52 protein-coding genes and 1 pseudogene (2 of these 53 cut by a window edge) are annotated in these 115,343 nt (G+C 74.0%); 27 read left to right on the top strand and 26 right to left on the bottom strand.

The genetic code is table 11. From position 1 onward, the window contains the following. Both HHX37_RS10725 and HHX37_RS10720 read right to left on the bottom strand, forming a co-directional pair. On the bottom strand, positions 1–1,461 hold the 5' portion of the coding sequence (locus tag HHX37_RS10725) for an ABC-F family ATP-binding cassette domain-containing protein (protein ID WP_182885289.1). It extends 165 nt beyond the left edge of the window; 1,461 of the gene's 1,626 nt are visible here — the first part of the coding sequence; it begins with the start codon at positions 1,459–1,461; its stop codon lies off the left edge, out of view. Positions 1,462–1,639: 178 nt separating this feature from the next. Continuing rightward, positions 1,640–2,263 (bottom strand): TetR/AcrR family transcriptional regulator, encoded by a 624-nt coding sequence (locus HHX37_RS10720; protein ID WP_220502758.1) that lies wholly within the window; start codon positions 2,261–2,263, stop codon positions 1,640–1,642. 105 nt (positions 2,264–2,368) lie between these two features. Between HHX37_RS10720 and HHX37_RS10715 the strand changes: the two genes are divergently transcribed. Further along, positions 2,369–3,478, top strand: coding sequence for an aldo/keto reductase (locus HHX37_RS10715; protein ID WP_182885288.1), 1,110 nt, complete (start codon positions 2,369–2,371; stop codon positions 3,476–3,478). A 39-nt stretch (positions 3,479–3,517) separates the two neighbouring features. Here HHX37_RS10715 and HHX37_RS10710 read toward each other — a convergent pair whose 3' ends face one another. From HHX37_RS10710 to HHX37_RS10605, 8 genes are all read right to left on the bottom strand, one after another. Beyond that, on the bottom strand, positions 3,518–4,378 hold the full coding sequence (locus tag HHX37_RS10710; protein WP_182882186.1) for a helix-turn-helix domain-containing protein: 861 nt from the start codon (positions 4,376–4,378) through the stop codon (positions 3,518–3,520). A gap of 288 nt (positions 4,379–4,666) precedes the next feature. Then, complete coding sequence (locus HHX37_RS10705; RefSeq protein WP_182882185.1) at positions 4,667–5,110, bottom strand: SRPBCC family protein; 444 nt, start codon at positions 5,108–5,110, stop codon at positions 4,667–4,669. A gap of 69 nt (positions 5,111–5,179) precedes the next feature. Further along, positions 5,180–14,125 carry a non-ribosomal peptide synthetase/type I polyketide synthase gene (locus HHX37_RS10700; RefSeq protein WP_182885287.1) on the bottom strand — a complete coding sequence of 2,982 codons (8,946 nt, stop codon included), beginning with the start codon at positions 14,123–14,125 and terminating at the stop codon, positions 5,180–5,182. Between the two features lie 45 nt (positions 14,126–14,170). Beyond that, positions 14,171–20,254, bottom strand: coding sequence for a type I polyketide synthase (locus tag HHX37_RS10695; RefSeq protein ID WP_182885286.1), 6,084 nt, complete (start codon positions 20,252–20,254; stop codon positions 14,171–14,173). Positions 20,255–20,283: 29 nt separating this feature from the next. Beyond that, positions 20,284–33,585 (bottom strand): type I polyketide synthase, encoded by a 13,302-nt coding sequence (locus tag HHX37_RS35605; protein ID WP_220502756.1) that lies wholly within the window; start codon positions 33,583–33,585, stop codon positions 20,284–20,286. Continuing rightward, complete coding sequence (locus HHX37_RS35600; protein ID WP_220502755.1) at positions 33,578–40,102, bottom strand: type I polyketide synthase; 6,525 nt, start codon at positions 40,100–40,102, stop codon at positions 33,578–33,580. Before HHX37_RS35600 ends, HHX37_RS35605 begins: the two co-directional genes overlap by 8 nt. 25 nt (positions 40,103–40,127) lie before the next feature. Beyond that, the gene (locus tag HHX37_RS10610) at positions 40,128–48,335 is read right to left on the bottom strand and encodes a type I polyketide synthase (RefSeq protein ID WP_182885285.1); all 8,208 of its coding nucleotides are present in this window, start codon (positions 48,333–48,335) and stop codon (positions 40,128–40,130) included. 118 nt (positions 48,336–48,453) lie between these two features. Further along, entirely contained in the window at positions 48,454–53,976 is a 5,523-nt protein-coding gene (locus HHX37_RS10605) for a type I polyketide synthase (RefSeq protein ID WP_182885284.1), read from the bottom strand. Positions 53,977–54,582: 606 nt separating this feature from the next. Between HHX37_RS10605 and HHX37_RS10600 the strand changes: the two genes are divergently transcribed. From HHX37_RS10600 to HHX37_RS10575, 6 genes are all read left to right on the top strand, one after another. Continuing rightward, positions 54,583–55,650 carry a beta-ketoacyl-ACP synthase 3 gene (locus HHX37_RS10600; protein ID WP_310740328.1) on the top strand — a complete coding sequence of 356 codons (1,068 nt, stop codon included), beginning with the start codon at positions 54,583–54,585 and terminating at the stop codon, positions 55,648–55,650. Positions 55,651–55,654: 4 nt separating this feature from the next. Further along, positions 55,655–56,431 carry an enoyl-CoA hydratase/isomerase family protein gene (locus HHX37_RS10595; protein WP_182885282.1) on the top strand — a complete coding sequence of 259 codons (777 nt, stop codon included), beginning with the start codon at positions 55,655–55,657 and terminating at the stop codon, positions 56,429–56,431. Further along, positions 56,428–57,492, top strand: a complete 1,065-nt coding sequence (locus HHX37_RS10590) for a glucose-1-phosphate thymidylyltransferase (protein WP_182882178.1) — start codon at positions 56,428–56,430, stop codon at positions 57,490–57,492. Before HHX37_RS10595 ends, HHX37_RS10590 begins: the two co-directional genes overlap by 4 nt. A 79-nt stretch (positions 57,493–57,571) precedes the next feature. Continuing rightward, positions 57,572–58,996, top strand: a complete 1,425-nt coding sequence (locus HHX37_RS10585) for an aminobutyraldehyde dehydrogenase (protein ID WP_111701579.1) — start codon at positions 57,572–57,574, stop codon at positions 58,994–58,996. Between the two features lie 54 nt (positions 58,997–59,050). Beyond that, a complete protein-coding gene (locus HHX37_RS10580; RefSeq protein WP_182885281.1) occupies positions 59,051–59,893 on the top strand; it encodes a metalloregulator ArsR/SmtB family transcription factor in 843 nt (280 codons plus the stop codon). Positions 59,894–59,913: 20 nt separating this feature from the next. Next, the gene (locus tag HHX37_RS10575) at positions 59,914–60,519 is read left to right on the top strand and encodes a dihydrofolate reductase family protein (RefSeq protein WP_182885280.1); all 606 of its coding nucleotides are present in this window, start codon (positions 59,914–59,916) and stop codon (positions 60,517–60,519) included. Here HHX37_RS10575 and HHX37_RS36520 read toward each other — a convergent pair. Continuing rightward, positions 60,501–60,629 (bottom strand): hypothetical protein, encoded by a 129-nt coding sequence (locus HHX37_RS36520; RefSeq protein WP_259406344.1) that lies wholly within the window; start codon positions 60,627–60,629, stop codon positions 60,501–60,503. The two genes, HHX37_RS10575 and HHX37_RS36520, sit on opposite strands and share 19 nt — an antisense overlap. Before the next feature lie 15 nt (positions 60,630–60,644). Between HHX37_RS36520 and HHX37_RS10570 the strand changes: the two genes are divergently transcribed. The 6 genes from HHX37_RS10570 to HHX37_RS10545 all read left to right on the top strand — a co-directional run bounded on the left by HHX37_RS10570 (position 60,645) and on the right by HHX37_RS10545 (position 66,832). Further along, the gene (locus tag HHX37_RS10570) at positions 60,645–61,379 is read left to right on the top strand and encodes an SDR family oxidoreductase (protein WP_182885279.1); all 735 of its coding nucleotides are present in this window, start codon (positions 60,645–60,647) and stop codon (positions 61,377–61,379) included. Positions 61,380–61,541: 162 nt separating this feature from the next. Further along, a complete protein-coding gene (locus tag HHX37_RS10565) occupies positions 61,542–62,777 on the top strand; it encodes a low temperature requirement protein A (protein ID WP_220502754.1) in 1,236 nt (411 codons plus the stop codon). Between the two features lie 114 nt (positions 62,778–62,891). Next, complete coding sequence (locus HHX37_RS10560; RefSeq protein ID WP_182885278.1) at positions 62,892–63,641, top strand: SDR family oxidoreductase; 750 nt, start codon at positions 62,892–62,894, stop codon at positions 63,639–63,641. A 184-nt stretch (positions 63,642–63,825) separates the two neighbouring features. Then, a complete protein-coding gene (locus HHX37_RS10555) occupies positions 63,826–64,086 on the top strand; it encodes a hypothetical protein (RefSeq protein ID WP_182882173.1) in 261 nt (86 codons plus the stop codon). 650 nt (positions 64,087–64,736) lie between these two features. Continuing rightward, positions 64,737–65,456 carry an alpha/beta fold hydrolase gene (locus tag HHX37_RS10550; protein ID WP_182885277.1) on the top strand — a complete coding sequence of 240 codons (720 nt, stop codon included), beginning with the start codon at positions 64,737–64,739 and terminating at the stop codon, positions 65,454–65,456. A 311-nt stretch (positions 65,457–65,767) separates the two neighbouring features. Beyond that, on the top strand, positions 65,768–66,832 hold the full coding sequence (locus tag HHX37_RS10545; protein WP_182885276.1) for a ferritin-like domain-containing protein: 1,065 nt from the start codon (positions 65,768–65,770) through the stop codon (positions 66,830–66,832). A gap of 159 nt (positions 66,833–66,991) precedes the next feature. Here HHX37_RS10545 and HHX37_RS10540 read toward each other — a convergent pair whose 3' ends face one another. Then, positions 66,992–67,702, bottom strand: coding sequence for an alpha/beta fold hydrolase (locus tag HHX37_RS10540; RefSeq protein WP_182885275.1), 711 nt, complete (start codon positions 67,700–67,702; stop codon positions 66,992–66,994). Between the two features lie 483 nt (positions 67,703–68,185). Here HHX37_RS10540 and HHX37_RS10535 point away from each other — a divergent pair, with 483 nt between their 5' ends. From HHX37_RS10535 to HHX37_RS10515, 5 genes are all read left to right on the top strand, one after another. Beyond that, on the top strand, positions 68,186–68,818 hold the full coding sequence (locus HHX37_RS10535; protein WP_111701588.1) for an HNH endonuclease family protein: 633 nt from the start codon (positions 68,186–68,188) through the stop codon (positions 68,816–68,818). Between the two features lie 94 nt (positions 68,819–68,912). Next, positions 68,913–69,491, top strand: a complete 579-nt coding sequence (locus HHX37_RS10530) for an NADAR family protein (RefSeq protein WP_182885274.1) — start codon at positions 68,913–68,915, stop codon at positions 69,489–69,491. Positions 69,492–69,575: 84 nt separating this feature from the next. Continuing rightward, positions 69,576–70,520 carry an RNA polymerase sigma factor SigJ gene (gene sigJ / locus HHX37_RS10525; protein ID WP_182885273.1) on the top strand — a complete coding sequence of 315 codons (945 nt, stop codon included), beginning with the start codon at positions 69,576–69,578 and terminating at the stop codon, positions 70,518–70,520. Between the two features lie 93 nt (positions 70,521–70,613). Beyond that, positions 70,614–71,810 (top strand): NAD(P)/FAD-dependent oxidoreductase, encoded by a 1,197-nt coding sequence (locus tag HHX37_RS10520; RefSeq protein ID WP_182882167.1) that lies wholly within the window; start codon positions 70,614–70,616, stop codon positions 71,808–71,810. Between the two features lie 369 nt (positions 71,811–72,179). After that, a complete protein-coding gene (locus HHX37_RS10515; protein WP_182885272.1) occupies positions 72,180–74,414 on the top strand; it encodes an ATP-binding protein in 2,235 nt (744 codons plus the stop codon). Positions 74,415–74,441: 27 nt separating this feature from the next. Here HHX37_RS10515 and HHX37_RS10510 read toward each other — a convergent pair whose 3' ends face one another. From HHX37_RS10510 to HHX37_RS10465, 10 genes are read right to left on the bottom strand one after another with little or no spacing between them, the layout of a single operon-like run. Continuing rightward, positions 74,442–75,209 (bottom strand): ABC transporter permease, encoded by a 768-nt coding sequence (locus HHX37_RS10510; protein ID WP_111701593.1) that lies wholly within the window; start codon positions 75,207–75,209, stop codon positions 74,442–74,444. A gap of 39 nt (positions 75,210–75,248) precedes the next feature. Beyond that, positions 75,249–76,199, bottom strand: a complete 951-nt coding sequence (locus tag HHX37_RS10505; RefSeq protein WP_182876468.1) for an ABC transporter ATP-binding protein — start codon at positions 76,197–76,199, stop codon at positions 75,249–75,251. A gap of 23 nt (positions 76,200–76,222) precedes the next feature. Continuing rightward, complete coding sequence (locus HHX37_RS10500) at positions 76,223–76,594, bottom strand: holo-ACP synthase (RefSeq protein ID WP_111701594.1); 372 nt, start codon at positions 76,592–76,594, stop codon at positions 76,223–76,225. Further along, complete coding sequence (locus tag HHX37_RS10495; protein WP_220499449.1) at positions 76,594–77,823, bottom strand: acyl-CoA dehydrogenase family protein; 1,230 nt, start codon at positions 77,821–77,823, stop codon at positions 76,594–76,596. The genes HHX37_RS10500 and HHX37_RS10495 overlap by 1 nt, the downstream gene beginning before the upstream one ends. After that, positions 77,816–78,412 (bottom strand): hypothetical protein, encoded by a 597-nt coding sequence (locus HHX37_RS10490; protein ID WP_182882165.1) that lies wholly within the window; start codon positions 78,410–78,412, stop codon positions 77,816–77,818. The genes HHX37_RS10495 and HHX37_RS10490 overlap by 8 nt, the downstream gene beginning before the upstream one ends. Beyond that, positions 78,409–79,260, bottom strand: coding sequence for a hypothetical protein (locus HHX37_RS10485; RefSeq protein ID WP_182885271.1), 852 nt, complete (start codon positions 79,258–79,260; stop codon positions 78,409–78,411). The genes HHX37_RS10490 and HHX37_RS10485 overlap by 4 nt, the downstream gene beginning before the upstream one ends. Before the next feature lie 9 nt (positions 79,261–79,269). Next, positions 79,270–79,542: an acyl carrier protein gene (locus HHX37_RS10480; RefSeq protein WP_111701597.1), complete on the bottom strand. Its 273-nt coding sequence runs from the start codon at positions 79,540–79,542 to the stop codon at positions 79,270–79,272. A 31-nt stretch (positions 79,543–79,573) separates the two neighbouring features. After that, positions 79,574–80,911 carry a type III PLP-dependent enzyme gene (locus tag HHX37_RS10475; RefSeq protein ID WP_182885270.1) on the bottom strand — a complete coding sequence of 446 codons (1,338 nt, stop codon included), beginning with the start codon at positions 80,909–80,911 and terminating at the stop codon, positions 79,574–79,576. After that, on the bottom strand, positions 80,908–82,293 hold the full coding sequence (locus tag HHX37_RS10470; protein WP_182882162.1) for an ATP-grasp domain-containing protein: 1,386 nt from the start codon (positions 82,291–82,293) through the stop codon (positions 80,908–80,910). The genes HHX37_RS10475 and HHX37_RS10470 overlap by 4 nt, the downstream gene beginning before the upstream one ends. Before the next feature lie 10 nt (positions 82,294–82,303). Further along, the gene (locus HHX37_RS10465) at positions 82,304–83,251 is read right to left on the bottom strand and encodes a ketoacyl-ACP synthase III family protein (RefSeq protein WP_182885269.1); all 948 of its coding nucleotides are present in this window, start codon (positions 83,249–83,251) and stop codon (positions 82,304–82,306) included. 212 nt (positions 83,252–83,463) lie between these two features. Here HHX37_RS10465 and HHX37_RS10460 point away from each other — a divergent pair, with 212 nt between their 5' ends. Both HHX37_RS10460 and HHX37_RS37680 read left to right on the top strand, forming a co-directional pair. Next, entirely contained in the window at positions 83,464–85,251 is a 1,788-nt protein-coding gene (locus tag HHX37_RS10460) for a condensation domain-containing protein (protein ID WP_182885268.1), read from the top strand. Next, positions 85,248–98,144, top strand: a complete 12,897-nt coding sequence (locus tag HHX37_RS37680; protein ID WP_310740326.1) for a type I polyketide synthase — start codon at positions 85,248–85,250, stop codon at positions 98,142–98,144. Before HHX37_RS10460 ends, HHX37_RS37680 begins: the two co-directional genes overlap by 4 nt. 74 nt (positions 98,145–98,218) lie before the next feature. Here HHX37_RS37680 and HHX37_RS10400 read toward each other — a convergent pair whose 3' ends face one another. Continuing rightward, the gene (locus HHX37_RS10400) at positions 98,219–99,214 is read right to left on the bottom strand and encodes a helix-turn-helix domain-containing protein (RefSeq protein WP_220502753.1); all 996 of its coding nucleotides are present in this window, start codon (positions 99,212–99,214) and stop codon (positions 98,219–98,221) included. A gap of 693 nt (positions 99,215–99,907) precedes the next feature. Between HHX37_RS10400 and HHX37_RS10395 the strand changes: the two genes are divergently transcribed. Next, positions 99,908–102,619, top strand: coding sequence for a helix-turn-helix transcriptional regulator (locus HHX37_RS10395; RefSeq protein WP_182885267.1), 2,712 nt, complete (start codon positions 99,908–99,910; stop codon positions 102,617–102,619). A gap of 24 nt (positions 102,620–102,643) precedes the next feature. Here the strand turns inward: HHX37_RS10395 and HHX37_RS10390 are convergent, their stop codons facing one another. Continuing rightward, positions 102,644–103,660: a LacI family DNA-binding transcriptional regulator gene (locus tag HHX37_RS10390; RefSeq protein ID WP_310740325.1), complete on the bottom strand. Its 1,017-nt coding sequence runs from the start codon at positions 103,658–103,660 to the stop codon at positions 102,644–102,646. A 250-nt stretch (positions 103,661–103,910) separates the two neighbouring features. Beyond that, entirely contained in the window at positions 103,911–106,088 is a 2,178-nt protein-coding gene (locus HHX37_RS10385) for a cellulose binding domain-containing protein (protein ID WP_220502752.1), read from the bottom strand. A gap of 492 nt (positions 106,089–106,580) precedes the next feature. On the opposite strand from HHX37_RS10385, the gene pflB reads away from it, so the two are divergent. The 5 genes and pseudogenes from pflB to HHX37_RS38160 form a co-directional block, all read left to right on the top strand. After that, entirely contained in the window at positions 106,581–108,902 is a 2,322-nt protein-coding gene (pflB, locus tag HHX37_RS10375) for a formate C-acetyltransferase (protein WP_182885266.1), read from the top strand. Then, positions 108,902–109,783, top strand: a complete 882-nt coding sequence (pflA, locus tag HHX37_RS10370) for a pyruvate formate-lyase-activating protein (protein ID WP_182885265.1) — start codon at positions 108,902–108,904, stop codon at positions 109,781–109,783. The genes pflB and pflA overlap by 1 nt, the downstream gene beginning before the upstream one ends. Positions 109,784–110,316: 533 nt before the next feature. Then, on the top strand, positions 110,317–110,910 hold the full coding sequence (locus tag HHX37_RS10365; RefSeq protein ID WP_182885264.1) for a hypothetical protein: 594 nt from the start codon (positions 110,317–110,319) through the stop codon (positions 110,908–110,910). Positions 110,911–110,998: 88 nt separating this feature from the next. After that, positions 110,999–111,256 (top strand): hypothetical protein, encoded by a 258-nt coding sequence (locus HHX37_RS36505; RefSeq protein WP_259406343.1) that lies wholly within the window; start codon positions 110,999–111,001, stop codon positions 111,254–111,256. A 20-nt stretch (positions 111,257–111,276) separates the two neighbouring features. Further along, positions 111,277–112,188 (top strand): annotated as a pseudogene (locus tag HHX37_RS38160) (GAF domain-containing sensor histidine kinase); the annotation flags it as partial. A gap of 96 nt (positions 112,189–112,284) precedes the next feature. On the opposite strand, the gene adhE reads toward HHX37_RS38160, so the two are convergent. Continuing rightward, positions 112,285–114,921 (bottom strand): bifunctional acetaldehyde-CoA/alcohol dehydrogenase, encoded by a 2,637-nt coding sequence (gene adhE / locus HHX37_RS10355; protein WP_182885263.1) that lies wholly within the window; start codon positions 114,919–114,921, stop codon positions 112,285–112,287. Between the two features lie 341 nt (positions 114,922–115,262). Here adhE and HHX37_RS10350 point away from each other — a divergent pair, with 341 nt between their 5' ends. Further along, a protein-coding gene (locus HHX37_RS10350) for an Acg family FMN-binding oxidoreductase (RefSeq protein WP_182885262.1) crosses the window boundary here: on the top strand, positions 115,263–115,343 show its 5' portion. 870 nt of this gene lie beyond the right edge of the window; the window shows 81 of its 951 coding nt (coding positions 1–81); the start codon lies at positions 115,263–115,265; its stop codon lies off the right edge, out of view.

Genomic DNA, 115,343 nt, shown 5'->3' with positions numbered 1-115,343 from the left:
GAGGTTGTTGGTCGGCTCGTCGAGCAGCAGAAGCTGAGGGGCCGGCTCGGCGCACAGCACGCAGGCCAGCGTGGCGCGCAGCCGTTCGCCGCCCGACAGCACGCCCACCGGCAGGTGGGCCCGCGCCCCCCGGAACAGGAAGCGGGCCAGCAGGTTCATCCGCTCCGCCGGAGGCATGCCGGGGGCGTAGGCCGCCAGGTTCTCCGCGACCGTGCGGTCGAGGTCGAGCAGGTCGAGCCGCTGCGACAGGTAGGCGACCCGGCCGTCGGCCCGCCGCAGCGTGCCGCCGTCAGGTGCCAGGTCGCCGCCGACGATACGCAGCAGGGTGGACTTGCCAGCGCCGTTGGGACCGGTCAGCGCGATGCGCTCGGGACCGCGGATGGTCAGGTCGAGACCCGGTCCGGCGAACAGGTCGCGGGCCCGCAGTCCTTCGCCGTGGAAGACCGTGCGCCCGGCGGGCACGTTCGTGCCCGGCAACTCCAGTGTGATCCGCTGGTCGTCGCGCAGCGCCCGCTCGGCCTCGTCGAGCCTGGCCCTGGCGTCGCCGACGCGGGCGGCGTGCATCTGGCCCGCCCGCCCGGCCGCCTCCTGCGCACCGCGCTTCATGTTGCCGGCGACGATGCGCGGCAGGCCGGCGCTCTTGAGGTTGCGGGCGGCGTTGCCCGCCCGTCGCTCGGCGCGCTCGCGGGCCTGCTGCATCTCCCGCTTCTCCCGTTTGAGCTCCTGCTCGGCGCTGCGCACGGTCCGCTCGGCAGCCTCCTGTTCCGCCCGTACGGCCGCCTCGTACGCGGTGAAGTTGCCGCCGAAGAAGCGGATCTCGCCCTGCTCCAGTTCGGCGATGCGGTCCATGCGGTCGAGCAGGGCCCGGTCATGGCTGACCACGAGCAGGCAGCCGGTCCAGTCGCCGAGCACGTCGTAGAGCCTGCGCCGCGCCGCGAGGTCGAGGTTGTTGGTCGGCTCGTCGAGCAGCAGCACGTCGGGCCGCCGGAGAAGCTGGGCCGCCAGGCCGAGCGAGACGACCTGGCCGCCGCTCAGGGTGCCCAGCGTGCGGTCGAAGGCGAGGTCGCCGAGGCCGAGCCGGTCGAGCTGGGCGCGGGTGCGCTCCTCGATGTCCCAGTCGTTGCCGATCGCGGTGAAGTGCTCCTCGCTCGCGTCGCCCGACTCGATGGCGTCCAGGGCGGCGATCACCGGGGCGATGCCGAGCACTTCGGCCACGGTCAGGCCGGCGGTGAACGGCAGGTTCTGCGGCAGGTAGCCGACCTCGCCCTCGACGGCGACGCCCCCGGCGGTCGGCCGGTGCTCGCCGGCGATCAGCTTGAGCAGCGTGCTCTTGCCGGCGCCGTTGGGGGCGACGAGCCCGGTACGGCCGCCGCCGACGGTGCAGGACAGGCCGGTGAAGACGGGCGTGCCATCGGGCCAGGAGAAGGACAGGCCGGAGCAGACGATGAACGCGTCAGACATTGGAGAGACCTCGGTGTGTGACCCGGGCGTGCGGAGAAGCCCGGTGAGACGGGAATTGGAGAAACGACGACATGAGGCCACGCCGACAGCGGTCAGTCACACGCCTGCCGGGGCCGTCACCCTCCGGTATCACCCGGAGATGTCGTCGTCACCTGCCACGTCTGGTCTCCTCTTCCGATCACAAACCGTCTGCCACCCTACCAGGCCGAGCCCGGCCTGCGCGGAGGTGGGCGAGGCCCATGTCCAGGGCGGCCTCCAGATGGGTGGTCTCGCCGGTGGACATCTGGATCAGCACGCCGCCCTGGATGCCCGCCAGCAGCGCGGCCGCCGCGCGGTCCGGGTCCACGTCCGGCCCGATCTCCCCGGCGTCCCGCATGTGCCGTACGCCCGCCGCGATCTCGGCCTGCCAGCTCCGCATCAGCTCGGTGACGACCGCCTGGGCGCCGGGCGTACGGCTGCCGAGGTGGGAGGTGACGGAGTTGAGCGGGCACAGGCGGCCCTGCCGCCGATAACGGTCGACGACCTTGTCCCGCCACGCCTGCCAGGCGGGCCAGGAGGTGAGGTCGCCGAGCTGGGGCCGCTGGTCCTCCAGCACCCGGTCGGCCTCCAGCCGGGCCACCGCCAGCAGCAGCTCCTCCCGGCCGCCCGGGAAGTAGTGGAAGAGCTGGCTCTTGCTCGTCGCCGTGCCGGCCAGCACGTCGTTCAGGGTGGTGTCGGCCACGCCGTGCTCACGGATGAGCGCCGCCGCGCCCTCCAGGATGCGCTGCCGGGTCGCGGCCCCCTTGCGGGTCAGCGTGCGCATGATGCCTCCCTGGAATTTTGGACTTGCTGGTCCATTTTATCTCGCGCAAGCTGACGGAACCGCGCGGTCCGACACTCGCCGTCCTTCCGAACGAAGGGGTTCCCCATGTCTCTCGACCACTACTACCTGCTCGGCCGTTCCGGGCTGCGGGTCAGCCGGCTCGCCCTGGGCACGATGAACTTCGGCACCGGCGGCTTCCACGCCGCGTACGGCAGGACCGAGGACGAGGCCCGCCCGATCTTCCGCAGCTATCTCGAAGCGGGCGGGAACTTCGTCGACACCGCCGACTTCTACACGGCCGGGGAGAGCGAGACCATCCTCGGCGCCCTCATCGCCGAGGCCGGGGCGCGCGACCGGGTGGTGCTCACCACCAAGTTCACCAACAGCGTCGACCCCGGAGACCCGAACGCGGGCGGCAACGGCCGCAAGCACATGATCAGAGCGGTCGAGGCGTCGCTGCGCCGCCTGCGCACCGACTACATCGACCTGTTCCTGCTGCACACCTGGGACCGCGTCACGCCCGTCGAGGAGGTCCTGCGGACCTTCGACGACCTCACCAGGGCCGGGAAGATCCGGTACGCGGGCCTGTCCGACGTGCCCGGCTGGTACGCGGCGCGAGCGCAGACCCTGGCCGAGGCGCACGCCCTGGCGCCGATGGTCGGCCTGCAGCTCCCCTACTCGCTCGTCGACCGGACGATCGAGTTGGAGCACGTCGCCATGGGCCAGAGCCTCGGTCTCGGCATCACCGCGTGGAGCCCGCTCGGCGGCGGCTTCCTGACCGGGAAGTACCGGCCCGCGGACCGCGGCCTGGCCGGGGAGGGCAGGCTCGGCGGCGACGGCACACCCGGGCGCTCCTGGACCGACCGGGAGTGGCGGATTCTCGCGACACTCGAAGAGGTCGCCGGGAAACTCGGCGTGACGATGGCCCAGGTGGCGCTCAACTGGGTCGCCACCCAGCCCGGGATCGCGGCGGCCATCGTCGGCGCGAGCAGTGCCGCGCAGCTTGACGCCAACGTGGCCGCCCTCGGCTTCGAACTGCCGGCCGAGCTGCGCGCGAGCCTCGACGAGGCGAGTTCCGTGCCGCCCCCGTCGGTCTACCAGATGTTCACGCCGGGCTACCAGGGCTGGCTGGTCAGCCCCGGCGTCAAGGTCGGGGACAAGCCGGCCGGGTACGCCCCGGCCGTACGGAACTGGACGCCCGGCGGCGACGCCTGACACACGCCGCCCGCCGGACCCCGGATGACGCCGGCCGGATCAGCCCGTCCTGAGCAGGACGGGCTGCGTGTCGCCCGAACGGTCGCGCGGGCAGAAGCCAACCGTCCAGACGCCCTCGAAGAGATCGAGCCTGTTCTGCGCGATCACGATCACCGCGCAGTTGCCGTCGGTCGCGAGCAGGGGGCGCACCTCCGCCGCGTCCGCCACGTTGTCCAGGACCACCAGGGCCCGGCGCGAGCGGAACATGGCCTGGAGCGTCATGGTCTGATCCACCAGGGTGCCGGGATGCCGGCTGCCGACGCCGAACACCCGGGAGAGGGAGCTGACCAGCCCGGCCGGCCCGCGCGCGCCCCCCTCGGCGTTGACGTAGAACTGGCCGTCCGGGAAGTACTTCCGGAAACGGGCCGACGCCTGCACGATGACCGCGGCCTTGTCGACGCCCGAGCCGCCGACGAGCTGCACCACCCTCGGCCCGGACGACCCCACTTCGTCCCGGCCGCGCTGGCGGGTCGGCTGCTCGACCAGGACCTGGTACATCCACTCGATCAGCTCTGCCGTGGCGGGCTGTGACACACCCTTCGGCGGGCACTCCCCGACGGGAGGGGTCCCGACAGCGATGTGCGGGCGCGCAGGCGTGGCCGGAGCGCCGGCGGCCTGCCGCCGGGCCACCTGCCGGAACCTCTCCGACGCGTCGGCCTCCAGCATCAGGGCCTCCGCCAGGAGGCTCACCGACTTGCGGTGAGGTCTCTTCGTCCGCCCCCGTTCCAGGTCGGAGATCGCGCGGACACTGACCCCCGACCGCTCCGCCAGCTCCTCCTGAGTCAGGCAGGCTTCCTCTCGCAGTGCTCGCAGCAGCGCCGCGAGCTCGTTATGGCTCTCCAAGTCGTCAAGTAACCCCATTCCACAGCCACCTTTCCCCCGGTGCTGATCCACAGCCAGAAACTCCCCGCGCAGAGTTTTAGTTGAGATTTCACACATCAACTGGAAAACTCGCGTTTCCCCAACAGTACACAGCCGATCTTGTAGGAGTCAATTGCGACTGTCGGGAATTGGAGCGGCGCGGCCCGGGCGCGGCCGTCCCGCATTGGACCGTTTTAAATGCCGGCCATTGCGGCGGGGGAACTCGCGAGGCCCGACCGCCGGCAGGGTGGGAACGCCGTACCGGCGGGGGGACTCGGGGCCGTCAAATCACCGGGGGTGGTCCTGCTCCGCCTTCCGCTTGAGCGCGTCCAGCATTTTTCCGATCCCCTTCCGCGCATTCTTGTTCAGAATGGCCTCCGGCATCGCCCATTTGATGCCCAATTCCTGCGAGACGCTCACCTCGCTCTTTCCCCCGCCGTCCCCCGTGACGGTGCAACTGAAATCGAACCGGGTCATCACCTCGCTGCCGACGAGGTGGTATTCGAAAGAGCCGTCCGCCGGATACTCATAACGAAGGGAATGCGTCGCCCGCAGCCCCATGGCCTTGGCGTGCCAGGTGGCCTGCCGGGGACGTCCCCGCTCGTCGGTGTCCTCGATGTCGACCCGCTCGACGCCGGGCTGCCAGGAGGGGTAGTCGGCGAGGTCCAGCAGTATGGCGAGGACCGCCTCCGGGTCGGCGTCGATGATGATTGATCCGGTCACCACGCTCATGGGTGAAGCCTCCGTTTCGTCCTGCGCGCCCGGCGGGCGACCCCGCGGATCGCCCGCCGATTTCTGAGATCAATTGCCGCCGGTCCGGACCGCGGACAGGCCGGGGAGGTAATCCCCGATGCGGCCCCCCGGGTCCGCGGCGACGGCCGCCAGAATCCGTACGTACGCCGCGAGCCAGCGGGCGGGGGCGCCCTCGGGGAAGTAGCCGGACAGGTGGTTGAGGGAGATCTGCATGAAGTCCCCCGAGATCGCGCTCTCGACCCGGAGCGGGTGGTCCGTCTGGGCCAGGACCTGGGCCGGCATCGCCCCGAGGACCGACATGAACCGCAGCAGGTTCTCGGTCAGCTTCGGCAGGTTCTCGCTGACGAGGTAGCTCTCGAAGAGCGGTTCCCCGGTGGGCGCGCCGGTGATCCCGTACAGGGCCGCGGGCGGCACGTACTCGTGGTCGGTGATCGCGGAGATCTTCTCCTGCATCTCCGCCAGCCACGGCAACATCGGCGCGTCGGGGTCCACCCTGGCCACCAGGGGGAGGATGTTGAACACCAGCCCGGTCGCCCGGTCCACCTCGACCGACGTGCTGCCCCGCCCGGAGAAGACCGCGCCGCACACCACGTCCCGCGAGCCGGTGATGGCGCTGAGCATGACGGCCCACGCGCCATGCAGCACGCTGTTGATGCTGAAGCCGTGTGCCCTGGACAGTTCCAGGAGCCCGTTCGCCACCTCCGGCGGGACCGTCACGCTCTCCTGCAGCAGCGGCGTCACGTGGTCGGCCGGCCGTTCCGCGGCCGGCAGGGTGATGGAAGGCACCCCGGACGCCCCTGCGGCCGTCCCCGCGGACGGCAGGGCCCCGAGCTCACGCCGCCAGAACGCCTCCGCCTCCGTCATGTCCCGACGGCTCTGCTCGACGCAGAAGTCGCCGTACGTCGAGGTGAAGGGCTCGTCCACCGGCTCGCCGCCCGCCCGGTACGCCTCGTAGGCGGCGAGGAGGACCGGCATCATGATCTGGTAGCTCCAGCCGTCCTGGGCGGCCATGCAGAAGAAGTGGTCGTAGTCGTAGACGTCGTCCTCGATCCGGAACAGGAGCAGCCGCACCTGCGGCGGCGGGCCGGTGAACCCGCGGCGCCGCGCCGCCTCGAGGTGGGCGTGCCGCCGCCGCTCCTGCTCGACGGACCGCAGGCCCCGGAGGTCGTGCGTCTCGATCCGCAGCCGCACGTCCCGCTGAACGACCTGGACCCACTCGCCGGCCTCGTCCTGGACGTAGGCCGAGCGCAGGTTGGGGAACCGGTCGACGGTGTGCTGCCAGGCCCGCTCCAGCGCGACCGGGTCGAAGTCCTGGCCGGAGAGGCGGAAGGACTGCTGGGTGACGTAGACGCCGGATCCCGGACGCTGCCGGATCCGGTCGAGCATGTACCGCTGCATGCCGGTCACCGGGTAGGCGTCCTCCGCGCCGGGGTGGCGCGACCGCGCCCACTCCAGCACCCGCTGGTCCCGCTGGCCGGCGCTCGCGACGTCCACCCGGCCGCGTGACTCGGCCAGGGCCGCCAGGTCGGCGATGGTGTGGCTCTGGAAGACGTCCTGCGGGCTGAGCGCCAGGCCGATGGCCTTGGCCCGGCTGACCATCTGGATGCCGAGCAGCGAGTCGCCGCCCATCGCGAAGAAGCCCCGGTCGACGCTCACCTCGTGAACCCCGAGCACCTCCTTCCAGATGTCCGCGATCCGCCGCTCCGTCTCGGTGCGGGGGGCGACGACGCCCTGCTCCGGCTCGACGCCCAGCTCCGGCGGCGGCAGCGCGTCACGGTCGAGCTTTCCGTTGGCGCTGACCGGGAACTCGGAGATGGCGACGACTGCCGAGGGCACCATGAAGTCCGGCACCTTCTCCCGCAGGAAGCTCCCGGCCTCGCCGCTCAGCCAGCGGCTGAGCGCGGCGAGCCGCGGGTTGTTCACGTACTGCCCGGCCGGACGCCCCGGTTCGCCCGGGTCCGTCCAGTCGACGAGATGACCGGCCTCCGGGCGGTGCAGCGTCACCCGGTAGGAGCCGTCGGCCGCTCCGCCCATCCACGCGACGTTCACCTCGTAGCCGAGCTCCTCGCCCAGCCGCCACCAGACCTCGGGCTCGACCCCGGAGGGGTCCTCCGTACGGGGCAGCCGGTCGACGGGGGTGTCCGCCGGCGCGCCGTCCATCGCGGCGAGGAGGGCGTTGACCGAGGCGACCCGGGCGTTGGGCACGCCGTCGACCCGCAGCACGTCCGGCCGGCGGCCGGTGAGCAGGCCGCGGACCTCGTCCACCGACGTCCAGGGGACGGTCTCCGGAGGCGGCTGGGCGCCGGCCGGCTCTCCGACGTGGACGGCGACGTCGTAGCGGTACCGGGTCAGCTCGTTGTGGTGGTCGCCGCGCTTGAGCATCATCTCCACGCGGCTGATGGCCGGGACCTCCTCGCGGAGTGCGCTGAAGTACTCCGGCGCGAGCAGCAGCTCACGCTCGTACGCCCCCCGCCGGCGGATGCGCTCGCGCAGGCGTCCGGCCGTGAGCCCCGGCTCGGTCCGCGCCAGCTCCATCTCCGCGTGGAGGGCCGGGAGCATCGGCAGGCTGCGCAGGTCGCCGAGGAAGAGCGCGCCGCCGGGCCGCAGGCACGCCAGCGCCCTGTCGACCACCTCCCGGAGGTGTCCCGGGCTGTCGAAGTACTGGACGACCGAGTTGATCACCACGGCGTCGAAGCGCTCGCCGTCCAGGCCGGTGAAGTCCTGGGCCTCCCGTTCGAACAGCCGGACGTCCACCGTGTCCGGCAGATCGGGCACCAGGCGCTCCCGCACGTAGTCGAGGGCCTTGCCGGACAGGTCCGTCGCCCAGTACGCAGTCGTGTGCGGGGCGATCCGGGCGAGCAGCATGCCGGTGCCGCAGCCGATCTCCAGCACGCGCCGGGGCCGCAGGGCCAGGATGCGCTCCACCGTTGAGTCGCGCCAGACGCGCATCTCGTCGTCCGGCAGCCGCTCGCTGGTGTAGCTGCTGTCCCAGCCGATGGTGTTGAAGTCGGCCGCGCCGGCGGCCTCCCGCTGGTAGCTCTGGTCGAACAGGTCCCGCCAGGCCGCCACGGCCGACGGCGCGGCGGAGTCGACCGTGCCGTCTTCGAAGCCGTCCTCGGGGACCACGTACGCGACGAGCTGCTTGCTCTCGGCGTCGTGCGGGAGGTCGCGGGCCACGACCAGGACGTCGCGCACGGCGGGATGCTCGGCCAGGGCCGCCTCGATCTCCCCCGGCTCGATGCGCATCCCCCGCACCTTCACCTGGAAGTCGGTGCGGCCGAGGAACTCCATCGTCCCGTCGGGCCGGAACCTCGCGAGGTCGCCGGTGCGGTAGAGCCGGGCGCCGGGCTCGGAGCGGAAGGGGTCCGGCAGGAAACGCTGCTCGGTCAGCTCGGGCCGGCGGTAGTAGCCGCGGCCCACCCCGACGCCGCCGATGTACGCCTCGCCGGGCGTGCCGAACGGCACCGGCCGCATGTTCCGGTCGAGGACGTACACCTGGGTGTTGGCGATCGGCGTGCCGATCGAGACCACGGACGTCTCAGGGTCGCGCGGGCACTCCCAGCAGGTGCTGTCGACCGAGCACTCGGTGGCCCCCCACAGGTTGTACAGGGTCGCGGCGGGCAGGCGTTCGTACAGGGAGCGGATCGAGGCGAGGGGCAGCGCCTCGCCGCTGGCGATGACCCGGGTGACGGACCGGCAGTCCTCGATGCCGGGGTGCTGGAGGAAGATCCGCAGCATCGAGGGCACGAAGTGCAGCGTGGTGATCCCGTGCTCCCGGATCGTGTCGGCGAGGTACTCGGGGTCCTTGTGTCCCTCGGGACGGGCGATCACCATCCGCGCGCCGATCATGAGAGGCCAGAAGAACTCCCATACCGACACGTCGAAGCTGAACGGCGTCTTCTGCAGGACCAGGTCGTCGGGGGTGAGCCGGAAGTAGTCCTGCTGCCAGTGCAGCCGGTTGACCACCCCGCGATGCGTGATCATGGCGGCCTTGGGCCGCCCGGTGGAGCCCGACGTGTAGATCATGTACGCCAGGTCGTCCAGCCCCGCGATGTTCTCCGGACGGGAGCCGGGCTCGGCGTCGAACTCCCCGGCCCGATCGAGTGGGACCACCACCGCGCCGTGCTCCGGCAGGCCGTCCACCAGCCGCTGCTGCGTGAGCAGGATCGCCGGTTCCGCGTCGGCGAGCATGAAGGCCACGCGCTCGCGCGGGTACGTCGGGTCGATCGGCACGTACGCGCCGCCCGCCTTGAGGATCGCCAGCAGGCCGACCACCATCTCCAGGGAGCGTTCGGCGCAGATGCCGACCGGCTGGTCGGGGCGCACTCCCATGCTCCGCAGCCGGTGCGCCACCCGGTTCGCGCGGCGGTCGAGTTCGGCGTAGGTGAGGTGCTCGCCCTCGAAGGTCAGCGCGATCGCGTCCGGCCGCTCGTCGGCGGTCTCCTCGATCAGCGTGTGCAGGCACCGGACGCGCTCGCCGGGGTAGACGCGCTCGGTGTCGTTCCAGTCGAGGAGGATCTCCCGCTCGGCCGAGGCCGGCAGCACGGGCAGTTCGGACACCCGCCGGTCGAGCCGGTCGGCGAACTCGTCCAGGAGCACCTGGTAGCCCGCGAGGAACCGCTCGATCGTGTCGTGGTCGAAGATCTCGCTGTTGTACTCGGCGTCGACCAGCAGCGTGTCGGACATCTCGGTCACCGACACCTCCAGGTCGAACTTGCTGGTGTCGTTGTGCACCTCGACGATGTCCGCCAGATCGTCCCGCCCCGCGCCGGCCCGGTGCCGCTTCATGTCGAAGACGACCTGGAACAGCGCGTTCGCGGTGAGTCCCCGGTTCGGGGCGAGCTCGGCGACCACCGCGTCGTACGGGACGTCCTGGTGGTCGTAGCCGTGCCTGACCGTCTCGCCGACCCGGTCGACCAGCTCCGCGACGGTGGGGTCGTCGCCGACGTGGGTCTTGAGCACGACCATGTTGACGAAGAACCCGATGAGCTCCTGCACCGCGTCGTCGTTCCGGTTGGCCATCGCGGTCCCGATCACCACGTCGCCCGTGTTCCCGGTGTCGCCGGCGTACCGGTAGAGCGTGGCCTTGAGCGCGGCCAGCATGGTCGTGAAGAGGGTGACGCCGCGCTCGCCGCTGAGCGACCGCAGCCTGCCGGTCAGCTCCGCGCCGAGCTCGAAGCTCATGCTGCCGCCGCGGAAGCGCTGGGCGGCCGGCCGGGGCCGGTCGGGCAGCAGCTCGACTCCGGTGGGATCACCGCCGAGCGCCCGCCGCCAGCTCTCCAGCCGGGCGGCCAGCCCCTCGCCCGCGAAGCGCTCGCGCTCCCAGAGGGCGTAGTCGGCGTACTGCACCGCGAGCTCCGGCAGCTCCGGGTCGCGGCCGCTCACGTAGGCCTCGTAGGCGGCGGTCAGCTCCGTCCCGAACACCCCGCCCGACCACACGTCGGCCACGATGTGGTGCATGCCGAGCAGCATCCGGTGGTCGAGCGGCCCGAACCGGAACAGCGTCACCCGCAGCAGCGGCGCCTCGGCGAGGTCGTAGGGCCGCCGCGCCACCTCGCCGGCGATCCGCGCGTACTCCGCCTCCGGATCCGCGGACGCCGTCAGGTCGACGAGCGGCACGGTGATCGTCAGCTCCGGCAGGATCTCCTGCCGGGCCTTCCCGCCGGGGCTGGGGAACCGGGTGCGCAGGATCTCGTGCCGCCTGACGACCTCGTTGACGGCCTTCTCCATCGCCTCCGGCAGCAGCTCCCCGCTCACCCCGACCGACAGCGTCAGGTTGTACGCCGCGCTGTCCGGCACGAGCTGCTCCAGCGACCACAGGCGCTGCTGCGCGTACGACAGCGGGATCGGTTTGTCCGCCACTGCTCCCCGGCGGCGGTCGGCCGCGATCCGCAGCAGGCCGGGGCCGTCCTCCGCCCCGGCGGCTCCCGTGGTGGCGGCGAGCTCGGCGAGGACGAACCGGGCGAGGGCGACCGGGGTGGGGTGGTCGAACGCCATGCTCACCGGCAGGACCAGCCCGGTGGCCCGGTTCAGCCGGTTGCGCAGCTCCAGGGCGGTCAGCGAGTCGAAGCCCAGGCGCAGGAGGTCGGCGTCGGCGGGGATCTCCTCGGTCGAGTGGTGCCCGAGCACGCCGGCGATCGCGCCGACGACCAGTTCGAGCGCGACCCGCTCCCGCTTGTCGCCCGTCGTGGACAGCAGCCGTTCGCGGACGTCGTCGTGGTCGTCCTCGTCGTACGGCAGCGCCGCGAGCAGCTCGCTCTCCCCCGACGGGCCGCCCGGCGTGCCGGTGTTCAGCCAGAACCGCCGGCGCTGGAAGGCGTACGTCGGCAGGTCGGCGGCTCCCCCTGCTCCCCCGGGTTCCTGGGGGAAGGCCACCCGCCAGTCGACCGCGACTCCGCCGCAGTACGCCGCGCCCAGCGACGCGAGCAGCTGGCTCCGGTCGCCGTGGCCGCGGCGCAGCGTCCCGGCCACGCAGAACGGCCGGCCGCCGGCCTCCAGCGCCTGCTGCAGGTCGGGCACCAGGACCGAGTGCGCGCTGATCTCAAGGAAGCAGTCGAAGCCCTGCGCCGCGAGCGTCTCGACGGCGGGGGCGAACAGGACCTGCTCCCGCAGGGCGCGGAACCAGTAGCCGGCGTCCATCCGCGCGGTGTCGGCCCAGTCTCCGGTCAGGGTCGAGAACAGCGGGACGGCGGACCGCCTCGGTCGTACGGGGGCGAGGTCCGCGAGCAGCTCGTCCCTGAGCGCGTCCATCTGCGGCGAGTGGGAGGCGTAGGTGACCGACGTCCGGCGCGCGCGCAGTCCGTCGGCCTCGCAGCGGGCGAGCAGTTCGCCGACGGCGTCGCCGTCCCCGGACACGACGGTGGACGCCGGGCCGTTGACGGCGGCGACGACCAGCCGGCCCTCCCAGGGCCCGAGGAGGTCGCGGACCACGTCGCCGGCGGCCGACACCACCGCCATCGCGCCGCGCCCGGTCATGCTCCGGGCGATCGCGCGGCTGCGCAGCACCACGACGCGCACCGCGTCCTCCAGGCTGAGGGCGCCCGCGACGTACGCGGCGGCGATCTCGCCCTGGCTGTGCCCGAGCACCGCGGCCGGTTCGACGCCGTAGGAGCGCCACACCGCGGCGAGCGACACCATGACGGCGAAGACCACGGGCTGGACGACGTCCTCTCCCTCCAGCGCCGGCGCCCCCGGAGCGCCGCGCAGCAGGTCGAGCAGCGACCATTCGACGTGTTCGCGCAGCGCCGCGTCGCAGGCGGTCATCTCCGCCGTGAAGGCGGGCTCGGTGTCCAGCAGGCCGGCGCCCATCCCCGCCCAGTGGGAGCCGTGTCCCGGGAACACGAACACGGTGCGGCCGGTGGCACGTGCCGCACCCCGCACCACTCCGGCGGCGTCGGCGCCGGCGGCCACCGCCGCCAGGCCGTCGAGGAACTCCTCACGGCCGCGTCCGACCACGACGGCCCGGTGCTCGAAGGCCGACCGCGTGGTCAGGGCCCGGCCCACGTCGTACGGCCGGACGTCCGGGCGGGACTCCGCGAACGCCGCAAGCGTGGCCGCCTGCGCCCGCAGCGCGGCGGCGGACCGGCCCGACACCACCCAGGGCAGCGGCCCGTCCGGCACGGGGACGGGCTCGTCCGCGGCGGCCGGCTCGGGCGGCTCCTCCACGATGATGTGCGCGTTGGTCCCGCTCAGGCCGAACGACGACACCGCGGCCCGGCGCGGGCGGCCGGTGCGCGGCCACGGCCGGGTCTCGGTCACGAGCTCCACGGCCCCGGTCGTCCAGTCGACCTGCGGGGTGGGCGCGTCCACGTGCAGGGTGCCCGGCACCAGGCCGTGCCGCAGCGCCAGCACCATCTTGATCAGGCCGGCGACGCCGGCCGCGGCCTGGGTGTGGCCGATGTTGGACTTCAGCGCGCCGAGCAGCAGGGGCCGGTCCGCCGGCCGTTCCTGGCCGTACGTCGCGAGCAGCGCCTGCGCCTCGATCGGGTCGCCCAGCCTGGTGCCGGTGCCGTGCGCCTCCACGACGTCGATCTCGGCGGCGGACAGCCCCGCGTTCTCCAGCGCCTGGTGGATCAGCCGCTGCTGCGACGGGCCGTTGGGGGCGGTGAGGCGGCTGCTCGCGCCGTCCTGGTTGACCGCCGAGCCGCGCAGCACCGCGAGGACCCGGTGCCCCAGCCGCTGGGCGTCGGCGAGCCGCTCCACCGCGACCACGACGGCACCCTCGGACCAGCCGGAGCCGTCCGCCGCCGCCGAAAAGGGCTTGCACCGGCCGTCGGGGGCGGCCACCCGCTGCTGCGAGAACTGGACGAAGGAGAAGGAGCCGGCCATCACCGTGGCGCCGCCGACCAGGGCCAGCGAGCACTCCCCCTGGCGCAGCGCCGTCATGGCCGAGTGCAGGGCCACCAGCGACGACGAGCACGCGGTGTCCACGGTCATCGCCGGGCCCTCCAGCCCGAAGGTGTAGGAGATCCGGCCCGAGACCATGCTGCCGGAGCTCGTGTTGCCCACGTAGTCGTGGTACATCAGCCCCATGAAAACGCCGGAGCGGCTGCCCGCGAGCGACTTCGGGTCGATTCCGGCGTTCTCCAGCGCCTCCCAGGAACACTCCAGCAGCAACCGCTGCTGGGGGTCGGTCGCCAGGGCCTCACGGGGCGAGATGCCGAAGAAGGCCGCGTCGAAGTCCGCCGCGTCGTAGAGGAACCCGCCCTCCCGGACGTACGAGCTGCCCGGGTGGTCCGGATCGGGATGATAGAGCGTCTCCATGTCCCAGCCGCGGTCCTCGGGGAACCGCCCGATGGCGTCCTCGCCGTCGGTGACCAGGCGCCACAGGTCCGCCGGGGTGCGGACGCCGCCGGGCAGCCTGCACGCCATCCCGACCACCGCCAGCGGCTCCCGGGACGCCGCGGCGAGCTGCCGGTTGCGCATCCGAAGCCGTTCGTTCTCCAGCAGAGAGGTCCTCAGCGCCTCGACGACCGAGGCGGAAGATGTGTCCACCACTGCGTGTACCCTCCGTGAGTTCGTGTGGGCGGGCGCCGTACGTCAGCGGCCGTTGAACTGCTGGTCGAGCAGGGCGAAGAGCTCGTCCGGGCTCGCGGACTCCAGCCGGGCGGCCGGTTCCGCGGGCGGGGCGGCCCATTCGCGCAACAGACCGCCCAGCCGGGTCGCCAGGTGTCCGCGTGCGGTGTCGTCCAGCGGGTGCGCGGCCACCACCTGGCGCAGGTGTTCGACGGCGGCGTTCACCGCGTCCTCGCCGCTGCCGTCCGGCGTCGTGCCGGCGGCGGTGCCCGTGCCCGTGTCCGAAGTCGCGTCCAGCGCCAGTTCGGACAGCAGGTGCGCCGCGAGCGCGGCGGGGGTCGGGTAGTCGAAGACCAGGGTCGCCGGCAGGCGCAGGCCGGTCACCTCGGCCAGCCGGTTGCGCAGCTCGACGACCGTGAGCGAGTCGAAGCCGAGCTCCTTGAACGCGCCGTCGGCGTCGATCGCCCCGGCGGCGGACTCGGGGTGGCCCAGCACCAGGGCCGCCTTGACGCGGATCAGGTCGACGAGCCTGCCCGGCCGGTCCGCCTCGGGCAGAGCGGCCAGCTCGCGGCGCCAGGACACGGAGTCGGGCGCGCCCTGTTCCCGGGTGCCCTGTCCCCGGGTGCCCTGTGCCTGCCTCGGCTCCCGGACAGGCGTACGCACGAGCGAACGCAGGACGGGCGGCAGCTGACCCGCCCGCGCGATGGAGCGCAGCGCCGGGAAGTCGACGCGGGCCGGCACCAGGCAGGCGCTTCCGGCTGTGCCCGCGGCTGTGCTCGCGGCTGTGCTCGCGGCGTCGAACAGCGCCAGGGCCTCCTCCGACGACATCGCCACGACTCCCGCGGCGGCGAGCCGCCTGAGCTCGGTCTCGTCCAGCGCGCCGGTCATGCCGCTGGGCTGCGCCCACTGGCCCCAGGCGAGGGACAGCCCCGGCAGGCCGAGGCCCCGGCGATATTCGGCGAAGGCGTCGAGAAAGGCGTTGGCGGCGGCGTAGTTCGCCTGCCCGGCCCCGCCGAGAACGCCGGACACCGACGAGAACGAGACGAATTCGTGCAGCTCGTGGCCGAGGGTCAGCTCGTGCAGGTTGACCACCGCGTCGACCTTGGGCCGCAGCACCCGGTCCAGGCGCTCCGGCGTCAGCGCCGAGACGACGCAGTCGTCGGTGCGGCCCGCCGCGTGGATCACCGTCGTGAGCGGGTGCTCGGCGGGGATGCCGGCCAGCACGTCGGCGAGCGCCGCGCGGTCGGCCGCGTCGCACCGGGCCACGGTCACGTCCGCCCCGAGCGCGGTCAGCTCCTCGACGAGCCGATCCGCGCCCGGCGTGTCGCCACCCCTGCGGCCCAGCAGCAGGAGCCGCCTCGCTCCCCGCGCGGTGACCAGGTGCCGGGCCAGCAGGCCGCCCAGCGTGCCGAGCCCTCCGGTGATCAGTACGGTTCCCTCGGCGGGCCCGGCCGGCCGCCCCGCCGCCGCGTCCGACCGGACGCCGGCTTGAACATCGGCCCGGACGCCGGCGTGGGCATCTGACCGGACGTCGGCTTGGACGTCGGCCCGGACGAGCCGGCCCACCCGGATCACGCCCTCCCGGATCACCACCTGTGCTTCGCCGGACGCCAGCGCGGTGGGCAGCGCGTCGGCGGACCGGGCTGTCCGGTCCGTGTCCACCAGCGTCAGCCTGCCGGGGTGCTCGGACTGGGCCGACCGGATCAGGCCCCAGACCGACGCGGCGGCCAGGTCCGGGAGGCCGCCGCCCTCCGGCGCCACCGCGTTACGGGTCAGGATGACCAGCCGGGAGGCGGCGAACCGCTCGTCGGCCAGCCAGCGCCGGACCAGGGCGAGCACCTCGCCGACGGACGACCGGACCGCTCCGGCGACGCCCCCGGGAGCACCCGGAGCGGGCTCGGGAAGCCGCACCACGACGTACTCCGGCACGGAAGCACCGGACTCCGGCAATCCATCGAGTGCGCCCGCCAGCCCACCGGCCGCTGAGCCGGTCCGAGCATCCGCCAGAGCGTCGGCCGACTTGGCGACCGGCGCGGTGCCCAGCGCGTCACCCGGTATGCCGGCAGACGGTTCAGCCGATGCGTCCGTCACCGATTCGGCCGGCGAATCTCTCGGTGCGTCTGCCGCACTGCTTGCTCCGTCGGCCGCCACCCGGGCCGAGGCGGCGGCCGGTGGGCCGGACGGCGTCGCCGGGTGCGGGTAGTGGTGCGCCGCCCAGGGGGCGGGTTCGCCGCCGAGCACCGCGCACCGCTCCGCCCGTACGCGCTGGGCGGGCAGCGGCTGGAGGGCCGGCCAGTCGAGGCGGAAGAGCGAGTCGCGGTGAGGGGCCCGCGCCACCTGCAGTTGTTCGGCCGTGATCGGGCGGGTCACCAGGGACTCGACGGTCAGGACGGGCGCGCCGGTCTCGTCGGCGGCGAGGATCGCCACGCTCTGGTCACCCGTACGGGAGAAACGGACCCGCAGGGTGCCGGACCCGGCGGCGTGCACCGCGACGCCGTGCCAGGCGAACGGCACCCGCAGTTCCCCGGTCTGTTCCCCCGTCGCCGCCTGGCCGGCGGGCATCGCGTGCAGCGCGGCGTCGAACAGCGCGGGGTGGACGCCGTACCCCTGCGGGGCGGCCTGGGCGGCCTCGGGCAGCGCCACCTCGGCGAACAGCACCTCGCCGCGCCGCCACACGCCGCGCAGCCCCCGGAAGGCGGGGCCGTAGTGGAACCCGCCTTCGTCCAGACGGTCGTACACCCCGGTGACGTCGACCGCCGAGGAGCCCGGCGGAGGCCAGGAGCCCCGCAGGTCGTCCCACTCCGGCGCGTCCGGGTCGCCGGGCGCGCCAGCCAGCAGGGCGCCTTCAGCGTGCCGGGTCCACGGCCCGTCGGCGGCGGCGTCACCGGTCTCGTCGCCGGCGGGCCGCGAGTGCAGGGTCAGGGACCGCCGGCCCGTGCCGTCGTCGGGTCCCACGATCATCTGCACGGTCAGGTCGCCTTCGGCGGGGACGACGACGGGCGCGTGCAGGGTCAGTTCCTCGACGCCGCCGAGCCCGGCGCGGGCCGCCGCGTGCGCGGCCAGTTCGACCAGCGCCGTGCCCGGCAACAGGACCGTGCCGGCCACCGCGTGGTCGGGGATCCAGTCGTGAAGGGCGGGTGAGACACGCCCGACGAACACCTCGCCCCCGTCACCCGCGTCGCCCCCGTCGCCCGCGAGGTCGACGGCGGCGTCGAGCAGCGGGTGGCCGGGCTCGGACAGGCCGAGCCCCGCGGCGTCCCCTTCCCGCCGGGCGGGAGCGTCGACCCAGTACCTGCCGTGCTGGAAGGGATAGGTGGGCAGGGAGACGCGCCTGGCCGTGGTCCCGGCGTAGAGGGCGGTCCAGTCGACGGTGGCGCCGTGGGTGTAGGCCTCCGCCGCCGAGGTCAGGAACCGGGCGAAGCCGCCGTCGCCCCGCCGGATCGAGCCGACCACCCCCGCCTCGACCCCGGCCTCCTCGACAATCCCCCGCAACCCCAACCCCAGCACCGGATGCGCCCCACACTCCACGAACAACCGGTAACCATCACCCAGCAACGACCCCACCGCACCCGCGAAATCCACCGGCCGCCGCAAATTCTCAAACCAATACCCCCCACCCAACTCCTCCCCCCCGACCAGCCCCCCGGTCACCGTCGAATACACCCCCACCCCGCAGGGACGAGGCTCCACCCACCCCAGAGCGTCGGCCAAGTCCTCCCGCACCGCCTCCACCTGCGGCGAATGCGACGCATACTCGATCGCCACCCGCGACACCCGCACCCCCGACCCCTCACACCACGCCGCAAGCTCCCCCAGCGCCGCCAACTCCCCCGACACCGCACACGACCGCGGCCCGTTCACCGCAGCCACCACCAACCGCCCACCCCACCGCCCCACCAACCCCTCGGCCTCCCCCGCCGAGCACCCCACCGACACCATCCCCCCACGACCCGCCAGCACCCGCCGGATCGGACCACCCCGCGCCACCACCAACCGCGCCGCATCCCCCAGGCTCAACGCACCCGCCACACACGCCGCCGCGATCTCCCCCTGCGAATGGCCCACCACCGCCGACGGCACCACCCCCACCGACCGCCACACCTCCGCCAGCGACACCATCACCGTGAACAACGCCGCCTGCACCACCTCGTCCCGCTCCAACAGCACCCCCGCACCCCCACCGGGACCGCTGCGCAGCACCTCCCCCAACGGGAAATCCACCAACGGCTCGAACGCCGCCACACACTCCTCCACCCGCGCCGAAAACACCGGCGACTCCGCCAGCAGACCCGCCGCCATCCCCGCCCACTGCTGCCCCTGACCCGGGAACACGAAGACCACGCCGCCCTCGGCCATCCGGCCGCGTACGACGCCGGGGGCCTGCCTGCCCTCCGCCAGTGCCGCGAGGCCGTCGGCCATTCCGGCGCGATCCGGCCCGAGGACCACCGCGCGGTGCTCCAGCGCCGACCGGGTGGTCGCCAGGGACCACCCGACGTCGGCGGCGGACGCGTCCGACTCCGCCAGGAAGGCGCGCAGCCGGTCGGCCTGCCCGCGCAGGGCGCGCTCGTCGTGCGCGGTGACGGGCCAGGCGAACATCTCCGGCGTCTCCGGCCCGGTCACGGTGAGCGCCTCCCGGAAGGTCTCCCCGAGTGCCTCCCCGGACGACTCGCCGGTCTGCTCGCCACGCCTCCTGTCCGGCCGCTCACCGCGCTGCCCGACCGGGTGCTCGGCCGGCTGCTCGTCGACCTGTTCCAGGATGACGTGGGCGTTGGTGCCGCTGATGCCGAACGACGACACCGCCCCGCGCCTCGGCCGGTCGGTCCCCGGCCACTCGACCGGCTCGGTCAGCAGCGACACCGCACCCGCCGACCAGTCCACCCGCGAGCTGGGCGTACGGACGTGGAGGGTCCTGGGCAGCACGCCGTGCCGGATCGCCTCCACCGTCTTGATCACACCGGCGACGCCCGCGGCGGCCTGGGTGTGGCCGATGTTCGACTTCACCGAGCCGAGGAACAGCGGGCGCTCGCGGTCCTGCCCGTACGTCGCCATCAGGGCCTGGGCCTCGATGGGGTCGCCGAGACGGGTGCCCGTCCCGTGCGCCTCCACCATGTCCACGTCCGACGGCGCCAGCCCGGCGTCCGCCAGCGCCGCGCGGATCAGCCGCTGCTGCGCCAGGCCGTTCGGCGCGGTGAGGCCGTTGGAGGCGCCGTCCTGGTTCAGGGCGGTGCCCCTGATCACCGCGAGCACCCGGTGGCCGTTGCGCCGGGCGTCCGACAGCCGTTCCAGCAGCACCAGCCCCACGCCCTCGGCCCCCGAGGTGCCGTCGGCGTCGTCGCTGAAGGGCTTGCTGCGCCCGTCCGGCGCGAGCGCGCGCTGCCTGCTGTACTCCACGAAGAGGACGGGGGTCGACATCACCGTCACGCCGCCCGCGAGCGCCATCGCGCACTCTCCCCGGCGCAGCGCCTGGACCGCGAGGTGGATCGCCACGAGCGAGGAGGAACAGGCGGTGTCCAGGGTGATGGCGGGCCCCTCCAGACCGAAGGTGTAGGCCACCCTGCCGGACGCGAGGCTGGCGGCGCTGCCGTTGCCCAGGTGCCCCTCCACCTCCTTGGGCACGGGCCGCACCCGGACGGCGTAGTCGTTGTACATGACGCCGGTGAAGACGCCGGTCTGGCTGCCCCGGACCGACGCCGGGTCGATCCCGGCCCGCTCGAACAGCTCCCAGGAGGTCTCCAGCAGCAGCCGCTGCTGGGTGTCCAGTGTGAGCGCCTCCCGGGGCGAGATGCCGAAGAACTCGGGGTCGAACCCGGCGACGCCGTCCAGGAACCCGCCCTCACGGGCGTAGCTGTGCCCGTGACTGTCCGGGTCGTCGTCGAACAGGTTCGCCAGGTCCCAGCCGCGGTCGTCCGGGAACCCGCCGATCGCGTCCTCGCCGGCGGACACCATCCGCCAGAGGCCCTCGGGGCTGGTGACGCCGCCCGGGTAGCGGCAGCTCATCGCGACGACGGCGACCGGCTCCCGGGACGCGGCCACCTGACGCCGCAGCCGTTCGGTCTCCTTCAGCGAGGTCCTCAGGGCGTCGAGAACGCGGTTGTCCTGGTTGGTCATGGATGGCGCCTTCCGAACGGCTGTTGTCATCAGTCAGTGACGCTGTTGGCCATGGCGATCAGGGCCTCGGCGTCCATCGAGTCGATCTGCTCGTCGTCGTGCCGGCCCTCGGCCCCCTGCTGCCCCGCGAGATGGAGCAGCCGGTCGAGCAGGCCGCTGTCGCGGAGGGTGTCCAGGGGAATCGCCGCGAGGGCGGCGCGGATCCCCGCGTCCCGGGTGGCGGCCTCGTCCGGCGCCGGAGCCAGTTCGGCCAGCAGGAACTCGGCGATCGCGCGGGGGGTCGGGTAGTCGAAGACCAGGCTGGCCGGCAGCTTCAGCCCGGTCGCCGTCCGCAGCCGGTTGCGCAGCTCGACCGCCGTGAGGGAGTCGAACCCGAGGTCCCTGAAGCGCCGGTCCGCCTGCGTGAGATCTCCCGGGCGGTGGCCGAGCACCACCGCCGTCTCGGCGAGGACGGCCCTGACGACCGCCTGCTCGCGCTGCGCCTCGGGAAGGCTCCCGATCCGGCGCAGCAGACCGTGGCCCCCCGCGCCGTTTCCGGCCGCGGCGCCGTTCCCGCCGACCGGGCGGGACGCGGCGGGCACGAGGGCCCGGAGCCGCGCGTTCAGCACGCCGTCCCGGGCCCGCCCGCGCAGCACTGCGAGGTCGAGCCGCACCGCCACCGGTGCCGGTTCGCCCAGCGCGACCGCGGCGTCGAGCAGCGCGAGGCCCTGCGCCGAGGTCAGCGGGACGACCCCGGACGCGGCCATCCGCCTGCGGTCCTGCTCACCGAGGCCGCCGGTCAGCCCGCTGGTCTCCTCCCACATTCCCCAGGCGACCGACGTGGCCGTCAGCCCGAGGGCCCGGCGGTGCACGGCCAGCGCGTCCAGGAACGCGTTGGCCGCCGCGTAGTTGCCCTGGCCAGCCGCGCCGAGGACCCCGGCGGCCGAGGAGAACAGCACGAACGCGGTGAGATCGAGGTCGCGGGTGAGCTCGTGCAGGTGCGACGCCGCGTCCACCTTGGCCCGGAACACGCCGTCCAGGCGCTCGGGCGTCAGCGACGCGACCACCCCGTCGTCGAGCGCACCGGCGGCGTGGACGACCGCGGTGACCGGATGCGCCGCCAGCAGGCCGGCCACGGCGTCCCGATCGCCCAGGTCTGCCGCGACGATCACCGCCTCCGCGCCGAGCTCCGCCAGCTCGGCTGCCAGTTTCTCCGCGCCGTCGGCCGCCGGACCGCTCCGGCCGGCCAGCACGAGCCGCCGGACCCCGTGCTCGGCCGCCAGGTGCCGGGCGACCAGCCCGCCCAGCGTGCCGGTGCCACCCGTGATCAGCACGGTTCCGTCCGGGTCCCAGCCGCGGCCACCCGTCGCGGCGTCCGGTGCGGGGACGAGGCGCGGCGCGTACGCGACCCCGTCGCGTACGGCGACCTGTGGCTCGTCGTGGGCGGCGGCGGCCTTCAGTGGTTCGGGGCCGGGCTCCTCCACGTCGACGGTCACGAGCTGGAACCGGCCGGGGTGTTCCGCCTGGGCGGACCGCACGAGCCCCCAGGCGGCGGCGCGGGCGAGAGCGGCGGCCTCCGCCTCGGCCGCCTCCCGGCCGACCAGCACCAGCCGCGACTCGTCGAACACGTCGTCCGCGATCCACGTCTGCACGAGCCGCAGCACGTGGCCGGTCATGGACCGTACGGCGAGGGGGAGACCGGGTTCGGCAGGGGGTTCGGCAGCGTGCTCGATCGGCGCGAACACGACCGCCGGGACCGGCAGCCCGGCCTCGATCGCCGCCCGCAGTTCCTCGATGCCGTCGAAGGCCTCCATCCCGGGGAGGGGTGTGCCGCCGACGACCGCCCAGGGTCCGGCGGCGGGGGTCCCGGGCACCGGCAGCTCCGTCCATTCCGTGCGGTAGAGGTGGTCGCCTCTGGGCGGGTCCATCGCGCGGAGGAGCAGCGACGACACCGTGGCCACCGGTTCGCCGAACGCGTCCGTGGCGAGCAGCGCGAACCCGTCCGCGCCGGTGGGGGTGATCCGCACCCGCAGGGCGGTCGCGCCGGTGGCGTGCAGCGCCACGCCGGACCACGAGAACGGCAGCATCGGCGCGTCCGCCTCGGTCACGAGGGCGAGGGGATGCATCGCGGCGTCGAGCAACGCCGGGTGCAGGACATACCCGGCCGTGTCGAGTTCTCCGAGGGGCTCGATCTCGGCGAAGATCTCCTCGCCGCGCCGCCAGGCGGCCCGTACGCCCTGGAACGCCGGGCCGTACCCCAGCCCGGTGACGGCGAGACGGTCGTAGAGATCGGCGGGGTCGAGCGGCTCGCCGCCGGGCGGCGGCCACTCGGTGAGGTCGCCGGGCCGCTCCGGGGAGCCGGGCGCGAGGGTCCCGGTGGCGTGCGACGTCCAGTCGCCGCCGTCGGCGCGCGCGTGCACGGCGACGGACCTGCGGCCGTCCTCGTCGCCCGCGCCCACGGTGACCTGGACCTGCGTCGCGCCGTCTCCTTCCAGCACCAGAGGGGCCAGGATGGTGAGCTCCTCGACGAAGGGGCAGCCGGTCTCGCTCCCCGCGCGGCCGGCCCATTCGACGAAGGTCGTGCCGGGCACCACGACCGAGCCCCGGACGGTGTGGCCGGTCAGCCACGGATGCGCGCCGGTGGACACCTTCGCGGTGAAGACGTGCCCGTCGGAGGCCGCGAGCGACACCGCCGCGGACAGCATGGCGTGGTCGACGGCGTCGAGGCCCGCCGACGAGACGTCCGCGGCGCCTCCGGCGTCGAGCCAGTAACGCCGGTGCTGGAAGGCGTACGTCGGCAGGTCCACCCGCCGGCCCGCACCCTCCAGCGCGGCCCGCCACGCCACACCCGCTCCCGCGGTGTACGCCTCGGCCAGCGAGGTGTGGAGCCGCCGGAGACCGCCGTCGCCGCGCCGCAGCGTCCCGACGGCCGTGACGCCGTCGGCGACGCCCGTCAGCACGGGATGGGCGCTGCACTCGACGAAGACGTGGTCCTCGAACGCGCGCAGCGCCAGGTCGAAGCGGACCGGGCTGCGCAGGTTGCGGTACCAGTACTCCGCGTCCAGCGTCGTGCCCTCGGCGAAGCCGCCGGTGACGGTGGAGAAGAACGGCACCTCCGTGTCGCGGGCCGCCACCGGCCCCAGCGCCTCCAGCAGTTCGTCCTCGATGCTCTCGACGTGAACCGAGTGCGAGGCGTAGTCGACGGGGATGCGCCGGGCGCGATCCCATCGGGCCAGGACCTCCTCCAGGGCCTCCGGGTCGCCGCCGACGACGGTGGCGTGCGGGCCGTTGACGGCCGCGACCGACAACCGGCCGTCCCGCCCGGCCAGCCACTCCTCCACCTCGGCGAGCGGCGCGGGCACCGACGCCATGCCGCCGTGCCCGGCCAGGGACCGCGCGATCACCTGGCTGCGCACCGCCACGATCCGGGCGGCGTCCTCCAGGCCGAGCGCGCCTGCCACGCACGCCGCGGCGATCTCCCCCTGCGAGTGGCCGACCACCGCCGAGGGCGTCACCCCGAAGGACCGCCACACCTCGGCCAGCGACACCATCACGGCCCACAGCACAGGCTGGACCACGTCGACCCGTTCCAGGGCCGCCGCGTCGCCGAGCGCCTCCCGCAACGACCAGTCCACGTAGGGGTCCAGCGCCCGCGCGCACTCCTCCAGCCGCGCGGCGAACACCGGCGAGGACTCGGCGAGCTCCACCGCCATCCCCGCCCACTGCGACCCCTGGCCGGGGAAGACGAACACCACGTTCCGATCGCCGTCCGCGGGCACCACCCCGCTCAGCACGTTCGCGGCCGTGTCCTGGCCGACGATCGCGGTCAGGCCGGCCAGCGCCTCCTCCCGATCGCCGCCGAGCACGACCGCCCGGTCCTCCAGCGCGGCGCGACCGGCCAGCGAGACCGCCACATCGGTCAGGGCCAACTCCGGCCGTGCTTCCAGGAACGACCGCAGCCGCTCCGCCTGCCCACGCAAACCCTCCGCGCCACGCCCCGACACCAGCAGCGGGACCGGACCCCGCCACTCCCGCTCCGGCTCCCGCTCAGGCCCGGATTCCGGGGCCTGCTCCAGCACCACATGAGCGTTGGTCCCGCTCACCCCGAACGCCGACACGCCCACCCGCCGGGGCCCGCCCGTGACCGGCCACTCCACCGGCTCGGTCAGCAGCGACACCGCCCCGGCCGGCCAGTCCACGTACGAACTCGGCGCGCTCACGTTCAACGTCCGGGGCAGCACCCCGTGCCGCATGGCCTGGATCATCTTGATGACTCCGCCGACGCCCGCCGCGGCCCCCGTGTGGCCGATGTTGGACTTCAGCGCGCCCAGCCACAGCGGCCGGTCACGATCCTCCCCGAACGTCTCGACCAGCGCCTGCGCCTCGATCGGATCGCCGAGCCGGGTGCCGGTGCCGTGCGCCTCCACCGCGTCCAGGTCCGACGGCTCCAACCCGGCGTCGGCCAGCGCGGCCCGGATCACCCGCTGCTGCGAGGGACCGTTCGGCGCGGTCAGCCCGTTGGAGGCGCCGTCCTGGTTCACCGCCGACCCGCGCAGCACGGCCAGCACCTCGTGCCCGTTGCGCCGGGCGTCCGACAGCCGCTCCAGCAGCACGATCCCGATGCCCTCGGCCCAGGCCGTCCCGTCGGCGTCGTCGCTGAAGGGCTTGCACCGCCCGTCGGGCGCCAGCCCGCGCTGCCTGCTGTACTCGACGAAGAACGCCGGGCTCGACATCACCGTCACGCCGCCCGCCAGCGCGAGCGTGCACTCGCCCCGGCGCAGCGACTGCGCGGCCAGGTGCATCGCCACCAGCGACGAGGAGCACGCCGTGTCCACCGTCATCGCCGGACCCTCCAGGCCCAGCGAGTACGCCACCCGCCCGGACGCGATGCTGCCCGTGTTGCCGTTCCCGAGGTAGCCCTCGACGTCCTTGGGCACCCGCCGCATCCGCATGGCGTAGTCGCCGGTCATGATCCCGGCGAACACGCCCGTCCGGCTGCCGCGCAGCGACCTGGGGTCGATCCCCGCCCGTTCGACGGCCTCCCACGAGGCCTCCAGCAGCAACCGCTGCTGCGGGTCCATCGCGAGCGCCTCACGCGGGGAGATGTCGAAGAAGGCGGCGTCGAAGTCTCCGGCCTCGTGCAGGAACCCGCCCGCGCGCACGTAACTGTGGCCGTGGCTGTCGGGGTCGTCGTCGAACAGGTTCGCCAGGTCCCAGCCGCGGTCGGCCGGGAACGCGGAGATGCCCTCGCGGCCGTCGACCAGCAGCCGCCACAGGTCGTCCGGGGTGCGCACGCCGCCGGGATAGCGGCAGCTCATCCCGACGACGGCGATCGGGTCGTCGGTGGAGCCGACGGCCGGGGCGGCGGCCTTGCCCGCGGCCGGCTCCCGGACGGCGGCCCGCGCCGCCCGCCCCGGCCGCCCCGTGCCGGCGCCGGTCAGCTCCGTCATGAGCCGCTCCGCGAGCGCGGCGGGGCTCGGATGGTCGAAGACGACCGTCGCGGGCAGCTTCAGGCCCAGCTCGGCGTTGAGCGAGTTACGCAGCTCCACCGAGGTGAGCGAGTCGAAGCCCAGCTCGTCGAACGACCTGCCCGCCTCCACCGACTGCGGGCTGTGGTGCCGCAGGACGTCGGCGACGCGCTCACGCACCAGGCGCAGCACCGCGCCCGCCCGCTCGCCCTCGGGCAGGGCCGCCAGCTGACGGCCGTACTCTCCTCCCGCTCCGCCGGAGGCCGCGCGGCGAAGCGGTACGCGTACTACGCCCCGCAGGAGCGGATGCGCCTCCGACGCCCGCACCCGGGCGGTGTCGAGCCGCGCGGCCACATAGGCCGCCTGCCCGCCCGCCACCCCGGCGTCGAACATCGCCAGCGCCTCGTCCGTGGCCAGCGGGGACAGCCCCGACCTCGCCAGCCTGGCGCGATCGGCGCCGGCCAGCCCCTCGGTCATGGCGCTGGTCTCGGCCCACTGTCCCCAGGCCAGGGAGGTCGCGGGCAGCCCGTCCGCGCGCCGCGCGCGGGCGATCGCGTCGAGGGCCGCGTTGGCGGCGGCGTAGTTGCCCTGCCCGGCCGCGCCGAACACCCCGGCCGCCGAGGAGAACAGGACGAATGCGGTCAGGTCGCGGCCTCGGGTCAGCTCGTCGAGGTGACGTGCGGCGAGCACCTTCGGGTCGTGGACCCGCGCCATCCGTTCGGGCGTCAGCGACTGGATCACGCCGTCGTCGAGCACGGCGGCGGCGTGCACGACGGCGGTGATCGGGTGGTCGGCCAGCACCCGCGCCAGCGCCTCCCGGTCGGTCACGTCGCACGCGACGACCGTCACCTCGGCCGGCACCTCCTTGACCAGTTCGCGTACGCCCGGTGTCTCCGGCCCTCGGCGGCCGGCCAGGACGAGGCGGCGGACCCCGTGCGCGGTGGCCAGGTGCCGGGCGATCAGGCCGCCGAGCGTCCCGGTGCCGCCCGTGATCAGCACGCAGTCGTCCGCCGACCAGACGGAGCCCTCCGCGGTGACCCGCTTCAGGCGGCGGACGAAGACCTCTCCTTCGCGTACGGTCACCTCGGGCTCGTCCATCGCGAGGATCCCGGCGACCAGCCCGTCGACGGCGGTGTCCGCGTCGACCAGGACGATCCGGCCCGGGTGTTCCGCCTGGGCCGACCGGACGAGCCCGGCGACGGCCGCGGCGGCCGGATCGTGATCGGCGTTCGTGGTCACCACCACGAGCCGGGAGCCGGTGAACCGTTCGTCCGCCAGCCACGCCTGCAGCGAGCCCAGCACGTCGCCGGCACCGGTGAGGAGCACCACGTCCGCCGCCTCGGTGCGCTCGTCGACCCGGTCCACCGACGTGATCGTCAGCGGCTCGGCCGCATGCGGCTCGGCGGCGGGGAGTTCCGCGGGTACCCGGTCCACGACGAGCAGGGGGGTGGCGGCGCCGATCCTCTCGGGAACCGGCCGCATGACGACCGACTCCGCCGTCAGCACCGGCCGGCCCTCGTCGTCGGCGAGGTGCAGGGAGAAGACGCCGTCGGCGGACGGGGTCAGCCGTGCCCTGACCGTGGTGGCTCCCGCCGCGTGCACCGACACCCGCTGCCAGGCGAAGGGCAGCCGCGGGGTGCCGGTCAGCTCCAGGACGGCGGGCTGCAGGGCCGTGTCCAGCAGCGCCGGGTGCAGCACGAACCCCTCGGACGCGAGACCGGCGGGCGACGCCGCCTCGGCGAACCACTCGCCGTCCCGCCGCCACGCCCGGCGCAGCCCGCCGAAGGCGGAGCCGTAGTCGTACCCGTGGGCGGCGAGCGCGGCGCGCACCTCGGCGAGGTCGACGGGTGTGGCGTCCGGCGGCGGCCACGGCATCGGCTCGGCGGCGGCGGTGTCGCGGCTCACCGTCCCGGTGGCGTGCCGGGTCCACTCCGTCTCGCCGCTCGCGCGGGAGTGCACGGCGAGCGAGCGGCGCCCGGAGTCGTCGGGGGCGCCGACGCCGACCTGGATGTCGACCAGGCCGCCGTCCCGGAACACCAGGGGGTTTTCGAGCGTGAGCTCGTCGACCATCGTGCAGCCGGCCTCGTCGGCGGCCCGGACGGCCAGCTCGACGAACGCCGTGCCGGGCAGCAGCACCGTGCCCAGCACCCGGTGGTCGGCGATCCACTGCCGCGTGCCGGTGGACAGCCGGCCGGTGAGCAGCACGCCGCCGGAGCCGGCCAGCCGGGTCGTCGCGTCCACCATCGTCTGCGAGGCGGACGCGCCGTCGAGCCAGAAGCGCCGGTGCCGGAAGGCGTACGTCGGCAGGTCCACCCGCCGGCCCGCGCCCTCCAGGGCGCTCCGCCAGTCGACCGGGACGCCCCGCACGTGCGCCTCGGCCAGCGATGTCAGGAGTCTGCCGACGCCGCCGTCGCCGCGCCGCAGGGACCCCACCGACACGACGTCCGTGCCCGCCGTGACCACCGGGTGGGCGCTGCACTCGACGAAGACGTGGTCGGCCAGCGCGCGCAGCGCCAGGTCGAAGCGGACCGGGCTGCGCAGGTTCCCGTACCAGTACTCCGCGTCCAGCGCCGCGCCCTCGACGAAGCCGCCGGTGACCGTGGAGAAGAACGGCACCTCGCCGTCACGGGCCGCCACCGGCCCGAGCACCTCCAGCAGTTCGTCCCGCACCGCCTCGGTCTGCGGGGTGTGCGACGCGTAGTCGATCAGCACCCGCCGGGCGCGGTCCCATCGGGCCAGGACCTCCTCCAGGGCCTCCGGGTCGCCGCCGACGACGGTGGCGTGCGGGCCGTTGACGGCCGCGACCGACAAGCGGCCGTCCCGACCGGCCAGCCACTCCTCCACCTCGGCGAGCGGCACGGGCACGGACACCAGGCCGCCCCGGCCGGACAGCGACCGGCCGATCACCTGGCTGCGCAGGACGGTGACGCGCACGGCCTCCTCCAGGCTGAGCGCGCCCGCCACGCACGCCGCGGCGATCTCCCCCTGCGAGTGGCCGACCACCGCCGACGGCGTCACCCCGAACGACCGCCACACCTCCGCCAGCGACACCATCACCGCGAACAGCGCCGGCTGCACGACGTCGACCCGCCGCAGGGCTTCGGCGTCGTCCAGCACGTCCCGCAACGACCAGTCCACGTAGGGTTCCAGCGCCCGCGCGCACTCCTCCAGCCGCGCGGCGAACACCGGCGAGGACTCGGCGAGTTCCACCGCCATCCCCGCCCACTGCGACCCCTGGCCGGGGAAGACGAACACCACGCCCTGGTCGCCGTCCGGACCGTCCAGGCCGGCCGGGCCCCGCACCACACCGGCCGCCGACGCGCCGCGCGCCACCGCCGCCAGACCGGCCAGCGTCTCGTCCCGGTCGCCGCCGAGGACGACGGCCCGGTCCTCCAGCGCGGCGCGACCGGCCAGCGAGACCGCCACATCGGTCAGGGCCACCTCCGGCCGCGACTCCAGGAACGACCGCAGCCGCTCCGCCTGCCCGCGCAAACCCTCCGCGCCACGCCCCGACACCAGCAGCGGGACCGGGCCCCGCCACTCCCGCTCCGGCACCGGTTCCGGCTCGGCTTCCGGGGCCTGCTCCAGCACCACATGGGCGTTGGTCCCGCTCACCCCGAACGCCGACACACCGACCCGCCGGGGCCCGCCCGTGACCGGCCACTCCACCGGCTCGGTCAGCAGGGACACCGCCCCGGCCGGCCAGTCCACGTGCGGCGAGGGCTCGTCGGCGTGCAGCGTCCTGGGCAGCACCCCGTGACGCAGGGCCTCGACCATCTTGATCACACTGGCGACACCCGCGGCCGCCTGCGTGTGGCCGATGTTGGACTTCAGCGCCCCCAGCCACAGCGGCCGGTCGCGGTCCCGCCCGAACGTCTCGACCAGCGCCTGCGCCTCGATCGGATCGCCGAGCGTGGTGCCGCTTCCGTGCGCCTCCACCGCGTCCAGGTCGGACGGCTCCAGGCCGGCGTCGGCCAGCGCGGCCCGGATCACCCGCTGCTGGGACGGCCCGTTCGGCGCGGTCAGCCCGTTGGACGCGCCGTCCTGGTTCACCGCCGACCCGCGCATCACGGCCAGCACCTCGTGCCCGTTCCGCCGGGCGTCCGACAGCCGCTCCAGCAGGAGCATGCCGACTCCTTCGGCCCAGCCCGTGCCGTCGGCGGACGCCCCGAAGGACCGGCACCGGCCGTCCGGGGAGAGCCCGCGCATGCGGCTGAACTCGAAGAACACGCCGGGGTTCGCCATCACCGCCGCGCCCCCGGCCAATGCCAGCGTGCACTCGCCCCGGCGCAGCGACTGCGCCGCCAGGTGCATCGCCACCAGCGACGAGGAGCACGCCGTGTCCACCGTCAGCGCCGGACCCTCCAGGCCCAGCGAGTACGCCACCCGCCCGGACAGGACGGCGTCCAGATTGCCGGTGACGACGTGGCCCTCCAGCTCCGCGGGCACCTCCTCCAGCCTCGGCCCGTACTCCTGGCTGCTCGATCCGACGAACACGCCGGTGCTCGTGCCGTTCAGCGCCGTCGGGTCGATCCCGGCCCGCTCGAAGGCCTCCCAGGAGGTCTCCAGCACCAGGCGCTGCTTGGGGTCCATCACCAGGGCCTCACGCGGCGCGATCCGGAAGAACGCGGCGTCGAAGCCGGCGACGTCCGCCACGAAGCCGCCGTGCCGCACATAGGTCGTGCCGGGGTGGTCGGGGTCGGGGTGGTAGATCGCTTCGAGGTCCCAGCCGCGGTCGCGCGGGAACTCCGTGATCGCGTCCACCCCCTGGTCCACCAGCCGCCAGAGGTCCTCCGGCGACCGGACCCCGCCGGGAAAACGGCAGCTCATCCCGACGATGGCGATCGGCTCGTCGGCGACGGCCCCGATCGTGGCGGTGGGACGCGACTCGGCCGCGTCACCGTACATGCGCGTCAGCAGGTGGGTGGTGAGCGCCTCCGGCGTCGGGTAGTCGAAGACGAGGCTGCTCGGCAGGGTGAGCCCCGTCGCCGCCGCCAGCCTGGTCCGCATGTCCACGGCGGTCAGGGAGTCGAAGCCCATCTCCCGGAACGTCCGTCCCGTCACCTTCGCCGCGTCGGTGTGCCCGAGCACCGCGGCGACCGTGCCCGACACCAGTTCGCGTACGGCCCTGCGGCGGTCGGCCGCCGCGACCACGCCGAGCCCGGCGGACGGCACGGGCGCCGCGGGTGCCGGGGACAGCGCCCGGCGGACCTCGGGCAGTTCGGAGATCAGCGGGCTCGGCCTGCCGACCGTGAACGCCGGGGCGAACGCGGCCCAGTCCACGTCGGCGACCGAGAGGAAGGTCTCGTCGTCCGACAGCGCCTCGTAGAACGCCGTGAGCGCGTCGCCGGAGCGCATCGGCCGCAGGCCGAGCCGCTCCAGCCGCTCCCCCATGCCGTCGGCGCCGCTCTCGCTGCCGGCCCACACGCCCCAGGCCAGGGACACCGCGCGCAGCCCGCGCGACCTGCGCCGCACGGCCAGCGCGTCGAGCACGGCGTTCGCGGCCGCGTAGGCGCCCTGGCCACCGCCGCCCCACACGCCCGCTCCCGAGGAGATCAGCACGAAGCCGTCGAGATCCCGGTCGAACAGCTCGTCCAGGTTCTCCGCCCCCACCGCCTTGCCGCGCATCACCTCGGCGGCCTCGGCCGGGGTCAGGTCCTCCAGGTCCCGCCAGTGCGGGATCCCGGCCGCGTGCACCACCGTACGGATCGGCCCGTCCGTCTCCACCGAGGCGACGAGCTCCGCGAGGGCGGCGCGGTCGGCGGCGTCGCACGCGGCGATCGTGACCCGCGCGCCGAGCGCGGTCAGCTCGGCCGCGAGGTCGGCGGCGCCCGGCGCGTCCGGGCCGCGCCGCCCGGTCAGCACCAGGTGCTCGGCGCCGTCGGCGGCGAAGCGGCGGGCGATCCGCGCGCCGACGTTCCCGGTGCCACCGGTGATCAGCACGGTTCCCCGGGGCCGCCAGGTGGCCTGCGTCCGGTCCGCGCGGGGAGCCCGGGTCAGCCGCCTGCCGAGGACCCCCTCGCGCCGGATCGCGACCTGGTCCTCGCCGCCGGCGGCCAGCACGGCCGCCAGCCGCCGGTAGACCGCCGCGTCGGTGTCGGCGTTGATCTCGGTGTCGTCCGGCAGGTCGACCAGGCCGCCCCAGCGGCCGGGGTGCTCCAGCGCGGCGACCAGGCCGAGGCCCCAGACGGCCGCCTGACGCGGGGACGGGGAGTCCACGGCCACCGCGCCGCGGGTGGCGACCCACAGCGGCGCCTCCAGACCGGCCTGGATCAGGGAGAGCGTGACGCCGAAGGGGTCGGGGTCGGTGAGCGCGGCGAGCGAGAGCACGCCGGCCAGGCCGGGGGTGCCGGCCGCGACCTCCGGCAGCGACTCCACGGGGACGGCGACCGCGGTCGCGCCGGCGGCGGCCAGTGATGCGGTGACCAGCGCGGCCGTGACCGGGCCGACCGGCTCGTCCCCCGTGGCCACGAGCCAGGTCCCGCGCAGCCGGGGCGCCTCGCCCTCCGCGACGGCCCGCCATTCGATTCGGTAACGCCAGTCGTCCACGGGAGAGGCGGCCGGTGGGACGGGGGTGTCGAGCCAGTAGTGCTCCCGCTGGAAGGCGTAGGTCGGCAGGCCCACCACGCGGGGCTCCGGGCCGAAGGCCGGCGTCCAGTCGACCGGCGCGCCACGCGTCCACGCCTCCGCCGCCGAGGTGAGAAAGCGCCGGGGCCCGCCGTCGTCGCGGCGGAGCGATCCCACGGCGACGACGTCCCGCCCGGGCCGTTCCGCGAGGTCCGAGAGGCCCGCCGTCAGCACGGGGTGCGGGCTCGCCTCGACGAACGCGTTGACGCCGTCGTCGAGCAGGGCACCCACGGCGGCGTCGAGGCGGACCGGTTCGCGCAGGTTGCGGAACCAGTAGCCCGCGTCGAGCCCGGCCGTGTCCAGGCGCTGCCCGGTCACGGTGGAGTAGAACGGCACGTCGGTGGTGTGGGGGGTGACGGGGGCGAGGACTTCGGTGAGTTCGTCGCGGATGGCCTCCACGTGTGCCGAGTGGGAGGCGTAGTCCACCGGGAGCACCTTGACGTCGGCCGGGATCGCCTTCACCTCGGCCGCCAGCTTCCGTATCGCCTCGGCGTCACCCGACACCACCGTCGCCGACGGGCCGTTGACCGCCGCGACCTCGACCCTGCCCTCCCACCCCGCAAGCAGCCGCCGCACCCGCTCCACCGGCAACGCCACCGACGCCATCCCACCGCGCCCGGCCAGCGACCGCGCGATCACCTGACTGCGCACCGCCACCACCCGCGCCGCGTCCTCCAGGCTCAGCGCACCCGCCACACACGCCGCCGCGATCTCCCCCTGCGAATGGCCCACCACCGCCGACGGCGTCACCCCGAACGAGCGCCACACCTCCGCCAGCGACACCATCACGGCCCACAACGCGGGCTGCACCACATCCACCCGCTCCAACGCCGCCGCATCCCCCAAAACCCGCGGCAACGACCAGTCCACAAAGCGATCCAGCGCCCGCCCGCACTCCGCCAACCGCCCGGCGAACACCGGCGACCACTCCGCCAGCTCCACCGCCATCCCCGCCCACTGCGACCCCTGACCGGGGAACACCAGCGCGACGCGCCGCGGCTCGCTCCCGCCGCCCCGCACGACGTCCGCGCCGGAGAGCAGTTCCGCCCGCCCGGCGCCGAACAGCACCGCGCGGTACGGCAGCGTGGCCCGGGTCGTGGCCAGCGAGTATCCGACGTCGGCCGGCGCGAGGTCCGGGCCGGCCTCGACGAACTCCTTCAGCCGTTCCGTCTGGGCGTCCAGCGCGGCGGCGCTCCGTGCGGAGACCACCCACGGCACGATCGCCGGCGCCGTGCGGTCACCGTCGGTCTCAGACATTCGTCTCCCCCTGTTCCAGCACGACATGTGCGTTCGTCCCGCTCACCCCGAACGCCGACACGCCCGCGCGGCGTGGCCGGCCGGCCTCCGGCCAGGCCGTGTGCCCCGTGAGCAGCTCGACCGCGCCGAGAGACCAGTCCACGTTCGGGGTGGGCTCGTCGACGTGCAGCGTCTTGGGCAGCACCCCGTGGCGCATGGCCTCGACCATCTTGATGACGCCGCCGACCCCGCTGGCGGCCTGCGTGTGACCGATGTTCGACTTCAGCGACCCCAGCAGCAGCGGCCGCTCGCGGCCCTGCCCGTACGTCGCCAGCAACGCCTGGGCCTCGATCGGGTCGCCCAGGGTCGTCCCGGTGCCGTGCGCCTCCACCGCGTCGACGTCGGCGGCGGACAGACCGGCGTCCGCGAGCGCGGTATTGATCACCCGCTGCTGCGACGGCCCGTTCGGCGACGACAGGCCGTTGGACGCGCCGTCCTGGTTCACCGCGCTTCCCCTCAGCAGCGCCAGCACGGGATGCCCGTTCCGGCGCGCGTCCGACAGGCGTTCCAGCACGAGGACGCCGGCCCCCTCGCCCCAGGAGGTGCCGTCGGCGGCGGCGGCGAACGGCTTGCACCGGCCGTCCCGGGCGAGACCACGCTGGCGGCTGAACTCCACGAAGAGCAACGGGCTGGACATGACGGTCACGCCGCCGGCCAGCGCGAGCGTGCACTCGCCCCGGCGCAGCGACTGCGCCGCGAGGTGCAGCGCCACCAGCGACGACGAACACGCGGTGTCCACGGTCAGGGCCGGGCCCTCCAGGCCCAGGGTGTAGGCGACCCGCCCGGACGCGACGCTGACCGCGAACCCGCTGGCCAGGTAGCCCTCGTACTCGCCCGACCCCTCCGGGGCGTTGAGCTGCCGCGCGCCGTAGGTGCTGTTCATCACACCGGCGAACACACCGGTCCGGCTGCCGCGGACGCTGTCCGGGTTGATCCCGGCCCGCTCCAGGGCCTCCCACGCGGCCTCCAGCAGCAGCCGCTGCTGCGGGTCCATCGCGGTGGCCTCGCGCGGGGAGATCCCGAAGAACCCGGCGTCGAACCGGGTCGCGTCGGTCAAGAACCCGCCCTCGCGTACGTAGCTGCGGCCGGGCCGGTCCGGATCGTCGTCGAACAGGTTCGCCAGATCCCATCCCCGGTCGGTGGGGAAGCCGGTGATCGCGTCGCCGCCGGACGCGACCAGCCGCCACAGATCCTCGGGTGACCGGACCCCGCCGGGAAAGCGGCAGCTCATGCCGACGACCGCGATGGGCTCGTCGGACCGGGCGGCGACGGTGACCGGACCGACCGGCTCCGCGCGCCCGCCCGGCGACCCGGCCGCGAGCGCCCCCGCGATGGCGTCCGCGACCGCCCGGGGCGTCGGCCGGTCGAAGACGAGCGTCGCCGGCAGCCGCAGCGCGAACTGCCTGTTCAGCCTGTTGCGCAGCTCCACGGCGGTGAGCGAGTCGAAGCCCATCTCCTTGAAGGCCCGGTCGCCGTCGACCTCGGCGGCCGAATCGTGCCCGAGGATGCCGGCGACGTGGTCGCGGACCAGGCGCAGCACGGCGTCGAGGCGTTCGGCCGCGGGCAGGGCGGCGACGCGGCTCGCCGTGTCGCTCCCCATGTCGGTCCCCGTGCCCCCCGCGACGTCTCCGCCGGACGCCCCGGCCTCCCGCCGCACCGGTGTCCGTACGAGGGCGCGCAGCATCGCGGGCACCTCGGCCGACGCCGCCCGCGCACGCAGCGCGGCGGGGTCCAGCCGGGCGACGACGGGAGTGCCCACGCCCGTGGCGAGGCCGGCGTCGAAGAGGGCGAGCGCGTCCTCGGTGGACATCGGGGCGATGCCGAGCCGGACCTGCCTGGCCCGGTCGGTGCCGGTCCGGTGGCCGGTCATGCCGCTCTCCTCCGACCACAGGCCCCAGGCGAGCGACGTCGCGGGCAGGCCCTCGGCGCGGCGGGCGGCGGCGAGCGCGTCCAGGGCGCAGTTGGCCGCCGCGTAGTTGCCCTGGCCCGGCGCGCCGAACACCCCGGCGACCGACGAGCACAGGACGAACGCGGTCAGGTCCCGGTCGCGGGTGAGCTCGTGCAGGTGGACCGCGGCGGTCACCTTGGCCGCGCGCACGGTCTCCAGCCGCTCGGCCGTCAGCGCCTGGACCACCCCGTCGTCGAGCACGGCCGCGGCATGCACGACCGCCGTGACCGGGTGGTCCTCCAAAACCGCGGCCAGGGCGTCGCGTTCGGTGACGTCGCAGGCCACGACCGCGACCTCGGCGCCCAGCTCGTCCGTGAGCTCGTCGCGGAGCCCGGCGGCGCCCGGCGCGTCCGGGCCGCCGCGGCTGACCAGCACCAGGCGGCGTACGCCGTGGGCGCGCACCAGGTGGCGGGCCAGGGCCGCGCCGACCGTTCCGGTGCCCCCGGTGATCAGCACGCAATCCCGGTCGCTCCACGGGGGATCGCCCTGCGCGGGCCCGGGAGCGGGCTCAGGCTCGGGTTCGGTGAGGCGCAGGCGCGGCGCCTCGAACACCCCGTCGCGCACCCAGACCTCGGGTTCGCCGGTGGCGAGGATCTCGGCGGTCCGGCCGGCGATCGCGTCCGGGTCGTCGGTGTCCACCAGGACGAAGCGGTCCGGATGCTCGGTGATGGCCGACCGCATCAGTCCCCGCACCTCGGCCTGGCCGAGGTCCGTCCCGGCGTTCCGGGTGACGACCATCAGGCGTGACGACGGAGGTCGCTCGCCGGCCAGCCAGGCCTGCGCCACCTCCAGGACCCGTTCGGCCGGGGCCGCGAGCAGCAGCACGACGTCGGCCGCCGGCTCCGGCTCGCCGAGCTCGGTCGCACTGCGGACGACGGCCGTCGTCACGGCCGGGTGATCCTCGGGAGGCGTGACGGTCGCGGGCCGGATCGCGTACGGCCGGGCGGCCGGACGGCCGAAGAGCCCGGCGGTCGCGGGCCGGGAGACGAGCGAGCCGGCGGTCAGCACCGGCCTGCCCTCGCCGTCGGAGAGCTCGACCGACAGCCCGGTGTCCGCGGGCGCCAGGCGGGCTCGGAGCGTCGTGACCCCGGTGCGGTGGAGGGCGATGTTCCGCCACGAGAACGGCAGCTCCAGGGTGTCGACGACGATGCCGTGCAGCGCGGCGTCGAGCAGGGCGGGATGCACGCCGAACCCGTCGCCCGGAACGCCGTCCGGCAGGGCGGCCTCCGCGAAGATCTCCTCCCCTCGCCGCCAGGTCCGGCGCAGGCCCCGCAGGGCCGGGCCGTAGTCGTACCCCTGGGCGGCCAGCCGCGCGTAGACGTCGGCGGCGCCGGTCCCGCCGGAGGCCGGCGGCCAGTCCGTGAGCCCCGTACCGGACTGTGTGCCGGGCGGGGCGCCGGTGGCGAGGACCCCGGTGACGTGCGCCGTCCATCCGGCCTCGTCGAGTGCCCGCTCGTCCCTGGAGTAGACCGTGATCGTGTGCCGTCCCGCGTCGTCGGGAGGGGTGACCGCCACCCGCAGCCGTACGGCCCCGCCGTCGGCCGGCAGCGTGAGCGGGGTCTGCACGACCAGCTCCTCGACCAGGTCACGGCCGAGGCGACCGCCCAGATGGAGCGCCAGCTCCAGGAACGCCGTCGCCGGCACCGTGACGATCCCCTGCACGGCGTGGTCGGCCAGCCAGGGCTGTGTGGCGAGGGAGAGTCTTGAGGTGTAGAGGAACCCGCCCGGCTCGGGCAGCTCGACCTCGGCGCCCAGCAGCGGGTGCCCGGCCGCCGACAGGCCCAGATCGGCCGCGTCGGCGGCTCCGGCCCGGCCGCCGCCGACCCAGTAGCGCCGGCGCTGGAAGGCGTAGGCCGGCAGGTCCACCCGAGGGCCCGCGCCGGCCAGGTGACCCCGCCAGTCGACGGGCACGCCGTTCGCGTGCGCCTCCGCCACGGACAGGAGGAACCTGCCGCCGCCTCCGCTGCCGCGCGACAGCGAGCCGACCGAGGTGACGTCGACCGCCGGGGTCAGCACCGGGTGGGGGCTGCACTCGATCATCACGTGGTCGTCGAACATCCGGGCGGCCTCGTCGAACCGGACCGTCCGGCGCAGGTTCTGGTACCAGTACTCCGCGTCCAGCGAGGCGCCGTCGGCGAAGTCACCGGTCACCGTCGAGAAGATCGGCACGTCGGTGGTGTGGGGGGTGACGGGGGCGAGGACCTCGGTGAGTTCGTCGCGGATGGCCTCCACGTGTGCCGAGTGGGAGGCGTAGTCCACCGGGAGCACCTTGACGTCGGCCGGGATCGCCTTCACCTCGGCCGCCAGCTTCCGTATCGCCTCGGCGTCACCCGACACCACCGTCGCCGACGGGCCGTTGACCGCCGCGACCTCGACCCTGCCCTCCCACCCCGCAAGCAGCCGCCGCACCCGCTCCACCGGCAACGCCACCGACGCCATCCCGCCACGCCCGGCCAGCGACCGCGCGATCACCTGACTGCGCACCGCCACCACCCGCGCCGCGTCCTCCAGACTCAGCGCACCCGCCACACACGCCGCCGCGATCTCCCCCTGCGAATGGCCGACAACCGCCGACGGCGTCACCCCGAACGAGCGCCACACCTCCGCCAGCGACACCATCACCGCCCACAACGCGGGCTGCACCACATCCACCCGCTCCAACGCCGCCGCATCCCCCAAAACCCGCGGCAACGACCAGTCCACAAAGCGATCCAGCGCCCGCCCGCACTCCGCCAGCCGCCCGGCGAACACCGGCGACCACTCCGCCAGCTCCACCGCCATCCCCGCCCACTGCGACCCCTGACCGGGGAAGACGAACACCACACCCGGACGGCCGCCTGCGGCCCGCACCACCCCGCTCACCACGTCGGCGGCCGCGCCGCCGTCGCCGATCGCGGCCAGGCCCGCGAGCAGACCGGCCCGCTCGCTCGCGACCACCGCCGCGCGGTGCGACAGCGCGGACCGGGAGGCCAGCGCCGCGGCGACACCGGACACGGGCAGCCCCTCGTGCTCGTCCAGGAACGACCTGAGGCGCCGCGCCTGGGCGCGCAGGCCCTCCTCGCCCGCGCCCGACAGGACGAACGGGAACGGCCCCCCGGAGTGCGCGGCAGGGTGGGCGGCGGGAGCGGGGCCGGCCGGTTCGTCCGGCGCCTCCTCGATCACCACGTGGGCGTTCGTGCCGCTGAGCCCGAAGGAGGACACGCCCGCGCGCCGCACCCGCTCTCCGGCGGGCCACCCGCGCTCCTCGGACAGCAGCCGCACCGCGCCGGCGTCCCAGTCGATGTGCGGGGAGGGCTCGTCCGCCCACAGCGTCCGGGGCAGCGTCTCGTGCCGCATCGCCAGCACCATCTTGATCACACCGGCCACGCCGGCCGCCGCCTGCGTGTGGCCGATGTTCGACTTCACCGACCCCAGCCACACCGGCCGGTCGTCGGGGCGGCCGGCGCCGTACGTCGCCAGCAGGGCCTGGGCCTCGATCGGGTCGCCCAGCCGGGTGCCGGTGCCGTGCGCCTCCACCGCGTCGACGTCGGCGGGCGACAGGCCCGCGTTGTCGAGGGCGTCCCGGATCACCCGCTGCTGCGAGGGGCCGTTCGGCGCGGTCAGCCCGCTGCTCGCGCCGTCCTGGTTCACCGCCGAGCCGCGCACGACCGCGAGCACCCGGTGCCCGTTGCGCCGGGCGTCGGACAACCGCTCCAGCACCAGCACGCCCGCGCCCTCCGCGGGCCCGAAACCGTCCGCCGCCGCGCCGAAGGCCTTGCACCGCCCGTCTGCGGAGAACGCCCGCTGACGCGAGAAGGTGACGATGGTCGCCGGGCTGGACATGACCGTGCACCCGCCCGCCAGCGCGAGGGCGCAGTCTCCCTGCCGCAGTCCCTGTACGGCGAGGTGCAGCGCCACCAGCGACGACGAGCACGCCGTGTCCACCGTGACGGCGGGCCCCTCCAGCCCGAGCACGTAGGCGAGGCGGCCCGAGGCGATGCTCGTCGAGTTGCCGGTGGCCGCGAAGTCCTGCACGTCCTGCGGCGCCCGCATGGGGTCGGTGAGGTACTCCGAGGGCAGCACGCCAAAGTACACGCCGGTCCGGCTGCCCCGGAGGGAGGCCACGTCCAGGCCCGCCCACTCCAGCGCCTCCCACGACGACTCCAGCAGCAGCCGCTGCTGCGGGTCCATGGCGAGGGCCTCACGCGGGGAGATCCCGAAGAACCCGGCGTCGAAGTGCGCGGCCTGCGGGAGGAACCCGCCCGCCCGTACGTAGGTCTTCCCTGGCGCGTCCGGGTCGGGGTCGTAGAGCCGCTCGACGTCCCAGCCGCGGTCGCCGGGGAATCCGCGGACGGCGTCGCGGCCCTCCGACAGGATCGTCCACAGCGCCTCCGGGGAGTCCGCCCCGCCGGGGAGGCGGCAGGCCATCCCGACGATCGCGATGGGCTCCCGGCTCCGCGCGGCGAGCTGCCGGTTCTCCTCCCGCAGCCGTTCGGCCTCCTTCAGCGAGGAGCGCAGGGCCCGCACTACCTCTTCGAGGGATGCGTTCATCGTCCGTCCCACCCTTCCGACCTGTTCACGCGCTCATCCCGGGGGCCAGCTTGAGCAGTTCGTCCACACTCATCTCGTCGATCGCGCTCTCGTCCGCCCGCGACACCGTCTCCGGCGCCTCCTCCGTACGGCCGGCCAGCTCGCGCAGGACGTCCACCAGCCGGGCCTGCCGGAGCCGCTCCAGCGGGATGGACGCCAGCAGGCGGCGCAGCTCGGCCTCCTCGCCGTCGCCGCCGGGCGCCGCCGGCCGGCCCCCCGGCTGATCCGCCGGCGCCAGCTCGGTGACGAGGTATCCGGCCAGGACCTCCGGGTTCGGGTGATCGAAGATGAGGGTGGACGGCAGCCGCAGGCCGGTGGCCGCGCTGAGCCGGTTGCGGAACTCCACCGCGCTGAGCGAGTCGAAGCCGAGGTCGAGGAACCCGCGGCCGGGGTCGATCGTCGCGCCGGACGCACGTCCCAGCACGGTGGCGGCGTGGGCGCGCACGAGGGTGAGGAGCGTCCGGCGGCGCTCGCCGTCCGGGAGCCCGGCCAGCCGGTGGGTGAGCGAGGCGCCGCCCAGACCGTCTCCCGTGCCGCCTGCCGTGCCCGCCTCCGGCCGGGCGGCCGTACGCACCAGGCCCCGCCAGAGCGGTGAGAGCGTGCCGCTCGCCGCCTGCCCGCGCAGGCCGGCCGTCGACACCCTCGCGGCGAGTGCCAGCGCGTGGTCCAGGCCGGTGGCGACGTCGAACAGCCCCGCCGCCTGCTCTCCGGTCATGGGCAGCAGGCCGAGGCGGGCGAGCCGGCCGTGGTCGGCCCGGGCCGTCATCTCACTCTGCTCGGCCCACAGGCCCCACGCGATCGAGGTGGCCGGCAGTCCCCGGGAGCGCCGGTGCTGCGCCAGCGCGTCCAGGAAGGTGTTCGCCGCGGCGTAGTGGGCCTGCCCGGCGCTTCCGGTCAGCCCGGCGGCCGAGGAGAACAGCACGAACTCCGCCAGGTCCAGGCCCGCGGTGAGCTCGTGCAGGACCAGCGCGCCGTCCGCCTTCGGCCGCAGGACCGCGTCGATCTGCGCGGGGGTCAGCGTGTCCAGCACCGCGTCGTCGAGCACACCGGCCGCGTGCACCACGGCGGTGAGTGGGTGCTCCGCCGGGATCCTCGCCAGCACCGCGGCGACGGCCTCCCTGTCGGCGGCGTCGCACGCCTCGACGGCGACCACCGCGCCGAGCCCGGCGAGTTCGGCGGCCAGCTCCGCCGTGCCCGGGGCCGACGTCCCGCGCCTGCTCACCAGCACGAGGCGGCGGACGCCACCGGCGGTCACGAGGTGCCGGGCGATCACCCGGCCGGCCATCCCGGTGGCGCCGGTCATCAGCACGGTGCCGCGCGGGTCCCGGCGGCGCGGCATGCGCAGCACGATCTTCCCGACGTGCCGTGCCTGGCTCATGAACCGGAACGCCTCGGGCGCGCGCCGCACGTCCAGCGTCCGGACGGGCGGCGGCGTCAGCGTCCCCTTCTCGAACAGGTCCACCAGTTCGGTCAGCAGGCGCCGGACCAGGCCGGGATCGGCCCGGCTCAGGTCGATCGCCTGGTATCGCACGCCCGGGTGGGCGGCTTCGACCTCGGCGGCATCCCGGATGTCGGTCTTGCCCAGTTCGACGAACCGGCCGCCGGAGCCCAGCAGCCGGAGCGAGGCGTCCACGAGCTCACCGGTCAGGGAGTTCAGCACGACGTCCACCCCGGCGCCGCCGGTGGCGGCCCGGAACCGCTCCTCGAACTCCGGCGAGCGGGACGAGGCGAGCCGTTCGTCCGCGATACCCGCGGCGTTCAGGGCGGGCCACTTGCCCGGATGAGCCGTGGCGAGGACGCGCGCGCCGAGCGCGGCGGCCACCTGCACCGCCGCCGTCCCCACGCCGCCCGCGGCGGCGTGCACCAGCACCGTCTCCCCCGCCGACACGCCCGCCACGTCGCGCAGGCCGTGCAGGGCGGTCAGGAAGGCCGCCGGCACCGAGGCTCCGCGCTCGAACGTCCAGCCGTCCGGCATCCGTACGACGTGACGGTGGTCGACGACGACGGAGGAGCCGAAGGCGTCGGGGAAGATCCCCATCACCCGGTCTCCCGGCGCCAGCCCGGTCACCGCCGGGCCGGTCTCGACGACGACGCCGGCGCCTTCGGTGCCGATGCCCTCCTGGCCCGGCACCATCCGCAGGGAGACGACCACGTCGCGGAAGTTGAGCCCGGCCGCGCGCACCTCGATCCGCACCTCGCCGGGTGCCAGGTCCCGCGCCGCCTCCGGGGACGGCACGAGCGCCAGGTCGTCGAACGTGCCGCGCTCCCCCGCCACCGAGAGGCGCCACGGCGCGCCGTCGCCGGGAGGCGTCAGCGTCTCGTCCGCGGCCGCCCGGGCCAGCCTGGGAACCAGGACCGTGTCCCCGCGTACGGCGAACTCCGGCTCGCCGGACGCCACCGCGGCGCGCAGCGCCCGGCCGGTCGCGCCGGCGACGTCGCCGAGCAGGAAGCGCCCGGGGTGCTCCTCCCGCGCGCCGCGGACGAACCCCCAGACGGCGGCCGCCGCGGGCGTGGGACCTGCGTCGCCGATCTCCACCGCGTTCTCGGTGAGCACCGCGTTCTCGGTAAGCACGAGGAGCGCGCACCCGCCGAGGCGCGGCTCATCGAGCCACGACCGCAGGGTGGAGAGCAGGTCCCGGAGCGATTCCCCGACGCCGGCGGCGTCCCCCGTGACCGCCGGCGTGACGGGCAGCAGCACGACGTCCGGGACCGGCGCGCCGGAGTCGAGCGTGTCGATGAGCTCCCGGAGACCGGCGTGGCGGGCGGCGCCGAGATCCTCGGCCAGTCCGGGCCCGGCCGGGCCGAGAACGGCCCAGCCGGACGTGCCGGGCCGATCCTGAGCATGGTCCGGAGCAGGGCCGGCGGCGGAGTCGAGGGGCGTCCAGCCCAGGGTGTAGAGCGAGTCGGCCAGGCCGGAGGCGAGCAGCCGCGACTTCGGCACCGGCCGCAGGACCATGGACTCCGCCGACAGGACCGGGCTCCCCGCGCCGTCGGCGACCACGACCCGGACGGCGTCGCGCCCCGCGGGCGACAGCCGGGCCCGCACGTCGGTCGCGCCGGACGCCGCGAGCGAGACGCCCCGCCACGAGAACGGCAACCAGGTGTCGTCCCCGGGAAGGAAGCCACCGAGGAACAGCCCGTGCATCGCCGTGTCGAGCAGTGCGGGGTGCAGCCCGAAGCCGTCCGCGCCACGGGCGGCGTCCTCCGGCAGGGCCGCCTCGACGAAGACCTCGTCCCCCCGCCGCCACGCCGCGCGCAGCCCGCGGAACGCCGGGCCGTACCCGTAGCCCCGCTCGGCCAGCAGGTCGTACAACCCGTCGACGGCCACCGGCGCCGCGTCGCGCGGCGGCCAGGTCCGCAGCTCCTCGTACGCCGCCGCCACCGGGCCGAGCACCCCGGTGGCGTGCCGGGTCCACCCGCCGTCCTCGCCCGCGGAGTGCACCGACACGCCGCGGCGTCCCGAGTCGGCCGGGCCGACGCGGACCTGCAGGCGCACGTCGCCGTCGGCCGGCAGGACCAGCGGGGCCTCCAGCGTCAGCTCCTCCACCTGCCCGCAGCCGACCTCGTCGCCCGCGCGCACCGCGAGCTCCACGAACCCGGTGCCCGGGAACAGCACCGAACCGGACACCACATGGTCGGCCAGCCACGGCTGCGACCGGGCCGACAGGCGGCCCGACAACAGCACCCCGCCGTCGTCGGCGATCTCGGTGGCCGCGCCGATCAGCGGGTGTTCCGTGGGGGTCAAGCCGAGGGCGCCGGCTCCGGCGGACCGCGCCCCGCCCGTCTCGGCCCAGTAGCGCTCCCGCTGGAACGCGTACGTGGGGAGCCCGAGCCGCCGCGCCGGGCGCGGCAGGCGATCCTCGTCCCAGGTGACGGGCGCGCCGTTCACCCAGGCCCGCGCCAGCGCGGTCCGCAGGGCGGCGGGCCCGTCCTCGTCGCGGCGCAGCGTCGGGATCGCGACGGGCCGCGCCCCCGCGCCCTCCACCGCCTCCGCGCACTCCTCGATCGCCATGGTCAGCACGGGATGCGGGCCGCACTCGACGAAGAAGTCCCGGCCCCCGCTCATCAGCCGCGCGCAGACGTCGGCGAACCGCACCCGCCCGCGCAGGTTCTCGTACCAGTAGGCGGCGTCGAGCCCGGAGGTGTCGTGCAGGTCTCCGGTCACCGTCGAGTAGAAGCTCACGGCGGACGCGCGGGGCTCGACGTCGGCGAGCTCGGCCAGCAGCGTCTCCCGCACCTGTTCCATCTGCGGGGAGTGGGAGGCGTAGTCCACCTGGATCCGGCGGACGCGGACCCCGTCGGCCGCGCACCGCTCCACGAACTCCCCCAGCGCCCCGGCCTCACCGGCCACCACGGTCGACAGCGGGCTGTTCACCGCGGCGACCGACAGGGCCTCGCCCCAGGGGGACAGCAGCCGCTCCACGACGTCCACCGGCGCCGCGACCGAGGCCATCGCCCCCGATCCGGACAGGTCCCGCAGCGCGCGGCTGCGCAGCGCGACCACTTTCGCCGCGTCCCGGAGCGACAGCGCCCCGGCCACGCACGCCGCGGCGATCTCGCCCTGCGAGTGGCCCACGACCGCGGCGGGCACCACGCCGTGGGCGCGCCACACCTCGGCCAGCGACACCATCACCGCCCACAGGACGGGCTGGACGACGTCGACCCGGTCCAGGCCCGGCGCGTCCGGCGAGCCCGACAGGACGTCCAGTACCGAGTAACCGGTCCACGGGGCCAGCGCCTCGTCGCACGCCCGTACGGCGGCGGCGAACTCCGGGGACGAGCGCAGCAGGCCGGCCCCCATCCCCGGCCACTGGCCGCCCTGGCCGGGGAACACGAACACCGCACCGGACCGCCGTGCGACGCCGGACACGACGCCGAAGTCGGGGGCGTCTTCGGCGAGCGCGGACAGTGCGCGCGTCAGTTCGCCGTGGTCGGCGGCCACCACGGCGGCCCGGTGGTCCATTGGGGAGCGCGCCGCCCGCAGCTCCAATGCGACGTCCGCGAGCGGCACGTCCGGCCGGGACTCCAGCCACGACCGCAGCCGCGCGGCCTGCCCGCGCAGGGCGGCCGGTCCGCGGGCCGACAGGGTCACCGTGACCGGCCCGGGCGGCGGGCCGGCCGGGTCCGCGACGGCGGCGGTCCCCGGCTCTGAGTCGGGATCGAGGTTGGAGTCGAGGTCTGGCGCCTGCTCCAGCACCACGTGCGCGTTGGTCCCGCTGACGCCGAAGGACGACACACCGGCCCGGCGCGGCCGGCCGGTCTCCGGCCAGGGGACCCGCTCGGTCAGCAGCGAAACTCCGCCTTCCGACCAGTCCACGTGCGAGTTGGGCGCGGACACGTGCAGGGTCCGGGGAGCCACCCCGTGCCGCATGGCCTCGACCATCTTGATGACCGCGCCGACGCCGGCGGCGGCCTGGGTGTGGCCGAGGTTCGACTTCAGCGAGCCCAGCAGCAGCGGCCGGTCGCGGTCCCGCCCGTACGTCGCCATCAGCGCCTGGGCCTCGATCGGGTCGCCCAGCCGGGTGCCGGTGCCGTGCGCGTCGACCACGTCCACCTCGGACGGGTGGAGCCCGGCGTCGGCGAGCGCGCCGCGGATCACCCGCTGCTGGGAGGGGCCGTTCGGCGCCGCGAGCCCGTTGGACGCGCCGTCCTGGTTGACCGCCGACCCCCTGATCACGGCCAGCACCTCGTGGCCGTTCCGCCGGGCGTCCGAGAGCCGCTCCAGCAGGAGCACGCCGACGCCCTCGGAGATGCCGAACCCGTCGGCGTCGTCGGAGAACGGCTTGCACCGGCCGTCCGGAGCGAGCGTGTTCAGCCGCGCGAACTCCTTGAAGATGTTGAGGCTCGCGTTGACGGCCACCCCGGCGGCCAGCGCCAGGCCGCACTCGCCGCGCCGCACCGCCTGTACGGCGAGGTGCAGCGCGACCAGGGACGACGAGCACGCCGTGTCCACGGTGACCGACGGCCCCTCGAAACCGTAGAGGTAGGAGACCCGGCCGGACAGGACGCTGGCGGTGTTCCCGGTGAGGACGTATCCCTCCAGGTCGGGGTGCCGCTCCAGGCGCGCGCTGTAGTCGACGGTCATCGCGCCGACGAACACGCCGGTCGCGCTGCCGCGCAGGGAGGCCGGCACGATGCCGGCCCGCTCGAACGCCTCCCAGGAGGTCTCCAGCAGCAGCCGCTGCTGCGGGTCCATCGCGAGTGCCTCGCGCGGGCTGATCCCGAAGAAGTCGGCGTCGAACAGGTCGGCGTCGTGCAGGAAGCCGGCCTCGCGCTGGTAGTGCGTCCCGGCCCGGCGCGTCTGGTCGTCGTAGGAGCCGTCGAGGTCCCATCCCCGGTTGTCCGGGAACCGCCCCATGGCGTCGGCTCCGTCACTGACGAGGGTCCAGAGGTCCTCGGGCCCGCGGATCCCGCCGGGGTAACGGCACCCGGCTCCGACGATCACGACGGGGTCGTCGTCCGCGGCGGCCACGGGCGCCACGGCGCCGGAGGGCTCCGCGCCCGCCAGCGTGACGCGCAGGAACTCGGCGAGCTCGCCGGGCGTCGGGTAGTCGAACACCATGGTCGCGGGCAGCCGGGTGCCCGTCGCCTCCATGAGCCGGCCGCGGATCTCCAGGGCGGTCACCGAGTCGAACCCGAGGTCCCGGAACTGGCGGTCGGGCGGGATCGGGCCGGGCGTGCCGAGCAGCGCCGCGAGCTCCCGGCCCACCAGGTCGAGCAGCAGCGCACGCTGTCCGGTCTCGGTCAGCTCCGCCAGGCGCGCGCCAAGGGACGGCCGGCCGTCCTCCTCCTCCACGGCGGCCGCGGTCTCCGGCAGGGCGACCTCGCGGGGCTCGTGCCCGGCGTACACGGCGTCCCACTCCAGCGGCACGCCGTCGACGTGCAGCTCGCCCAGCGCGCGCATGACCCTGCCGAGGTCGGCCTGGTCGCGGCGGAGCGACCCGCGGACCGGCACGGCGGCGCCGGTGGCCTCGACGGTCTGGCGCACCGCCCCGGTCAGCACCGGGTGCACGCTGACCTCAAGCAGCACGCCGTACCCGTCGTCCAGCGCCGCCCGCGTGGCCTCCTCGAACCGGACGGGCTCGCGGATGTTCCGGCACCAGTAGCCCGCGTCCAGTGGCACGTCGTCGGGCAGCACGCCGCCCAGCAGCGACGAGTAGAAGCGGATGCGGGCGCGCCGCGGCCGGATCGGGAGCAGCCTGCCGTGGAGGTCCGGGGTGATCGCGTCGATGTGCGGCGAGTGCACCGCGAGGTTCGTGCCGGTGGCCCTGACCCGGAAGCCGTCCGCGGTGAGCTCCTCGACCAACTGCCGCGCCGCGTCCAGGTCACCGGAGACCAGCACCGACTGCGGGCCGTTCAGAACACCGATCTCCAGCCGTCCGCCGTACGCGCCGACGCGGGCGGAGATGTCGTCCGCCGACGCCAGCACCGAGACCATCTCCCCGTGGCCGGTCATGGGGAGCATCGCCTGGCTCCAGAGGGCGACCACCCGCGCCCCGTCCTCCAGGGTCAGCGCCCCGGCGACCACCGCGGCGGCGATCTCCCCCAGGCTGTGGCCGAGCACGGCCGACGGCTCGACGCCGTACGACCGCCACAGGTCGGCGAGCGAGACCATGGTCGCGAACAACGCGGGCTGGATCACGTCCGTGCGGTCCAGCCGGGGCGCGCCGGGCGCGCCACGCAGCACGTCGAGAAGCGCCCAGTCGACGTACGGCTCCAGCGCGCGGGCGCACTCCTCCATGCGGGCCAGGAAGACCGGCGAGGACGCGAGCAGGTCGACCGCCATGCCCTGCCACTGCGAGCCGTTGCCGGGGAACACGAACACGACCCCGCCGGGGTGGGCGCGCCCTTCGGCCAGCCCCGGGGCGCCGCCTCCCTCGGCGAGCGCCCGCAGCGCCTCCAGGAAGGCCGCGGGGTCGTCGCCGGCGATCGCCGCCCGGTGGGCGCCCCCGGCGCCGGCGCGGGCCAGCGACCACCCGACGTCGGCCGGGCGCCATTCCTGGTCACCGGGTCGTTCGCCGGGTCGGTCACCGTGTTGGTGGCCGCCGCCGAGGTGTCCGAGGAGGAGCCGGGCCTGGGCGCGCAGAGCGCCCGCGTAGGGGGCGGACAGCCCCCACAGCGTCGGCTGCCCGTTCGTCGGGTGTCCGCTCGGAGTCGGGTGCCCGTTCGGGGACGGGTGAGAGTCGGACGGCATGGTGTCTCATCGCTCCTTCGGGCACTGCTGGGGTACGGCAAGGGGCACCGCTTGGGGCACGGCATGGGCACGGCGTGGGCACGGCGGCGGGACGTCAACGGCCGGGAGGAGTGCGGGTCTACGAGCCGGCTCGTTCGTAGGCGCGGGCCACCAGGTCGGCCACGGCCATCTCCTTGATGGCGAGTTCGCCGTCGTCCTGCGGCGGGTCCTGCCCGAGCGGGTCGTCGGCCAGCCCCATCAGCGCGTCCAGCAGGCCGGACGCCCGCAGCCGGGCCACCGGGAGCGTCGCGAGGACCTTCCTGATCGCGTCGTCCTCGGCGGTCCGCCCGGTGTCCGGCGCGGCCTCGGGCAGCAGCGCCGCCACCAGGTAGCCCGCCACCGCCTGGACGCTCGGGTAGTCGAAGACCAGCGTGGAGGGCAGTCGCAGGCCCGTCACCGCGCCCAGGCGGTTGCGGAGCTCCACCGCCATCAGCGAGTCCATGCCCATGTCGAGGAACCCCCGGTCGGTCTCGACGGAGGCCGCCGCGGCGTGTCCGAGCACGGCGGCGACGTGCTCGCGCACGAGACCGAGCACCTCGCGCAGCCGATCCTGTTCCGGCAGTTCCGCCAGCCGGGCGCGCAGCGCCTCGGCCTGGGCGCCCGGCATCCCCGCCCGCGTCTTCGGCCGCCGGATCAGGCCGCGCAGCAGTGGCGGCACCTGGTCGAAGCGGACCGCCTCCTTCCGCAGCCTCCCGAGGTCGAGCCGGGCCGCGACGACCGCGGCGGCGCCGGCCGCGTTCGCGCGGTCGAACAGCGCGAGCCCGTCGTCCGCCGACAGGGGTTCGACCCCGGCACGGGCCATCCGGGTGCGGTCGGCCTCGGCGATCCGGCCGGCCATGCCGCCGTTCTCCCAGGCGCCCCAGACGATCGAGAGGCTCGCGAGGCCGTCCGCCCGCCGGCGTTCCGCGAGTGCGTCCAGGAACCCGTTGGCCGCCGCGTAGTTGGCCTGCCCGGGCGTGCCGAACGTCCCGGCCAGCGAGGAGAACAGCACGAACGATCGCAGGTCCGCGTCCCGGGTCAGCTCGTGCAGGTGCCACGCCGCGTCGGCCTTGGCCCGCAGCACGCCCTCCAGCCGCGCGCGGGTCAGTGTCTCGACGGTCCCGTCGTCGAGGACGCCGGCGGCGTGGACGACGGCCGTCAGCGGGCGCTCCCGGGGGATCTCCCGGAGCAGCCGGGCCACGCTGTCGCGGTCGGCGACGTCGCAGGCGACGACGTCCACGTCCGCGCCGAGTTCCGTGAGCTCCGCCTCGACGGCCGGCTCCAGCCGGCCGCGGCGCCCGGCCAGCAGCAGGTGCCGGACGCCGTGCGCGGTCACCAGGTGCCGGGCCACGGCCGTGCCCAGCGCGCCGGTGCCGCCGGTGATCAGGACGGTCCCGTCCGGGTCGGCGAGGGCGGGCGGCGGCTCCGGCGTCCCGGCGCGGGTCAGCCGCGGCACCAGCGGCTCGCCGCCGCGGATCGCGACCTGCGGCTCGTCCAGGACGGCGACGGCGGGCAGCGACCGGACCGACGCCTCCTCGTCGTCGAGGTCCACGAGCAGGAACCGGTTCGGATGCTCGGTCTGCGCCGACCTCAGCATGCTCCAGACCGCAGCGCCGGCCAGGTCCGGGACCCGTCCCCCGGCCGCCGTCGCGCCCCGGGTGACGATCACCAGCCGCGACGACGCGAGCCGATCGTCGGCCAGCCACGACTGCACGAGCGCCAGCGTTCCGGTGGCGGTGCCGAGCACGCCGGCCGGGACGTCCCCGGTGGGCGGTTCGCACAGGACGACGGCCAGCGCGGGAGCCGGTTCCCCGGCGGCGACGGCGTCCCGCAGGGCGGCGATGTCGGGGTGCCAGCGGCTGTCGCCCCACGACGACCGCAGGGCGTCCGTCACGCGTACGTCGTCGGCTCCGACGGACGCCCAGCCGCCGCGCGGCACGCCGGACGGATCCTGCGGCGCCGGCCCGGCCGGCGTCCAGTCCACGGTGAACAGCGAGTCGTCACGGGGCAGGCCCGCGCTCACCTGCTCGGCCGACGCCGGCCGCAGCACCAGCGTGCCGACCGTGACCACGGGACGGCCCGAGGGGTCGTACGCCGCGAGCGTGAGCGCGTCCGGGCCGGCCGGGGTGAGCCGGACCCGCAGCGCCACCGCCCCGGCGGCGTGCAGGGTCACGTCGTGCCAGGAGAACGGCAGCCGGGCCGGCGACTCCTCATCGGCGGCGCCCAGGCCGTCCACGACCGCCGCCTGCAGGGCGGCGTCCAGCAGCGCCGGATGCACGGCGAACCTCCCGGCCCGCGCCTGCTGGTCCTCGGGGAGCGCGACCTCGGCGAAAATCTCCTCGCCACGCCGCCACACCGCCCGGAGCCCGCGGAAGGCGGGCCCGTAGGTGTATCCGCTCGACGCCAGGCGGTCGTAGGCGTCGTCCAGCTCCACCGCGACCGCGCCGGCCGGAGGCCATTCGCGCTCCGTCGCGGCCTCCGAAGGTTCGGGTGCCTCAGCGATCTCGGGGGCGAGGACACCGGAGGCGTGGCAGACCCAGGTCGCGTCCGCGTCGTCCTCCGGCCGGGAGTACAGGCCGATCGCGCGCTCCCCCTGGTCGTCCGGCGGCCCCACGACCAGCCGCAACAGCACCGCCGTACGCTCCGGCAGCGCCAGCGGCGCCCGCAGGACCAGTTCCCGGACCCGCCCGCAGCCCGCCGGCTCACCTGCTTGGGCGGCCAGTTCGACGAGGGCCGCGCCGGGCACCAGCGCGACGTCCCATATCGCGTGGTCGCCGATCCACGGGTGGGTGTCCAGGGAGATCCGCCCGGTGAGGACCAGGTCGCCGGTGCCGGGGACGTCCGCCGCCGCGCTCAGCAGCGGGTGGTCGACGGCGCCGAGCCCGAACCCGCTCGGGTCCCTCGGCGCCGCCGTGTCGTCCTGCCAGTAGCGCCGCCGCTGGAAGGCGTACGTCGGCAGGTCGAGCCGGCGCGTCTCCCCGGGGACCACCGGCGACCAGTCCACGGCGACGCCGTGGGTGTGCGCCACGGCCAGGGCGTTCAGGAACGACTCGGTCTCCGGCCGCCCCCGCCGCAGCGCCGCCTGGAACATCGGCGTCACGTCCGAGCCGGAGTCCGGGCCGGGGTGGGCGTCGGCCACGTCCCGCGCGGCGGTCGTCAGCCCGCCGTCCGGCCCGATCTCCAGGAAGCGGGTCACGCCCTGGGCGCGCAGCCACCGGACGCCGTCGCCGAACCTGACCGTACGCCGCACCTGCGACAGCCAGTAGCCGGCCGAGGTCGCCTCGTCGTCGCCGAGCGGCGTCCCGGTCACGGTCGACACCACCGGCAGCTTGGGCGGAGCTAACGCGACCGACGCCAGCACGTCGGCGAACCCGGCGAGCATCGGCTCCATCAGCGCCGAGTGGAAGGCGTGGGACACGCGGAGCGGCCGGGCGCGGACGCCCTGGGCGCGGCAGTCGGCGGCGACCTTCGCGACCGCCGCCTCCTCGCCGGAGACCACGACCGCGGCGGGGCCGTTCACCGCCGCCAGGCTCACGTCGGCGCCGAGGAACGCGAGCCGCTCCAGGACCCACGCCTCGGGGGCCGCGACGGCGAGCATCGCCCCGCCGCCGGGCAGTTCCCGCATCAGCCTGCCGCGGTACGCGACGACGCGGGCGGCGTCGGCCGCCGAGAGCACGCCCGCGACATGGGCGGCGGCCAGTTCGCCGACCGAGTGCCCAATCAGGAAGCCGGGCCGGACGCCGAAGCTCTCCAGCAGCCGGTACAGCGCGATCTCCAGGGCGAACGTCGCGGCCTGGGTGTAGTCGGTCCGGTCGAGCAGCCGCGCCTCCGCGGTGTCCGGGCGGGCGAAGACCACGGACCTCACCGGGCGGTCGAGGTGCTCGTCCAGCTCGGCGCAGACCGCGTCGAAGGCGTCGGCGAAGACGGGGAAGGCGGCGTGCAGCTCGCGGCCCATGCGCGCCCGCTGGAAGCCCTGCCCGGAGAACATCACGGCGAGCCGGCCCGGCGACGCCTGGGCGTGGACCACGCCGGCCGCCTGCTCGCCCCTGGCCAGCGCCGTCAGTCCGCCTACGAGACTCTCGCGGTCCGCGGTCAGGACGGCGGCTCTGTGCGCCATCAGGGGACGCCGCGTCAGGGCGGCGGCGATGTCGGCCGGCTCCACCTCGGGATGGGCGACCGCGTACGCGCGCAACTTGTCGGCGTAGCCCCGCAGCGCCTCCTCGGTCCGCGCGGACAGCATCCACGGCAACGCCGGCGTGCCTGTAATGGGCGGCACGTCGTCGCCGGCCGGCGGCTGTTCGAGGATGACGTGCCCGTTGGTGCCGCTGAGCCCGAACGACGACACGGCGGCCCGGCGCGGCCTGCCCGTCTCCGGCCACGGGGTCGGCTCCAGCACCAGCGTCGCCGCTCCTCCGGACCAGTCCACCTGCCGGGACGGCTCGTCCACGTGCAGCGTGGGCGGCACCACGCCGGCGCGCATCGCCAGCACCATCTTGATCACTCCCGCCACGCCGGCGGCGGCCTGGGTGTGGCCGATGTTGGACTTGATCGAACCCAGCAGCAGCGGCCGGTCCGCGGGCCGGTTTCGGCCGTAGGTCGCCAGGATCGCCTGCACCTCGATCGGGTCGCCCAGCCGCGTGCCCGTCCCGTGCCCCTCGACGACGTCCACGTCCGCCGCCGACAGCCCGGCGGCGTTCATCGCCTGGCGGATGACCCTCTGCTGGGCGGGCCCGTTGGGCGCCGTGAGGCCGTTCGACCGGCCGTCCTGGTTGACGGCGGACCCGCGGACGAGGGCCAGCACCGGGTGGCCGTGCTTCCTGGCGTCCGACAGCCGCTCCAGCAGCAGGACACCGGCGCCCTCGGCCAGCCCGGTGCCGTCCGCCGAGTCGGCGAACGACCTGCACCGCCCGTCCGGGGAGAGGCCCCGCTGCCTGCTGAACTCCAGGAACGTGTCCGGCGCCACGATCACCGTCGCGCCGCCCGCCAGGGCGAGCGAGCACTCGCCGTTCCGCAGCGCCTGGCAGGCGAGGTGCAGCGCCACCAGCGACGACGAGCACGCGGTGTCCACGGTGACCGCCGGTCCTTCGAGACCGAAGGCGTACGCGACGCGTCCGGAGGCGAGACTGCCCATCTGACCGGACCACTCGTTCGGCATGACCCCGTTGAAGACGCCGGTCCTGCTGCCGCGGAGCGAGCCGGGGTCCAGGCCGGCCCGTTCGAAGGCCTCGGCGGAGCATTCGAGGAGCAGCCGATGCTGCGGATCGATCAAGGGCGCCTCGCGCGGGCTGATGCCGAAGTGACCGGCGTCGAACATCGCGGCGTCGTGCAGGAAACCGCCGTGGCGCGAGTAGGTCCTGCCCGGGCTGCCGGGCTCCGGGTCGTACAGTCCCGCGACGTCCCAGCCGCGGTCGCGCGGGAACTCCGACACCACGTCGCGTCCGCCGGACACCACGTCCCACAGGTCCTGCGGCGAGCCCACCCCGCCCGGGTAGCGGCAGCCCATGCCCACGATGGCGATCGGCTCGTGCTCGCGTTCCTCCGCCGCGCGCAGCCGCTCCCGCAGATCCTGCATCTCGGCCGTGGCGCGCCGGAGATAGTCCAGGTATTTCTGTTCGTCGGTCATCGCGTCGCCCCCACACCCTCGTGCTCCACGGCCGGCCGCCCGACAACCGCCCCGTTTCGAAACCGAATGATTCGCAGTCCGGCCCCGCCCTAACAATGCGGTTCAGGCGGCAGAATCGCGAAACCTGGACGACACACTTTTTCCGGCGGCCCCGGACCTTCGGGCGCACGCCTGGGAAAGGCGAGACCCACCAAGCGCCTGACCAGTAAGTTCAGCGGAACCGCCGCCGACCGGCCCCCCGTTCTGCCGGTCGGCACCACGCTTGGAAAAGCGGCCGCCGACCATGCTCATCGGCCGGGCCGGGGCGGACCACGCGGTTTCGACGGCAGAAAAAAACTGCCGGTCATGCCAGAAAAACGCGGCACAAAAGTGCGTGGTTCACCCGACAATTCGGTGCTAGCTTTCCCAGCAGCACGCGAACCATGGGCGCGGGGAAACAGGCGTCGAGTCCGAACCGACGCCCGCCCACGCGGGCGGAGACGGCCGGACGCCCACTCCCGCCTCAGGGCCGGAACCGGGGCGACGGGGGCTCGTCATGCCGAGCGCGATTCGGGGCTGACGGTGTCGCCCCCTCGGTGCGCCGGGATGACAGATCGGAGACAACACGTGCAGAGAACGTTCCGTCTGGATGAGGCGCCGGCGATCGCCGGCGCCGCGACACCGCTCACCCGCCCTGTCGGCATCGGCGCGACCGGGCTCTACGTGCCCGAGCAGGTCGTGACCAACGACGACCTGGCCGAGACACTGGACACCTCCGACGAGTGGATCACCTCCCGGATCGGGATCAGGCAGCGGCGCTTCCTCACCGAGGGCATGGCCACGTCCGACATGGGCATCGCCGCGGCACGGCAGGCGCTCGACCGGTCCGGGGTGGACGCCGGCGACCTCGACGTCGTCATCGTCGCCACGTTCACCCCCGACCAGCCGCTCCCCTCCACCGCGCTGATCGTCGCCGAGGCGCTCGGCGCGCGGCGCGCGCTTCCGCTCGACCTCTCGCAGTCGGCCTGCGCGGGCGGCATCCACGCGATCCTCCTGGCCGCGCACCTGCTGCAGAACGACGCCTTCCGCAACATCCTGGTCATCGGAGCCGACGCCGGGTCCCGGCTGACCGACCCGCTGGACCGCGGGACCCGGGTCTTCTTCGGCGACGCCGCCGGAGCCGCGCTGCTGCGGCCGACGGCGAGCGGCTTCGGGCTGCTGTCCTGGCACACCGGCTCCGCGCTCTCCTACGAGGTGCAGATCCCCGCGGGCGGTTCCCGCCGTCCGACCAGCCCCGAGACGGTGGACGAACGCGGCCAGTTCCTGAAGATGAACGGCAGGGCCGTCTGGGACATGGCCACCGGTCAACTGCCGGGCAGCATCAGGCAGGCCGCCCTGCGCGCCGGAGTCGGCCTGGAGGACGTGCGGCACTTCCTCCTGCACCAAGCCAACCAGAACATCATCAACGAGACGGTGTCGAGCCTCGGCATATCCGCGGACCGCGTGCCCACGACGGTGGGGCGGCTCGGCAACACCGGAGCGGCCAGCATGTTCACGGTGTTGCACGAGGCGATGGAGACCACCGTCCGCCACGGAGACCTCATGATCATGGCCGGGATCGGGGCCGGCTTCCTCTGGGGATCGGTCTGTCTCCGCCACTTCGGGCCGGACCCGTCCGGCGACGCCTGGGGCTGAGACCATGCTGCGTACCGAGATCGCCGGCCGCGTCGCCGTCGTGACCCTGGACCGCCCCGAGCGGCTCAACGCCCTGAGCTGGGAGCTGATGAACCGGCTCAGGAAGGAGTTCGAGTCGCTCGGCGCCCGCGCCGACGTGGGCGCGATCGTCCTCACCGGCGCGGGCCGCGCGTTCTCCGCCGGGGCGGACCTGCGTGACTTCGCGGCGAGCGAGGACCTGCCCGCCGAGGTCGCGCACCACCTGGCCGCGACGATGGCGCCGCTGGCCGAGGTGGTGCAGGCCCTGCCGCTGCCGTTGGTCGCCGCGGTCAACGGTCCGTGCGCCGGTGGCGCCGTGGGCCTGGCGCTGCTCGCCGACGTGGTCATCGCCGCCAGGTCCGCGTACTTCCTCCTGCCCCAGGTGGTGCCTCTCGGCGGCGTGCCCGACCTCGGCGCGACCTGGGTCCTCGGCCGGGTCGTGGGACGGGCCCGGGCCATGGGCATGTCCCTGACGGGCGAACGCGTCCCGGCCGAGCGGGCCGAGCGGTGGGGCATGATCTGGCGCTGCGTCGACGACGCCGAGTTGCGGGACCAGGCGCTCGCGACGGCCCGGGGGCTGGCCGCCGCGCCCGCCGCCGTCGTCGCGACCCGCGCGCTCCTCGACGCGGGTTTCGCGGCGACGCTGCGCGACCAGCTCGACTTCGAGGCCCGGCACCAGTCGGCGCGGTTCGCCGACCCCGCCGTGGCGGCGGTGGTCGAGCGCTTCGCCGCCGCGGGAGACAGGCCGGGGACGCGCCGATGAAGGCGATCGTGCTGGCCGGCGGCTCCGGGACGCGCCTGCGTCCCATCACGCACACCCACGCCAAGCAACTGGTGCCCGTGGCCAACCGGCCGGTGCTCTTCTACGGCCTGGAGGCGATCGCGGAGGCGGGCATCCGCGACGTCGGCGTCGTGGTGGGCGACACCCACGCGGAGATCGAGGCGGCCGTCGGGGACGGCTCCGCGTTCGGGATCGAGGTGACCTACCTGCGGCAGGAGGCTCCGCTCGGGCTCGCGCACGCGGTGCTGATCGCCCGGGACTTCCTCGGGGACGACCCGTTCGTCATGTACCTGGGCGACAACTTCGTGCTCGGCGGCATCACCGGCATCGTGCGGGGCTTCGCCGAGCGGCGGCCGGACGCGCAGATCATGCTCACCCGGGTGCCCGATCCCCGGCAGTTCGGCGTGGCCGAACTGGACGCCGGAGGCCGGGTCGTCGGCCTGGAGGAGAAACCGGCCCGCCCCAAGAGCGACCTGGCGCTCGTCGGGGTCTATCTGTTCACTCCGGTGGTGCACGAGGTGATCGCGGAGCTGAAGCCCTCCGCGCGCGGCGAGCTGGAGATCACCGAGACCCTCCAGTTGCTGCTGGACTCCGGCCGGCGCGTGGACTCCACGGTGATCTCCGGCTACTGGAAGGACACCGGCAACGTCGCCGACATGCTGGAGGTCAACCGGCTGGTGCTGGAGTCCCTGGAGCCGCGGCAGGACGGCGTCGTCACGGACAGCGAGATCATCGGGCGTGTGGTGATCGAGGCGGGCGCCGACGTCAGTAGCTCGCGGATCGTCGGCCCGGCCGTCATCGGCGCCGGTTCGGTGATCCGGGACTCCTACGTGGGGCCCTTCACCTCGATCGGCGACCGGTGCCGGATCGACGCCAGCGAGATCGAGTACTCGATCGTGCTGCGGGACGCCGCCATCTCGGGGGTCGGGCGGATCGAGGCCTCGCTCATCGGCCGGGACGTGGAGGTCACCCCGGCCGCGCAGACGCCCCGGGCCCACCGACTGGTCCTGGGAGACCACAGCCGGGTGCAGATCAGTTCGTGAGGGCCGCCGGCCCGGAGGAAGCCGTCTTCGCAGACGCCGGCCGTGGGTAGGGACTCCTGGACATCGAGGGAGACCGGCTATGGACACGGTACGGAACGTCATCGCCGGGGAGAGCCGCGAGCCGGCGTCCGGCGACTGGATGGACCTGGTCGACCCGTCCACCGAGAAGGTGTACGCCCGGGCGGCCCGCTCGGGCGGCGAGGACGTGGACCAGGCGGTCGCGGCCGCCACCGAGGCCGCCCGCGCCTGGCGGCGCACCACCCCGGCCGAGCGGCAGCGGCTGCTCCTGGAGCTGGCCGATCTGATGGCGGAGGACAGGGAGGCGCTGGCCGAGGCCGAGGTGCGGGCGACCGGCAAGCCGCGCGGCACCGCGCTGAGCGTCGACGTGGACGGGGCCGTCGACGCCGTCCGCTACTTCGCCGGAGCGGCACGGCTGCTGGAGGGCCTCGGCGCCGCAGAGTACGCCGAGGGGCACACCTCGTTCGTGCGCCGCGAGCCGATCGGCGTGGTCGCGCAGGTGACGCCGTGGAACTACCCACTGATGATGGCCGCGTGGAAGATCGGCCCGGCGCTGGCGGCGGGCGACACGGTGGTGCTCAAGCCGTCGGACACGACGCCCGGCTCGACCGTGCTGCTGGGTGAGATGTGCGCGCGGGTGTTCCCGCCCGGCGTGGTCAACGTCCTGTGCGGCGACCGGGACACCGGCCGCGCGCTGGTCGCCCATCCCGGGGTGGAGATGGTGGCGATCACCGGGTCGACGCGGGCCGGAGCCGAGGTGATGGCGGCGGCGGCGGGCGACCTCAAGGACGTCCACCTGGAGCTGGGCGGCAAGGCCCCCGCGCTGGTCTTCGCCGACGCCGACCCCGCCGCGACTGCCGCAGGCATCGCCTCGGCGGCGTTCTTCAACACCGGGCAGGACTGCACCGCCGTCACCCGCGTGCTCGTGGAGCGGCGCGCGTACGACGGGTTCGTCGAGGCGCTCGCCGAGGCCGCGCGGGCGCTCCTCGTCGGGCATCCCGACGAGGAGGACGTGTTCCTCGGCCCGGCCAACAACGCGAACCAGGCCGAGCGGGTCGCGGGCTTCCTCGACCGGCTACCCGCGCACGCCCGCGTGGTCGCCGGCGGCGGCAGGCTCGGCCGTCCCGGTTTCTTCTTCCCGCCGACCGTCGTCGCCGGGGTGCGCCAGGACGACGAGATCGTGCAGCAGGAGGTCTTCGGCCCGGTGGTGACCGTGCAGCCGTTCGCGGACGAGGACGAGGCGGTCGCCCTGGCCAACGGTGTCGACTACGGGCTCGCCTCCAGCGTGTGGACCAGGGACACCGGGCGCGCCATGCGGCTGTCCGCCGCGCTGGACTTCGGCGCGGTCTGGGTCAACTGCCACCAGGTGTTCGTCCCGGAGATGCCGCACGGCGGCTTCAAGCACTCGGGCACCGGCAAGGACCTGTCCCGGTACGGCCTCGACGCCTACACCCGCGTCAAGCACGTGATGATCAGCCACACCTGAGCCGCCCAAGTTATTCCTTGACACGAATATTCGCTATGGGGAATAGTTCTCGTCGTGGACGAACTCCTCACCGCACTGGCCGACCCGGCTCGGTGGCGGCTCGTGAGCCTGCTGGCCGAGCGGCCCCGGCCGGTCGGCGTCCTGGCCGAGCTGGCCGGGGCACGTCAGCCGCAGACCACCAAGCACCTGCAGGCCCTGGAGCGCGCCGGGCTCGTCGTGTCCCAGCGCAGCGGCCAGCGCCGGATCTACGCGCTCCGGTCTGAGCCCCTGCGGGAACTGGCGGCCGCGCTCGGCCGCCTGGCCGACACCGCGGACCGGGCCGGCGGCCCGCGCGAGACCTACGACCGGTACGGGCTCAGCCTCCGCACGGAGCGGCTCGCCGCCGACGAGCCGGGGTGGGCCGACGGCCGCTCGTTCGGGTTCCACCGGTCGCTGGCCGGCAGCCCCGAACGGGTCTGGCGCCACCTGACCGAGGCCTCCCTCCTCGCTCACTGGTGGACCCCCGACGACCTGCGCGTCTCCGAACTCGTCTTCGAGGCGCGGCCGGGCGGGCGGATCGTCCAGGAGTACCGCGACGCCGAGGACGCCGGCGGGTCTGACGTGATCGCCGGGCGTGCCGAGGGGGTCGTGGACGAGGTGCGGCCCGGCGAGCGCCTCGCCTACCGGCTCCGCCCGCTGCTTCCCGGCGGCGGCACCGCCTTCACCGCGCACCTCGATCTCGATTTGAGGCCCACCCCGGCCGGCACCGACCTCGACGTCCGGTTCCGGATCGCCGACAGCACCGTCGACTCCGCGGACTTCGTCGCCGGCGTCGAGATCGGCTTCGGCCAGAGCCTCGACCGGCTCGCGGCGATCCTCGCCGCCGATCCGCACGACACCGACACACCCATTCACTAAGCAGAATCAAGGAGCACGACATGACCATCACGACCCCGACCGGCCGCAAGGTGACCGCGAACCTGAGCATCACCCTCGACGGGCGCTACCACGGCCCTGGAGGGCCCGGCGACTTCGCCGCGTTCGCCCCGTACGTGGTCACCGAGGTCGCGCGGGACCACATGAACCGCATGTGGCAGGGCGCGACGACGGCGCTGCTCGGCCGGGTCAACGCCGAGGGATTCATGGGCTACTGGCCGTCGGTCGCCGAGAACGACGACGCCGATCCACGTGACCGCGGATACGCCAAGTGGCTGGTCGGCGCCGAGAAGGTGGTTCTGTCGACCACCCTGACCGAGGCGCCGTGGGAGCGTACCCGCGTGGTGAACGCCCCCGCGGCCGAGGTCGTCGCCGATCTCAAGGCCACCGGCGAGGGCGACATCCTCGTCAACAGCAGCGCGAGCGTCATCAAGGCGCTCCTGGCCACGGACCTCGTCGACCGGCTCCACCTCCTGATCCTCCCCGAGATCGCCGGAGGCGGGCAGCGGCTGTTCGACGACGGCCTGCCGGCCACGAAGTGGACGCTCGCCCACCAGGAGACCGGCGAACTCGGCGAGATGGCCATGGTCTACGACCGGCTCCGCTGAGCCGGAACGATCAGGACCACGGCGGAGCGGTCGGCACGGGCCCAGCGCAGCCACGTCTCCTGCACCACGTCCACGGCCTCGCCCGCGTCGGGGGGCCCCGTGACGGTCACCAGGAAGGCCGGTAAATGAAGATCGCTGTCATCGGCGGAACCGGGCTCATCGGCTCCCGGGTGGTCGGGATCCTGAACGCGCGCGGGCACGAGGCGGTGCCGCACTCGACGTCGACGGGTGTGGACCTGCTCACCGGAAAGGGCCTCGCCGAGGCGCTGACGGGCGCCGCGGTCGTCGTCAACCTGACGAAGCCGCGGACCTTCGACGACGCGTCCCCCGCGTTCTTCCGCACGACGATGGGCAACCTGCTGACCGCCGCAGAGGCGGCCGGCGTCGGCCACGCGGTCGTCCTGTCGATCGTGGGCGCCGACCGGGTGCCCGGCTCGGTCTACTACCGGGCGAAGGTGCTGCAGGAGGACCTCCTCAAGGCCGGGCCCGTGCCGTACTCGATCGTGCGTGCCACGCAGTTCTTCGAGTTCATCGAGACGGTGATGTCCTGGACCTCCGGCGAGCACGCCGTCCGCCTGCCCGCCGTCCTCATGCAGCCCATCGCCGCGGACGACGTCGCGCGGGCCGTGGCCGACGTCAGCGTGGGCGCCCCGCTGCGCGGCACCCTGGACATCGCCGGGCCCGAGGTCTTCGCGCTCGACGAGCTGGGCAGGATCACCCTCGCCGCCCGCGGCGACCACCGCGCCGTCGTCACCGACGACGACGCGGGCCTGTACGCCGCCGCCTCGGGCGACGCCCTCGTCGCCGGGGAGGGCGCCGTCATCGCCGGGACCACCTATCGGGAGTGGCTCGCGCGCTGACCGGGCCGCGCCCCGGCCGCAGGCGCATCACCGCCCGTGCCGGCTCCGCGAGGGTCCGTGCCTCCGGCGGCGGGCAGGCGGCCCGCACCACGTCGTCACAGATCCGAGCGCCGCCCTGTCTTCGAGACGGTCCGTACGTCGCGAAGTGACAGGAGAACGACCTTGCCGTCAGCAGGCACCACGATCCGGATCCGGGTCCGGATGAGCGCTCGCGCCGTCGACGAGCCGCACCGCGCCGCGAGCCAGCTCGAGCTGCTGTTCGACCTCACCTTCGTGGTCGCGGTGGCGGCCGTCACCGCCCAGTTCGCGCACGAGATCGCCGCCGGGCACGGCCTGGCCGGTGTGGTGCCGTTCCTTCAGGTGTTCTTCGCGATCTGGTGGGCGTGGATGAACTTCACGTGGTTCGCCTCGTCCTACGACACCGACGACGTCGCCTACCGGCTGCTGACCATGGTGCAGATGGCCGGTGTGCTGATCCTCGCCGCCGGCGTGCCCGCCGCGGGGAGCCGCTCCGACTACGGGGTCATCACGCTCGGCTACCTCGTCATGAGGATCGGGCTCGTCGCCCAGTGGCTGCGGGCCGGTCTGGAAGACCCGGAGAGGCGCCGCACCGCGCTCCGCTACGCCGGCGGCATCACCGCCCTGCAGGCGGGCTGGCTGGCGCGGCTCGTCCTCGTGGAGACGGGAGTCCTGCCCTCGTGGTCCGGCCTGCCGTTCTTCGTCTGCCTGGCCGCCCTGGAACTCGCGGTGCCGTGGTGGGCCGAGCGGGTCAGGGCCACCAACTGGCACCCGCACCACATCGCCGAGCGCTACGGCCTGTTCACGATCATCCTGCTCGGTGAGAGCGTGCTGGCCGCGACCAGAGGGGTCGGAGGAGCGCTCGAGGCGGGCGAGGTCGGCGGTCCCTTCCTCGTGATCGCCGGCGCCGGTCTCGTCCTGCTGTTCGCCCTGTGGTGGCTGTACTTCCTCGGCCCGGCGGGGGACGGTCTCACCGACCGCCGTCACCGGTCCTACCTGTGGGGGTACGGCCACTACGGCATATTCGCCGCCCTGGCCGCCCTCGGCGCCGGGCTCGAGGTGGCGGTGGAGCGGAGCGGCCACGACGGCGCGGCGTCGCCGACGGCGCTCGGCTACGCGGTCGCCGTCCCGGTGGGTCTGTATCTCGCCCTGCTGCTGGCGGTACATGTGCTCGTCGTCGCGGAGCCCGTCATCCTGCCCGCCGCGGTGCTGGGGTGCGCCGCCGTCGTCCTGTCGCTGCCGCTCGCGGCGCCCTGGATCGGCGTGGCCGCCGTGGTCGCCGCGATCGCGGCCGTCTGCGTGCTGCTGGTCGCCGTCACGATCTGGACGGCCGCCGGGGCGCGTCGTGGGAACCGCGGCGAGCCGGTCCGTCTCCCGTGACGTACGCCACGCCCAGAAGAATCCCGCGGCGGCCGTCACAAGCCGGGAGGCTGTCCGGTCCTAGCTGGCGACCGGGTCGCGACGAGGTGGCCCGGCGTACGGAAAGGGAACGGCATGAAGATCGTGGTGATCGGCGGGACCGGCCTGATCGGCTCGAAGCTGGTGACGAAGCTGACCGAGCACGGCCACGAGGCGGTGGCCGCGTCGCCGAACACCGGCGTCAACACGCTGACCGGCGAGGGACTCGCCGAGGTGCTGACGGGCGCGCAGGTGGTGGTCGACGTCTCGAACTCCCCGTCGTTCGAGCGGGCCGCCGTGCTGAAGTTCTTCGAGACCTCCACGGGCAATCTGCTCGCGGCGGAGGCGGAGGCGGGCGTGGGTCACCACGTCGCGGTGTCGATCGTGGGAACGGAACGGATGCCGGACAACGGCTACTTCGCCGCGAAGATCGCGCAGGAGCAGCTGATCGAGAAGTCGGGAATCCCGTTCTCGCTCGTGCACTCGACCCAGTTCTTCGAGTTCGCCCGGGGCATCGCCGACGAGGGCACGGTGGACGGCAAGGTGCACATGGCGCCCGTGCTCTTCCAGCCCATCGCGGGCGACGACGTCGCCAAGGCGGTCGGCCGGACCGCGGTGGGGTCGCCGCTGAACGGCAGGGTGGAGATCGCCGGGCCCGAGCGGTTCCGGATGGACGAGTTCTTCCGCCAGGCGCTCACCGCCTGGGGCGACCCGCGCGAGGTGGTCACCGACCCGCACGCGCGTTACTTCGGCAGTGAGCTGAGCGAGCAATCGCTGGTGCCGATCGACGACGCCACCCTCGGCACGATCCGTTACCTGGACTGGCTCGGCGGCACCGGAAAGTAGACCGCGGCGGACGGCGCCGCCCTCACCGCGGAAGGCCGGCATGGAAGGCCGGTGCGGGAGGCCGGGCCCGCCTGGGTGCCGGCCGCCCGCCGGGGGCCGCTTCGCGCCCGGCCGGATCATACGGCCGGACGACACGGGGATGACACGGCCGGATCACGCGCCAGGACATGCGTACGGAGGAATGATGAGTGCCCCGAGCGGCGAGAACGATTTCCTGCACGAGCTCCAGATCGAGGTCGAGGCGGAGGTCGTCGAGGTCGGGTGGAGCCGTCCCGAGGAGGCCGCCGGCCTGCCGGTCGCCGACTGGCTGTTCGACCCCGCGGACGCCGAACGTGAGGAGATCGCCCTGCGAGGTCTCCTCGACGCGGTCGAGGTGCTGGAGGACGGCGCCTGCCCGGACGCTCCCGCCGACGACGGCCAGGCCGGTCTTCATTGGCAGGGTTGATTGTTGGGGTTCGCGCCGGAAAGGTAGGCTGCGCGCCGATTCGAGGTGCGGCGCCGGTACCCTCCGACGTCCCGCGCAGACTCTCGCGTTCGTCGCGCGACGCCTGCTCGCGGAGCCGATCGGGCTGGTGCTCGTGCTCGAACCGCCCCGGGTCTGACACCGGCGGAGCCGGCAGGTGGATTCCGGCGGACCGACGCGCGGCCGCCGGCGAGCCGGATCGAGCAGAGCTTCCTGCGGCGGGTCCAGTCGTTGCAGGCGAGTTCGCCCTGGCCGACGCGCTGGTCGCCGAGGCGGTGACGATCGGGTAGGTGACGGGCAGCCGCTTCCTGGCCCAGTACGCGGTGGCCCAGTACGCGGCCCTGATACTCGAACCGTGGAGCGGCCGGGAAGCCGCGACGCGTCAGGTGAGCGAAGCGATCGCGCGGGACCCGGCCATCCGGGGGGAAGGCAAGGTGCTGACCGCGACCGGAGCACCGACGGTCCTCGGCACCTCGGCGTGCGTCCGTGCCCAGGTGAGCCTGGGACGCCTACACCACCGACCCCGACCAGCGGGCCGAGAGCACCGCCTCCCACTGCGCGCCTGCGCGCGCCGCGACCGTGCAGGCCGTCGCCGTCCTCAGGACGGCCCTGAACACCGGAAAGGCACCCGCATGAGCGAGCAGCCCGTCATCGTCCTGGTCCACGGCGCCTTCGCCGAGTCTGCCTCCTGGAACCGCGTCATCCGGCGCCTGCACGGTCACGGCCTGTCCGCCGTCGCCGCGGCCAACCCGCTGCGCAGTGTCGAGGGCGACGCGGCGTACGTGCGCGACGTGATCGCCGGCCTCGGCCGCCCGGTCGTCCTGGTCGGCCACTCGTACGGCGGCATGGTCGTCACCCAGGCCGCGGCCGGTCACCCGGCCGTACGCGCCCTGGTCTACGTCGCGGCCTTCGCCCCCGAGCCCGGCGAGAGCGCGTTCCTGCTGACCGGCAGGTTCGAGGGCAGCACCCTGGGCACGGCGCTGGAGGCCTACCCGGTCGTCTCCGGCGGCAACGAGTTCCGCATCGCGGCGGACAGGTTCCACCACCAGTTCTGCGCCGACCTCGACGCCGGCGAGGCCGCCCTGATGGCGGCGACCCAGCGGCCGGTGACCGAGCGGGCGCTGACCGGCGCGCTGACGGCGGACGAGCCCGCCTGGCGCACCATTCCGTCCTGGTTCGTCCACGGAGAGCGCGATCTCAGCATCCCGGCCGCGGCGCTGCGCTTCATGGCCGAGCGCGCCGGCGCCCGCAGGACCAGGGAGATCGCGGGCGCGTCACACGCGGTCGCCGCGTCGCAGCCCGACGCTGTGACCGCCGTCATCCGCGACGCCGCCGGCCACGCGCGGCGGTGAGATCGACTTTTCCGGCACCGACCGGCCGGCCCGCTACGGCGACCGTGTCCGCCGACCGGGCGACACCGTGGTCTTCGACCCGACCGAGCCGTCCTTCGTGGACTGCCCGGGTCCGCGGGTCCTGATCTCGACCGCGCGGCGAGCCGTCGCCGGCGAAAGGCGGGGGCCGCGGAGGTGGGGGCCGTGGAGGTGGGGACCGCGGAGGTGGGGACCGCGGAGAGACCTACGGGGCTGTCACGAACGCGGCGGCTGTCCGGTCCTATCGGACGACCGGTCGCACACCTGAGATCGACAACGGAGGTAGAGCTCTTATGACACATCCGGAACCACGCGGGACCATCGCCGTTCCCGGTCCGGCGGGGATCGACACGCTCGACAGTCTGCGTGAGCACCTGCAGTGGGCGGTCGAGCTGGAACACGCGACGCTGCCGTCGTACCTGTGCGCGCTGTACTCCCTGCGGCCGGAGGACAATCCGGAGGCCGTGGAGGTGGTGGGCAGCGTCTTCGCCGAGGAGATGCTGCACCTGGCGCTGGCGGCGAACCTGCTCAACGCCGTCGGAGGCCGGCCGCGTCTCGACATGCCCGGGATGCTGCCGCCGTACCCCCGGCGGCTGCCCCACAGCGACCTGGAACTGTCGCTGCTCCCGTTCGGCCCGGAGGCCCTGGAGATGTTCCTGCGCCTGGAACGGCCGGCGCCGCCCGGCGCCCCGGCGCAGGGCGACGGCTACGAGACCATCGGGCAGTTCTACGAGGCGATCGAACAGGGACTGCGCCGGCTGTGCGAGCGGCTCGGCGAACGGGAGGTCTTCTGCGGCGACCCCGCCCGCCAGGTGAACAGCGGGCATTTCCGGCACACCACGGGCCGGCTGTTCGCGGTGGAGGATCTGGAGTCGGCGCTGGGGGCGCTGAAGGAGATCGTCGAAGAGGGCGAGGGCTCGGCCCGGGGCGAGGTCTGGGACGGGGACCAGGACGTCTTCCACCCCGACCGCGACGAGGTCGCGCACTACTACCGCTTCCAGGAACTCAAACTCGGCCGGCGCTACCGGCGGGGCGACACCCCGCAGTCCGGGCCGACCGGCGAGCCGATCTCCGTGGACCCGGCCGCCGTACGCCCGATGCGGCCCAACCCGCGGCTGTCCGACCACGCCCCGGGCAGCGTCGTCCGGACCGCGCAGGAGGAGTTCAACCGCACCTACTGCACCCTGCTGAACCAGCTGGAGCAGGCCTTCGACGGCCTGCCGAAGCTGCTCGGGGCCGCCGTCGGCACCATGTACACGCTCAGGGCCCAGGCCGACGCCCTGTTGCTGCTGCCGGACGCGGACGGCACCACCGCGGGCCCCACCTTCGAGTACGTGCCACCGGAGGCATGCTCGTGAGCGTCCCGCTCCCGGCCATGCGTACGCGAGCGTCGGCGTGACCACGGCGGGGGCGGTGCCTGTCCCGAAGGAGCGGCAGTCCCGGCCGCGCGCCTCCCGGCCAGCGTCCTGCCGCCACACATGTCCGCGGCCGTCGCACCGGTGGGGCTTGCGCGGCCCTCAACGGCAGGCCTGCCGCCTCTGCGCCGATGCGTGCGCGACACCTTCGCCGAGCAGTAGCGCGGCGACCGCCTCCGGGGCCTCGTGCATCGCGTCGTGGCCGGTCGGGAGGTCGTGGACCTGCCATGCGGGATCGGCTTGGAGCCGGGTGCGGAGCGCGGCGAACGGCGTCCGGTCCTCCCACCGCGAGCAGTAGACGAACTCCCGGCGAGGGACCCGGGCGAGCGCGCCCGTGAGCCGGATCGTCTGCAGGAACGAGGCGAGGGGATGGGGACGGCAGCGGGGATCGACGCCGTCCGGCGGCCGGACGGCGTAGCCGGTGGCCGCGGCGCCGGCCGCGAACGCCTCCCGGTAGCGCTCGGTCGTCGACGACCAGCACGACTCGCCGTCGCGCGGTACGTAGGCGTCGAGATGCACCAGTCGTGAGACCCGGCCGTCGGCGCGGTCGGCGGCGGCGGCGATCACCATCCCGCCGTAGCTGTGGCCGACCAGCGTCGCACCGGTGATGCGGGCGCGATCGAGGAGGCGCAACACGTCGTCGGCGTGCGTGTCGAGGTTGGCGGCCGCGACCGTCGCGTCGTCGTCGTCCGGCCGCAGACCGGTCAGGGTCAGGGCGTGAACGGCATGACCGGCACCCTCCAGCAGCGGAACCACCTCCTCGAACGACCAGGAGCCGTGCCAACCGCCGGGCACGAGGACGAACGTCGCCATGCGTGTCTCCTCCTCTCTCAAGCCGCGGCATCGAGCCACGCCGCCTCGACGACGTGTGGTCCGGCCGGGCGCTCCGCGCGGCCGGACCACTCCGCATGAACACGGTGCCACCGGATCACGATGTGGCCGGCCACCGGCAGGACGCCGGCCGATGCCTCGTTCGCCGGCAACCCTGCCTGATCGCCGGTGCGATGTCACATAGGCGGCCGTGCCGGAAGGGCGGATCCGCCGCCGTTTACACAATCTTCATTTGCCCGATGGCGGGGCGTACCCCGCCTCCCGCGGCCCTGAGAGGCCTTTTGAGCAGGTACGACCGCACCTCGCGGAAGTCGTCGGCGAAGCCCGACAAAAAAGGTCAATTTGCATAACTACGACCTGCTATTTCGGGATTTATCGCTATTAGCGAATGTCCGAGCTGTCTGACTGCTCCGTTCGTGTCCAGCCCCCTCTCCTGGCCGGAGCAGCAGGCAGAAGGGGACGCTCGTGAGACGAGCCTTCGCCGCCCTCGCCACCGCCCTCGGCGCCCTGTCCCTCCTCCTCACCCTGACCACCGGCCCCTCCCTCGCCACCCCGCCGAACATCCCGTCCGCGAGCACCGCAGCCTCCCGGCTGGCCTCGCTCACCGTGGCCGCCGAGTCGCACCAGTCGACCTACAACCGCGACCTCTTCCCGCACTGGATCACCGTCTCGGGCGCCTGCAACACCCGCGAGCAGGTGCTCAAGCGGGACGGCAGCGGCGTGGTGACCGACTCGAGCTGCGCCTCCGTCTCCGGAAGCTGGTACAGCCCGTACGACGGAGCGACCTGGCACGCGGCCTCCGACGTCGACATCGACCACATGGTCCCCCTCGCCGAGGCGTGGCGGTCCGGTGCGTGGGCCTGGACCACCGCCCAGCGCCAGGCGTACGCCAACGACCTCGGCGGTCCCGAACTGTGGGCCGTCACCGACAACGTCAACCAGGCCAAGGGCGACCAGGACCCCACCACCTGGAAGCCGTCCCTGACCTCCTTCTGGTGCACCTACGCCCGCGCGTGGATCCAGGTGAAGTGGTACTACGGCCTCACCCTGCAGAGCGGCGAGAAGTCCGCCCTGACCACCATGCTCGGCTACTGCTGACCCGCTCCCCCGCTGCTGCTGCTGCGGCGGCGTGCCGCCGCAGCAGCAGCGCCGCGTAAGTCGATGGCGGGGAAGGGACCGGGTGTGGCACGGTGTGGACGTGTCTGAGCAGATCGCGCTGCCGCGCAGTGTGGACGAGGCGGTCGCCGCGGAGCACGCGGGTCACGCCCTTCGTTACCTGTACTTCTGGGGTCACCGGCCCCCGCGCGACGGCGGCGTCGGCCCCGGCTGCCTGTCGCAGTGGTGGCCGGTCGCCTTCACCGAGGACGGCCACGCCTTCGCCTCCGCCGAGCACTACATGATGGCGCACAAGGCCTGGCTGTTCGGCGACGACCAGACCGCCGGGAAGATCCTCGCCGCGGGTCACCCGAACGAGGCCAAGACCCTCGGCCGCGCCGTACGCGACTTCGACGAGCAGGTCTGGAACGCCCACCGGTTCGAGATCGTGGTCCGCGGCAGCGTCGCGAAGTTCGGCCAGCACGCCGACCTGCGCCGCTTCCTCCTCGCGACCACCGGCCGGGTGTTGGTGGAGGCCAGCCCGAACGACCGGATCTGGGGCATCGGCCTGACCGCCGGCGACGAACGCGCCGCCTCCCCCGCCACCTGGCAGGGCCTCAACCTGCTCGGCTTCGCCCTGATGACCGCCCGCGACATCCTCGCGACCGAGCCCTGAACACCGGGGCCCCTGAACACCGAGCCCGGACGCCGGCCACGGCCCCGGCGCGGGGGCGGCGGATCGGCGACCTAGGATCGGGGCATGCCCTTGACCGCGAGTGACGTCGACCGGTTCGAAGCGGCCAGGCCGCGCCTGGAGGCCATCGCCTACCGGCTTCTCGGCTCCGCCGGGGAGGCAGAGGACGCCGTACAGGAGACGTTCCTGCGCTGGCAGGCCGCCGACGTCGACCACGTCGAGGTTCCCGAGGCCTGGCTGACGAAGGTGCTCACCAACCTGTGCCTCAACCTGCTCACCTCCGCGCGGGCGCGCCGCGAGACCTATGTGGGCCAGTGGCTGCCGGAGCCGCTGCTCGCCGGAGACCCGATGCTCGGCCCGGCCGACACCGCCGAGCAGCGCGAGTCGGTCTCGTACGCGGTCCTCACCCTCATGGAGCGCCTCTCCCCCAGTGAACGGGCCGTGTACGTGCTGCGGGAGGCCTTCGGCTACCCGCACCGGGACATCGCCGAGATCCTCGACATCACCGAGGCCGCCAGCCAGCAGATCTTCCACCGCGCCAGGAAGCACGTCGCGGACGGCAGGGCCCGGGCCGAGATCGACCAGGCCGCCGCCCGGCGGATCGTCGAGGAGTTCCTCGCGGCCGCCGCCAGCGGCCGGATCGAGCCGCTCGTACGCATGCTCACCGAGGACGCCGTCTCGATCGGCGACGGCGGCGGGAAGGTCCCCGCCCGGGCCAAGGCTTTCGAGGGCGCCATCGCGGTCGCGAAGTTCCTCCGGGGCCTGTTCAGACCCGGCGAGGCCAAGCGCGCCCTCGCCGGCGGCGCGCCCGGACTCTACGCGTCGACCGCCAACGGCGACCCCGCCGTCGTGGCCGTCGTGAACGGCCGGGTCGTCGGCGTCATGTGCCTGGAGGTCACCGCCGAGGGCATCGCCGCGTGCCGCAACCAGGTCAATCCCGACAAGCTCGAACGCGCCACGGCGCTCTGGGCGCTCGCCGACCACGGGAAGCCGCTGGCCACCGCCTTCTGAACCCGGTGTGAGGCGCTTCACATCGCGTTCCTGTCAGCAAACGGCGCGCTGCCCGGTTCAAGGGGCAGATCACCACACGACAGGAGCAGGGACATGCAGCACCGCATCGTCGTCCTCGGCGCCGGATACGCCGGAGCCATCGCCGCCGGACGCCTCGCCAAGCGGCTCCGCCGCGAGGACGTCGCCATCACCCTCGTCAACGCCGAGCCCGACTTCGTCGAACGCGTCCGGATGCACCAGCTGGCGACCGGCCAGCGCCTCAAGCCCCGGCCGTTCGCCGAGATGTTCGCGGGCACCGGCGTCGAGGTGAGGATCGCGAAGGTCACCGGCGTCGACGTCGACCGCAGGACCGTCGCCGTCACCGGCGCGGACGGCGACGGAGAACTCGCCTACGACACGCTCGTCTACGCCCTCGGCAGCGGCTGGAATCCCCAGGGCGTCCCGGGAACCGCCGAGCACGCGTACGAGATCGCCGGCCGTCCCGGCGCGCTGCGGCTGCGCGAGCGCCTGGCCCGCCTCGGCGCCGGGCAGACCGTGGTCGTCGTCGGCGGGGGCCTCACCGGTGTGGAGGCCGCGACCGAGATCGCCGAGGCGCGCCCGGACCTCCGCGTCGCCCTCGCCGCCCGCGACGGCCTCGGCGACTGGCTCTCGCCCAAGGGCCGCGAGCATCTGCGGAAGGTCTTCGGCAGGCTCGGGATCACCGTCCACGAGCACTTCACCGTCGGCTCCGTCGAGGCCGACCGCGTCGTCGCCGCCGACGGCACGGCCGTCCCGGCCGCGGTCACCGTGTGGGCCACCGGGTTCGCGGTCCACCCGATCGCGCAGGCGACCACCCTGGAGGTCAGCGAAACCGGACAGATCGTGGTCGACGGGACGCTGCGCTCGGTCTCGCACCCGGACGTGTACGCCGTCGGCGACGCGGCCATGGCGATGGGCCCCGGGAACAAGCCGCTGCGGATGTCGTGCGCCTCGGGCACCCCGAGCGCCTGGCAGGCGGCCGACGCGATCGCGGCTCGCCTGACCGGCGGCAAGCTTCCCCACGTGTCGATCCGCTACTTCAACCAGTGCGTCTCGCTGGGCCGCAAGGACGGTCTGATCCAGTTCGTCACCGCCGACGACCGAGCCGTGCCGGCGGCCCTGACCGGGCGGCTCGCCGCCCTCTACAAGGAACTGGTCTGCAAGGGCGCCGCCTGGGGCGTCGCCAACCCGACGCTCGGCATGCCGGCCCGGCGCCGCCCCGTCACCCACAAGCGGGCCGCGGCGGGGTCTGCCCTCAGGGAACCGGCGTAGCGCGGCCTGGGGCGGCCGTCGCGTCCTCCGCGACCGAAACTCCGGAACATGACCGCTTCGAAGCTCACTCCCGTGGATGACACAGGGCGATTCGGCAGCACTACAAGTAAGCCAGCGAATCTGCGGCGGAGCCGTAAATCAGAAACATTCAGTCCGAAACTGGCACAAACGATGCCTATATGGCAATTGAGGCAATTAGTGCTTGAATAGTCGATAGATCGCGAGATGGCCTTCTCGTACACCGGCTGGACGCGGCACGGGGCCACATGATCGCGCGGGACGAGGTGTGCCGAGAGGAGGTCCGGAGGGGGCGACGTCCCGGAGGCACCGCGTCACGGCGGTCCGACGTTCGCCGCATCTGGGGTTTCGATGGAGAACGCGTCGTTCGGAGTCGCACTTCGGGATCTACGCAGGGAGCGCGGCCTGTCGCTGGCGTCGCTCTCGGCGCTGACCCACTACAGCAAGGGCTACCTGAGCAGGATCGAGACGGGCGAACGCCCGCCGACGCCGCTGGTGGCCAGACGCTGTGACGAGGTGCTCCGGGCCGAGGGAGCCCTCGCCGGGCTGGTGCCGGCGCGCCGCCGGCACCAGGACGGGTTCCGGCGTCCCGCGCAGCTTCCGGCCGCCCCCCGCGCCTTCGCCGGCCGCGCGGCCGCGCTGGCCGAACTCGACGACGCCCGGCGGAGCCATCAGATGGTGGTCGTCTCCGGCCCGGCCGGTGTCGGCAAGACGGCGACGGCGCTGTACTGGTCCCACCGCGCCGCCCCCCGGTTTCCCGACGGGTGCCTGTTCGCGGATCTGCGCGGCTTCGATCCGACCGGCGCTCCCGCCGAGCCCGCCGAGGTGCTCGCCCGCTTCCTCCGCGACCTCGGCTGCTCCCCCGCGTCCATACCCGCCGGTCTGGAGCCGCGCGCGGCCCGGCTGCGCACCCTGCTGGACGGCAGGCGCGTCCTGATCGTCGTCGACAACGCGGCGACGGCCGACCAGGTGCGCCCGCTGATCCCGGGCTCGGCCGGATGCCGGCTGGTGGTGACCAGCCGCAGCCGGTTGTCCGGCCTGGTCGCCAGGGACGGCGCCGCACGCCTCGTGCTCGCGCCGCTGCCGGAGTACGAGGCGCTGACGCAGCTCGGGGAGGCCATCGGCGACCGTCGTGTCGCGGAGGAGCCCGAGGCCGCGGCGGAGATCGCCAGGAGGTGCGGCTATCTTCCGCTGGCGCTTCGCATCGCGGCCGAACGGGCGCAGGCACGGCCGTCGGTGCGGCTGGCGGCCCTCGCCACCGAGCTCGCGGTCACCCGCGAGCGGTTGAACCTGCTGGCCACGACCGAGGACGAGGCGACCACGGTCCGCTCGGTGTTCTCCTGGTCCTACCGGGCGCTGCCGCCGGACGCCGCCCGCATGTTCCGGCTGCTCGGCCTGCACCGCGGCGCCGACCTCGGCGTTCCGGCGGCCGCCGCGCTGGCCGGGACCGGCCGCTCCCAGGCGCAGCGCCTGCTGGAGGCGCTGGCCGCCGTCCACCTGCTGGAGGAGGCCGACTCCGGGCGGTACCGCTTCCACGACCTGGTCCGGTTGTACGCCGCCGAGTGCGCCGAGGCCGACGAGTCCGCGGAGGAGCGGTCCGCGGCCGTACGCCGGCTGCTCGGGTGGTATCTGCACACCGCGGACGCCGCCGGCCGCCGGATCGATCCCCTGCGCCGCCGCGCGGAGTCCGGCCCTCCCGGCGAGCGGCCGAGCACGTTCGCCGACTATGCCGAGGCGCTCGACTGGTTCGACGCCGAGCGCGCCAACCTGGCCGCCGTCGTACGGCACGCCGCCGGCACGGGCCACACCGTCCTCGCCTGGCGGCTGGCCGACGCCGGAGGGAGCTACTTCGTCCTGCGCAAGCCGTGGGCCGAATGGGTCTCGGCGTACCAGGCCGGTCTGACCGCCGCGCGGGACGGCAAGGACGAGGTGGGCGAGGCCTGGATGCTGGACGGTCTCGCCGCGGTCCACCGTGACCTGGGCAGTCTCGACGAGGCGCTGGAGTGCTGCGAGCAGGCTCTCGTGATCTGGCGGCGCGTGGGCGACCGCGCGGCCGAGTGCGCCTCCCTGAACGATCTCGGCGACATCTGCCGCACGTTCGGCCGTACGGCGACCGCGCTCGTCCGGTTGCGCGAGGCCCTCGCCCTGAGCCGTGAGATCGGCGGCGCGCGCGAGACGGCCACCGCGCTCGGCCGGATCGGCGAGACCTATCTGCGGATCGGTCAGATCGACCAGGCCCTCCGGTTCCTCTCCGACGCGCTCGCCGTGTTCACCAAGCTCGGTGACCGGAACGGCGAGGCGCGCGTGCTCGACACCATGGGCGTGGCCTACCAGACCCTCCGATGCGGCGACCGCGCCGTCGATCTCCTGCGCGCCGCGCTCCAGGTACGCCGTGAGCTGGGCGACCGGCACGGCGCGGCGACCACGCTGCTCCACCTCGGCGAGGTCTACCGCGACGTCCGTGAGGAGGCCCCCGCCCGGGTGGCGCTCCGTGAGGCGCTCACGATCTGCGAGGAGTCGGACGACCCGCGCGTGGGCCGGTTGCGGGAACTGCTCGGCGACCGTCGCGGGGACGCGCTGCCGTGACGCCCGCCCCCGCATGAGGAGCCGTCCTCACGCGTGCCTTCTGGAGAAGAGGCGGGCGCCGAGCACCAGGCAGACCACGGCGGTGACGACGGCGACCGCGGCGCCCGTCACGACGACCGAACCGGTGTAGTCGCCGTAGAGGGCGGTGCGCATGCCGTCCACGATGTAACGGAACGGCGTGAGCCGGGAGATGACGTCGAGCCACGCGGGCGCGAGGGTCATCGGAAGCAGGATCCCGGAGAGGAGCAGCAGCGGGATGGCCGCCACGTTCAGCAGGGGCGTGAACGACTCCTCGTTGCGCACGAGCAGGCCGAGCCCGTGTGACAGGGCGGACAGCCCGACCGCGATGGCGGCGACGAAGAGGAACATCAGGAGGAGGCCGACCAGCGGCGCGCGCAGGCCGAACACGTACGCCACGGCGAGCAGGACCACCGTCTGGACGAGCAGGACCACGGTGTCCCGCATGACCCGGCCGGCGAGCAGGGCGAAACGGCTCACCGGAGTGACCCGCATCCGCTCGAACACGCCCGAGCGCAGGTCGGCGATGATGGACAGGCCGGCGAACAGGGGGCCGAACAGGCCGAGCTGGATCAGCAGGCCGGGCACGAAGAAACGCCACGCCGCCCCGGCCGGCAGCCCGTCGACCCCGGCCCCGGCCACGCTGACCAGCAGCGGGCCGAGGAAGGCCAGGTAGAGCGCCGGCTGGAACAGGCCGATGATCGGCCACGCCGGGGAGCGCAGCGACAGCCGCATCTGCCTGACGAAGATCAGCGAACTTTCGGATATGAGGGACATGCACGCTCCTCTAAGGTCGGGGCCGCCGCCGCGACGGGATCACGAGTGGTTCTCGTTCAGCGAGGATCCGGTCAGGGCGAGGAAGACGTCGTCCAGCGTCGGCCGGGCGATGTTGACGGATCGCAGGTCGAGGCCGGCCTGGTCCGCCGTGCGCATCAGCCAGACGAGCGCCTGCTCACCGCCGCGCGCGGTCAGCCGTACGGTCTGCCCGGAGACGGCGATCTCGTCCAGGCCGGGGCACTCGGCGAGCACCGCCTTCGCGTGGTCGGCGTCGCCGCCGAGGGTCAGGCTGACCACGTCGCCGGAGATCCGGCGCTTGAGGGCGTCGGGGGTGCCCTCCGCGATGACCCGCCCGTGGTTCATCACCAGGATCCGGTCACAGAGGGAGTCGGCCTCGTCGAGGTAGTGCGTGGTGAGGAAGACCGTGGTGCCGTGTTCGTCGCGCAGGCGGCGGATGTGCGTCCACAGGTCGCTGCGGCTCTGCGGGTCCAGGCCCACGGACGGCTCGTCCAGGAAGACCAGCGGCGGCTCGTGGACGAGCCCGAGGGCGATGTCGGTGCGCCGCCGCTGGCCGCCCGACAGCGTACGGATCGGCCGGTCCGCGAGGCCGGTGAGGTCGAGACGCTCGCACAGGTCGGCGGCCCGGCGCTCCGCGTCCTGTTTGCCGATCCCGTACAGCCGCGCCTGGAGGATCAGTTCCTCGGCCACCCGGCAGTTGCCGTCGGTGCCGCCGGCCTGCGCCACGTAGCCGATGCGGCGGCGGACGCCGGCCGGGTCGGCGTCCACGTCGACGCCGACGACGGTCGCCCGGCCCGAGGTGGGCTTGAGCATCGTGGTCAGGATGCGCAGGGTGGTGGTCTTCCCGGCGCCGTTCGGCCCCAGGAATCCGATGATCTCGCCGGGACGGACCTCGAAGTCGACGCCCCGGACGGCCTCGACCGTCCTGCCGCCGACGGTGAACGTGCGGGTAAGCCCGGTGGCCTGGATGATGGGCACGACCGCTCCTGATGTGCTCACGACCAGGCCGCCGCGACGGCGACGACCAGGTCACCCTTGTGTGTGATGGAGACGTCGACGCCGCGGACGCCGGCGGCGTCGGCGGCCGTGCGGGCGGCGCCCTCCAGCGTGACCTCGGGGGCTCCGGAGAAGGCGCGGGCGACCACGATCTCGCGGGGCGCGACGCCCTGGAAGAGCCCCATCCGGAACACCTTGAGCACGGCCTCCTTGGCGGCGAACCGGCCGGCCAGGAACTCCCTGCCGCGCTCCTCCGACAGGCCCTTGGCCGCCGCGAGTTCCGCCGGGGCGAACGCGTAGTCGTCGAACCAGCGGCGGGCGCGCAGCCGGTCCAGTTCGCCGATGGACATCAGGTCGACACCGACACGCATCAGACCACCCCTTCGACCACACGTCCGGGGCGGACGTCCCGGTCTCGCGATGTGAAATAGTCGTCCCGCAACAGCCCCTGGAAGACGCCGCGGCGGTGGATGTTGCCGGTGCCCTCCATGAACTCGAAGGCCCGCACGTCCCGGTACAGCTTGTCCAGCCGGGGATGCTCGACCAGCGACGCCGGGCCGAGCAGCCGGGCCGCCAGCAGGGTGGCGTCCTCGGCGAGGCGCGCGGCGCGCATCTTGACGCCGCTGACCCGGAACGTGTTGGGCGACCCGGCGTCGATCTCCGCCGCGACGTCGCGGAGGAGGCGGCGCAGCCGGTTCAGCCGGTCGATCGTGCCGTCGACCTCGGCTCGGTCCGCGCCGGCGAGCGCGGGCCGCTGTTCCAGCACGTAGTCGCAGGCCGCCCGGCCCACGCCCAGGGCGAACGCGGCGACGCTGGGCCGGAACCACAGCATGGCCTGCAGCGCCCCCTGCAGCCCGCGCCGGCTGCGCGGCCGGTGGCGGCCGAGCACCCGCTCGGGCGGGATGCGCATCCCGTCGAAGCGCAGCCGGCTGATCCGCGCGCCGCGCAACCCGATGATCGGGAGCGTCTCGGCGTGGAATCCGGGGTCGCCGGTGTCCACCATGACGGCCTCGATGCCCCACGGTCCCGAGGCCCGGCGGCAGAACACCACGCCGACCCGCGCGTGCGCGCCGTTGCCGATGTACATCTTCTCGCCGCTCAGCACCCATCCGTCGCCGGAGGGATCGGGGTCCAGGCGGGCCGTGAGCTCGGTCGCCGCCGAGCCCTTCTCCGGTTCGGTCAGCGCGAAGAAGGCCCACGTGGGCCAGTCGGAGGTCCGGCCGAAGAACCAGTCCTGCTGCGCCTCGTCGGCCAGGGCCCGCAGGACCACCGTCGACAGGGCGGGCCCCGGGCTGGCCAGCGTCATGCCCGGATCGCCGTACGCGAGCCACTCCGCCGCGAGGATCCACTCGGCGCACGAGGCCTCCGCGGGCACGAAGGACGGCAGGAGGTCGTCGTGGCGGGCGAACCGCGCCGGGGTGAGCATGTGCTGCTGGAGCCGTACGGCGGGCAGGTGGAGGAACCGGTGGATGGCGTCCGGATCGGCGTCGAGCTCCGCGCCCGGCTCGCGCAGCTCCCGCGCGGCCTCCCGGAAGTACTGTTCGAGCGCGTCCATCCGCTCGCCGCGCGTGTCCAGGGCGTACGGCGCGGTCTCAGGCATGGTGGTCCTCCGTCTCCGGCCGTACGCGGTGGTCCGGGCCGGGCTGGAGGTAGACGTTCCCCGCCACCTCGGCCAGGTAGAGGTCGGCGCCGGGTCCCTCGGCGAGCATGCCGTATCCGCCGAGGAGGCGGAGTAGGACCCGGCCGGTGCTGGTCAGGCGCTGGTGGCGGGCCCAGCGGACGTCTCGGCCGGTCTCCTCCTCCGGTTCCGCCGCCTCCTCCTGCAACTCCATCGCGACGTCGGCCAGGTCGGCCTGGAGCTGCGGCCGCGCCAGCAGGCTGGTGCCCTCGCTGACCCGTTCGCCCAGGCGGGTGATCGTGTGCGCCAGCGTCCGGCGGAGCACAGTGTGCTGCAGCGCGAGCAGGCCCTCGGCGAACCGGGCGGCCGTCGCGTCGTCGCGGGCGCTGCCGGCGGACGCGGGCACGCACGCGAGCCCGAAGCGGCTGAACCCGCCCGGCCCGGCCACGCCGAGCGCCTCCGCCGAGGCGAGGACGCATCCGGACGGCGAGGCGACGAACCCGCCGGATGTCACGTCGGCGTGCAGGGCGTCGAGCAGGGGCGGGTAGCTCCCGAGAACGGCTGTGGTCATCGGCGCTCTCCCCCGGTGGCGGCCTCGCGGCGGGTGAACGTGGCGACGTGGCTGATCCCGGTGCGCGGATCGGTGTCGCCGAGCACGATCGTCCGGTAGGCGGCGCCCCATTCGGCGTGGTGCCTGGCGAACTCCAGCCAGACCCCGGTGCAGTAGGAGCCGGGCGGCGCCTGGTGGGCCTTCGGCCCGGCCGGGCCCGTCTCGGCGGTGGCGGCCCACGAACCGGTCACCACCAGCCGGTCCCCGGGATCGGAACCCTCCGGCAGCCCGGGCGGCTCGTCGAGCAGGGCGGCGAGATCCCGGTTCGGCCCCGCCGAGGCGAGCCCGGCCAGTTCCCAGCCGCCCGCGCCGCCGAGCACCAGCAGCACCGCCGAGTCCACCAGGTCGCCGTCCTGGACGAACGGCTCCGGGTAGGGATACGTCGTCTGCTCGACGACCAGCACGGCGGCGCTGTGGCAACGCCCGGACCGCAGATAGGCGCCGGCGATCCGCAGTGCCGTGAACGGTGCGCCGAGCCCCTGCTCGGAGACCGCGAAACTCATGGACCGGCCACCGAGCACGTGACCGAGGTGCGCCGCCAGGGTCTTCTCCGGCGCGTGCGGGTCGGGCAGCGCGTACGCGACGATCAGCAGGTCCGGGCCGGGCAGCGGGCCGGGGGCCGCCCGCAGCACCCCCTCGGCGAGCTCCAGGAAGGTCGCGTTGCTCCCGCCCGCCGCGAACGACGTGTCGAAACGCATCCCGTACGGGGCGAGCACACCCTCGTTGAACTCGGCGATGTCGGGTTCGAAGTGGCACGGACGGGTGGTACGCGGCACGTAGGCGACCGCGGTCTCCAGTGACAGGGCCATGACGGTGCGTCAGCCGGCGTTGCCGGTGGAGACGAGGTCCACGAGCCCCTGGAGGTAGTCGACCAGGGTGCCGATGGTGCGGAAGCTGTCCATGTCGAGACCCTCGGGGTCGATCTCGACGACCATCGTGTCCTCCACGGCCATGAGCAGTTCGAGGATCGACGTGGAGTCGAGCTGAAGGTCGTCGAACAGCCGGGTGTCCTCCGTCACGTCGGGCACATCCCGCTGGAGCACCTCGCCGACGGCCCGGACGACCGCTGCCACTATCTCGGATCGGTTCATTGCCGGTCTTCCCTTCTCACTGTGGGACGGTTCACTGCGCGACAGGCTGTGCGACGGGCTGTGCGACTCGCTGTACGGCGGTCGGCTCCGCCGCGGGCCCGGCGGCCGGGCCCGGCCGGTCGACGAGGACCTGCCTGCCCAGCAGGTCCTCGACGGTGTCGCGGTGCCGGACGAGATGCGCGGTGCCGCCGGAGACGAGGACCTCGGCCGGGTATCCGTGGCTGAGGAACAGCACCGGGGACGACGTGGGCCCGTAGGCGCCCGAGCGCTCGACCCCGATCAGGTCGCCGGGCCGCACCTCGGGCAGGGCCACCTTGCGGCCGAGCACGTCGTCGGGGGTGCACAGCGGGCCGGTGATGGTGTAGCGGCGGTCGGCGAGCTCCCCGGGGTGGTCGATCGACCGGATGGGGAAGTTGCGCTTGACGAAGCTGCCCACCCCGACGGCGGCCATGTGGTGGTTCATCCCGCCGTCGGTGACGACGAACCACTCCCCCTTCGACTGCTTCACGTACCTGGCCCGGACGACGTACGTGCCGGAGCGGCCCGCGAGGTAGCGGCCGAGTTCCATGATCACCCGGCAGTCCGGGTGTTCCGCGGCGAACTCCCCGACGACCGCGTTGACCCCGTCGGTCAGCCGGTCGAGGTCGAGGTCCTTCTCGTTCTCGAAGTACGCGATGCCGAGACCTCCGCCGATGTCGACGGTCTCGAGCGGGAAGCCGAGCGTGGCGCTCAGCTCGCGCGCGGCGGCGAGGATGCCGGCGGTGTTCTGGACGACGCCGTCCTCGTCGAGGATGCGGGTGCCCATGTACGCGTGGATCCCGGTGACGCGCACGTTGCGCAGCGCGCGCAGCGCCGGCGCGCTCTCCAGCAGCAGTTCGTGGTCGATGCCGAACTGCCGGGGCTTGCCGCCCATCGACAGGCGGGCCCCCTTGGTGGTGAACGCCGGGTTGACCCGCAGCAGGACGCGGGTCCCGGGCCGGCCGAGCCGGTCGAGCGCGGCCAGCTCTTCGAGCGACTCGCAGACGACGGCCGCGATACCGTCCTCCAGGCAGGCCCGGAGCTCGCCCTCGGACTTGCCCGGCCCGAGGAAGATGACGTCGTCCGGCGCCGCGCCGGCCCACCGCGCCGTCGCGAGCTCCGCCATCGAGGACACCTCGAGGCCGGCGCCGAGCGACCGCATGACGGAGCAGACGCTGACGTTCGGGTTGGCCTTGGCCGAGTAGAAGATGTCGACGGCGGGATGCAGGCGCCGCCGGAGCTCCGTGTAGGCGTCGGTCAGCACATCGGCGTCGTAGATGTACAGAGGGGTGCCGAACCGGTCGGCGAGATCGGCGACCGGAATGCCCTGCACGGCGTACGCGTCGGTCATGAGTCCTCCCTGGGCTGGATCACACCGGCGAGAGCGGCCTGGACGGCCCTGTCGAGCGCGGTCAGCCGGTCGTGGTCAGGAGCGGTGAGCAGGGTGTAGAGCCGGCCCTGGTGCGGCGTGCCGTCACCTGTGCCGGCGTTGCCGGTGCCGATGTTCACCGTGCCGAAGCAGGTGACGATCAACCGGCCGCCGGACGCCGGGAACAGCAGCGGGCCGAGGACCCGGCGCAGGTCGTCGAAGACGAGCGGCGCCGCGGACCGCACCGGGTAGTGCCGGGCGAGGGCGACGTGACCGGGGGCGTGGAAGCGCTCGGTCATCCCACCCTGGTAGGTCGACATGTTGAACCTGGCGTTGATCTCCAGGACGGGGTGGACCCGTTCGTCGTCCGCGACGATGGCGTCGATGCCCGCCACCCCGAAGAACCCGTCGGCGGCCAGCCGGCCGCCCACCTCCTCGGCGGCGCGGCGCAGCAGCGCGTGCTGGTCGTCGTTCAGGTCCGCGGGCATGAGGTGCCCCTGGTGGACGCCGCGCTCGGTCAGCGCCTGCTTGACGAAGTCGAGCCGCACGCCGCCACGGCGGTCGACGGTGATCTGGTAGTTGAGGTCGGCGCGCTTGGGGATCCAGTGCTCGACCACCAGCGCGACGCGGTCGTCGCCGGTGCGGGCCGCGCGCCGTTCCAGGATGCGCACCAGCCGGTCGGCCTTCGCCGCGGTGTCGAGCACGACCAGCCCCTTGCCGGAGACGCCGTACGCGTCCTTGACCACCACCGGTCCCGGGAGGCCGGCGGCCTGGGCGAGCGCGTGCCGCAGCTCGCCGAGCGTCTCGCAGCACCATCCGGGCACGGGGGGCAGCCCGAGCTCCTCGGTGATGCGGCGGCTGTAGATCTTGCTGTTCACCCGCTCGAACGTCGCGGCGTCCGGCACGGCCAGCGGCACCTGGGCGGAGACCGCCAGCTTCTCCTCGAACTCCGAGGTCCCCATGGGGATGAGCCGGGCGCCCCGCCGGCCGAGGGCGCTCAGCCGGTCGAGCGCCTGCGGCGAGTTCAGCAGGTCCTCAGCGGTCGACCTGTCCCCGGTCGTCGTCTCCGGCACGAGCACCGCCGGAAGGCCGATCCCGAGATCCTCGCCGAGGTAGCGGAGGTAACCCTGGTCGGGCGCGTTCTTGACGAGGATGACGTCGCCGGGCCCGGCGAGCAGGAGGCCGAGCTCCTCCATCCGCTGGACCACTTCCGTCGGCGCCGCCGCCGGCGCCGGCAGGCCGATGTGGTGGCGCGCCCACTGGGTCTCCACCTCGAAGTTGCACAGGAAGGCCAGCGGCGTGGCCGGATCCCCGGTCAGCGCGGTCTTGAGCCGCCGGAGGTAGTCGGTGCTCTCACGTGTCACAGCGTTGCCCCTATCCGCCGATCACCATCGCGGCGTACGTCGCGCCCAGGCCGACGGCGGCGAGCAGATACACGCCGTCGTCGCGCAGCCGGCCCTCGTCACGCATGCTGGCGAGATTGATGAATGGGTCCGATCCGAAACAGTGGCCGAGCCGGGGAACGTTGTCGAGATAAATTCGCTCGACCCCGAAACCCAGTTCGCGGATTACGCTCCGCCACGACGAGTTGTTCACGTTGTGCGGCACGATCATCGTTATCTCCTCCGGCCTCAGGCCCGCCTCGTGAACGGCCTGGCGAAGGATCTCCACAACGGTCGGCGTGTAGGAGGTGAAGAAATCCGCGAGCACGTCGGGCTGCGGCCGGTACAGCTGCGCGTATTCGCCGCGCGTCCGCACCGCGTACGACCTGATGCGCCGGCCGGCGCCGCCCACGCCGACCAGGCAGGCGGCCGACCCCTCCCCCATCAGTGTCGTGTTGGGGATCACGGAGAAGATCCGCGAGGTCGGCTTCTCACCGGTCACGACGAGCGCGCGCGCTCCCGCGTCACCGTCCGCCAGCAGCAGCTGCACGGCGACGTCGACGGCGGCGAGCCCGCTCGCGCAGTTCTGCTGGGTGACCGCGAACGCCTCGGCCTTCGGCAGGTCCAGCCTGCGGCAGAGCTCCTGAGCCGTGCTGACGTGCGCGGGCGCGACGTCCGGCGCGGTGTGCGCGTAGATCAGGTAGCGGATCCGGTCCCGGTCGGCCGCGGTGGGGACGAGCGCCCGGGCCGGCGTGCTCAGCAGGTCGATCAGGTCGAGGTCGGGGTCCATGGGCAGCCGTGCCAGGCCGTGGACGCGCTGGAACAGCCGGAGCTGGTGCCGGTTGATCCCCATCCGGTCGGCCACCTCCTCGATGGCGACCGACCGGCGCGGTACGAAACCCTGCACCGCCTCAATGGCCGGGACGGGGACGGTGGGCATGACACGTGCCTCCACATGCGTCATCGGATTCAAACGAAGCACACGCTAGGCCGAGCCACCCGGGATGGATATTGGGGTTTTCCCTACCATCACCCGCCGGCCCCGCCGGGCGAGAGATGTGGAGATTTCCCCAATAGGCCGCCGGCCGCCTGGTTAATACCCTCCGTGTGAAATTCATCGATCCCCCGAGCGCTGAGTGTTCAGGAGGCGGCATGGGTGGCCTGATATTCACCGAACGCATTCACGTGAAATACGCCGGGGGACGCGCGGTGGAGGCGCCGCTGACGCTCGGGCAGATCAACACCCTCGAATGGCTCGGTGACGACACCCGGGCGGGGCTCTACCGCATGATGGAGTGGGCCGTCACGGTGCCGGACGGCACCACTCTGCGCGACGTGACCGACACCCTCGCGGTCCTGGTCGAGCGGCACGAGTCGCTGCGGACCTCCTTCGTCACCGGCGACGGGCGGCGCCAGGTGGTGTCGGGCTCCGGCCAGGTGGCCGTGGATGTATACGAGACCGACGCCGACGCCGGCTCGCCCGTCGGCCCCGAGGAGGTCACCGACCTCATCTCGGCGTTGCAGGCCGCGCCCGTGGACGACGTGGCGGACTCGCTCTTCCGCGCCGCCGTCGCCATGCGCGACGGCGCCATCAGGGTGGTGCTCATCGCGTGCAGCCACCTCGCGGTCGACTGCGAGAGCCTGGCCGTGGTCGTACGGCAGTTCAACCAGCTGATCCGGCACCCGGACGAGCGCCACGCGGGGCCCCTCACGCACCAGCCCGCCGACCAGGCGCTCGTCGAGAACTCCACCCGCGGCCGGCGCCGCGCCGAGGCGTCGCTCCGGTACTGGCGGCAGCTCACGTCACGGATGCCGCAGAGCCTCTGCGCGATGCCGCGGCCGGCCGGCGGTGACGAACGCGAGGTGCACCACGACTACGCGGTGCCGGCCTCCGGCGGCGAGGGGCAGCCGCTCGGCTGCTGGCTCGACTCGCCCGCGCTGCGGCTCGCGCTGCCGCACATCGCGGCGCGTACGCAGACCACGCTGCCCATGGTCCTGTCGGCCGCGTTCTGCGCGGTGGTCTCCTGGCGCACCGGCGTCACCGACCTGGTGTTCGCCTCGCTGGCGAACAACCGGATCGGCAGGGAGATGCACGACTACGTCGGCACCCTGGCGCAGGACAGCCTGCTCGCCGTCGACGCCGGCACCACCAGCTTCGACGAGCTGGTCCGGCGGACCGGCGGCGCGACGTTGCGGGCCGCCATGCACGGGCTGTACGAGGTCAGGCTGCTCCAGGACCTCCAGGAGGAGATCGGCGACCGCCGGGGCACGCTGTTCCAGCGGGACTGCGCCTCCAACATCAACATCTTCTTCGACGGCGAGACGCGGCCGTCCGGGCCGCCGGAGGCGGCACAGGAGGCGCTCCCGCGGACCGCCCTCCGCTGGCACATCCCGCCGTACTTCCGGGTGCTGCTCCTGATGCGGGTCATCGACTCCGACGGCGAGCCGCTGCTCGGCCTGACCACCGGCCACGCCGACCTGATCCCCGCGGCCGAGATCGAGGCGCTGCTGCTCGGGATCGACCGGCTGCTCGCCGCGGCCGCCGCCGGTGACGTCGATCTCCGCCGGATGACCGAGATCACCGGGCTGACGCCGGTCGTCCGCGGCCCGGAGTGGCTGCGGGTGGACAACTGCTGGATCGAGCTGCCGGAGGTGCAGGCGGTGGTCGACGAGGCCGTCCAGGCGCCGGCCCGGGTCTTCGCCGTGCCGGACGACGACGGCCGTCCCGTGCTGACCGCCTACGTCGCCGCGGGCGGCGCGGTCAGTACGCCGCGGGAGGCCCACCGCGCCTGCCTGGGCCTGCTGAACGGGCGGTACTCCGCGATGGCGCCCGGCCGGTACGTGATCTGTGCCCGAGCTCCCGAAGACACCGGCGACCCGGGCGCCTGGCGCCGCCAGCCCGTGCTCGCCGAGGGCGACGGCCGGGAGGCGCAGCGATGAGCCACGCCGAGCCGATCGCCGTACTCGGCCTGGCCTGCCGGCTTCCGCAGGCGCCCGGCCCGGACGGCTTCTGGCGGCTGCTGCGGGCGGGGAAGGACGCGATCACCGATCCGCCGCCCGGCCGGCCGGAGGTCGCGCAGGGACACCGGCCCGGCGGGTTCCTCGACCGGATCGACGAGTTCGACGCGGAGTTCTTCGGGATCTCACCGAACGAGGCCGCCGTCATGGACCCCCAGCAGCGGCTCATGCTGGAGCTCGCCTGGGAGGCGCTGGAGAACGCCCGGATCGCGCCGACCTCCATAAGGGACCGCCACGTCGGCGTGTTCGTCGGCACGATGTCCGGCGACTACGGCACGGTGCTCCACCGCAACGGGCTCCAGGGGATCACCCGGCACACCCTGACCGGCTCCAACCGCGGCGTCATCGCCAACCGGATCTCCTACCACCTCGGCCTGCGCGGCCCGAGCTTCGCCGTGGACAGCGGCCAGTCGTCGTCGCTGCTGGCCGTGCACCTCGCCTGCGAGAGCCTCCAGAGCGGGGAGGCGGACCTGGCCGTGGTGGGCGGGGTCAACCTGAACATCGTGCCCGAGAGCACCGTCGGCGCGGAGCGGTTCGGCGGGCTGTCTCCCGACGATCGCTGCTTCACCTTCGACGCCCGCGCCAACGGTTACGTCCGGGGCGAGGGCGCCGCGGCCGTCGTGCTCAAGCCGCTGCGCCGCGCCCAGGCCGACGGGGACCGGATCCACTGCGTGATCCTGGGCAGCGCCGTCAACAACGACGGGAACACCGGCACGCTCACCGTCCCGAACCGTGAGGCGCAGGAGCGGGTGATCGAGCTGGCGACGCGCCGCGCGGGCGTCGGCCGGGACGAGGTCCAGTACGTCGAGCTGCACGGCACCGGCACGCGGGTCGGCGACCCGATCGAGGCGGCCTCGCTCGGCGCGGCCCTGGGAACGGGACGACCGGACGGCGACCGGCTCGCCGTCGGCTCGGTCAAGACCAACGTCGGGCACCTGGAGGGCGCGGCGGGAATCGTGGGCCTGCTCAAGGTGGCCCTCAGCCTCGCCCATCGGGAGCTCCCGCCGAGCCTGAACCACGTCACGCCGAACCCGGAGATTCCGCTGGACCGGCTGGGCCTCCGGGTCCAGACCGAGCTGTCCCCGTGGCCGAGGCCCGACCGGCCGCTGGTGGCGGGCGTGTCCTCGTTCGGCGTGGGCGGCACCAACTGTCACGTCGTGCTGGGCGAGCCCCCGGCGGAGCGTCCGGTGACGCGCCCGGCGGCACGCCCGGGAGAGCCCTCGGTGACGCACCCCGCGGAGCCCCCGGCCGAGCGCCCGGTGGCGCGGGCCGCTGCCACCGGTGACCTGCTGCTGCCGTGGGTGCTGTCCGCGAAGACCGGGCAGGCCCTGCGGGCCCAGGCCGGACGCCTCCGGGAGTTCGCCGGGGCAGAGCCGCGGCCCGGGACGGCGGACGTGGCGCGCTCGCTCGCCGTGACGCGGGCCTCCCTGCGGGAGCGCGCCGTCGTCCTGGCCGCCGACCGCGCGGGGTTCCTGACGGGTCTCGCGGCGGCCGAACAGGGCAGATCGGCCGGCCACCTCCTGCGCGGCGGCGCCGACGACGAGGGCACGTTGGTCCTCGTGTTCCCCGGGACGCCTGAGGACGTCTCCGGCCACCTCGCTACGGCGGCCGGGCTGCTGGACCTGCCCACCCTTCCCGGACGGACGTTCCGCCGTCACCTGGAGAGGGGCGCGGCGGAGATCGAGCGGTGCACCGGCTGGTCGCCGCTCGACGTCCTGCGCGGCGCGCCCGGAGCGCCCGGCGCCGACGCGCCGGAGGTCGCCCGGCCCATGTCGTTCGCCGTCGCGGTGGCGTTCGCCGCGACCCTGCGGTCCTTCGGCGTACGGCCCGGCGCGGTCGTCGGCCATCTCGACGGCGAGATCGCGGCCGCCTGCGCGGCCGGTCTCCTGACCCTCGCCGAGGCCGCCCGCCTGATCGTCCACGGCCGCGCGGGTTTCCCCCCGGCCGGCCCGCCCGATATGCCCGAACTGCCGTCGCCCGCCGCGACAACCCCTGACGCGAGCGCGCCGGAGGCCCCGGTCACGGCCGCGCCGGACGCAGGCGTACCGGACGCGGGCACGCTCGACGCGACGGCGCCGGATGACGGCGAGATCCCCTGCTACTCGACGCGTACGGGCGGCAGGCTCGACCGGGCCGCCGTCGGCGCCGCCGCCGGACCCGCACCCGCCGACGTCCCCGACCGGCTCGGCCCTCTCGTCGGCACTCTGACCCGCGAGGGCCACCGGGTCTTCGTCGAACTCGCGACGCATCCCGTGCTGACCGGCGCGACAGGCACCGCCTTCGCCGCGGGGCCCGACCACGACGGCGTGCTGCGGTCGATGGCACTGGCCTACGTCCACGGGGCCGACGTCGACTGGCCGGCCGTGCTCGGAGACGAGGCGGCCCTGGTCGACCTGCCGACGTACGCCTTCCAGCGCACGTCGCACTGGATCACCCCGACCGCCCCTCAGGCGATCGAGCCGGCTCCCTCCCCCGTCGTGGTCACGACGTCAGCGCGGGACGACTCCGCCTGGCGGCGCGTGACGTCCGGACTGCCGGAGGCGGAACGGCAAGCGGCAGCGGTGGCCCTGGTGCGCGAGCAGGTCGCCGACCTCCTCGGCCACGCGACCCCGGAGGCCGTCGGCGTGCGGCAGGCCTTCGGCGATCTCGGCTTCGACTCCCTCACCGGCGTCGAACTGAGCCACCGGCTGAGCGCCGCGACCGGGCTGCGCCTGCCGGAGACGCTGGTCTACGACCATCCCACGCCGGTCGCGGTCGCCGAGCGCCTGGTCGGCGAGGCAGGCGGCCCGGCGGCCACCGTGACGGCCGGTACGACGGCCAGCACGCAGAACGCTGCGACCGCCGCCGTCGCGGAGGCGGCCGACGATCCGATCGCCGTGGTGGCGATGGCCTGCCGGTATCCCGGTGGCGTACGGTCGCCCGAGGACCTGTGGCGGCTGGTGGAGTCCGACATTTGCGCGGTGTCCGACGTGCCCGCCGACCGCGGCTGGCAGGTTCCGGCCGTCGGCGGGTTCCTGGCCGACGCGGCGGGCTTCGACGCCGACTTCTTCGGCATCTCGCCGCGCGAGGCGCTGGCCATGGACCCGCAGCAACGGCTGATGCTCGAAGTCACCTGGGAGGCCCTGGAACGGGCCGGAATCCCCGCCGCGACGCTCGCGGGTGGCGACACGGGCGTCTACGTGGGCGCGATCCCGCAGGAGTACGGCCCGCGCGGGCACGAGGGACCCGACGAGCTCAAGGGCTACCTCCTGACGGGCGGCACGGGCAGCGTCATCTCCGGCCGGATCGCCTACACCCTCGGCCTCGGCGGCCCCGCCGTGACCGTCGACACCGCCTGCTCGTCGTCGCTGGTCGCCGTGCACATGGCCTGCCAGGCGCTGCGGCTCCGCGAGTGCGGCTTGGCCCTGGCCGGCGGCGTGACCGTGATGGCCTCCCCCACGATGTACACCGAGTTCGGACGGCAGCGCGGACTCGCCGCCGACGGCCTGTGCAAGCCGTTCGCCGCCGCGGCGGACGGCACGAGCTGGGGTGAGGGCGCTGCGCTGCTGGTGCTCGAACGGCTGTCCGACGCGCGGCGGAACGGCCACCCCGTCCTGGCGCTGATCCGCGGCAGCGCGGTCAACCAGGACGGCGCCAGCAACGGGCTGACCGCCCCCAGCGGCTCCGCGCAGCGGCGGGTGATCCGGGCGGCCATGGCCGCCGCCGGGCTCGGGCCCGCGGACGTGGACACCGTGGAGGCGCACGGCACCGGCACCTCGCTCGGCGACCCGATCGAGGCCGAGGCCCTGCTGGCCACCTACGGCCGGGAGCGGCCCGCCGACCGGCCGCTGCTGCTCGGCTCGGTGAAGTCGAACATCGGTCACTCCCAGGCCGCCGCCGGGGCCGCCGGGGTGATCAAGATGGTGCTGGCCATGGACGCGGGCGTCCTGCCGAGGACGCTGCACGTCGACCGGCCGACCCCCCGCGTGGACTGGTCCTCCGGCGGCGTCCGCCTCCTGACCGAGGCGACCGGCTGGCCGGACGCCGGCCGTCCCCGCCGTGCGGCGGTGTCGTCCTTCGGCATCAGCGGCACCAACGCGCACCTCATCCTGGAGCAGGCCCCGGCCGCCACGTCCCCGGAGACCGCGCCGCCGCCGACCACCCATGCGGACGGCGGGACGCCCGCGACGTGGCTGATCTCGGCCAAGACCGAGCCGGCTCTCCGGGCGCAGGCGCAGCGGCTCAGGGACCACGTCGCCGCCCGCCCCGGCCTCGACGCGAACGCCGTCGCGGCGGCCCTCGCGACGGGCCGTACCCTGTTCGAGCATCGGGCCGTGATCACGGCGGCGAGCCGGGCGGCGCTGCTGTCCGGCCTCGGCGCGGTCGCCGCGGGCGAGCCCGCTCCCGGCGTGCTGCGCGCCGCCGGAGGAGCTGGCAAGACCGCCTTCCTGTTCGCCGGGCAGGGCAGCCAGCGGCCCGGCATGGGCCGTGAGCTGTACGAGGCGTCCGAGGTCTTCGCGGCCGCGCTCGACGAGGTCTGCGCGCACCTCGACACGCATCTGTCCGCACACGGGGACCGGCCGCTGCGCGACGTCATGTGGGCGCCCGCCGGGTCGGCCGAGGCGGACCTGCTCGGCCAGACCCGCTACACCCAGCCGGCGTTGTTCGCCCTGGAGACCGCGTTGTACGCGCTGGCCCGGGAGCACGGCATCACGCCGGACTACCTCATCGGCCACTCGATCGGCGAGCTCACCGCCGCGCACGTCGCGGGCGTGCTGTCGGCGGCCGACGCCGCGGCGCTCGTCACCGCCCGCGGACGGCTGATGCAGGAGTTGCCGCAGGGCGGTGCGATGGTGTCGATCCGCGCCGCCGAGGACGCCGTGCGCCCGCTGCTCGCCGGGCACGAGGAGGCCGTCGGCGTGGCGGCCGTCAACGGCCCGGCCGCCGTCGTCGTCTCCGGCGACACCGAGGCCGTGCTCGACGTCGCGCGGCACTGCGAGGAGCTGGGCTGGGCGACCCGGCGGCTGAACGTCAGCCACGCCTTCCACTCGCCGCACATGGACGGCATGCTCGGCGACCTCCTCGACGTCGCCGCCGCCCTGACCTTCCGGCCGCCCGCCGTCCCCGTCGTGTCCAACCTCACCGGCCGGATCGCCACCCCGGAGGAGCTGTGCTCGCCCGCGTACTGGGTGCGGCACGCGCGCGAGGGGGTGCGTTTCCTCGACGGCGTCCACCGGCTGGCCGAACAGGGCGTCACCTCCTACCTGGAGCTGAGCCCCGACGCCGTGCTCGCGCCGCTCGCGCGGACCACCCTCGCGGCCCTGTCGCCCGAGTCCGGCCCGGCGCCGGAGTTCATGCCGGTCCTGCAGCGCGGACGCCCGGAGGCCGAGACCGCCGACCGGGCCGTCGCCTGGGCCCGGGCCCGCGGCGCGGGCGTGCCCCCGCACCCGGGTCGCGCCGGATGGCCGGCCGCCTGCGCCGACCTGCCCACGTACCCCTTCCAGCATCGGCGCTACTGGCTGACCGCCACCCCCGGTCCGGACGCGTCCGAATCGCGGCCGTCCACGGCCGTCCCCGCCGAGACGCGCTTCTGGGCCGCCGTACGCACCGGGGACACCGGCGCGGTCGCCGACGCGCTCGGAGTCACCGGCACGGACGAGCGGTCGTCGCTGGGCGCCGTCGTCCCGATCCTGTCGGACTGGCACCAGCGGCACAGCGAACGGGCGGCCGCCGACGGACGGCGGTACCGCGTCGCCTGGCGGCCGATCCCCGTGACGGCGGCTCCCGCCCCGCGCGGCGTCTGGCTCCTGGTGGTCCCGGCCGGGTACGCGGACCACGAATGGGTGACCGCGTGCGCGGACGCCCTCACCGACGGCGGCGCCGACGTCCGGACGATCACCGAGGTGAGCGGCGACGCCGGCCGGGACGTGCTCGCGTCGCGGCTGCGCGCCGCACTGGGTCATGAAAGCACGGGTCACGGCAGCTCGGGTCACGGCAGCCCGGGTCACGGCAGCACGGGTCACGGGACGGCGGGTGACGGGGCCGCGGGTGCGGGCGGCGTGCTGTCGCTGCTGGCGCTCGACGAACGCCCGGACCCGCGTCATGCCGAGATCTCGCGTGGCCTGTCGGCGACGCTGACGCTCGTGCAGGCCCTCGGCGACGCCGCGCTCGACGCGCCGCTGTGGTTGCTGACCCGCGGGGCGGTCGGCACCGGCTCCACGGACCCGGTCGAAAGCCCCGCGCAGGAGCAGATCTGGGCGATCGGCCGTTCCGTCGCCCTGGAGCGCCCGCGCTCGTGGGGCGGCCTGGTCGACCTCCCGGCCGACACCCGCTCCGCGCCTCTCCTTCGTACGGCCCTGAACGGGCCCGGGCACGAGGAGGAGATCGCGATTCGCGCCGCCGGGCTGTTCGGACGCCGGCTGGTGAGCGCGTCGCGGCCGCCGTCCGCCGGCGAACCCTGGCGCCCGCGCGGAACCGTCCTGGTCACCGGTGGCACCGGCGGTCTAGGCGCCCACGTCGCCCGATGGCTGGCCGCGGGCGGAGCCGAGCACCTGGTGCTCGCCAGCCGCCGGGGCAGGGCCGCGCCGGGCGCCGAGGCCCTCGAAGCGGAGCTCACCTCGCTCGGCGCCGCCGTCACCGTCGCCTCCTGCGACGTGGCCGACCGCGCGGCGCTGGCGGAGCTGGTCGGCACCGTGACCGCGGAGCACGGCCCCATCCGGTCGGTGTTCCACACGGCGGGGGTCGGGCGGCGCGTGCCCGTCGAGGACCTCACCGCGAGCGATCTCGCGGAGGCGTGCTCGAAGGCGGCCGGCGCCGTCAACCTGGACGAGCTGTTCGGCGAGACCGCGCTGGACGCGTTCGTGCTGTTCTCCTCGATCGCGGGCGTCGGCCTGTGGGCCACCACCGGCCAGGCCGCGTACGCGGCGGCCAACGCCTTCCTCGACGCCCTGTCCGAGCGGCGCCGCGCCCGTGGCCGCACCGCGACCTCGCTCGCCTGGGGTCTGTGGGCCGGGCCGGGGATGGGCGCGGACGCCGTGTTCGCCCGCCACCTGCAGCGGCACGGCGTCGAGGCGCTGCCGCCCGAGCAGGCGATGGCCGCGCTGCAGTACGCGCTGGACGACGACGAGACCTGCGTGACCATCGCCGACATCGCGTGGGAGCGGTTCGTGCCCCCGTTCGCCGCGGCGCGTCCCCGTCCGCTGCTCGACGACCTGCCGGCGGCGCGGGAGGTGCTTCGCGCGCCTGAGGACGTCCCCGCGTCCGGACTGTCCGGCCAGGGGCTGCGGCGGGAACTCGCCGCCCTGCCCGCCGCCAGGCGGCGCCCGCGGGTCCTGGACGTGGTGCTGGGCCACACGGCGGCGATCGTCGGCGAGTCGGCCGAGGCGGTCGACGCGCGCAGGCCCTTCCGCGACCTCGGATTCGACTCCCTGATGACCGTCGAACTGCCGGAACGGCTCACCGCCGCCACGGGCCTGACGCTTCCCGCCACCCTGGCGTACGACCACCCGACGCCGGACGCGGTCACCGACCGCCTGTACGCGGAGCTCACCGGCACGTCCGATCGCGTCGCGGCCCCGGCCGCCGCCGCGCCCGCGCCGGTGGACCCGGACGCGGATCCCATCGCCATCGTCGCGATGGCCTGCCGCTACCCGGGCGGCGTGCGCTCCCCCGAGGACCTGTGGGACCTGCTGATGTCCGGCGCCGGCGCGGTGTCGGAGTTCCCCACCGACCGGGGCTGGGACCTGGACCGGCTGTACGACCCCGACGGCGAACGACCCGGCACGTCGTACACGAACCTCGGCGGCTTCCTCGACGACGCCGGGGAGTTCGACCCCGCCTTCTTCGACATCAGCCCCCGCGAGGCCGTCGCGATGGACCCGCAGCAGCGGCTGTTGCTCACGCTCGCGTGGGAGGTCATGGAACGCGCCGGGATCGACCCCGCCACCCTGCGGGAGAGCGACACCGGTGTCTTCGTCGGCGCGTCGTCGCACCAGTACGGCGGCGACGGCACGCACGTCCCCGAGGACGTCGCCGGGCACCTGCTGACCGGCACCGCGCCGAGCGTGAACTCCGGCCGCATCGCGTACGGCCTCGGCCTGCGGGGACCGGCCCTGACGGTGGACACCGCCTGCTCGTCGTCGCTGGTCGCCGTCCACCTCGCCGGGCAGGCGCTCCGCTCCGGGGAGTGCGGCATGGCGCTGGTCGGCGCCGCCACGGTGATGGCCACCCCGACCGTGTTCACCGAGTTCAGCAGGCAGCGCGGGCTGGCTCCCGACGGCCGGTGCAAGCCGTTCGCCGCCGCCGCCGACGGCACGGCGTGGAGCGAGGGCGCCGCGATGCTCCTGCTCGAACGGCTCTCCGACGCGACCCGCAACGGCCACCGGGTCCTCGGCCTCCTCCGGGGCAGCGCCGTCAACCAGGACGGCGCGAGCAACGGGCTGACCGCGCCCAACGGCCCGGCGCAGGAACAGGTCATCGCACAGGCGCTCGCCGCCGCGGGGCTCGGCCCGGCCGAGGTGGACGTCGTGGAGGCGCACGGCACCGGCACCGCGCTCGGCGACCCCATCGAGGCCAGGGCACTGCTCGCCGCGTACGGCCGGGACCGGGAGGCGCGGCCGCCGCTGCTGCTCGGTTCGGTCAAGGCCAACATCGGGCACACCCAGGCGGCGGCCGGAATGGCCGGGATCATCAAACTGGTCATGGCGATGCGGCACGGCGTGCTGCCGAGGACGCCGCACGTCGACCGGCCGACCCCGCACGTCGACTGGTCCTCGGGCGCGGTGCGCCTCGTGACCGAACCGACCGCCTGGCCCGGCACGGGCCGGCCGCGCCGGGGAGGCGTCTCGTCGTTCGGCATCAGCGGCACCAACGCCCACGTCGTCATCGAGCAGCCCGCACCACAGGAGAAGCCGGAACCCGTGCACGGAGGGCCCCCGGCCCACGTGCCCGGAACGCGGACCGAGACGGCGTCGCCGGCGCCCTGGCTGATCTCCGCGCGCACGGAGACGGCGTTGCGGGCGCAGGCGGTTCGGCTCCGCGACTTCGCCACGCGTCACCCGGAGCTCCCCCTCGACGACGTCGCTCACGCGCTCGTCACGACCCGGCACCCGTTCGAGCACCGGGCCGCCGTCACCGGCCGGACCCACGCCGAGCTGGCCGAGGCGCTGGACCGGCTCGCCCGTGGCGAAGGTCCTCTCGGCACCGTGACCGGTGTGGTCCAGGGCGTCGCGAAGGCGGCACGGACGGCGTTCCTCTACCCCGAGGGCACCGGGCTCGTCAGCACCGGGCCGGTCAGCACGGAACAGGCAGCAAACGGGCAGATGGGTGACGGGCGGATCGGTTCCGTACCCGGGCTGTACGAGGCGTTCCCGGTGTTCGCCGCGGAGTTCGACGCCGTCCGCGGCGCACTGGACGCCCATCTGGACACTCCCCTGCGCGACGTGCTCCGCACCGCCCCCGGCACCCTCGGGGACGACTCCTCCGCCCACGCGTACGCGGCCCGGTTCGCGGCCGACGTGGCGCTCACCCGGCTGCTCGAATACTTCGGGGTCACGCCCGAGTACGTTCTCGGCGCCGGGAGCGGCGAGCCGGCCGCCGCCTACGTCGCCGGCGCTCTCTCCCTCACCGACGCCGCGGCCCTGGCCGTCGCCCTGGGCCGGTTCGCAGGACAGTTGGCGGGCCGGGGCGACGAGGACGCGGCGCTGCGCGAGGTCCGCACGGTCGTCGGGCGCACCCGGTTCGTCGAGCCCGCCATCCCGATCGTCCACGCCTCGACCGGACGGTTCCTGACAGCCCATGATCTGGCCGACCCCGGGCACTGGACCCGCCGGGACACCACCGGGACGTGGGACGGCGCCAGGCTGCTCACCGCCGGCGGAGCGGGCCGTGTCCTGGTGCTCGGTCCCACCATGCCCGCCCCGACCACGATGCCCGCCCCGACCACGATGCCCACCCCGACCACCATGCCCACGCCCGCCGAGGACGACCCGGCCGCGACACACCAGCCGGCCTCACCACATCACGGGACCGGCACACCACAGCACCCAGACGCACCGCAGCACCCAGACGCACCGCACCAGGCAGGCACAACGCTCCGCCCGGGCGCGCCGATCGCGGTCGTGCGGCCGGGGCAGGGCGCGGCGCAGGGCCTCGTCGCCGCGCTGGCCGAGGCGTACTGCCAGGGCCAGGCCGTCGTGTGGCGGAACGTCCTCCCCGCCGGGCGGGGCACGCCCGTCGATCTTCCGACCTACGCCTTCGACCAACGGCGGTTCTGGCTTCCGGCGTCCGGCCGGAGCCACGCCTCCGCCGTCTCGCGGGCGGCGGAGCGCCATCCCCTGGTCGACCAGGCGATCGAACTCGACGACGGCGGCATGCTGTTCACCGGGGGCCTCTCGGCGCGTACGCAACCCTGGCTCGCGGACCACGAGGTGCACGGGCGCGTCGTCGTGCCGGGCGTGACGTTCCTGGAACTCTCCGCGTGGGCCGCCCGGCAGACCGGGTGCGCCGAGGTCGTCGAGCTGACGCACAAGGCCCCCCTGATCGTCCCGCCCGAGGGCAGGGTCGAACTGCAGCTCCGGGCCGGACCCGCCGGCCCGGCCGGGCGACGGGAGTTCTCGCTGCGGTGCAGGGGCGAAGGCGAGGCTCGCGGGCGTCCCTGGTCGCAACTGGCCACCGGTGTGCTCGGCCCGGCCCGGCCCGGCGGTGTCGCCTCTGCGCAGAATGGGGCCGCGAAGACGGACCGGCCCGCGAGCGGCGTCCCCGGCGGCGCGGTCCCGATCGAGGTCGGCGACTTCTACCGGCGGTTCAACGCCCGTGGCCACTACGGCTGGGGTCCGGTGTTCCAGAGCGTCCGCGCCGCCCACCGGCACGGCGACGATCTCTACGTCGAGCTTCGGCTGCCCGAGGACCGGCGCCTGCATCCCGCCCTGTTCGGCCCGCATCCGGCTCTGCTCGACGCGACGATGCACGGGCTCGGCCTGGACGGCGCGCCGGAGCGGCTCGTCGACCTGGTCGCCGACGCCGGAGACGGCACCGCGCGGCCGCGCATCCCGTTCATCTGGAACGGGGTCGCCCTCTCCGCACACGACGCGCGTGAGCTCCTGGTGCGGATCTCACCGGCCGGTCCGGGGGCGGTGTCGATCACCGGGTGGGACGAGACCGGCCGCCCGGCGGTCGTCGTCGAGTCGCTGCACCTGCTGCCCGTCGCGCCAGAGCAGCTCGGACGTTCGGCCGGCCGCCGCGGAGCGCTGTACCGCGTCGCCTGGCCCGTCGTCGAGCCGCCCCACGAGACGCCGTACGAGAGACCGCGGCCCATCGTCACGGCGCACCCCGGTGATCTCTCCTCCGCGTGGGCGGCCGTCGCGGCGGACGGGGAGCCGCCCGCCGCGGTGGTCGTGCCGCTGCCGCCGGACGACCCCACGCCCGCCGCGGCCCGCCGCGCGACCCGCCGCACGCTGGAACTCGCGCAGCGGTGGCTCTCCGACGACGCCCCCGCCGGCGTACGGCTGGTCTTCCTCACGCGGCACGCGGTGGCCGCCCTCCCCACCGACCCGGTCGAGGACCTCGCCAACGCGGCGTCCTGGGGCCTGATCCGGTCGGCTCAGGCGGAGAACCCGGGCCGCTTCACGCTCGTCGACGTCGACGGGACGCCCGCTTCCCGCGACGCGATCGCGGCGGCGGTGGCCACCGGCGCGCCGCAGATCGTCATTCGAGACGGCGTACTCCATCGGCCGGAGCCGGTGCAGGTCCCCCTGATCACGGGCCGGAACGGCCGGCGCATCGACCCCCAGGGCACGGTGCTCGTCACCGGTGGAACCGGCGGCCTCGGGGCACTGCTCGCCCGGCACCTCGTCACCGAGCACGGCGTACGCCATCTGATCCTGGCGAGCCGCCGGGGCGACGCGGCGGCCGGCGCCCACCGGCTCGTCGCCGACCTGGCCGGCCTCGGGGCCGAGGTCAGGGCCGTCGCCTGCGACGTCGCCGACCGCGGCGCCGTGGAGGCGCTGCTCGCCGCGGTCCCGGCGGACCATCCGCTCACCGCGGTCGTCCACGCGGCGGGCGTGCTCGACGACGCGGTGCTCACCGCCATGTCCGCGCGGCAGGTCGAGGACGTCATGCGGCCGAAGGCCGACGGCGCCTGGCACCTCCACGAACTCACCCGCGGGCTCGACCTGGACGCCTTCGTGTTGTTCTCCTCCGTGGCGGGCGTGCTCGGCACCGCGGGCCAGGCGAACTACGCGGCGGCCAACGCGTTCCTCGACGCCCTCGCCCGCCACCGCCACTCGCTCGGGCTCCCCGCGATGTCGCTGGCCTGGGGGCTGTGGGAGTCCGACGGCATGGGCGGCCGCCTCGGTCCCGCCGACCTCGAACGGATGCGCCGCGCCGGAATCACGCCGCTGCCCGTCCAGGACGGACTGGGGCTGTTCGACGACGCACTCGCCGTGGCGGAGCCACTGATCGTGCCGGCCGACCTGGACCTCGCGGCGACGCGTGCCGGAACCGTGGCAGCGCCGGAGCCCGAGGCCGGGCCGGACGTCATGGGCGCGCTGCCGCCGTCGGGCCTCTCACCGGATGAACGGGACGCGCTGCTGCTCGACCTGGTCGTCGGGCAGGTCGCCGAGGTCAGCGGTCACGCCGCGGACTGGATCGAGCCGAACGCCACCTTGTTCGAGCTCGGCCTGGACTCACTCATGATCGTGGAGCTGCGCAACCGCCTCGCGGCCACCAGCGGGCTGGCCCTGCCCGCCAGCATCGCGTTCGACCATCCGACACCCGCGGCACTCGTCGACCACCTGCGGGACCGGCTGGCCGGAGACCGCGAACCGGCGGACGCCTGATGCCGCGAGCACGCCCGATGTCACAAGGCCGTCCGACGTCCCGAGGCCGTCCGACGCCACGAGGTCGTACGGCGTCACAGGGTCGGCGCGTCCGCCCACATGCCGGGTCCGGGCGCGGGCGCGGGCTCGGGATAGCGGAACCAGCCGCGTTCCGCCGCCCGTGCCCCGGCCTGGAACCGGCTGCGGGCGCCCAGCCGGTTCATCAGGTCCGCGGTGATCCGGCGGCAGGTCCTGGTGGAGATCCCGAGTTTGCGGGCCACCGCCTCGTCGGTGTGCCCCTCGCACAGGAACCTCAGCAGCTCACGCTCCTGGTCGGTGAGACCGTCGCCGTCGCGGGTGCGGGACTCGCCGAAGTCCCGGCCGCGTTCCCACATCAGGTCGAACAGCGTGCGCATCGCCATGACCATGCCCTCGCCGCGGACCAGCACCGCGCCCAGCGCGACGTGCTCGGGGTCGACCGGGACCATCGCCACCTCACGGTCCACGACGATCATCCGGATCGGCAGCACCGGAAGGGTGCGCACCCGGCCGCCCAGCCACGTGAGCCGGCGGGCATGGCCCGCCGTGACCGGGTCGCGGTCGATGGTGTCGAGGAAGAGGGCGCGTACGGCCACCCCGCGCTCCAGCATCTGCTCGTCCAGCGCCCGGCTCGCCGCCGTGCTCTCGGCGGACCGCGTGCCCACCGGCATCAGGGACAGGAACTCGTAGCGGGCGTCGCGGGCCAGTTGCACCAGCCGCTCCCTGATCGCGTCGATGTCCGCGAGGCGTTCCAGGACGTCGCCGGAGGCGTGACGCGTGATCGCGTCCTCGGCCTCCAGCACGGCGATCGCCGCCCGGCTCTCCGCGATCTGGTTCTGCCGGCGGACCAGCTCGGCCTCCTGGTGCTTGACGAGGGCTTCCAGGGCGATTCCCGGGCTCACCGGGCACAACACGCCCGGGTCCTCCCGGGACGGCCGGAGCAGCGAGAGCCGGCGCAGACGGTCCAGCGCGACCCGGACCTCGTCCTCCGCCAGACCCAGCCGAAGCATCAGATCGGCGACCGTGCTGTCGGGATCCGCCAGAATCGTCAAATAAACCGACTCGCTGGCCATATCCAAACCGAAACCCTGCAGCACACTGTTGCGGCAAGTCTGCGAATTCACATGCCACCTACCTCGTACACCGCATATCGCCGAACCGCGTCACTTGGCAGATATGCGGCCCGGCGCTCCCCGGCGGCCTGCCAGGCATCGTCATATTAAAGCCGGTCCGCCAACCCGTCCCGGCGACCACGGTTGCCATCTGGTTTGGCAACCGTGGCCGTCGGCATCCCGGCGACCGGTCTCCGACAGGAAGTCGTCGCACGCTCACACAGCGTGCGCAAACGTGTGAAGCGGCGCCATTTTCGGAAAGTGGTGACGGCGGGCCGGCCCGCATTTCTTCCGCCCGTAATTCGGCATCACATGGATTCCCGCCGGGTCCGCCCGGCCAGGCGTGCCATGGGCCGCCTCGATCGACACCCTGGTCCGTGGCTCCCGACGCAGAAAGCACCGATGGTTTCGGCGCTCTGTCCGGGATGGACGGAACCTGACAACATCCTGCCAGGACACGTGCTGCCAGCCGGGAGACGCTGACAGAGAGCGACGAGCTTGCGAAAATCATGGGAGCGCTCCCACGATTTTCATTCGCATTACCGCCGGTTGTTCCGCAGCCATGCCCGAATATCGATCCACGCGCATTCCGATCAGGGTCCGACAAAAGTGCGAGGCCATGGGGTGAAGGATATGAGTGTGCCGCCGCGGCGGTATCCGGCCTTTGACGGCGCACCGGTCGCCGCGGCCACGGATCCGCACCGGCCGGTCAGCCCGCTTATCGGACGGGAGTCGCAACGCCGCGAGATCGAGGCCGCGGTCCAGGGCTTGTCGCAGGGCCGCCCGGCTTTCCTCGAAATCAGCGGAGACCCCGGAACGGGCAAGACCGCGTTACTCGCCGAGGTGACGCGCGTCGCACGAGTCGCGGGCATCGACGCGTTCAACGGCCGGCCGCAGCCGGTGGACGGCGACCTGCCGTTCGGGGCGATCGTCGACGCGCTGGACGGCCGGCTCCCCGTCACCGGCGGCGAACGGCTCGACCGGCTGCCGGCGGCGCAGCGGGACGTGCTGGCGGCCGTCTTCCCCTCGCTGGCGGCGGACGCCTCCGCGCCGTCGCCGCCGGACATCGCGGCGCCCTACCGCGCGGCGCACGCCGTCCGCGTGCTGCTGGAGGACCTCGCCTCGTCCCTGCCGGTCGTCCTCGTCCTCGACGATCTGCAGCACGCCGACGCGGGCACCGTCGACGTGGTGTGCCGGCTGATGTGCACGCCGCCCCGCGCCCCCGTCCTCCTCGCCTTCGCGCATCGGCACCGGCAGGTGTCCCCGCGGCTGCGCGCCACCGTCGACACGGCACGCGAGGTCACCCGGCTCCACCTGGAGACTCTGGCCGAAAGCCATGCCGGGGCCCTGATGGGTGAGGACACACCCGCGCACGCGCGCGGGGAGCTGTACCGCGCGAGCGAGGGCAACCCCGGCTACCTCCGGGCTCTGGCCGACGTGCTGGAGCAGGGCCCGCCCGGAATCGACGAGGCCGACATCGCCCCCGTTCCGCCGTGGTTCGCCTCGGCGATGGCCGCCGAGGTCGCCCGCCTCTCTGCCGTGGGGAGGCTGGTCGTCGCCGCGTGCGCGGTGCTCGGCGACCCGCTCACCGTGCCGTCGGTGGCGGCGGTCGCCGAGGTCGGCGAGCAGGACGCCTATTCGGCGATCGACGAGATCGCCTCCCACGACCTCATCCGCCTCGTGGCGGGGACCGGACGGTTCGGGTTCCGGCACCCCCTGGTCCGCCGTGCGGTCTACCACAACGTGAGCCCCGGCTGGCGGCTCGGCGCCCACGCGCGGGCCGCACAGTCTCCGTCCGGCGGCCGGGCGTCCGCCGTCGGGACGGCGCCGCATCTCACGCGGGTCGCCGCGCCGGGCGACCGCGCCGCGGTCGCGCTGCTCGCCGCAGCCGCCGACGAGGTCGAGACCGCGCGTCCGCGACAGGCGGCTCAGTGGCGGCGGGCGGCGCTCGAACTGCTGCCGTACGACGGGACCGGACCGGACGGCGATGACGAGCACACCGACGTCCGCACCGGCCTGCTGCTGGCACTCGGCAGAGCCTGTGAGGCGGCCGGCCAGTTGCGGCAGGGCTGCGACGCCCTGGCCGAGGCCCTGCGGCTGATTCCGCCGGGCACGGGCGGCCGGCGCGCCGCGGTGGCCGCCGGCCAGGCCCGCCTGCTGCACGATTTGGGCCGGTCCGGCGAGGCGCGCGCCTTGCTGCGTGCCGAACTGGCGCACGCCCCGGCCGAGGCCGATCGCGCGGTGCTGTCGTTCGAACGGGCCCGACTCGAAGTGTCGAGCGGGTCCCCCGGCGCGGCGTGCGCCGACGCCGCGCAGGCCGTCCACATCGCCGATCGGCTCGGCCTGCGCCTGCTCGGCTGCGCGGCACGCGGGATGCTCGCCGTTTCGGCGGTCCTCTCCGGCTCACCGACCGCGGATGGATCCGGCGATTTCTCCCGGGCCGCCGCGGACCTCGACGTCCTCACCGACGAGCAGCTCGCGGCCCTCCCGGACGCGCCGCTCTGGATCGGCTGGGCCGCGCTCGTCCTCGAACGCCCGCACGAGGCGGTGCGGCATCTCGATCGTGCCGTGGCCGCCGGCAGGTCGGCCGGCAGGCACGCGGTCGTATGCCACGCGCTGGTGGCACGCGTCGCGGCGCTGTGCGCCGCCGACCGGCTCACGACGGCGGAGGAGAGCGCCGACGAGGCCGGGCGGGCGGCCTGGCTGTCCGGCAGCGCCGCGCTTCACTCCTCCGTGCTGGCGGCGCGCTGTCTCGTCGCGGCCCGCACGGGCGATCTCGACGCCCTGCGAGGCCACCTGGCCGCGTACGGCACGCCGGTGGACCAGGGCTGGCCCGGGGCACTCGCCGCCGAGATGGTCGCGGAGGCCAGGCAGGCCGCGGGCGACCCCGAGGTCGCGGCGGCCGCGAAGGCGTCCCCCGGAGGCCCGGAGCAGGCCGTGCCCTTCGGCGCGGCCACGCGGCGGACGCTCTCCGCCGACCTGGCCGCCGGCATCACGACCGGCATCACCGTCGGCGTCACGACCGGCGTCACCGCCGGCACGACTGCGGACCCGACCACGCCGGTGATCGAATCAGCCGCCGCCGACCCGCCGGGCGCTTCCGGCCCGCCCGTCGCCGACCGGCCGAGCGCCGACCGGCCGGGCGCCGCCACCCTCACCGCACGCGAACGGCAGATCGCCCGGCTGGTCAGCGAGGGGCTGAAGAACCGGGAGATCGCCGACCGGCTCTACGTGACCCAGAAGACCGTGGAGATGCACCTGTCGCGGATCTTCGCCAAACTCGGCGTCTCCAACCGCGTCGGCGTCGCCCGCACCCTCTACGCGGCGCCCACGACATCGCACTGACCGCGCCGCCGGGGCCTGTCCCGGTCACGCGGGCGGAACGATGGTCGACCCGCGCACCACGAGCCGGCAGGGGTGCGGGTGCCGGCCGGGAGAGGCGGTGCCGTTGATGGCGGCCAGCAGCCTCTCGGCCGCCGACCGGCCGAGCCCTTCGAGGTCCATGTCGACGCTGGTCAGCGGTGGCTGAGCGCCCTCGGTCATCACGTCCCAGTTGTCGAAGCCGACGAGCGCGACGTCCTGCGGGACCCGCCGCCCGGCGGCCCGCAGCGCGTCGCCCACGCCGCGGGCGATCTGGTCGCTGCCGCAGAAGACCGCGTCGAACTCCGTCCGGCCCGCCAGCAGGATGCCGACGGCCTGCCGGCCCCACGCCTCGCTCCAGCCGCCGAACAGCGACGGCGCGACCAGGTCGAGCCCTTCGCCCGCCAGCCGGTCGAGCGCGGCCGCCGCGCGCACCCGCGCGGAGTTGTGGTGCTCCGGCCCGGTGACGTGGGCGATCCGGGTGCGCCCGACCGCCAGCAGGTGCTCGACCGCCTTGCGCGCTCCGCTCTCCTCGTCGGGAACCACCGAGCAGTCCTGGGGGTCGGAGGAGCTGATGAAGGCGTACACCACGGGGACGGGCAGGTCCCGGCCGATGGACATGCGCGCCTCGGTGCGGCGGCCGGTCACGATGATCCCGTCGACCCGGCGGCTGAGAAGGGTCTTGACGTAGTACTGCTCACGGATGGGGTCGTCCCGGCCGTCGCAGAGGAAGATCGACATTTCGCCGGCGCCGAGCGCGTCCTCGGCTCCCATCAGGACCGGGATGCTGAACCGGCCGATGGTGTCCGTGGTGATCATGCCGACGGTGTAGGTGCGGCCCGAGTGCAGGCTCCGCGCGCCGGCGTTGGCCTGGAAGCTGAGCTGCCGGGCGGCCTCGCGCACCCGCGTCCGGGTCTCCTCGCGCAGCGATCCGCGCCCGTTGAGCGCTTTGGAGGCCGTGCCCACCGACACCCCGGCCAGTGCCGCGACGTCGGCGATGGTGGCGTGACGCTCCGGTCTCCCCACGTTTCCTCCAGTTTCCGCTGGACGTTGCCGCGATTCACTGTATAGCGCGATGGAGTGCGGATAACGCGCCGGAAACATGGTGTCGATGACCACCAGAAGGACATCGGCAGCGTGCCGGAAATTGTTTTCCCTGCTTTCCGCTTCTCTGGCTTTCCCCTCCCTCGTTTCCGTGGCCCGCCGATTCCCTGACGGCGGCGACCGCCCGCGCCGGCGTGCTGCCGGCGCGGGCGGTCAGGTGTGCCGGTGTGGCTCAGGTGAGCTGGATGTAGTCCAGTTCGGCGTTGCCGGTGCCACCGGAGAACCCGGGCGAGCCCTTGGCCAGGCGGATCACGTTGTATCCCGCCTTGAGGGCGACCGTGGTGCCGGTGGTCGCGCCGAACTGGCCCCAGCCGGAGGTGGCCGGGTAGCTGACGGCGCCCCACGATCCGCCGTTCACGGCCAGGCCCTGGGTGGCGGTGGCGCCGCCGCCGTTGGCGTAGCCGATGGTCATCGTGTAGCTGCGGGCGGCCGGCACGTTCACCACGAAGTCGACGTAGCTGTCGGTGGTGTGCGCGCTCGTGGCGTTGTCGATGCGGCCCACGTAGCCGCCCTCGGACGCGCTGGAGGCGGTCAGCCGCTGCGCACGGAAGACCGAGGCGTCCTCCGCCTCGTACCGCTGCTGGTACGACGGCACCCCGCTGGCCGGCTGGACGACCACGTGGTACCCGTCGGAGGCGGCCATGTTCGGCACGATCACCAGCAGCTGGTCGCCGGTCACCCGATAGACGGCACTGGAGACGGAGGTGGCCGCCGGGGCCGCGGTGAAGCGGCTCTGCGTGTGCGTGGACTCCACCGTCACCTGGACGGAGGGGCCGAGCGCGCCGATGCCCGTCAGCCGGACCGTGTTGGTGCCGGCCTCGTTGCCCAGGACCACGTTCACGATCTTGCGGGTGCCGTCGTAGGAGGCGAAGCCGTCCAGCCCGGTCTGGTTCGGCGGGGTGGTGGTGACCATCCGGCCGGCCATGTCGCCGTACCACTTGTAGAGCCACCAGGTCCCGGTGGGCTGGGTGTTGTTGGTCACCAGCCCGTTCATGGTGCCGTACTCGTACCAGAACGCCCGGTGCGCCGACTCGACCCCGGCCCGCTCGAACTTGGCCACGTAGCTGGCGATCCGGCCGGGGACGTCCACCTCGCTCGTCGCGGCGTACTCGTTGATCGAGATCCGCCGGGGGCTGATGCCCAGCGACGACTCCAGCGCGCGATAGTCGGCGATGTTGGCGGCGATGTTGTTGGGGCTGCCCAGCTCATGCCAGCAGATGATGTCCGGCAGCGTGCCGGCCGCCTTGGCGCTGCTGAGGAACGACGACAACCACGAGCGGTTGTAGTAGGAGATGCTCGGCCCCACGATCGGCGTCGCGGTGTCCAGCGCCCGAACCGCCCGGTAGGTGCGGGACCAGCCGTCGTTGAACGCCCCGGCGGCGGAGGTGTTCCACGTCCAGTCCGGCTCGTTCCACAGCTCCCAGCCGAGAATGTTGGTCACCGAGGTCGCGTTCAGCCGCGCGCGGACCATCGTGTCCACCTTGGCCAGCCAGTCGTTCCAGCTCACCCACTTGTACGGGAAGTTGGGGTAGATGTCCGGCATCCGGATGTACTCCCCCGCGCCGACCCGGGTGGCCTGCGGCGCCACCAGCAGCGAGTCTCCGCCGGGCGGCTGGCCGTTGGGCCGCTGGCCCACACCCGGGGCCGGCTGCGTCAGCGAGTTGACCTTCAGCGGCAACAGGGTCGAGTCCGCGGGCTTGCCGTTCTCCGCCAGTCCGTACAGACCGCCGGTCGCGACATGGGTCACCGGCCGGAACGGGGAGCCGACGGCCACGGTGAGCACCTTCCCCACGGGGTTCGACGGGGGCGTGCTACCGGAGGGGCTCGGTGACGGGCTCGGTGAAGGGCTTGATGAGGGGCTCTGCGACGGGCTCTGTGACGGGGACGCGCTCGGACTCGTGTCGGGCGACTGGGTGGGGCTCGCCGACGGGCTGCTGACGGCGCCGGTGCAGGGGGTGCCGTTGAGGGCGAAGTTCACGGGAACGGGGTTGGAGCCGTTCCAGGACGCGTTGAAGCCGAAGCCGGCCGAGCCGCCGGTGGGGATGGAGGCGTTGTAACCGGCGTCGGTGACGGTCACCTGCGCGCCCGACTGGGTGTAGCTGCCGTTCCACAGCTGGGAGATGGTCTGCCCGGCGCCGAACGACCAGGTCAGCTTCCAGCCGCTGATCGGGTCACCGATGTTGTCGACGCTGACGCTCGCGCCGAAACCACCCGGCCACTCGCTGCTGATCGTGTAGGTGACCTGGCAGCCGGCCGCCGCCTGGGCGGCCGGCGCGAGGGTGAGGGCGGTGGCCCCGGCACAGACGACGGCGGCCAGCGCCGTCCCCGATCGAAGGGAGAAGAGTCGCATGTGTGTCCTCTGAAGCGGTGGTGGGTTGGAGAGGAGAGCCTGGGCGGGAGCCGCTGGGGCGGGGCGCGAAGTTGCCGAGATACCGGTTTCCGACTGGTTGCCGATGGCGGGGCGACTGACCGGGGAACGAGAACCTTCACGCATTCCACGTGCCACATTCGCCGCATCGCCGCTCGTGGTGAGCCCGACAAACGGTTTCCTTCATAGTGACTTCGGGTTCGCAGCCGGACCGTACGCACGTCGTGGTTCGGGCGTCAACGGACGGGCCGGCGGCACACGGCGGGTCGCCCGGCACGGCACCGTCCCGATGCCGCCCACGGGGTGTGCGGCGTCCCCGCGCGATCACCGGTTCGGCTGAAAGTTACACGGGACCGCCGATGGCCGACCTGTCGCGCGGATGACTTTGGTCCTCGTGATCGGTGACCTCCGCTCGGCGAGGAGGACGGCCCCAGGGACGACAGTGAGAGCGGACACCGACGAGAGGGGCCGGCGATGACGGTCACACAGCCCAGGGAGCATGGGACCAGCGAGCGTGGGGCCAGGCGGCATGGAGCCGGGCCGCATGGAGCCGGGCAGGAGGCGGCCGCGCACGGCGCGTGGCGCGGTTTCCGCGGCACGGCCTGGCGTGAGCGGGTCGACGTGCGCGACTTCATCCAGGCCAACTACACGCCGTACGAAGGCGACGAGTCGTTCCTGGCAGGCCCAACCGAGCGGACCCGCGCGGTGTGGGCGGAGGTGTCGGGCCTGTTCCCCGAGGAGCGGCGGCGCGGAGTCTACGACGTGGACACCGCCACGCCTTCCTCCATCACCTCGCATCGGCCCGGCTACATCGACTGCGGCCGTGAGCTGATCGTCGGCCTGCAGACCGACGCCCCGCTGAAGCGGGCCATCATGCCGGCGGGCGGGCTGCGGATGGTGGAGAACGGCCTCGCCGCGTACGGGTACACGCTCGCCCCCCAGGTGAAGGAGATCTTCACCAGGTATCGCAAGACTCACAACGACGGCGTCTTCGACGCCTACACCCCCGAGATCCGGGCGGCCCGCCGCGCCGGGGTCATCACCGGCCTGCCCGACGCGTACGGCCGCGGGCGCATCATCGGCGACTACCGGCGCGTCGCCCTCTACGGCGTGGACCGGCTGGTCGAGGCCAAACGGGCCGAGCTGCACTCGCTCGACGGAGAGTTCTCCACCGACGCGGTCGTCCGCGACCGGGAGGAACTGGCCGAGCAGATCCGCGCGCTGGGCGAGCTGAAGACCATGGCCGCCTCCTACGGCCACGACATCTCCCACCCCGCCGCGACGGCCCACGAGGCGATCCAGTGGCTGTACTTCGCCTACCTCGCCGCCGTCAAGGAGCAGAACGGCGCGGCGATGTCCCTCGGCCGCACCTCCACCTTCGTGGACGTCTACCTGGAGCGGGACCTCGCCGAGGGATGGCTCACCGAGCAGGAGGCCCAGGAGCTCGTCGACGACTTCGTGATCAAGCTGCGCATCGTCCGCTTCCTGCGCACCCCGGAGTACGACCAGCTCTTCTCCGGCGACCCGACCTGGGTCACCGAGTCGATCGGCGGCATCGGCTCCGACGGCAGGCCTCTGGTCACCCGCACCAGCTACCGCTACCTGCAGACGCTGCGCAACCTCGGCCCGGCGCCGGAGCCGAACCTGACCGTCTTCTGGTCGCCGCGCCTGCCGGAGCCGTTCAAGCGCTTCTGCGCCCGCCTGTCCATCGAGACGAGCTCGATCCAGTACGAGAGCGACGAGCTGATGCGGCCCAGGTACGGCGACGACACCGCCATCGCCTGCTGCGTCTCGGCCGCACCCGTGGGCAGGCAGATGCAGTTCTTCGGCGCCCGCGTCAACCTCGCCAAGACCCTGCTGTACGCGATCAACGGCGGCCGGGACGAGATCAGCGGCGAGCAGGTCGGCCCCGCCTACCCCGCGCTGACCGGCGACGTGCTCGACTACGAGGAGGTCGCGGCGGCGTTCGACCGGATGATGGACTGGCTGGCGAAGACGTACGTGAACGCCCTGAACGTCATCCACTACATGCACGACAAGTACGCCTACGAGCGCATCGAGATGGCGCTGCACGACTATCCCGTCAGGCGCACGCTCGCCTGCGGCATCGCGGGCCTGTCGGTGGCCGCCGACAGCCTGTCGGCCATCAGGCACGCGAAGGTCCGCGTGCTCCGCGACGTGACCGGGCTGGCCGTGGACTACGTGGTGGAGGGCGACTACCCGGCGTACGGCAACAACGACGACCGCGCCGACGCCATCGCGGCGGACCTGGTGCGGGCGTTCATGGAGAAGATCCGCCGCCACCCGGCCTACCGGGACGCCGAGCACACCCAGTCGGTGCTCACCATCACCTCCAACGTGGTCTACGGCAAGCACACCGGCAACACCCCCGACGGGCGCAGGGCCGGCACGCCGTTCGCCCCCGGCGCCAACCCGATGAACGGCCGCGACCGGCACGGCCTGGTCGCCTCGGCGCTGTCGGTGGCCAAGCTCCCCTACGACCAGGCGCAGGACGGCATCTCGCTGACCAGCACCGTCACCCCCGAAGGGCTGGGCCGCACGGTGGAGGACCGGGTCGCCGACCTGGTGGGCGTGCTCGACGGCTACTTCGACGCGGGCGGCTTCCACATGAACGTCAACGTGCTCGACCGGGCCACGCTGGTCGACGCGATGGACCACCCCGAGAAGTACCCCCAGCTCACGATCCGGGTCTCCGGCTACGCCGTGAACTTCGTCCGGCTCACCCGCGAGCAGCAGCAGGACGTGATCGACCGCACCTTCCACGGACGGCTGTGATGCCGGAGAAGCCGCTGGACGACTCCGCCGCCCGGCTCCGCCACGAGCCCATTGCCCGGCTCCGCCACGAGCCCATTGCCCGGCTCCGCCACGAGTCCATTGCCTGGCTCCGCCAGGACGCAGCAGCCGAGCTGTGCCAGGCGGAGCCGGCGGCGGGCTCCGGCGTCATCGAGTCGTGGGATCTGTCGATCGGGGTGGACGGTCCCGGCACCCGCTTCGTGGTGTTCACCTGCGGGTGCCCGCTGCGCTGCCTGTACTGCCACAACCCCGAGACCTGGCGCATGCGCGACGGCCGCCGGGTCACGGTGGACGAGGTCATGACCGAGGTGGACCGCTACCGCCGGTTCATCTCCGTCGCCGGCGGCGGGGTGACGCTCAGCGGCGGCGAACCGCTGCTGCAGCCTCGCTTCACCGGAGAACTGCTGCGCCGCTGCCACGAGAGCGGCCTGCACACCGCGCTGGACACCTCGGGCTTCCTCGGCGACCGCGCGAGCGACGCGCTGCTCGCCGACACCGACCTCGTGCTGCTCGACATCAAGTCGTACGACCCGCGGGGCTACCGGCGGCTGACCGGGGCGAGCCTGGAGCCGACCCTGCGCTTCGCCCGCCGGCTGGCCGACCTGGGCCGCCCGGTCTGGGTGCGGTTCGTCCTGGTTCCCGGCCTCACCGACGGAGAGGACAACGTGGACGGCCTCGCCCGGTTCGTCGCGACGCTCGGCAACGTCGAACGGGTCGACGTGCTGCCCTTCCACCGCATGGCCGCCGGCAAGTACACCCGGCTCGGGCTCACGTTCCCCCTGGCCGACGTCGAACCCCCGGACCACGCCCTGCTCGATCGCGTACACGCCCAGTTCGCCGCCCACGGCGTCACCAGCGTCTGACCGGCGGGGTGCCGCCCGGCGCGCTTCCGGCCACCCGCTCACGCACTGCTCCTCAGGCCGCAGGCGATCGCGTCCTGCCACCGTCGATCTCGTGATGCGAGGAGTCTGTCAGACCCCCGTTCCCCGCGGGGCCGCCACATGCTCGGCGACCTGTCGGGCCCCGGCGCGCCGAGAGCGGCCGACGCCCGGGCCGCCTGGGGAACCGGCGGGATCTCCGCCTCGTCCGCGGACCGGTCGAGCGGCCCGCTGCTGAACAGCCACACCGGCCGTCCGGACAGCGCCGTGGCGTGCCGCCGCAGGCTTCCTCCGGGACGACCCGGGCGGGTAGGGGCCCAGGACCCGCCCCCGCCAGTCATAGGGCCCGGCGATCGCGACGACACGTCGTCCGCACCGCTTGGGCCGAAAGTCCCATGAGCGCGGGACTTCAAGACCACCGAAGCGTGCCGTACGGCTCCTGCGGCACAGGCCGTGATCGCGGTTTCCTTGAGGTGTTGAGAAGAGAGAAGACGCGAACACGTTGAAAGGGGCCGGTCATGGCCATCACCGAAGGGCGCAACCGGAGAAACCACAACCTCCACCCCGCCGCTCCCCCCGCCACGGTCCCCGCTCCCCGCGCGCACGGCGAGACGATCCCCACCGGCGCCGGCCCGGTGCGGTACGTGTGGGCCGCCGCCCGGATCGCGATCGGCTGGGTGTTCCTGTGGGCCTTCCTCGACAAGCTGTTCGGCTGGGGCTTCGCCACCCCCGCCGCCAAGGCGTGGATCAACGGCGGCAGCCCGACCACCGGCTTCCTGAAGGGCACCGCCGACAGGACCTTCGGCGGCCTGTTCGGGACCCTCGCCGGCCAGGCCTGGGTCGACTGGCTGTTCATGACCGGCCTCGCCGGCATCGGCGCCGCCCTCGTCCTCGGCGTGGGCATGCGCATCGCCGCCACCACCGGCGGGCTCCTCCTGCTGATGATGTGGGCCGCCGAACTCCCGCTGACCACCAACCCCTTCATGGACGAGCACATCGTCTACGCCATCGTCCTCGCGGGCCTCGCCCTGGGCGGAGCCGGCACCACCTTCGGGCTCGGCAGGATCTGGGCCGCCACCCCCCTGGTCCGCCGCTTCCCGATCCTCAAGTAGACGAGGCCTGATCTCACGACCGGCTCCGGTGCCCACCCCCGCTCGCGGGGGTGGGCACCGGCATGTCCGCGATGCGAAACTTCGCACCATGACGGAGAAGGGAGCCCACTTCGCTGATCCCAACATGCGTCTGGACGATCTTCTGGCCGAACTGCAGAGCCGTCTGGAGGCGGTGCCGGCCACCCGGGATCGGGTGCACGCGCTGCTGGAGGCGGTCGTGTCGATCGGCAGCGACCTGGACCTGGAGACGGTGCTGCGTCGCATCGTGGCACCTGGCTGCAGGCGTCCTCGGACATCACCACCCGGCTGCTGTCGGGCGGCGAGCCGCAGGAGGTCCTCACCCTGATCGCCCGGCGGGCCCGCGAGATGGCCGACGCCGACGCCGTGGCGATCCTGCTTCCCGAGAGGGCCCGCGACGTGCTGCGCGATGTCGGGCCGATCGAGGACGGGCCGGGTGCCCGGCTCGCCGACGACGAGGTCGCGGTCCAGGGCTCGCTCGCCGGCCGGGCGTTCCTGAGCGGGGAACCTCTGGCGTTGGACGATCTCGACCACGACCAGGTGCGTCTCGTCTGGGCCGACAACCCGTCGGTGGGACCCACGGCGGCCGTGCCGCTGGGCGCGGCCGGGACCGCACGCGGAGTGCTCGCTCTGGTCAAACGCGCGGGACGGATGCCGTTCAGCCGGTCGGAGCTGCGCACGCTGCACGCATTCGCCGGGCAGGCGGCCGTCGCGCTGGAGCTGGCCGAGGCCCGCAGGGACGCCGAGCGGCTCGGCGTGCTCGAAGACCGCGACCGCATCGCCAAGGACCTGCACGACGTGGTCATCCAGCGGCTGTTCGCCGTCGCGATGACCCTGATGAGCACGGTGCGGCTGGTCGAACGCCCCGAGGCCTCCTCCCGGCTGCAGAGCGCCATCGACGAACTGGACACCACCATCCGGCAGATCCGCTCGACCATCTTCGCCCTGCAGACGCCGCGCGAGGACAGCTCTCCCAGCCTGCGGGCCCAGGTCGTCGACCTGGTCGAGAGCGCCCGCGGGCACCTGGGCTTCATGCCCGGCCTGAGCCTGGAGGGCCATCTCGACAGCCGGGTGCCTGCGCAGGCGGCCGAGCACCTGCTCGCCGTCCTGCGCGAAGCCGTGTCGAACCTCGTCCGTCACGCCAGGGCCACCCGGGCCGACTTCGTCGTCCACGCCGGGGACGGCCGGCTGATCCTCGTGGTGGAGGACAACGGCGTCGGCATCCCGGCCGAGGGCCGCCGCAGCGGCCTGCGCAACCTCGCCGACCGCGCCGAACGACTCGGCGGCGCCCTCACCCTCACCTCGCCCGAGGGCGGCGGGCGCGGGGACCGGGGTGCGGCACCGCATCACGGGTGCCTACTCCGGGGAGGACCCGTAGTAGGCGGCGCGCATCAGCGCCTGCATGTCCTCCAGCATCGGCATCCGGGGGTTGGCCGGCGCGCACTGGTCCTCGTACGCGTTGAGCGCCTGCTGCGGGAGCGCGTCGAGGAACGCCTTCTCGTCGACGCCGATGTCCCGGAACGACCGCTCGATCCCGACCGCGTCGCGCAGGCGCTCGACCGCCGCGGCGAGCGACTCGACCCCCTCGGCCGGGGTGGCCGCGGGCAGGCCCAGCGTCTGGGCGATCTCCTGGAACCGCTCGGGGGCGCGGTAGTCCTCGTACTTGGGCCAGCCCGACAGCTTCGACGGGACGGTGCCGTTGTAGCGGATGACGTGCGGCAGCAGGACGGCGTTCGTGCGCCCGTGGGCCACGTGGAACGTGGCGCCGAGCGTGTGGGACATGGCGTGCACGATCCCGAGGAAGGCGTTGCCGAAGGCCATTCCGGCGATCGTGCCGGCGTTGTGCATCTTCTCCCTGGCCTCCGGGTCGGCCGCGCCGCGGGTCACCGCGCGCTCCAGGTAACGGAAGATGAGCCTGATGGCGTGCAGAGCGGGGCCGTCGGTGAAGTCGCTGGCGTACACCGACACGTACGCCTCGACGGCGTGGGTGAGGGCGTCGAAGCCGCTGTCGGCGGTGACCACCCGGGGCAGGTCGGCGGCGAGGACCGGGTCCACGATCGCGACGCTCGGGGTGAGCGCGTAGTCGGCCAGCGGATACTTCTTGCCGGTCGCGGTGTCGGTGATCACGGCGAACGGCGTGACCTCCGCGCCCGTGCCCGAGGTGGTCGGCACGCACACGAGGCGGGCGAGCTCACCCAGGGCCGGGAATCGGAACGCACGCTTGCGGACGTCGAAGAACTTCTCCTTCATGTCCGCGAAGACGACCTCGGGGTGCTCGTACCGCAGCCACATGACCTTGGCCGCGTCCATCACCGAGCCGCCGCCGAGGGCGACGATGGTGTCCGGCCGGAACGCGCGCATGACGTCGGCGCCCTTGTCGACGGTCGCCACGCTCGGCTCGGGCTCGACGTCGTCGATGATCTGCAGGGCCACCCGCTCGCCGCGCCGCCGCAGCACGTCGACGACCTGGTCGACGTACCCCAGGCGGGTCATCACGGCGTCGGTCACGATCGTGACGCGGTGCACGTCCGGCATGTCCGCCAGGTAGCGGATCGCGTTCGGCTCGAAGTAGATCTTCGCCGGGACCTTGAACCACTGCATGTTGTTGTTGCGCCGCCCGATCCGCTTGATGTTGACCAGGTTGACCGCGGAGACGTTGTTCGACACCGAGTTGTGCCCGTAGCTGCCGCAGCCCAGGGTCAGCGACGGCAGGAACGCGTTGTACATGTCGCCGATGCCGCCCTGGGAGGCGGGGGCGTTCCAGATGACCCGCACCGCCTTGACCCTGGTGCCGTACCTCTCGGCGAGCGCGGCGTCCTCGGTGTGGATGACGGCGCTGTGCCCGAGGCCGTCGAACTCGACCATGCGCTCGGCGAGGACCAGGCCCTCCTCCCGGCTGCGGGCCCGCAACAGGGCGAGCACCGGGCACAGCTTCTCCCTGGTCAGCGGCTCGCTCGGGCCGACTTCCCGCACCGGGACGAGGATCAGGGAGGTGTCCGGCGGCACGGCGAAACCGGCCCGCTCGGCGATCCAGTGCGGAGACCGCCCCACCACGTCGGGGTTGAGCCGCACCTCGGAGCAGGAGGCGCCGTGTGCCGTGACCCCGAACACGAACTCCTCCAGCTTCGCCTTCTCCTCCGGAGTCGCGACGTACGCGTGGAGCCGGGCGAACTCCGCCAGCGCCGCGTCGTGGATCTCGTCGTCGACGATGACGGCCTGCTCGGAGGCGCAGATCATGCCGTTGTCGAACGTCTTGGACAGCACGACGTCGTGGACGGCCCGGCGCAGCTTGGCCGTCCGCTCGATGTAGGCGGGGACGTTGCCCGCCCCGACGCCCAGGGCCGGCTTGCCCGCCGAGTACGCGGCCCTGACCATGGCGTTCCCGCCGGTGGCGAGGATGACCGACACGCCCTCGTGCCGCATCAGCGCGCCGGTCGCCTCCAGCGAGGGCTCCTCGATCCACTGGACGCAGTGCTCGGGCGCGCCGGCCGCGACGGCGGCGTCGCGGACGATCCTCGCCGCCTCGGCGCTGCAGCGCTGGGCCGCCGGATGGAACGCGAACACGATGGGGTTGCGGGTCTTCAGCGCCAGCAGCGCCTTGAAGATCGTGGTCGAGGTCGGGTTGGTGACCGGCGTGACGCCGCAGACCACCCCGACCGGATCGGCGAGCTCGACGATGCCGTCGATCTCGTCGCGGGAGACGACGCCGACCGTCTTGAGGCCGGCCATGCTGTGGGTCACGTGCTCGCAGGCGAAGATGTTCTTGACCGCCTTGTCCTCGAACAGGCCGCGGCCGGTCTCCTCGACCGCCAGGCGGGCGAGCGCCGCGTGCCGGTCCAGCGCGGCGACGGACGCCTTCTTGACGATGTGGTCGACCTGCTCCTGGGTGAAGGACTCGTACTCCGTCAGTGCCTTCAGCGCACCGGTCACGAGCGTGTCGATCGCGGCGTGCACCTCGGCGGGCAGCGCGTCTCCGGTCGGGGAGTCGGTCATCTCGATCACCTCATGGGGCTTGGGCGGACGGCTTGTCACCCTCATCCTTCTGCGGGAACCGCTTCCGCGCCGCCGCACAAGGACCCCGTCCCCCAGGACCAAGGTCATCGTTTTTCGGCGTCGCCGGGCGGTCTTCCGGGCGCCGCCCCTGCCTGGCAAGAGTGATCAGTCCCTCCATCCGGCGACGGAAGTCCCCGTCTGCCGGCCCCTCGGGCCCTGCCGCCGGACCGGCACGGCGAAAAGACTGGCGGCGTGGCCAAGCGGTTGTGGTGGTCACGAGCGGAGAAGTTCCTCCACCCGGGGCGCGTGAACGCGTCGCGGACTCCACGAGAAGGTGCGCCATGATGCCTCCCTTCGCCACCGACCTCGCCGTCCGGCGGCTGGTCGCCGCCACCGGACAGGCGCCCTCGGTGCTCAACACC

Source organism: Microbispora sp. H10885, from assembly GCF_014161415.1.
Lineage (GTDB): Bacteria > Actinomycetota > Actinomycetes > Streptosporangiales > Streptosporangiaceae > Microbispora > Microbispora triticiradicis.
Note: the sequence above shows the minus strand (reverse complement) of the source record. Positions and strands in the feature narration are given on the sequence as shown.

Bases quoted from the DNA above. Each gene is read 5' to 3' on its own strand.
- sigJ (WP_182885273.1), top strand. From the start codon at position 69,576: ATGCCCTTGACCGCGAGTGACGTCGACCGGTTCGAAGCGGCCAGGCCG.
- HHX37_RS10720 (WP_220502758.1), bottom strand. From the start codon at position 2,263: ATGCGCACGCTGACCCGCAAGGGGGCCGCGACCCGGCAGCGCATCCTG.
- HHX37_RS10595 (WP_182885282.1), top strand. From the start codon at position 55,655: ATGCTGCGTACCGAGATCGCCGGCCGCGTCGCCGTCGTGACCCTGGAC.
- HHX37_RS10705 (WP_182882185.1), bottom strand. From the start codon at position 5,110: ATGAGCGTGGTGACCGGATCAATCATCATCGACGCCGACCCGGAGGCG.
- HHX37_RS10500 (WP_111701594.1), bottom strand. From the start codon at position 76,594: ATGCGTGTCGGTGTCGACCTGATGTCCATCGGCGAACTGGACCGGCTG.
- HHX37_RS10560 (WP_182885278.1), top strand. From the start codon at position 62,892: ATGAAGATCGTGGTGATCGGCGGGACCGGCCTGATCGGCTCGAAGCTG.
- HHX37_RS10710 (WP_182882186.1), bottom strand. From the start codon at position 4,378: ATGGGGTTACTTGACGACTTGGAGAGCCATAACGAGCTCGCGGCGCTG.
- HHX37_RS10585 (WP_111701579.1), top strand. From the start codon at position 57,572: ATGGACACGGTACGGAACGTCATCGCCGGGGAGAGCCGCGAGCCGGCG.
- HHX37_RS10550 (WP_182885277.1), top strand. From the start codon at position 64,737: ATGAGCGAGCAGCCCGTCATCGTCCTGGTCCACGGCGCCTTCGCCGAG.
- HHX37_RS10515 (WP_182885272.1), top strand. From the start codon at position 72,180: ATGGAGAACGCGTCGTTCGGAGTCGCACTTCGGGATCTACGCAGGGAG.
- HHX37_RS10510 (WP_111701593.1), bottom strand. From the start codon at position 75,209: ATGTCCCTCATATCCGAAAGTTCGCTGATCTTCGTCAGGCAGATGCGG.
- HHX37_RS10365 (WP_182885264.1), top strand. From the start codon at position 110,317: ATGGCCATCACCGAAGGGCGCAACCGGAGAAACCACAACCTCCACCCC.
- HHX37_RS10545 (WP_182885276.1), top strand. From the start codon at position 65,768: ATGACACATCCGGAACCACGCGGGACCATCGCCGTTCCCGGTCCGGCG.
- HHX37_RS10495 (WP_220499449.1), bottom strand. From the start codon at position 77,823: ATGCCTGAGACCGCGCCGTACGCCCTGGACACGCGCGGCGAGCGGATG.
- HHX37_RS10520 (WP_182882167.1), top strand. From the start codon at position 70,614: ATGCAGCACCGCATCGTCGTCCTCGGCGCCGGATACGCCGGAGCCATC.
- HHX37_RS10610 (WP_182885285.1), bottom strand. From the start codon at position 48,335: ATGCCGTCCGACTCTCACCCGTCCCCGAACGGGCACCCGACTCCGAGC.
- HHX37_RS10475 (WP_182885270.1), bottom strand. From the start codon at position 80,911: ATGACCGACGCGTACGCCGTGCAGGGCATTCCGGTCGCCGATCTCGCC.
- HHX37_RS10715 (WP_182885288.1), top strand. From the start codon at position 2,369: ATGTCTCTCGACCACTACTACCTGCTCGGCCGTTCCGGGCTGCGGGTC.
- HHX37_RS36505 (WP_259406343.1), top strand. From the start codon at position 110,999: ATGACGGAGAAGGGAGCCCACTTCGCTGATCCCAACATGCGTCTGGAC.
- HHX37_RS10460 (WP_182885268.1), top strand. From the start codon at position 83,464: ATGGGTGGCCTGATATTCACCGAACGCATTCACGTGAAATACGCCGGG.
- HHX37_RS10485 (WP_182885271.1), bottom strand. From the start codon at position 79,260: ATGGCCCTGTCACTGGAGACCGCGGTCGCCTACGTGCCGCGTACCACC.
- HHX37_RS10385 (WP_220502752.1), bottom strand. From the start codon at position 106,088: ATGCGACTCTTCTCCCTTCGATCGGGGACGGCGCTGGCCGCCGTCGTC.
- HHX37_RS10605 (WP_182885284.1), bottom strand. From the start codon at position 53,976: ATGACCGACGAACAGAAATACCTGGACTATCTCCGGCGCGCCACGGCC.
- HHX37_RS10490 (WP_182882165.1), bottom strand. From the start codon at position 78,412: ATGACCACAGCCGTTCTCGGGAGCTACCCGCCCCTGCTCGACGCCCTG.
- HHX37_RS10555 (WP_182882173.1), top strand. From the start codon at position 63,826: ATGAGTGCCCCGAGCGGCGAGAACGATTTCCTGCACGAGCTCCAGATC.
- pflA (WP_182885265.1), top strand. From the start codon at position 108,902: ATGCCGGAGAAGCCGCTGGACGACTCCGCCGCCCGGCTCCGCCACGAG.
- HHX37_RS10570 (WP_182885279.1), top strand. From the start codon at position 60,645: ATGAAGATCGCTGTCATCGGCGGAACCGGGCTCATCGGCTCCCGGGTG.
- adhE (WP_182885263.1), bottom strand. From the start codon at position 114,921: ATGACCGACTCCCCGACCGGAGACGCGCTGCCCGCCGAGGTGCACGCC.
- HHX37_RS10480 (WP_111701597.1), bottom strand. From the start codon at position 79,542: ATGAACCGATCCGAGATAGTGGCAGCGGTCGTCCGGGCCGTCGGCGAG.
- HHX37_RS10395 (WP_182885267.1), top strand. From the start codon at position 99,908: ATGAGTGTGCCGCCGCGGCGGTATCCGGCCTTTGACGGCGCACCGGTC.
- HHX37_RS35600 (WP_220502755.1), bottom strand. From the start codon at position 40,102: ATGAACGCATCCCTCGAAGAGGTAGTGCGGGCCCTGCGCTCCTCGCTG.
- pflB (WP_182885266.1), top strand. From the start codon at position 106,581: ATGACGGTCACACAGCCCAGGGAGCATGGGACCAGCGAGCGTGGGGCC.
- HHX37_RS10465 (WP_182885269.1), bottom strand. From the start codon at position 83,251: ATGCCCACCGTCCCCGTCCCGGCCATTGAGGCGGTGCAGGGTTTCGTA.
- HHX37_RS37680 (WP_310740326.1), top strand. From the start codon at position 85,248: ATGAGCCACGCCGAGCCGATCGCCGTACTCGGCCTGGCCTGCCGGCTT.
- HHX37_RS10695 (WP_182885286.1), bottom strand. From the start codon at position 20,254: ATGACCAACCAGGACAACCGCGTTCTCGACGCCCTGAGGACCTCGCTG.
- HHX37_RS10540 (WP_182885275.1), bottom strand. From the start codon at position 67,702: ATGGCGACGTTCGTCCTCGTGCCCGGCGGTTGGCACGGCTCCTGGTCG.
- HHX37_RS10590 (WP_182882178.1), top strand. From the start codon at position 56,428: ATGAAGGCGATCGTGCTGGCCGGCGGCTCCGGGACGCGCCTGCGTCCC.
- HHX37_RS10575 (WP_182885280.1), top strand. From the start codon at position 59,914: ATGACCATCACGACCCCGACCGGCCGCAAGGTGACCGCGAACCTGAGC.
- HHX37_RS35605 (WP_220502756.1), bottom strand. From the start codon at position 33,585: ATGTCTGAGACCGACGGTGACCGCACGGCGCCGGCGATCGTGCCGTGG.